Below are 115343 nucleotides of genomic sequence, written 5' to 3'. Positions count from 1 at the left end.
CGCCGAGCTGGGCGAGCTGCCCGCCGACATCGCGAACTACATCGCTCAGGCCGGCGACGAGGTCATCTCCGGCAAGCTTGACGACAACTTCCCGCTGGTCGTCTTCCAGACCGGTTCGGGCACGCAGTCGAACATGAACGCCAACGAGGTCATCTCCAACCGCGCCATCGAGATCGCGGGCGGCACCATGGGCACCAAGTCCCCCGTCCACCCCAACGATCACGTGAACCGTGGCCAGTCCTCGAACGACACGTTCCCCACCGCCATGCACATCGCGGTCGTCTCCGAGCTGCACGACATGTACCCGCGCGTGCGCCAGCTGCGTGACACCCTGGACAAGAAGGCCAAGGAGTTCGAGGACGTCATCATGGTGGGCCGCACCCACCTGCAGGACGCCACCCCGATCCGCCTGGGCCAGGTCATCTCCGGCTGGGTTGCTCAGATCGACTTCGCCCTCGATGGCATCGAGTACGCCGACACCCGTGCGCGCGAGCTCGCCATCGGCGGTACCGCCGTGGGCACCGGCCTGAACGCTCACCCGAAGTTCGGCGAGCTCACCGCCAAGAAGATCTCCGAGGAGACCGGCATCGAGTTCACGCAGGCCGACAACCTGTTCGCCGCCCTCGGTGCGCACGACGCGCTGGTGCTGGTCTCGGGCGCGCTGCGCGTCCTGGCCGACGCCCTCATGAAGATCGCGAACGACGTGCGCTGGTACGCCTCCGGCCCGCGTAACGGCATCGGCGAGCTGATCATCCCCGAGAACGAGCCGGGCTCGTCCATCATGCCGGGCAAGGTCAACCCGACCCAGTGCGAGGCCATGACCATGGTCGCCACCCAGGTGTTCGGCAACGACGCGACGGTCGGCTTCGCCGGCTCGCAGGGCAACTTCCAGCTCAACGTCTTCAAGCCCGTCATGGCGTGGAACGTCCTGGAGTCCATCCGCCTGCTGGGCGACGCCTGCGTGTCCTTCGATACGAACTGCGCGTACGGCATCGAGCCCAACTACGAGAAGATCCAGCACAACCTGGACATCAACCTCATGCAGGTGACGGCCCTGAACCGCCACATCGGCTACGACAAGGCCTCGAAGATCGCGAAGAACGCGCATCACAAGGGCCTGTCGCTGCGCGAGTCCGCCCTCGAGCTGGGCTTCCTGACGGCCGAGGAGTTCGACGCGTGGGTCGTTCCCGCCGACATGACGCACCCCAGCGCCGCCGACGAGTGATCCGCTTCAGGCGCGCTAGCGCGGCTTAGCGTTTGGCCCCGGTCTCGTTTCCACGAGGCCGGGGCCCTTTGCGCATGCAGGTATCCGTGCGGCGGGTGGGGGTGCGCTTCATGCACGGGGTCAGCATGTCCCGGCATGACGCCAGGCTTCCTGACGATATTTTCCGCCCTCTCACCAATTTCGCATGCAATTCCCTCTCAACTGTTTTGACTTTTGAAATCAGATCGTTGGAATCATGCGGTTTTCTCGTGGCACCCACGAAGCAGTGGTCGGGAATTGCATGCGAAATTTCTAGGCGACCGCAGTCGCGGCTGGCGTAGAAGATGCCTCCCTGATCAAACGGGAAACTCGCAGGCAAAGCCGCTATTCCGTACGGAATCGTTTAGCCCTGGGCGTGCGCCTTCTTACGCATCTTCAGGATCGTCGAGGCAATGATGGACAGCAGGAAGATGTTGAAGAGGATCGCGCCCACGCTCGGGGATACCCACGTGGCCACGAGGCGCCCGACGGGGGTCGTGGCCGCTGCGGATACGCCGACGATGAGGCCGACGCGTAGGTCGACCATGCGGTGGCGCAGATTGGTGACAGTGCCGGCAATGCCGGTGGGGATCATGACGAGGAGAGACGTGCCGCGCGCGATGAGGTCTCCCGCGCCGACGGCGAGCTCCATGCCGGGCACGATGACGGATCCGCCGCCCACGCCGACCAGGCCGGAGAGGATGCCGGCGCACAGGCCAACCAGGATCATAAGGGCGCACGAGGCCGGTGTCAGCGAGACGGCTCCCTCGCGCGTGGGGACGTGCAGGTATTGGGAGACGATAACGAAGACGGTGAAGCCGATGAGGATCCAGGGCAAGGCGGGCGCGGGGAGGCGGCGCAGGAGCCACACACCGATCTGAGAGCCCGCGAGCGCGCCAAGCACGAGGAGGGCGGCTCCGGCCCAGGAGACCTCGCCGTGCAGGGCGTAGTTTCCCGAGCCGACGGCGGCGGTGACGATGATGGCGGCGAGGGACGTGGCCGAGGCTCGGCGCTGATCCATGCCCAGGACGGCCATCAGGGCGGGCACGATGACGAGGCCGCCTCCCACTCCAAAGAGTCCGGAGAGGAATCCAGCGCCTACGCCTGTCGCGATGACGAGGAGGATGCGGTTCATGGTGAGGGGCTGGGAGTCGGTGTTGGCCATGCTTCTACTGTAGTACTGCGCGGTTTTCTCTTCGGGGACGGGCTTCACCCCGCGCGAAATGGAAGTCCAGGCCCTGTTCACGGGCCCACGGGCGGGCGTAGACTCCTCGCATCAACGAAAGGAAATGCGATGTCCAACGTGTTGATTGTGTCGGGGCACCCGCGCACCGGCGATGATTCGGTTGCGAATAAGACGATCCTGGAGGAGCTTGCGATCCTGCTTCCTGGCGCCGAGATTGATCATCTCGATGACCTCTATCCGGAGTACACGTTCGACGTTGAGGCGGAGCAGGAAAAGCTTCGCGCCGCGGACGTCATCGTGTTGCAGTATCCGCTGTGGTGGTACGGCTGGCCTGCGTTGCTGCAGAAGTGGATGGAGGACGTGTTTGTGCGCGGTTTCAGCCACGGGTCTTCGGGTACGGCTCTGCGCGGTAAGAAGCTGGTCGTGTCGGTAACGACGGGGGCTTCTCAGGCTTACTACGCGCTAGATTCCGTCGATTTCAACGACTTGCTGACGCCCGCGAAGGCGACGTGTGCGCTGACGGGCATGGAGTTTGCGGGGACCCTTCCCCTGTACGGGGTGTCGTACGCGAATCGCACGGATGAGGCGGCGCGCGCCGACATGGTGGAGCGTTCGCGCGAGCACGCGAAGCGCCTCGCGGAGTTCGTCTCTTCACTCTGAGCTTCTGCTCCCCTGCCATCAGGCGGAACATGCAGCCCGGCCCTGGTCTCGTCCAATACGAGGCCGGGGCCGGGAGCATGATGGATCTGGAGGAGGGAGGATTGCTCGGGCGGTGTAACCATGCAACAGCGGTACTCTGATGCACTTACCTGCACACTTCAGGGCCCCGTTAGGATGGGGGCATGACAGATACGCGTGACCCGCGAGGGATTGGTAGCTTCTTTATCCGGTACCTGGTGCTCCACGCGGTCTTCCTACTCGGGTTCACGCTCTCCTATGTCGTGGAGATCGCCCTGATTTACTTCTTCGGTTTCATAGGCTTCTTCACCTTCCTCCAGGTATTGATAGCCATCCCCCAAAAGTTCCTCGACAAGGCCGGGTCGTGGAAGCCTGTCGCGATCGCGGGCGCCCTCCTCTCCGACGTGGCGGTCCTGTGGTGGCTGGGAGGAATAGTCTCGGGGTTTTTCGTGGACTCCAACTGGGAGCTCGTGGCCATATGGTTGCCTTTCCACTTCGTCGCTGCCTTCTTCGCGTGGGGGCTCCGCGAGATCTTCCACTCGCCGGATCCTCAGCGAACTGCCACACCCAGCGCCCCTGACAGCACCGTTGAGCCTGACGACAGTGAGAACAGCAATTCCGAAGACACAGAGGCAGACACCCCGACGACCACCACCGGGGTTACCGAAGCCGACACCGACACCGACACCGACACCGACACCGACAAGCAGTAGTCCGTTTTTGGGAGCGGCTCAACCGCTCCCCCACCCTCAGGCAGAGCACACACCCCGGCCCCGGCCTCGTCGATGAATGAACGAGGCCGGGGCCAGACGCCTACTTCTTGTTCCTCTTCTTCGGTGCAGGTAGCTCCTCCCACATCGCGTCGACGACGTCGCGCAGTACGTCGCGATCCTCCACCTCGACGAGGAGCATCTCCTTCGCTCCCTCGTAGGGGATGGCGCGCGGGGCCTCGGGCAGAAGCCGTTCGGAGGCGGGCGTGACCTTGAGCAGGAAGCGGTCGCCGCGGTAGATGCCGCCGATGACCTTGCCCCGGTAGTAGAGGACGTATCCGCCCATCATCTTGCGGTGCGCCACGTCGTCCAGCTCGCCCAGCAGGTCGAGCACGAAATCCAGGTATTGCTCGGTGGACGACATCGTTCTTCCTCACTTTCCCGCTCAACAACACACTCATCTGAGCCTGCGCTGCATTGAGCGGCCGTCCTCTTTTGTGGCGTGTGAAAAACAGTGTAGGAGCCTTAGATCGAGCCCGCTGACCATGTTCGTTCATTGATAAACGAGGCCGGGGGAGGAAGCAGAGCGGGCTAGTATCGCCGTGACCAAGGGTCATGAGGGGCTGGACCTCGCGCCTGAGGGCCCCGTTAGGATGGGGGCATGATTGATATGCGGGACCCTCGAGGGATTATTACATTCATCGTCCGGTATCTGATGCTCCAAGTGGGCCTCCTGGTCTTACTCGTACTCTCCTTGTCATCCAGCCTCGTTCTGTTGGCTTTTTTCTGTCTCATGGGCTTCTTCACCTTCTTCCAGGTGTTGGCGTCCATCTCCCGGGATTTTCTCGACCACGCCGGGTTGTGGAAGGCTATCGTGATCGCTGTTACTGTCCTCGCCGACGTACCCATCCTGTGGTGGTTCGGACGTCTGGCGGCGGGCATTGCCGGCAGCGGGTCCGACTGGTGGCTCGTGACTTCATGGATGCCCTTCCACTTCTTCGCTGCCTTCTTCGCGTGGGGGCTCCGCGAGATCTTCCACTCGCCGGATCCTCAGCGAACTGCCACGCCCAGCGCCCCTGACAGCACCATTGAGCCTGACGACAGTGCGAACAGCGATTCCGAAGACACAGAGGCAGACACCCCTACGACCACCACCGCGGTCACTGAAGCCGACACCGACACCGACGAGCAGTAGTCCGTTTCCCCAGGAGCGGTTTCGGCTACTCCCCTGCCGCTAGACAAAAGGCGCAAACTGGCCCCGACCTCGCTTTCACGAGGCCGGGGCCGGTTCGTCAGAGTCCTCCGAGTCCGGAGAATCGTTCGACCCAGGTCCGCAGGGCGTCGAGGACGCGCGAGCGGATGGCTTCGCGGCTGCCACCGCCACCGAAGCGGCGGGCCGGCGGGAGGATCGAGGACAGGCCTGTCCCTTCGTCGGGGACGTAGCCCTCGCGCAGGGAGTCGTACGCGAAGTCCCGCGCGCCCTCTCCGAGGCGTTCGGCCTCGATGATTGCGTCGAGTTCGCTGTCGCGCTTGGCGGCGATGAAGGACTCGAACTCTGTGGGGACGTCCCCGTTGAGGGACACTCGGCGGTAGAACTCTTCGATAAGGTCGCGTTTGCCGCGCAGGGCGGGTGACGCAGCGAGGGCGCGCGTGATTTCAACGGGGATTTCGCGGTCGTCGCCGTCGCCGCGCTCGCCGCGATGGTGTTCGACGAGCATGAGGATGTAGTCGACGTTGATGTCGACCTGCTTGACGAGCTCCATTTCGAAGACGAGCTCATCCGCGATCGGTTCCTTCTCCACCTTTGAGCGCTCGCGCGCCTCGTGATAGAGGTCCAGGTAGACGCTCCTGTAGTCTTCGAGCTCGCGCGGGGCGATCGTGTCATCACCCTCGAAGTCATCGAAGGACGTGAGGATATTGCGCAGGCGCAGGACCTGCCCCATGAGGTCGATGAAGCGCTTCTGTTCCTTTTCGGATGCGATCGATCCGATGAGCAGGGGGAAGTCGATGCGAAGCTGCTCGATGGTCTCGAGGTAGGTGGACAGGTACTCGCCGTATGGGCGCAGGAGTACCTGACCGCGCGCTTCTTTGTTGCCGAAGAGGGCGATCGCGTCGTTCGTGGCCTCTTCGAGGTTGCGGAAGCAGACGATGTTTCCGAATGTCTTGACGGAGTTGAGGATTCGGTTTGTGCGCGAGAAGGCCTGGATGAGGCCGTGGGCGCGCAGGTTCTTGTCGACCCACAGGGTGTTGAGGGACTTGGAGTCGAAGCCGGTGAGGAACATGTCGACGACGATCACCAGGTCGATGCGTCTTTCGGCAAGAGCCGTTGACAGGCTCGTGTAGTATCCCTCGAATCCCGAGGCATCGGTGCCGAAGCTGGCACCGAACTGCTGGTTGTAGTCGGCGATCGCCTCGTCGAGGAAGGCACGGTCGTCCTGGGAGAGGGCCGAGGGATCCATGGATTCTTCGGAGAGCAGGCCTGTACCCGGCGCCTCGGCGTTGGGCGCGTATGAGTAGATAATTCCGACGCTGAGCCTGCGCGCCTCCGGCAGGTCGGCCTGCTGGCGCTTGAACTCCTGGTAGTAGGCGCGAGCAGCTTTGATGGAGGAGGTGGCGAACAGGGAGTTGAAGCCGTTGACGCGCCGTTCCTTGTACTGGAAGGAGGCATGCCGCTTCGTCTTTTGGTTGAAGTGTTCGAGGATGTAGGAGACCACGGCCGAGATGCGCTGCGGGTTCATGTAGGCGCTGTCAGTATCGATGCCTTCGACGTCGTGGTTGTCGATGCCGTCTCGCACGCGGAACGAGTTGAGGTAGTCGACGCGGAACGGCAGGACGGTCTTGTCCCGGATGGCGTCGACGATTGTGTAGGAGTGCAGCTGGTCCCCGAAGGCCTGCTCGGTCGTCCGTAGGTTTGCTTTGCCGGAGCTGGAGGCGTTTTCCGCGAAGATGGGTGTTCCGGTGAAGCCGAAGAGGTGGTAGTTGCGGAAGGCTCGCGTGATGTCGGTGTGCATGTCGCCGAACTGGCTGCGGTGACATTCGTCGAAGACGAGGACGACGTGCCCGGAGTAGATGGCGTGCCCGCGGTGGCTCTTGACGAAGGTCGCGAGCTTTTGGATGGTGGTGACGATGATCGGCGTGGACGGATCGTTGATTTGCTGGGCGAGCTGGCGTGTGGATTGGTTGGCGGAGACGGTCCCCTCGGCGAAGGCGTTATATTCGCGGATGGTCTGATGGTCGAGGTCCTTGCGGTCAACGACGAAGAGAACCTTGTCGACCCCCTCCATGCCTGCAGCGAGCTTTGCACTCTTGAAGGACGTGAGGGTCTTTCCGGAGCCGGTGGTGTGCCAGATGTATCCGCCGGCGGCGACGGTGCCCGTCTGGTTGTTCATGCTGGAGGTCTTGATGCGCTGGAGGATCGCTTCGGTCGCGGCGATCTGGTAGGGGCGCATCACGAGGAGTTCATCGCGGGTGTTGAGCACGCAGTAGCGCGTAAGGATGGCGAGGATCGTGCGCTTGGCCAAAAATGTGGCGGCGAAGTCGGTGAGGTCCGAAATCTGATTGTTCGCGGCGTCGGTCCACCACATGGTGAATTCGTAAGATCGCGCGTTCGCGGCGGCCACCTGTCGGCGCGTGCCCTGGTTTTCGGTGATGTGCTGGAGGCGCACGGTGTTGGAGTAGTACTTGGTGTGTGCGCCGTTGGAGATGACGAAGATCTGCACGTAGCCAAAGAGTCCGTCTCCGGCGCTGGCGTGGAAGGAGTCGCGCTGGTAGCGGTCGATCTGGTTGAAAGCTTCGCGCAGTTCTTTGCCGCGCCGCTTCAGTTCGATATGAACGAGGGGCAGGCCGTTGACGAGAATGGTGACGTCGTATCGATTGGAGCGCGCGCCCGTGTCGATGGCGTACTGGCGGATCACCTGCACCTTGTTGCGGTGAATGTTGGTCTTGTCGATGAGGCTGATGTTCTTGGTGGTGCCGTCGTCGCGGGTGAGGACCTGCACGTGGTCCTCCTGGATGCGGCGGGCTTTGGCGACGACGGGGTTCCCGTCGGAGGAGCGGACGTCAACGATCGAATGACGGTAGAAGTCCTTCCATTCCCGGTCGCTGAAACGGTAGTTATTGAGGGCCTCGAGCTGGACGCGCAGGTTCGCTTCCAGGCCGTCGCGGTCGTGGATGTCCACATATTCGTAGGCTTGGGCGCACAGCTGTTTGATGAGGTCGTCCTCGAGGGCGGCTTCGCTCTGGTAGTCCTGCTCCTGGTCGCGAGTCGGGTGGTAGAGCCCAACGACCGTGAATTCGTCGGAGACGACGACGGGTTCGATGCGGGGGCGAGGTGCGTCGGTGGACACTCGCGTTCCTTTCTCTACGGGTCTCTTTCACGAGGCCGGGGCTGGCACGCAGGAGGCTTCCCTCCCGTCTGGTGGCGTTGATCCGATGCTAACGTCACCCACCGTCATCTGCGTCCAGGCTCTCCCGGCGGCGTCAGCTGAAAGACAAACCCGAAACCTGTTCAACCCGACTGATATAGCCCTGAACGCCGAGTATAATCGTGTGGCAACTACGCAGAGGAGGAGACCAACACGGCACAGTCAATCGTTGATGTCGCGACCTACATCCTGGAGCGCACCGGTACGGTAACGACAATGAAGCTCCAGAAGCTTGCCTTCTATTCCCAGGCTCAACACCTCGCTCAGTACGGGTCCTCCCTCTTCCCTGAGGACTTTGAGGCGTGGCGCGGTGGCCCCGTTGCCCCCGAGCTCTATGCACTGCATCGCGGAATGTTCCTGATTCGTCCGGGCGAACTGGTGTCCGGTGACTCATCTGCTCTCACTGATGCTGAACGCGGTCTCATCGATCGCGTGTGTTCGGCACTGGGAGGCATGACAGGCGCTGAGTTGAGTGAGCGAACGCACCTGGAATCCCCCTGGCTGCACGCACGCGAGGGCCTGGCATCATCCGCTCCCTCGGATGCAGTTATCACCCAGGAAGCAATGCGCAGCTACTACCAGGGGCATCCCGTCCTCGATTGATTGCCTAATGACGCCCCTTTGCTCTGGCGCTGCTATGGACCCTAGAATAATTGCAGGGCGAGGGCTGAAACGGGTACGAAGCAGTTCACCTGCAGACGACGACCGCGAAACCCGACGAACCAGAGCCTCGTAATAGCCACTCGTGGACGGCAGACTGACGTCACGCCCTCGTGTTCCCCTCGCGCACGCGCGAGGGGAACACGTCTCTAAGACGCGTTGCTTCTGGAGGCAGCTTTCTCGGGGAAGGACAGCAGACGATCCCTGTAGTGCTCGTACTGGGCACGGCGGGCGGCAATCTCGGCGGGGAGGCCCGACGTAATGTCGTTGACGAGAACATCGAAGCGATCCAGCAAATCGGCGATATGCTGTTGCTCGTCGAGCGCAGACACAGGAATTTCAAAGTCCATCAACCGCGGAACGACAAGCGAGTTAACCGAGCCGCCTTGCTTCGATGTCTGCCTCAGAATCTCCTGTCCATTTGCTAATAATGCATAGTAAATATACCGACGCTCGAAACGATCGGAATCTACGACAAGAGTTTTCATGTCCTGGTTAAATGTCGCATCAACATCAATCTGCGCAACAGGAAACGTGTGCTGCAAAATACTAGAACGCACAACAAGAGCGATTGAGGGAGCCTCAATCAGTTTAACGTTAGACTCGCGCACAGCTCTGTCGGTAATATTCATCATCGAATTCTGAATCTTCGATGATCGCATATCTTTCGGCGTGATCCATGGGATGTTACCCTCATCCCAATAGTCAGCTCGACTCTTTGAAGGAGTCCCGCCCCCACTCCAAACGCCGAACTCCCGAAGGGGAATCCAACTGACCGGGCCGCGGGCAGCCAGGGATTCATACGAGAGCAGTTGGTTACGGTAGTGCTCATACTGGGTCCGCCTGGCTTCCAGCTCCGCTTCCAGCTCCGCTTCCAGCTCCGCTTCCAGCGTCGTGAATTGATCCAATATTCTCACGATCTCTCGCTGCACTTCCAGCGGGGGACAGCAAACAGGCATCTTTGAATAGACAGCAATCCAATGCCGCGCATGCGAGCCGACTTGGTATTTGATCGTCTGCATTAAAAAATACAAAAATCGTATATCAGCAACACTCGGATCTGCGGCAGTAAGGATTTTTGCTGCCGAAGACTTCAATTTGAAGGGAAAATCTACCCACTTTGATGCTGTAGTGAAGTCATCGAAAATGATGACGGGATCATCTGTCGAAGCAGCATATACACCATGGGTTTCACTCGAATAGCCCAGCAAAAAGGTCGCACCCGCAGTGAGAACTGGTGTTGGATAAGAGGGATCATAGTCTTTCGAACTCACCAAGAACGGCGTTGGCTGCTGGTATACCAGCAACTCACCCAACGGCCTGTATTCCACCCCGTCCGGGCACAGCTCCTCGATCAGCTCGGCGAGGCGGCTCATCGGTCGGCCTCCAGTTCTGCGACGATCGCATCGATGGAGGCACGCAGCTCACGCTGACGCTCCACGATGCCCGCGATGCGAGTGTTCAGCTCGACGATGTCGACCTGCTCGCGCGTGTCCTCGGGCTCGACGTAGGAGGACACCGACAGGTTCCAGTCGTTGTCCTTAATGTCGTCGATCGACACCAGCGCCGCCACATGGTCGACGGCCTGACGCTCGGACACGAGGGAGAGGATCCGCTGCTGGTTCTCCGCCGTCAGGCGGTTCTTGTTCCCCTCACGCACGCACTCGGCGGAGGCATCCACGAAGAGAACACTGTGGTCGGCGCGCGCCTTCTTGAGCACGATGATGCAGGTCGCGATCGTCGTCCCAAAGAACAGGTCCGGGGGCAGCTGGATGACCGCGTGCACGAAGTTGTTTTCGACCAGGTATTTGCGGATCTTCCCCTCGGCGCCGCCGCGGTACAGGACGCCCGGGAACTCGACGATCGCGGCCGTTCCATCCTCGGCCAGCCAGTGCAGCATGTGCATGGTGAAGGCCAGGTCCGCCTTGGACTTGGGGGCCAGCACGCCCGCCGGCGCGAAGCGCGGGTCGTTGATGAGACCGATGTCGTCCTTGCCAACCCACTTCGTCGAATAGGGAGGGTTCGAGACGATCGCGTCGAAAGGCTGATCGTCCCAGTGGGCGGGTTCCGTCAGGGTATCCCCCAGCGCGATGTCGAAGTTCGAGAAGTTGACGTCGTGCAGGAACATGTTGATGCGGCACAGGTTGTACGTCGTCAGGTTGATCTCCTGGCCGAAATACTGGCGACTGCTCGACGGCCCGAGAAGCTTCGCGAACTTCAGGAGCAGGGACCCCGAGCCCGCGCACGGGTCGTACACGCGAGCTACATCGGAGCGCCCGTCCAGCGCGAGGGTTGCGAGAACCTCCGCAACTTCCTGGGGCGTGTAGAACTCGCCACCCGACTTACCCGCGCTTGAGGCGTACATGGTCATCAGGTACTCGTATGCGTCGCCGAAGGCGTCGATCTTCGCAGCACCGTGTTCCAGAGGTAGATCGCCGACAGCGTCCATGATCTTCACGAGCTTCGCGTTGCGCTGGGCGACCGTGTTCCCGAGCTTCGTGGAGTTCACGTCCACGTCGTCGAAGAGGCCACGCAGATCCGACTCGGACCCGCTGCCCCGCGCCGAGTTTTCAATGAAGCGGAAGGCGTAGGAGAGGGTCTCGTTCAGGTTCTCGTCGCCGGCAGCCTGAGCGCGCACGTTTCCAAACAGGTCAGAGGGACGAATAAAGAAGCCCTTTTCCTTGACGATGCCTTCACGCGCCGCTTCCGCGTCCTCGTTGCTGAGGGTCGCGTAATCGAAGGCCGCGGCCTCTTCAGGGGTTCCGCCTTCAGCGAGGATCGCCGCGCGCTCGGAGGTGTTCACGTAGTCCGTCAGGTTCTCCGAGATGAAGCGGTAGAACAGGAATCCGAGGACGTAGCTCTTGAAGTCCCACCCGTCCACGCTGCCGCGCAGGTCGTTGGCGATACGCCAGATCGTCTTATGCAGCTCGGCTCGTTCGCTCACTGCCGCCACGGTGTCCTCATTTCCGGCTCGACGCAGATGCACTGCGTCCCGACTAGGTCTTCGTCATCTCCATTGGCCCACCCTCAGCAGTTGCGCGGACCGCACGAAACAGCTTACGGCACGCCCCCACATCTGTGGGCCATCGCACCCCAAGACGAGGCCATATCCACATTCCCAGCCCCGGCCTCGTCGATGAACGTCAACCGAGCGAAACGGGCCCACAAAACCCAACTTTTCAGGATACTCCCCCACCGCAACTCTGTTAGACACTTTCAGAAAGCAACAACAGACCCCCTCCTCACATAACAGCCATTACACCAGCTCACAGGCATACAACACCTGGCAAATACTCAGAAATTCAACAATCCCACGATTTTACTTGTCCGCACTGCGGGACATTTTCGCCCAGCATGACCATATTGTCGGTTAATTTACTGAAAAATCGCTTTACCGTTGAATGGGCGCATTTTCACGCGCATGACTCCCCCACCGGGCAGTCCCGTCAACGATTTCGAGGACACACACGTCATGGAGACACGACATCCCCTGACCATCCCCGCCGCCATCGTGCTGGGCACCGCGGTCGTCGCCACCGCTCTGCCCCTGCCGAGCAGCACACCGGCCACCGCCACGGGCACGGCGCACGTCACCCGCGCCTACACGGACAAGTCCACACACGAACCGGGTAAGCAGGCGACGATCACGGCCGAGGCCTCGACCGAGGGAACCGTCCACTTCTCCGTCAGCCACCTCGGCGTCGAAATCGACTCGGGCGACGCCACCGTGACGAACGGCAAGGCCACCTGGACCTACACGACGCCGAGCGAGAACAACCAGGGCTACCTCGTCACCGCGACCGGCGGGGACGGCACGCACGCGGAGACCGCCATCGACGCCTCCACCAGCTGGACGCGCTTCCCACGCATGGGCTACCTCTCCCACTTCAAGCCCGCTGCCCCCGATGGCTTGGCGGACAACGCCACCTACGAGCCCTACCTCTTCCACGCCCCGTCCGACTACGTCACGAAGCTCAGCCAGGACTACCACCTCAACGCCTTCCAGTACTACGACTGGCAGTACCGCCACGAGCAGCCCGTCGCCAAAGGCGACCTCAAAAACGAGTGGCCGCTGTGGTACCGAGACACCTACGCCTCCGCTGCGACCATCAACACCTACGTGACCACCGCGGACAACGTCGGCGCCGCCTCGCTGGCCTACTCCATGGCGTACGCAGCCAACGACGGCTACGACACGAACGCCATCAAAGAAGACTGGATCCTGCGCGAGAACAACGGCTCCTACTGGCAACGCGACTTTGGCAGCCAGTGGTGGGTCCAGGTGCCCCCCAACACGCCCAAGCCCCAGAACCACATGACGATGATGAACGTCAACAACAAGGGCTGGCGCGACTACATCACCGGCCAATACGTGGACCAGAAGAAGACGTTCAACTTCACCGGCACGCACATTGACACGCTCGGTCAGACCCACAAGAAGGATGCTTCCGGCAACAAGATCGACCTGACCGAAGGCCTGTCATCGCTCGTTAACGAGACGGCCGAGAAGACGAAGGGCGCGGTGGGCATCAACCTGCCCGATGGCGCTGGCAACGACAAGCTCATTAACGGTTCGTCCACGTACCTGTACACCGAGCTGTGGGACAACAACGAGACGAACGCACAGGTCGCCAGCTATCTGCAGGGTGTGCGTGGCTCGGGCGCGAAACAGCCGCTGATCGTGGCCGCCTACGCGAACGACTACGATCCGACCACCCGCTACTGGGACGCGGCAGCCAACAAGTACAAGCATCCCGAAATCGCTGCCGACAACGGCGTGCGTATCGAGGCCGAGTCCGACCAGGCGCGCGTGAGCGGCGACGTCACCATCGTGTCGGGCGACGCTTCCGCATCTGGCGGCTCCTACGCGTCGGGTATTGCCAAGGACGGCGACGCCGTCACCTTCACCGTTGACGCAGGACAGGGAGGCACCTTCACCTTCTCGCCGCGTTACTCGAGCCCGCAGGCAGATGGCGCCAGCCACCAGGTGATGATCGACATGGGCAAGAAGGGGCAGCAGAAGCTCCTGAAGTACGTCACCTTCAGCAAGACGCAGAGCGACTCTGACTGGCGCGAGGACATCAGCATCAACGTGGAGCTCACCCCGGGCACCCACACGATTTCCTTCCCGATCGACAAGTACGAGAAGTACGCGCCCGTCAACATAGACTGCATTACATTCCGGGAGTTCAACGCAGATTCCGTTAAGCTCGCCGACGCGATGTTCGCGGCGAACGGCGCGCACCACCTGGAGCTCGGCGACTATGGGCGCATGCTGGACGATCAGTTCTTCGCTGAATCCGGCCGAGGACTGTCCCCAGACCTCCAGGCGTGGATGAAGAACTACTACAACATCTCCACCGCCTACGAGAACCTACTCTTCGGCGACAACCTGACGCGCAAGGAACGCCAGGTCGAGGTTTCGACGAACGGCGTGGGCCTGCCGACTTCGACGGACGGGGCCGCGAACACGATCTGGGCGAACACGATGACGTCCAACGCGGGCACGGCCCTGCACCTGATCAACCTGCGCACCAACGACAACGAAGGCAACGACGAATACTGGCGTAATGCCGCCAAGCAGATCCTCGCCTTCGACAACACGTCCGTCACCTACCACCTGGAGGACGGCGAGGCGATCCCCGGTTCGATCTTCGCCGTCAGCCCGGACGTTGACGGTGGCCGCGCGACGCCCCTCGACTTCACGACGGGCACGGATGAGCAGGGCCGCACGACGATCACGTTCAACGTGGGCCGCCTGGCCTCGTGGGACATGGTCGTCTTCTCCCCCGCCACCTACGCGGACCGCGCAGCTGCTGCACCTCAGGCAGTGGACACATCCGACAACGCCGCTACAACCGACGCGGACGACACGGGCCTCGTGCCCGCGACGATCGTCGGCCAGCTGCGCAACGGCCTCGGCCAGTGCCTGACCTCCCAGGATCCGAAGGGATCCAACGGCACCCCCGTGGCGAACAGCAAGTGCGCCGGGAACAGCGCCGCGCAGACGGTCATCTACGAGGGCGACGGGCACCTCCGCATCGGCGACCGCTGCGTCGATGTCCTGGGCGGCTACACCGAGGAGGGCACGGTCGCGCACATGTGGACCTGCTACCCGGCTCTGGAATCCCAGAAGTGGGATCTCAACGAGTCCGGACAGCTCGTCAACCGCGCATCCGGCCTGTGCCTGACGATCCCGGGGGACACAACGCAGCAGAGCACGCAGGCGGTCATTTCACAGTGCTCTGACTCCTCCAAGTCGCAGCGCTGGACGCTCACGGACCTCTCCGGACAGTAACGTCCGCCTCCCCGGCACGGGCACAGCCGGGGAGGATGCAGGGCCTCTCGGACTCCATAAGACTCGGCCCCGGCCTCGTACATTTCACGAGGCCGGGGCCGAGTCAGGCGTCTGCGTGTCGTCAGGAACGGGCGACCTCGACGGCGGGAGACTGCACCAGGTTCGACAGGGCAGCGATGTAGGCACCGATCTGCTTACGGTTGAGGCTGTCCTGCATGAGGTTCGGCATGCCCTTCGTCGTGCAGGTGATCTCGGCGACGACACCTTCCTCGTTGGGGATAAAACCAACGATGATGTTCTCACCCCAGGACATCATGCCCATCGGGGTGTCGAAGGTGATCACGCGCCCGTTCGGGTCGGAGCGCGTCAGCGTCGCCTTCTTGACAGCCTGCACGGCCTGGGTTGCGGCCGGGAAAAGCTGATCGAACGGCACGTTGAACTGGAACGACTGCGTCGTGGAACGCATACCCATGAGAGTGTCTCCTTACAGATCTCAGTGTGCGCAGTCGGCGCGCACAGGTCACGCGTCGACCGGTGAAGAAGGGGTCACGCGCACCGACGCGATCGCCTCGGCGTGACGCTGCGGATGCGCGACTTCTTCCAGCTGGTTCAGCCTATCAGCACACGCCCAAATCTCATATTCGCTTCCATCGGCGCTCGTACACAAGACTGCCGGGCACCCTCACGGGCACCCGGCAGCGTCGCGTCTACGGAATCATCAACGCGGCTCGAAGGGGCTCACCGACACCGAGGGCATCTCCTGGCACACGCGCAGGGTCAGCTGCAGGCTCGTTGCGCCGGTGCCGGCCTCTGGCATGATGTCGACCAGCTCCGAATCGGCGGGGTTGCAGCCTTCGACGCCGTCCGTCGACTCTGCCGTTAGGGTCACGCCCAGGCGGCCTCCCTGAGCGATCGTGTAGACGTTTCCGGGGTCCTCACCGTCGCGCACGGCGGTGGAGATGACGGAGCCACCGCCGGAGAAGATGATCTGCGGGAAGCCGTCAATCCAACACGAGGGGCCCTCGTTCGTGAAGCCGATGTCCACGTAGGTGGTGCCGCCCGCCTCCTGCTGGGAGTCGATGGAGGGCTGCAGGTTCGTCAGGTCGCAGCGCTGATCATTGTCGGCGACGTTCACCTCGGGGGCCTGGTTCCCCTCATCGGGCACGCCGCTCTGGGGGCCAGCGCCGCTCTGGGCGGGCATGCCGCTCTGTGAAGAGGCGCTCGACGAATTGGACGAGGCCGCGGACCCCGCCTCGGGCTGGTTGCCCTTCGGGGAGCAGGCGGCAATGCCCAGGACGAGGGCCGACAGGGAGGTCACGGCAAGAATGCGTCGCGTGTTGATCATGGCCCCATCCTATGAAGTGCCACGCCGCTCACGTACCGCCACGCCGGGCGAGACCCAGGGGTGACAAGCGGCGCACCCGGGCGTGCCCGCCCACTGCGCCCCGACCTCGTCGATGTCAGTGCGTGACAGGTTCGATCTCGACGGGCGCCACGTCCATCTCTTCGAGGGATACCGTGCGGTCCTTACGCACCACGTGGTAGCCCCACCACACGACGCCGAAGAGCGGCAGGCCGATGTAGGAGGACGCAACCTCCCAGACCTGGCCATGCAGCACGGCTTCGTAGTTCTGTCCGGCCATGACGACCAAGCACATGACGAAAGCGATGATCGGCCCTGCGGGGAAGAACGGCGAGCGATACGGCAGATCCTCCAGGCGGTAGCCCTGCAGCAGGTAGGCGCGGCGGAAACGAATGTGACTCACCGCGATGCCCAGCCACATGATGATGCCGGAAATACCGACGATGTTGACCAGCCAGATGTAGGCATCGTTGAAGACCAGCTGCGTGAGGAAGCCACACGCCGCCGTCACCGTCGTCACGGCCATCGCGTAGGCGGGCACGCCGCCCTTGGTGACGCGGGCGAAGATCGCGGGCGCCTGACGCTTGAGGGCCATCGAGTGCAGCATACGCGAGGCCGCGTACAGGCCCGAGTTACCCGCGGACAGGATCGAGGTCAGGATGACCGCGTTCATGACGGCGGCCGCCGCGCCGATGCCCATGCGCGCAAACACGAGGGTGAAGGGCGACTGGGCGATGTTGTTCGCCGAGTCGTCGGCCGCGCTCAGCAGGCTCGGGTCCGTGTAGGGCAGCAGCGTGCCGATGACAGCGATCGCGCCGATGTAGAAGAACATGATGCGCCAGAACACCGTGCGGATCGAGCGTGGCACGTCCCTGCGCGGGTTCTCAGATTCGCCCGCGGCCACGCCCACCAGTTCGGTGCCCTGGAAAGAGAAGCCCGCGATCATGAAGACTGCGATGACGCCCACGAAGCCGTTGTGGAAAGGCGCGTCCCCAATCGTCCAATTCGACAGGCCCGGAGAGTTTTCACCCATGACCCCGGCGATCATGAAGACGCCCGACAGGACGAAGACGATGACGATGACGACCTTGATAGCCGCCAACCAGAATTCGGCCTCGCCGTAGACTCTCGCCGAGAGCGCGTTGAGCCCGACGACGATGACGAGGAAGCCCACCGCCCAAATCCACGAGGGAACGGACGGAAACCAATACGCCATGACGAGTCCCGATGCCACGAGGTCCGCGGCCACCGTCACCGCCCAGTTGAACCAATAGTTCCACCCCATGGCAAAACCGAAGGACGGGGAGATGAACTTGGTGGCGAAAGTCTGGAAGGAGCCAGCGACCGGCTGGTGCGCGCTCATCTCACCCAGCGACTGCATGAGGAGCAGCACCATCAGGCCGATCGCTGCGTAAGCGACGAGGGCTCCGCCCGGACCGGCGTTTGCGACCGTCGCACCGGAGGCCAAGAACAGGCCCGTTCCGATCGCGCCGCCGATGGCGATCATCTGCATATGACGGGACGCCAGACCGCGCCTGAGCGCGGTGTTGGAGCGCTCCTGCACATCGTTGGCGATGTCGTCGGGAGTGGGGGTAGCCATGAGTCGGTTCCTCATCTGTCGATCGTCGAGTCCCATCTTAGTCCCACAAACGCTTGTGTCGACGTTGGTAGATTCTTTTCTCATTCTTTAACGAGGCCGGAGCTGTCCCTCCGCTCTTGACACCCCACGCCCTGCCACGGCCTCGCCCGACCAAATGAGCCGCACACCCGCCGGGCGGTTACACTAAACCCACCCACGCCACGCAGGAGGTTCCTATGACGCAATCCCTCATGAGCATCGGTTGGATGCTCCTTGCCCTCGTCCTCTCTGCGTCCATCGGTCTCGAACGCCAGATCCGAGGCAAAAGCGCGGGCATCCGCACCCAGGCCATCGTCGGCCTCACCGCCTGCTTGATGATGCTCATCTCCAAGTACGGCTTCTCTGACATCCTCGTCGACGGCATCACCCGCTACGACCCATCGCGCGTCGCCTCGCAGATCGTGTCGGGCATTGGCTTCCTGGGTGCGGGCATCATCCTCACCCGGCACGGCGCGATCCGAGGCCTGACGACTGCGGCCACAATCTGGGAGACCGCCGCAATTGGCATGGCATGCGGCGCAGGCCTGTGGTGGCTCGCCGTGGCCGGCACCGTTTTGCATTTCATCGTCATCGCCCTGCTGACCCCGCTCGTCCAGTTCATTTTGATGCGCGCGCACGGACACAAGGTCACGTTGACGGTCCACTACTCCCCCGGACACGGGGTACTGTCCTCACTACTCAGCCAGGTGTCTGCCCTCGGCTGGACGGTCTCCGCTGTATCAACCCACACGGAGGCCAACGGCCGTGCGACAACGGCACGTTTCACCGCAGCCACGCGCCAGGATCTCTCGCGTTCCCTGCTCGTGACGACCCTCGCGGACCTCGACGGCGTCGCAGGCGTGGACATCAACGAAGACGACGACGAGTAAACGATCTCGACATGATGGGAGGGCCCGCGGCGTATGCCGCGGGCCCTCCACTTGTGTCATCTCAACGCGTCACGAACGCGTCCCGAAGGGGTTGTAGGGCTTATCGCCCTGCTGCCCCTGGTTGTAGCCCTGCTGGCCGTACTGCGGCTGACCGTACTGCTGCTGGCCGTACTGCGGCTGACCGTACTGCTGCTGGCCGTACTGCGGCTGGCCGTACTGCTGCTGGCCCTGAGCGGCCTGGGGAGCCTGGAAACCACCCTGCTGGGGCTGAGCGCCCGGGTAGCCGCCCTGCTGGGGCTGAGCGCCGTACTGCGGCTGGCCGTACTGCCCCTGCTGGGACTGGAAGGCGCCCTGCTGCTGGGCAGCCGGATATCCACCCTGCTGTGCCTGAGCACCATACTGCGACTGGCCCTGAGCGGCCTGGGGAGCCTGGAAGGAACCCTGCTGAGGCTGAGCGCCATACTGCGCCTGCTGGCCAGGCTGGTTCATGGGTGCACCAGTGAAAGCACCACCAAGAGCGCTCGGGTTGTCAACCGGCGCAACCTTGCCGTTCTTGAGTTCCAGGAGCAGGACAACACCGGAAGCACCGAGGCCGATCGAGAAGATCAGGAAGAGGATACCGCCGAAACCAAGCGAGGCCCTCGCGAGAACACCGAGCACCTGGAGAACACCAATCAGGGCGGTTAGGATCGCGACGATACCGGAGGACAGGAAGGCCCACTTTTGGTTCGTGAACCAGTAGGCAGCTCCCAGGCCAACCGCAATCAGCATGAGGAAGATGTGGAAGAAGGCGTAGCCGCCCGCCGAGAACATCGTGAAGGAATCGCCGTAGAGCGACCCGAAGGGCAGGACCATCGAGACGATCGACAGGACGAACGAAGCGGCCATGCCAATGAGCGCGTAGGTGGCGCGCACGGAGCGGCCCTTCACCTTGCCGGTCTCGGTAACGACGGCGCTCTGGAACTGGTTGAACGCCGTGTTAGCGGCTGCGCCGAACTGCTGGGCGGCAGCCTCAAACTGCTGGCCCGTCGAGGCGCCCTGCTGGCCGCTCTGAGCGGCGTACGAGGGCTGCTGACCCGCCGGCGCATATCCCTGAGCGCCGCCCGGGGCGGCGTACTGGGACTGCTGGCTCGGCTGCGCGCCATACTGCGCCTGGCCGTAGCCCTGCTGCTGGCCCGCCGCCTGGGCGGGGTTCTGCCCGTAGGCAGCGGCCTGCGCCGCAGCGTTCTCTTCCGCGACAATCTCGGCCATGGAACGCTCGCGCGTCCCATCAATGATCGTACGCTCAAGTTCCTCGTCCGAAATCGAGGGGGCCGAGGCCACGGGCGTTTCCGTCAGGGGCGTCACCTGAGGCTCTCCAACGAAGGGCTGGACCTCTTCAACGCTCTGCTGGGGTTCGTCCGCAACAGGCTCGGGCTCAACGACAGGCTCGGGCTCAACGACAGGCTCGGGCTCAACGACGGGAGCAACAGCCTCGACCTGGGGAGCACCCCACGCGTCGGACTGCACGGGCTCAGCTTCCACAGCGGGCTCAACGACGGGAGCTACGGCCTCGACCTGGGGAGCACCCCACGCATCAGACTGCACAGGCTCGGTCTGCGGAGCACCCCACGCATCGGACTGCACGGGCTCAGCTTCCACAGCGGGCTCAACAACAGCAGCAGGCTCTTCAACAACCGGCTGAGCCTCCTCCACCACGGGAGCAACGGCCTCCACCTGGGGAGCGCCCCACGCATCAGACTGCACAGGCTCGGTCTGCGGAGCACCCCACGCATCAGACTGCACCGGCTCAGCTTCCACAGCGGGCTCAACAACAGCAGCAGGCTCTTCAACAACCGGCTGAGCCTCCTCCACCACGGGAGCAACGGCCTCCACCTGGGGAGCACCCCACGCATCAGACTGAACAGGCTCGGTCTGCGGAGCACCCCACGCATCAGACTGCACCGGCTCAGCTTCCACAGCAGGCTCAACAGCAGCAGGCTCTTCAACAACCGGCTGAGCCTCCTCCACCACGGGAGCTACGGCCTCGACCTGGGGAGCACCCCACGCATCAGACTGCACGGGCTCGGTCTGCGGAGCACCCCACGCGTCGGACTGCACGGGCGACGGGTCAACAACGGGAGCATCCTCAACGACAGGCGAGGGCTCAACGGCAGGAGCTTCCTGCGCGACGGGCGCCGCCTGGACAGCGGGCTGTTCCACGGGCGCGGCAGCCTGACTGTAGGGATCGACCGGTTGCGCCGGGGCAGCGACGGGAGCAGGCTGCGCAACGGGAGGATGAGCGGGAACAACACCCCGGTTTGCTAGCCACTGGGCAAGCGCAGGATACAGCGACGGGTGCGTCGCCACGTAGGGGTGTAGATCCGCGCGAGCGGCGGTGATGTCGGCGAGGTCCTGCGCTGTCAGCGCCGGATTGCCCATGTCAGCAGCGGTGAGCTGCGACAGATCAAGAGTGCTCATCTCTATTCCTCTCGCGCCCGAAGGCGCAGTTCATGATGGCGAACATGCAATACTATCGCGTCGAGACGCGTATTAGTCAAGGTGTTTGCCCTCTGAAATACAAGTGACAAACAAAAGACCCGGCCCCTCACGGGACCGGGTCTGTGGTGGTAGCGGGGACAGGATTTGAACCTGCGACCTCCGGGTTATGAGCCCGGCGAGCTACCGAACTGCTCCACCCCGCGTCGGCTCTAAATAGTCTAGAGCATCATCCGGGTGGACACAAACCGAACGCGGTGATGTACGTCCTAGCGACGGAGCGCTGTCAGGACGCGCAGAATCAACGCCCTACTCGGAATCCTACGCGGGATCCGCCGGTGTTCCGGGCACGAGCGGGGCACCACTCGGAGGCGCAAGCACAGGGCCCGAGGCCTGAACCTGCACGGGAGCACCCTGGGGCGGCGCGGGCTGAGTCGTCGGCATCTGCACGGGAGCACCCTGGGGCGCAGCGGGCTGGGCCGGTGCCGCCGCATGCGGGTAGTAGCCGACCGGGGCAGCGCCAGGAGCGGGCACAGCCCCCTGCTGCGACACCGTGGGAACCTTGCGGTCCGGGATCACCAGGACGAAGGAAGATGCGACGCACAGCCACTTGAGGACCCACATGAAGAGTGATCGCAGGGAGGCCACCACTTCGCCGACCTCCCACTCTGGCGGAGTAAAGGCGATCAGCCAGTCTCCGCCCAGGAAGTGGATCCACACGGGCAGGATGATGAAGTAATCGACGAGCACGATAGCGGCGGCGACGTATCGCAGAGGCTTGATTCCCAGACGCACGTACAGGAACAGGAACACCACGATCACAAGATCGAGCAGCAGCCACGTCCAGAACATGACATCCGTGAACCTATCAAAGTAGTACTCAAGGCGCTCACTGCTGTAGGGAATGAAACGGTTGACGATGAAAATGAGCTTGACGGCAAGGACCAACCACGCGGCAATCCGCCCGTGGGTGGACAGCACGGGGCGCTTCGGGTTCGGCGCAGCCGCGTAGGCAGGAGACGGCGCGAATACGCCGGAGGTCGGAGCGGGCATCGTCGGAGCGGCCGAGGCCGGCACCTCGAACGGCTGGGGCACACCCGTGGGGGCAGGCAGAGAGCTGCGGGGGTCAGTCATGGGGTTCCTTCCACATCGTTGACGAGTCCGCGCTGCGGACGCTTTGCACCATAGTAGTGACACTGAACGACGCACACAGGGCAGTCTTGCCGCGAGCGCCGCTCCCCCATAGAGAGAAAACACCCGGCCCCGCGTCACAGGTCGTGACAGCGGGGCCGAGTGCAACAGTGCGCGACTGCGATTATGAGCCGCTTTGCGTTCCCGATTGGGCCGACGTGGTCGGGCTCGGGCTGGGTGTCGGCGAGCTCGAGGCCGCCGACGAGGAGGTGCCGAGGGCCGTCTGGGCGGCCTCCGCGCGGGCCAGGGCATCGCGCAGACGCGTCTGTGCCTCGCCGTAGGCGGTCCAGTCAGACTTGCTCATCGCCGCATCCGCGTCGCGCAGCGCCTGCGCGGCGTCGCTGACGGCCTGCGCCAGCTGGGCGTTCGCGTCACTGGAGGTCGCGCCCGACTGCGAGGTATCCCCCGTTGAGGGGTTTGTCGTGCCAGAAGATACGGACGAGTTTCCATCGTCGGAGACGAGCTGGCGCAGCGATTCCTCAAGGGTGGGCGCGAAGCCGACCTTGTCACCGAAGGCGGTCAGAACCGAGCGGAGCACGGGGTAGGACGCGGAGCCGGTGCCCTGCACGTAGACGGGCTGGACGTAGAGGAGGCCGCCGCCGACCGGCAGTGTCAGGAGGTTACCTCGGATCACTGTCGAGTCGGCCTGGTTCAGCAGGTTGAGCTGGGTAGCGATCTTCTCGTCGGAGTCGTACTTGTTCTGTACCTGGCCGGGGCCGGGCACGGTCGTCGATGAAGGCAGGGCGAGCAGGCGGAGCTTGCCGTATCCCTCGCGCACCTGGCCGGGGGTGTTACCGGTCTCGGAGTCGACCGCGAGGAAGCCGGCCATGGCCTCGCGACGCCCCTCGCCGCCGCCACCGGGCACGAAGACCGAGGTCAGCGAGAACTCAGCGCTCTCCTGGCCGGGCATCTGCATGGTCAGGTAGTACGGGGGCTGCAGGGCCGTCGGCGCGGGCAGAGGATTACCCATCGCGTCGACGCGCGGGCTCGCGGCGGCCGAGGAGGCAGCACCGTAGGTCGAGGTCTCCTCGGCCAGGCGCCAACGGTCACCGCCGGAGTAGAAGCCGGCGGCGTCGGTCACGTGGTACGTGGCGAGCAGGTTGCGCTGCACCTTAAACATGTCCTCCGGGTAGCGCAGGTGACTCATCAGGTCGCCAGAGATCGCCGAGACGGGCTCGACGCTGCCGGGGTAGATCTTTTCCCAGGTGCGCAGGATCGGGTCCTGATCGTCCCAGCGGAACAGGCGCACCGAGCCGTCGTAGGCGTCGACGATGGCCTTGACGGAGTTACGCATGTAGTTGATCTTGTTTGCCTGGACGTACTGGCCAACCTCGGTGGAGCGAGAGTCCACGGTGGCGTTCGAGAGTGTCTCGTGCTGAGCGTAGGGATAGTTGTTCGTGGTCGTGTACGCGTCGACGACCCACACGAGGCGCTTGGGGGTCGAGGCATCCCCGTCCATGTCGACAACCGCCGGGTAGGCGGACTGCTCGAGTGTCAGGTAGGGGGCGACCTTCGCGACGCGCTGGAGAGGATCACGGTCGTAGAGGATCTGCGAGGCCTCGTTCGTCTGAGAGGAGAAGAACAGGTCCGTGGAGCCGAACTTGATCGCGTACAGGAGTTTGTTCCACACGTTGCCCACGGAGGGGCCGCCGTTGCCGACGAAAGTCGTGGAGACCTGGCCGCCCACCGCGGTGTCGTCCGGGTAGTCGAGTTCCTGCGGCTCAGCGCCTTCGGGGGCTCCGACAATCGAGTAGTCGGGCGAGCCGGGGCTGAAGTAGACGCGCTCCTCGTAGTCGCCCATCTCGCCGACCGAGGGCACGGACTGCTCCCAGTAGGACGGCAGGCCGTCGCTGGTCAGCTGGTTACCGTAGGCGGCGACCGCACCGTAGCCGTGCGTGTAGACGGTGTGCTGGTTGACCCAGGTCTGCTGCTCGGCGGACAGGCCCGAGAGGTTGAGTTCGCGCACCGAGATGACGGTGTCGCGGCGCTCGCCACCGACGTTGTAGCGGTCGACCTTCATCCCGGAGTTGAAGCCGTAGTACAGGCGCGACTGCTGGAGCTGCTGGACGGTCTTCGTAATGACCTGCGGGTCGAGCAGACGCACCTGGGAGGTCAGCGATTCGTTGTCGAACTGTCCCGCCGAGGCCGTGGTGGCCGCGTCGTAGTTCGTCTGATAGTCGACGTCCTGCAGGCCGTAGGCGGCCAGCGTGGCGTCGATGTTGCGCTGAATGTAGGGAGATTCAAGGCTGCGCTGGTTGGGGCGCACGCGGAACTGCTCGACGAGGGCGGGGTACGCGCCAGCGAGGACGAGCGCGGCAACGACCGTCACGGCGACACCGGCGACGGGCAGGCGCCACGTGCCCTTAAAGGCAGCGACCACGAAGAGGAGTGCAACGAGGCCGGAGATGACGGCCAGAATCGAGTGAGCGGGCAGGGTTGCGTTGATGTCGGAGTACATGGCGCCGTGGATGGAACCCGAGTCCGAGGTGAGTAGTTCGTAGCGGCCCAGCCAGTAGTTCACGCCGATGAACAGGGACAGGCAGGCAGCCATCATGCCGGTCTGCAGGCGCGCTTGCTTGGAGGCGTGAGGGCGCGGAGTCAGGCGGATCGTGCCGTACAGGTAGGACACGATGATCGCCGCGACCAGGCCGATGCCGGTGACCGTCATGAGGAAGGAGACGAGCACCTTAACGGCGGGCAGCACGAACACGAAGAAGGAGATGTCGAGCCCGAACTGGGGGTCAACCTGCCCGAAGGAGGATCGGTTGAGGAATTGCAAGAGCGTCTGCCATTCGGTGGCCAGACGGGCACCGTTCGTGAAGCCAAAGAAGAGCGCGACGCCCCAGAAGGCGAGGCGACGCATGGGTTCGAGGGCCTCCTGGTACCCGCGCAGGGCGGCCGAGGCCTCGCCCCTCGACGAGGAGGTGCGGTGACGGTACGCGAAGGCCATCGAGAAGTAGACAAGAGCGGTCGCCACAATGAAGCCGACGACGAAGAGGCCGATGTGTGCGCCCCACTGGGTGAGAATGACGCGGGTGGCGCTCATCTGGCGGAACCACAGGATCTCGGTCCACACGATGGAAGCCGCATAGATGACGGCTCCGATGATCAGCAGCGCTGCGATCGTGATGCCGGCGGGGCCAGGCTTACGCACCTTGAGTTGCGCGCGCGCACGATCGGGGTCTCGCGGAGCACGCGCTCCACCCGGGGGAAAGACTGAAAAATCGAAGCTCACGGCATTCCTCTCTGTCAAACCGATAGCTCCCAACCAGTGTAGCCGGGCACAGGTGTAACTTCGCCTCGGTCTTATTCGCTCTCCGTGAGATTATGGGAGGCATGACTGTTGAGATGATGCCGAGCGCGCGCGAGATCGCGCTGGCCAATGTGGTTGTCGATATCGAGAAGGGCGCTGCCCGTGTGGGGTGGGATCACGCGCCCTCGATCTACGCGCTGGTGCCGACGGCGATGCTTCTGGCTGACCCGAATCTGCCGGCTGACATCGCCGAGCAGCTGCGTTCGGGGTGGGATGGCAGCGATGAGCACCTGAGCGCGATCATCCAGGAGGACCTGGCCGACGACGATATTGAGCAGGTCCTGGCTCACCTGGCGTGGCCGGAGACGGTGCCGGGTGCCGCAATCACGGTTGAGCGCATCGTCGTTCCTCCGGAGGTCGAGGACGAGGCCCCCGAGGATCCCGAGGAGGCCCTCGCGTTCGTCGCCAACCACCCGCTGCGCACTGATGTGCGTCTCGCGGTGGGAGTCATGCGCACGGGCGAGTCCTGGTGCGCGCTGCGTACCCGCGCCTTCGACTCCGACGACAAGGTCGGGCAGGGCTCGGCGCTCGTCCCCGCGCTGGTCGACGCCCTGCGCGCATCCCTCGAGCCCGTGACGGACGAGGAAGCCTGAGAGCATAGAGGAGGCCCCGGCCTCGTCCGGACCAGAAGGACGAGGCCGGGGGCCCTTTGTCGCCCCTCCTGCCCGCGGGCGGTGGGCGAGCGTGAGAGCACTACTGGCAGGTCGGCAGGGTGTCTCCCGTACCGTCGGCGATGGAGCGAACCGCGAAGACAGCCTCATCGAGGGTGGATACCGAGACGACGCGCAGGCCGTCGGGAACGTGTCCGACGACCTCGGAACAGTTGGTGCTGGGGGCGAGGAACCACTGGGCCCCATCGCGATGGGCGCCCCACAGCTTCTGCTGGATGCCGCCGATGGCCCCGACCTGACCGTCGTAGGACATGGTGCCGGTCCCGGCGATTGCGTTGTTACCCGTCATGTCGCCCGGCGTCATGCGGTCGATGATGGCCAGGGAGAACATCATGCCTGCGCTGGGTCCTCCGATGCCGTCGAGGTTGAAGGAAATCGTGACGGGCAGGGTGGGCTGCACGGAGAGATAGATGCCCAGCTTGGATCCGCTTTCCGTGGCCGAGGCCGCGACAGAGTCGAAGGAGAGCTCGCGGGTCTCACCGTTTCTCTCGACCGTCAGCGTCATCTGCGATCCCGCGGGGACCGTGCGCATGAGCGAGAAGGGCGTACTGGCATCCGTCACGTCGTGGCGCGTTCCATCCGGGGTGGTGATAGCGCGCAGGATGTCTCCCTTCTCGACGATCCCGTCAGCGTTGGATCCCTCGACCGCGCCCTCGATCGTGACGGTGGCAGGGACATCCCATCCAAGGTATTCGAGCGCGGCAACCTGGGAGGTCGTCTGCGAATTACGCATCATCGCCAGCTGAGCCTCGTTGTTCTGCTCGCGGGTGGTTCCCTGGGGATACTTCGACTCATAGTCGGTGATCGTGCTGTGCGGGTCCAAGTACGCGGCAATGAGCTGAGCAAAGTTCAGGCGGGCGTCGGGAGCCCCCGATTCGGAGACCGTCACCATGCGCAGCTGGCCCTGCCCCGGCTTCGCAGGTGCCTCGTACGGGCTGGATTGAGGCTCGTCCTGTTGCGCGGATTCCCCCGTCTCAGGATTAGTTCCTTCGACAGTGAAGACGGGCACACCTTGTTCGTTGGACGCCAACACATTGATGGTCGGTCCGGGGCTGGAGACCACAAAGGGGACGGGGATCACGAAGAGAATGATGACCATCGCGAGGACGGCCAGGACTGCCGTGAGGATGCGCCAGCTGACGATCGGCGCACGTTTCGTCGGGGCTTGCTCGAAGGCTAGTAGACGGTCAACTGACGAGGTCATCTCCATGTCACTCACCGTGTCATTGTGTCCCACGCGAGGCCCGACCGCACGCGCGCCCCGCCTGCTGCGTTCAGCTCTCAGCGTTTTCGCAGAGATTTGTCAGCCCGGTCGCACGCGTGCTCGCTAGGCTGAATTCATGAACGAGAACGAGTCCGGCACCCCCTTTGAGGATTTCCTGCGCTCCGTGTTGGGCGACGAGGCCGCGGCGGAGGCCGCTCGCGCTTTGCAGGCCCAGGGTTTTGATCCCGCGAACCTGCCCGCGGAGTTTTCCGATCCTGCGCGCATGCGTGCGGCGATGGGCCAGTTCCAGTTCCTCATGAATACGACGGCGGGTCCTGTCAATTGGCGTTTGGTGGAGGACGGCGCGAAGCAGGCCGCCTACGCCAGCGGCGATCCGGCCCCCACCGCCACCGAGGCCGAGGCGGCTCGCCAGGCGATGACGGTCGCAGACCTGTGGCTCGACGCAGTCACGGATTTCGCCTCGGGTCCCGTGACCCGAGGCGTGTGGAGCAGGGTGTCGTGGGTGGAGAACACGATCCCCACGTGGAAGCGCATCTGCGAGCCGATCGCCCTAAACGTGTCGCGCGCACTCTCAGCGGCTCTGTCGGAGCAGTTTGGAGAGGGCGGCCTCGAGGATTCCCCGTCGCTGCCCGACGGCATGGCTGCAATGCTGGGCAAGACGCAGGAGATGATGCCACGCCTCTCCGCGATGATGTTCTCCGCGCAGATCTCGCGTGTGCTGGCAGCCCTGGCGGGCGAGTCCTTCGGCACCTACGACACAGGCATTCCCCTGTCGGACACCTCGCACGCGGCGCTCCTGCCCCACAACATCGCCCAGTTCTCCGAGGGGCTCGACATTCCCTTCGACGAGGTTCGTCAGTTCCTCGCTGTCCGGGAAGCAGCCCACCGACGTCTCTTCGCGTCCGTGCCGTGGCTGGAGGGTGACCTCGTGCGCGCGGTCGAGCGCTACGCCTCTCAGATCGCGATCGATACGGAGGCAATCACCGAGGCCGCCCGCTCGGTTGACCCCTCTGACCCGTCGTCGGTGGAGTCGGCGCTCAGCGGCGGCGTGTTTGCGCTGTCGACGACGCCGGACCAGCGCCGCGCACTCACCCGTTTGGAGACCATGCTTGCCCTCATCGAGGGCTGGGTCGAGGTCGTCACGGCCCGCGCGACACTGCCCTATCTCCCCCACGCGGATGCGCTGCGCGAGATGATGCGTCGCCGCCGCGCCTCGGGTGGTCCCGCGGAGGAAATTCTCGGGACCCTCATGGGCCTCAAGATGCGCCCGCGCCAGGCCCGGGGAGCTGCCTCCATCTTTACGCTGGTGGAGGCCGACGGTGGTCGCGATGCCCGCGAAGCCCTGTGGTCGCACCCGGATATGGTCCCCTCGGAGACGGAGCTCGCAACGCCCGACACGTTCCTGACGCTGCGGCGAGCGGCGGCTGAGGAGGACGCGGATATCGACGCCGCGCTCAACTCTCTTCTCGATGGAACGCTCGGCTGGGCGGACGGGCTGGAGCCGGGGGACGAGGCCTCGGCGGGCTCGGATGAATCATCCTCGGACTCTGGAGAATCGGACGATCCGAACAAGACGAACTGATTCGTTCCAAAAAGATCTGACAAGTTTTCCACAGATTTTTCAAACGCCCCCGCGCGCTCACCACACGGGTTCATGATGGCTCCGTCAGCTACAAACTGAAGGAGATTGACATGAACCTGGCACATAACACGGCGGTTCTCTGGCGGGGCCCGGGCAGCGTACAAGTTGGCGGCGACCGCGCTCGACACGTCTTGCTCGACAATCTGCACGCGAGCGACCAGCTCTGGCTGAGCCATCAGGCACACCCAGCCCGCGAGCGCGACGATGTTCAGGCCTCGCCCGAGCTTCTCGCGGCTCTGGCTGAGGCACGCCTCACCGACGGAAGCGAGGCACTCCCCCACCTTGCACTCGGCATTGTCGGAGCTGTTCCGGCGACGCTCCTCGCGCTCCACAGTCTCGTCGACACGCTGTCACTGTCGCTGTCGATCGAGACTCACTCCCTGGTTGACGAGGATTGGGATCGCGTATTCGGCGGGCACTACACGGGCACCCCTCGCCACCGCGCGGTGCGCCGCACGCTTCGCGATCTCATCCCGCTGCCCCGTCTGTACGCCCAGTGTCCGCCCGAGCTTTCGATTGTGTCAGCGGATCGAGTCGTCGATCCGGGGATACCGTTCGAGCTCACCGCTCACGACACCCCTCATCTGATCGTGACGCGTGGCGAGCACTCCTACGAGGTGGGTCCGTTCGTCATCCCGGGGGTGACCCCCTGTTACCAGTGCTCGCAGCTTGCTCGCGCAGCGCAGGACCCGTTCCATCTGACGCACCTGCGTGAGCTGGAAGCGTGGCCGCTCGCGCCGCTGGCTCTGCTGGCTCACTTCGCGGCGGCCCAACGCGTGGGTCAGCTGGTGATGGACTTCGTCTCGGGGGCGCTCACCGAGTCGCAGTGCGCACAGGTAGCGACCATTTGCGATGACGGGTCGGTACGCGTCGAAGACGTGGAACCCGCCAGCCGCTGCGTGTGTGGCATCAACGGGCTCGATTCCTAGCTCAGGCGCCTTCGTCGACGACGACCTCTTCGCCGCGCACGAGCGCAAGAACCGGGGCGGCGAAGCGCTGCACTTTCACGTCGCCGATGCCGCGGATGACACGCAGCTGCGTCGTGTTCTTTGGCATGGCCTGGGCAATGTCGCGCAGGGTCTGATCGGTGAACACGGCGAACGGCGGCACGCCCGCCTGGCGTGAGACCTCGAGGCGCCACGCCTTGAGGCGCCCAAAGAGCTCGATGGCCTGGGGCGATGCCTCCTCCTCGAAGGCCTGGTTGAGGGCGCGGGCGGAGGCACGCGCCCTCTTCTTCGGCGCGCCCACTCGTATGTCTTCGGGCCAGATGCCGTCGAGGAGGCGACTGCGCTTGCGCTTCCCTCGCCCATCGGCGCCGCGCGAGCGCGCCCACGACAGGGTCAGCAGGTCACGGGCACGGGTAACGGCCACATACAGCAGGCGACGCTCCTCCTCGCGCGCAGCCGCGGTCTTTGCATACGAGATCGGCAGGAGTCCTTCGGCGACGCCGACGAGGAAGACGGCGTCCCATTCGAGGCCCTTGGCGGCGTGAATGGTGGCCAGCTCAACGCCGGCCTTGTCCGGTTCGACCTGATAGGCGACTCGTTCGTCGAGCTCCGCAACGAACGCGGCGAGCGTCTCCGCCTTGCTGTCATCCGCCCAGCCGACGATCGCGTTCATGTTCGACCAGCGCTCGGATCCCGCCTGGCCGGAGGGTGCCTCGGGCGCCCAGCCAACGCCCGACAGGACCTCGCGCACAATCTCGCCCACGCTCCCGTCGTCGGTGGCGGCCGCCGCCGCGGCCCGCAGGCGCGAGATGGCGGTACGCACGTCGTCACGAGCGAAGAAGGGCTTGCCCCCGGCGACGGCGACGGGAATACCGCGCGCACCCAGGGCCTCCTCGAAGGCCTGGGACTGGCCGTTCGTCCGCATGAGGACAGCGATCGAATGGGGTGCCATGCCACCCGCGATGAGGTCCGCGATCGAGGCTGCGATGCCCTCGGCCTCGGCGCGATCGTCGTCGTAGGTGCGGTAGGTAACCTGAGCGCCGCCGTCGCGCTGGCTGGACAGGCGCACCGTACCCTCGCGCTGGCTCGAGCGCGCCAGGACGTCGTTCGCCACACTCACGATCTGCGGGGTCGACCGGTAGTCGCGGGTCAGCTCGACGATGCGTGCGCCCGGATGCTTGCGCCCGAAACCTGTCAGGTAGTCCGGGGATGCGCCCGTGAAGGAGTAGATGGTCTGTGCGACGTCGCCGACGACGCACACGTCGTGGCGCCCACCCAGCCACAGGTCGAGCAGACGCGCCTGGAGGAGGTTGACGTCCTGGAACTCATCGACCACGAAGGAGCGGTACTGCTTGCGTACGATCGAGGCGACGTCGGCACGTTCCTGCAGCATGCCGCACAGATAGATGAGGATGTCCTCGAAATCAATGACACCGCGTTCGTTCTTCGCGTCCTCATAGACGTCGAGGAGGCGCGCCATGTCGCCCGCATCCAACCCGGCGGGCACGTCACGGCGCAGGCGAGCCACGCGCGAGGCGTAGTGTGCGGCATCGATCATCGACACCTTGGCCCATTCAACCTCGGCTGCAATGTCGCGCACGTTCGTGCGGTCAATCGTGATCCCCAGGCGCGCTGCGGAGGCCGCAACGAGGGAGGCCTTGTGCGGAATGACGTCGGGCAGCGGACCGCCCACGACGGTGGGCCAAAAATGGCGCAGCTGGCGCAGTGCCGCGGAGTGGAAGGTGCGTGCCTGAGCCTTGGGAACCCCCAGCTGGGCGAGGCGGTGGCGCATCTCGAAAGCCGCACGCTGCGTGAAGGTCACGGCGAGCACGTTGGATGGGTCGAAGGCGCCGACGGCCGCCCCGTACGCGATGCGGTACGTGATCGCACGGGTCTTGCCGGTGCCCGCGCCCGCCAGGACGGCGAGAGGGCCTGCCACCTGCGTGGCGACGGCGCGCTGATCGGGGTCCAGGGCGTCCAGCAGTTCCTCGGGGTTCATGGTCCCCATTGTTCCATCGCCCGCCCTCAGTTGCGTCCCGCGCCGTCCGGGCCGCTCGGCAGTTCGGCGCCGTACCATTCCCGAAGTAGCGCGTAGGCGATCGAGGCGCGTCCGGGGGCGCTGATCTCCCCGGATTCCAGCGCGCGCGTCAGCTCGTCGCGGCTATAGAAGCGCGCCCACTCGATTTCTACGCCGTCCGCCTGCGGGGTCGGGTGCGGCGAGACGGTGCGAGCCCGGTAGCCCATCATCTGCGAACGCCCGAAGGGCCACGGCTGCGTGGCGACGTAGGTGGGCGTCTCGATCTCGACGCCAACCTCCTCGGCGACCTCGCGGGCGACCGTGACGTCCGGGGATTCCCCGGCCTCGACGTAGCCGGCGATAATCGACACGAAGCCGGGCCGCCACAGCGCGTTGTGCGCCAGGAGGACGCACCCATCGTGATCCTGCACGAGGACGATGATGGCCGGGTCCTGGCGCGGATACTCGAGCCGGTCGCACGTCTCGCATCGCGCGGCCCACCCGCCGGACACCAGCTGCACCGGGGCCCCGCAGCACGGGCAGAAGCGGTAGTTGGCGTGCCAGCCCGCGAGCGCGAGCGCGGTCAGCGCCAGGGCCGCATCGTCACCGTCGAGCTGCCACCCGACCGCGCGCAGGTGCTCCCAACGCCCCCACGCCTCGTCCCGGCTCGTCTCGATCGCGACGACGGAGCGGCCACCCGCCACCCCAATAAACGAGGCCGTGGCCCCCTCGAGCGCGCGTGTGGCCTCGTCCCCGACCATCCGTCGCAGGACAGGAGCGTCCGAGGAGGATGCCTCAACCTCGTCGAGAAGAACGAAACCGGACGGGTCGACGACAATGACATCGGCCTCACCGGCACGCACCAGCGCCGCGGGAGCCACGGATTCGCGTAGCGCGACGGCCGGGTCGACGTGACCGCGGACGAGAGGTAGATCAAGACTCATAACTCCACGGTAACGCGGTGGGCTACCCTAGGCAGTATGACAAATACTCCCCTGCGCGCCGATGGGCGCACCCCGTCCCAGCTCCGTCCCGTCTCCATTACCCGCGGTTGGTCGGGCACCGGTGAGGGTTCCGTTCTCATCGAGTTCGGCAACACCCGCGTCCTGTGTGTCGCTTCTTTCACTGAGGGCGTGCCGCGCTGGAAGCGCGACTCCGGCGAGGGCTGGGTGACCGGCGAGTACTCGATGCTCCCGCGCGCAACCGAGCAGCGTTCCTCCCGTGAGTCCATCAAGGGCAAGGTCGGCGGCCGCACCCAAGAAATCTCGCGCCTCATTGGCCGCTCCCTGCGCGGCATCGTCGACGTCTCCGCGCTCGGCGAGAACACCATCGTTCTGGACTGCGACGTTCTGCGCGCCGATGGCGGTACCCGCACCGCAGCGATCACTGGCGCTTACGTGGCCCTCGCCGACGCCGTGAGCTGGGCGAAGGAGCAGGGCATCCTCAAGCCCTCCGCCAAGGTCCTCAACGATTCGATCTCCGCGATCTCCGTGGGCGTCATCGACGGCACCCCCATGCTGGACCTGCCCTACGTTGAGGACGTGCGCGCCGAAACCGACATGAACGTCGTCCAGACGGGTGATGGCCGCTTCATCGAGGTCCAGGGCACCGCCGAGCACGCCCCCTTCAACCGCGATGAGCTGGGCGAGCTGCTGGACCTGGCGACCCTGGGTAACGCCCAGCTCGCTCAGGCGCAGAAGCTCGCACTCGAGGCTCCCCTCATGGAGCGCGTCGAGGTGCGCCCGTGAGCGCGCGCCTGGTCTTCGCGACCTCCAACGCGCACAAGGTCAGCGAGCTTGAGGCCATCCTGGCCCCCGCATGGGAGGGCTTCGAGGCCGGATGCGTGGCTCGCATGAGCGATTTCGACGTGGCTTCCCCGGTCGAGGATGGGGTGACCTTCGAGGAGAACTCCCTCATCAAGGCCCGCGCTCTGGCTCGCGCCACCGGCCTGGCTGCCATTGCCGACGACTCCGGTATCACGGTGGACGTGCTGGGCGGGGCGCCCGGCATCTTCTCCGCGCGTTGGTCTGGCTCCCACGGGGATGACGAGGCGAACCTACGTCTGCTCATCGATCAGCTCTCCGACGTTCCCGACGCCCACCGCGGCGCGGCCTTCGTGTCGGCCGCAGTTCTCGTGACCCCGGACGGTCGCGAGTTCGTCGAGCGCGGCGAGGTGCGCGGCACCCTGACGCGTTCCCCTCGCGGCGACGGCGGATTCGGCTACGACCCGATCTTTGTCCCCGAGGGCTTCGAGGTCACGACCGCTCAGATGAGTGCGGAACAGAAGAACGCGATCAGCCACCGCGGCATCGCCTTCCGCGCCCTCATGCCCCACATCGTGGAGTACCTGCGCGGCTGAGAAGCACCGCAGACACAAATGTGCCGGGCACCCGAGGGTGTCCGGCACTTGTGTGTTGCGCCCGCAGGCGCGCCATCAACGGGCGACGAGGTTGCCGAAGATGGGGCGGTCCATCGAGAACTGCAGGGGGTTGCGCTGTTGGCGCACCCTGCGGTGATGGGTGAGGCGATGAAGGAGTGATGCGACGAAACGAGACATTGTGTGCTCCTCTTTGAGTACCGTGCGATGGATCTGTCACCGCGTCGTACTGACATGATGCGCCTACGTGCCCATTTTTTCCATCGATATTTTCTAATTTTTCTGTGAAGCTTTTCTTACGGACTTTTCCTTGATAATACTTGAAAAAGTCTTGACTGAGGAGATTCGTTTTTCTTAATTGATCGGCCGGTGGATAGAGTGAGGGGGCAGGCCCACGTCCTGCCCCCTCACTTCCCCAATTCAACGAAGAGTCAGCGAGCTCGCGCCAGTCGCATGCGGCGCGGCAGGTAACGGCGCACGTCGAAGAAGCGAACGACCTGCATGACGCGACGCGCGAGGCGGTCGCGCACGCGCCAGATCATGGTGCAGCCGACGCCGATGAAAATGGCGTTGGTCAGGAAGGACGGCCACGCACCGGTGGACGCACAGGCAAGGGCCAGCAGGATGCAGCTGGAGACATTCAGGGAGTGGTAGCGCAGGGAATCAGGAGCAAAGCGCTTGGAAGAAACCAGGTAGTAGGCGGCGATAGAGGCGCCCGCACCCAGCCAACCGAGAACCGGAATTACAAGAGATGAGATCGTCATGACTCATATGATGCACCTTCCGCTAGTCAAGCACAATTGAATGGTTCTATAGTTATCTTACAGTTTTACTTAACCAAGGAGTTCGCGTGGACATCGACCCCCGCCGCTTGCCTTTCCTTCTGTCCGTCGCACGAGAAGGCGGCATCGTTGCCGCCGCGGACATCCTCATGGTCTCGCCCTCCGCAGTGTCCCAGCAGATTCAAAAACTCGAGGAGGAAGTCGGCCTCAAGCTCGTCGAGCGCACCACATCCGGCGCGATTCTCACCCCCGCCGGCACGATCGTCGCCGAGGCCGGCGAACGCATCAACGCCGACATCGAAGAAGCCCTCAAGGCCCTGCGCCCTCTGACGGGACAGGTCACGGGAACGGTCACCATCGGGGCGTTCCTGACGATCTGCAGATCGACCCTCATCCCCGCGCTCCCCGACCTCCTCGACGCACTCCCAGGCGTCGACCTGCGCATCGAGGAAACCGAAGAAACCCCCGGCATGGCGGCACTGCGCACGGGCCAGTACGACATCCTCGTCATTGAACGAGACGAGGACCCGGGTCTGGCCCCTCGCGGATACACGGACGTCCCATTCCTCGACGAACCCTGGATGCTCGTCACCCCGGACTCCGCTCCCCCCATCGGGTCGATCGAAGACCTAGCGGACCTCACCTGGCTGCGCGTCAATCCGGGCACCAGCGGCGACCACGTCATGCGCCGTATCACGAAGGCGTTCCCGGATACGCGATGGGCGCCCCACCTCTACGCGACCTACGAGGCCGCCCGTGCCCTCGTGCGCGCCCGCACGGGATCGACGATCCTTCCGGCCATGGCGCTGGCCGGGGCCCACACGGAGGGCATGCGCATCACGCCTCTTCCCTCACTGGGAACGCGCAAGATTCTGCTGCGTCACAAGAATCACGGATGGTCCGAGGCTTCAGGACCGGCGCGCGTGGCCACATACCTGGCGGAGTGGAAGCGACACAACGCCTCGTACTCGACGTCTAGCGACTGACCAAGGAACCGCCTCGCCTCGCCCATTGGTAGGGCGAGAGACAGCTCAGAGGCTGACCTGCATCCCCGAGGTTGCGAAGTCGAGCGGACCCGACCAGGTCTGTCGGACTTCAGAGGCCACCCGATCACGGGGCGTCCAGGGCTGGATGTGGGTCGCGATCATGCGGCCCACTCCGGCTCGCGTGGCAACCTCGCCCGCGCGCACGCCATCCATGTGCATGTCAGGCTCGGTCTCGTCGCTCGTGAAGCCGACCTCACTGAGGAACACGTCAACCCCGCGGGCGCCTTCGATGATCGTGTCGCACAGGTCGGTGTCGCCCGTGTAGAACAGGGACACGAGGCGCTCGGGATCCTCCTCGGAGGGTCCTTCGATACGCAGGCCGTACGCCTCGACCGGGTGCAGGGCCCGGTAGGGGCGGATCGTCATGGGTCCGACCCGGTAGGCCTCGCCCAGCTGCATGTGGGTGAAGGCGAATTCGACCTCGTATGCCTCATCGTCCGGGGCGTCTTCGATCTGGCGCACGCGGCGCAGCGTCTCGGCGGGACCGTACAGGGGCAGCGCGGATGCGGCCGCTCCCGGGCCCCACTTGCGATAAACCTGGAGGGAGATGATGTCGCCCATGTGGTCGGCGTGGCAGTGCGACAGCGCGAGGGCGTCGAGCTCGCACGGGCACACATGAGCCCACAGCGCGCCGAAAGACCCCGGCCCCATGTCGCACACGAGCGAGAAGGTCCGTTCTTCCCCCGATCGCGGGTCGATGCCGCGAGCCTGAACCAGGTAGGACGATGCCGGCGACTCCGGGCCAGACATCGAACCGGTAGTGCCGATAACAGTCAGCTTCACGCGATACCACCGCCGGTGTTCACGCGGGCAACGGAGCCCACCTCGGGGCCGAGGAAACGGCGAGCCAGGCGCGGGAACGCGTCGGAAGCGCCCGTGGCCAGGAACTGATACTGCGGCCCCTCACCAGCGGGCCACGGATCGTGAAGGAGCCCGCGGTCCACGAGCTCGTTATAGGTGACGTTCGCGGTCGCTTCCGAGGAGGTCACGAGCGTGACTCCCTCGCCCATGACGCGGCCAATGACGCCGGTAAGCAGCGGGTAGTGCGTGCACCCCAGGATCAGCGTGTCCACGCCCGCTTCCTTCAGCGGCGTCAGGTACTCGCGCGCCACAGCCTCGATCTCCTCGCCCGTGGTCACCCCGGCCTCGACGAAGTCGACGAAAGCGGGGCACGCCTGCTGGCTAACCGTCAGCCCGGGGACGGCCGCGAGCGCGCGCAGGTATGCCTCGGACTGGATGGTGGCCTTCGTGCCAATGACACCGACGTGGTGGTTGCGGGTGGCGATGACGCTCTGGCGCGCGGCAGGAGTAATGACCTCGATGACGGGGATGCCGGCATCGATCCAGTAGCGTTCCCGGGCATCCGCAAGCGCCGCCGCCGTGGCGGTATTGCAGGCGATGACGAGCGCCTTAACGCCGCGCGAGGCCAGCTCGTCGAGGGCGGACAGCGTCAGCGAGCGAACCTGCGCGATAGCTCGCGGGCCGTAAGGCGTGTGCTCGGTGTCGCCCAGGTAGATGATCTCTTCGTCGGGCAGCTTGTCGATGACTGCGCGCGCCACCGTCAGCCCACCTAGGCCCGAGTCGAAAATTCCGATCGGGGCGTTGTTCATATGACGACCTTATGCGTTACTCAGAATTATTGACGGCTTCTAGGAGTGAGTCCTGCCACCATGTGATGAGCATATAGATCGCCGCGACAGTCTGAGATCGTTCTCCCGTGGGCTCACGCATCGCTAGTTCTTCGATGCGCTGCGCGTCGCTTTGGTCCGATAGGCCCAGCTCAGCGGCTAAGCCCAGCCTGATGTCATTGAGAGCCCCCAGCCAGGACCACACGGCCTCGGGCTGGATCCTGAGGGTGTCACTCTCGCCGTGGACGATGTGGTCAAGATCGCCGACGATGGCGCGCAAACGGACAGATTTGTCGGTGCGCAGAGAATCCTCGGTCAGGGCGCGCAGGCGGCCAGCGTCTTCGTCATCCTCACTCATCGAGGGCAGCAGCATACGCAGGGTACGTTCGTGGGGTTCGTCTCGTCGCTGTTCGGTCTCGGTGGCGGCGTTCACCATGGACGAGGTCGCGGCGTACTCACCGGGATCATCCAAGACGACGAGAACCTCCGTCGCCAACTGACGCAGGAGGAGCGCCTCGTCGTCGCTCATCGACGAGGCGTAGACACCGTCTCGAAGAGCGAAGCCTTCCATATCTTCAGTCCCGGTCCTCTTCGATGGTGGCGCGTAGACCGTAGGAGTGCATGGCCATGACGTCGGCCTCGATGCGTTCGCGCACTCCCGTGGAGACGGTGGCACGTCCGCGCGTATGAACAGCCATCATGAGTTCCTCCGCTCTAGCCGCGGAATAACCGAAATACTGGCGAAAAACAGCGCTCACGTAGCTCATGAGGTTGACAGGATCGTCCCACACGACGGCACGCCAACGCGGCACCGCGGTGGGTGCCTCGTGCGTGCGGGACGCGGGCTGGAAGATCGTTGTCATATGTCAACACTAAGACGTATTTGTGTATCAGGGAAGGAAATTCGCACCCCGGTGACACGCTTCTCAAGGTAGGCTCACAGTATGCCTGCATCGACATCTACTTCATTGCTGACCGATATGTACGAGCTCACGATGCTCGACGCCGCCCTGAAGGATGGCACCGCGCATCGTCGCTGCACGTTTGAGCTGTTTGGCCGCCGCCTGCCCGCCACGCGTCGCTTCGGCGTCGTGGCCGGAACCGGCCGAATTCTCGAGGCCCTGGAACGCTTCGAGTTCGACGCGGAGCAGATCGATTGGTTGCGAGACCAGGGGATCATCTCCGAGGAGGCCGCCCAGTTCCTCGCCTCGTGGCGTTTCACGGGCGACATCTGGGGCTACGCCGAGGGCGAGTGCTACTTCCCCGGCTCTCCGCTGCTCACCGTTGAGGGCACCTTCGCGGACTGCACGCTCCTGGAGACCCTGCTCCTGTCGATCCTCAACCACGACTGCGCCGTGGCTTCGGCCGCCTCGCGTATGACGATCGCCGCTCATGGCCGTCCCTGCATGGACATGGGCGCGCGCCGCGCCCACGAGCGTGCCGCCGTCTCCGCTGCCCGCGCGGCCATCATCGGTGGCTTCCAGGGCACCTCCGACCTTGAGGCCGCCAAGCGCTACGGCATCCGCTGCATCGGCACGGCCGCCCACGCATTCACGCTCCTGCATGACAGCGAGCGCGACGCCTTCGATTCCCAGGTCGCCAAGCTGGGCGCGGGCACGACCCTGCTCGTGGACACCTACGACATCAGGCAGGGCGTCATCAACGCGGTCGAGGCCGCACGCGCTGCAGGTGGCGAGCTGGGCGCTGTGCGCCTGGACTCCGGCGACCTGGTCGCCGAGGCCTTCAAGGTGCGCGGACAGCTCGACACGATGGGCGCGACCTCAACCAAGATCACGGTGACCTCCGACCTGGACGAGTACGCCATCGCCGCGCTGGGCGCGGCCCCCGTCGACTCCTACGGCGTGGGCACCAAGCTCGTGACGGGCTCGGGTGTGCCGACGGCCGCCCTGGTCTACAAGGTCGTCCAGCGCGAGGACAGTAACGGCCAGATCGTGTCTGTCGCCAAGAAGGCCGAGTCCAAGTCCACGGTCGGCGGGCGCAAGGTTGCCGGCCGCGTCATGGGCGAGGACGGCTACGCGACTGAGGAGCTCCTGCTCGTCGGTACGTCCTTCGAGGAGGGCCAGGCTCTCCTGGCCGAGCGCGGCGCCCGCCCGCTGCAGGTCCAGCTGGTCCGCGGCGGCCAGATCGATGCCGAAGCCTGGGGTCCCGAGGCGCTGTCCCGCGCTCAGGAGCACCACCTGCGCGCCCGCAACGAACTGCCCTACCAGGCATGGCGCCTGTCCGAGGGCGAGGTTGCGATCCCGACGCGCTACGAGCAGGTCGACTGACCCTCAGCTCGCACTCAACGAAGCCCTGGCCTCGTCCTTCACTGAACTGCCTCCCGTTTCTTGGACATCGACAAAAAGTCCGAGGAACGGGAGGCTTTTCATGCCTGTAGCTCCGCGCATGAAGCATGGCCGTATGCTGCGAGTATGAGCTGTCGTCGGCGACTAGTTCCACAACGAAGGTTGTTACCGATGGGGTGTAACACCTGATCGGGAAGATTCAACCCCTTCTGATCGGGTTGAATGCTGCCGATCAGGTTGAATCCTGACGATCGTGTCTTTCGTATTCAGCGTCGGCCCGATGCAGGTCTGGAGGATCAGGCTCACCACGTCACCAATGACGAACTCACACATGTCCCCGCAGTGCGGCTTGTTGCTAAGTGGTGTTACACCACTTAGCAGGGTATTGCACCAGCTCGGAGGTGGTGTAATGCTCCCTAAGTGGTGTAATGCTCCCTAAGCGGCACAGTACTGCCTACCGCAGCTTAGTTGACAGCAATGTAACGACACATTGGGGCTTACCCTGCCGCACGTGAGCTTGTTCTAAGCAGCAGTGCACTACTTGGCGCAGCATTGCACTAGATAGAAGGCAGTGCAATGCCCTCCTAACTAGTGCATTGCTGCTGCATCTAGTGCAGCACTGCCTGGTCTGGCTCGGGTGGAGGCTTGTCGGAGCGTCTCTCGAGCAGGTTTTCCACGACGGGGCTTATTACCGACGGGGCGTGACACCCGATCAGCAAGATTCAACCCCTTCTGATCGGGTTGATTGCTCCTGATCAGGTTGAATCCTGTCAATCGTGCATTCGCTACCTAGTGTCAGATTGACGCGGAGCCGGCGCAGTGGAACCGCGCGTCAGTGGCGGCCGACGAACCACTCGCGCAGCAGGGCGATGCGGGCCTCGATCTGCTCGGTCGTAGCCTGGGCGACCTCGGGGCCGCCGCAGCGCGAGCGCAGGCGCGAGTGAATGGTCGCGTGGGTCTCACCGGAGCGGCGCGACCACGTAGAGACCAGGTGCTGGAGCTCCTTACGCTTGGCGGCACGCAGCTTGTGGGCGGGGATGCCTGCGTTTTCTTCACGCATCTTCTGCGCGGCGCGGGTCTTCTTCTGGGCGGCAACCTGGTCGGCCTGGCGGGCGCGAAGCAGGGTCGTCACCTGGTCGGCGTCCAGCAGGCCGGGAATACCCAGGTATTCCTGCTCTTCCTCGGAGCCGACCTCGGCACCCGCGCCCCACGCGGCACCGTCGAAGAGGACGCCGTCGAACTCGGCGTCCGCACCCAGAACCTCGAACTGTGAGAGCAGGTCGGAGGAGGCTTTCTCCTCGCGGTTCGCGGCCGCGACGAGAGCATCCTCGGGATTCCACATGTCGTCTTCGCTGGCCTCATCGCGCTTGGGGCGATCCAGCGCATGGTCGCGCTCAACCTCCATGCCGCCAGCGAGCGTCAGCAGGGGTACGACGGAGGGAATGAATACGGTGGCCGTCTCGCCGCGGCGACGGGCTCGCACGTAACGGCCGATCGCCTGAGCAAAGAACAGAGGCGTCGAGGCATTCGTCGCGTAGACGCCGACCGCGAGGCGGGGCACGTCGACGCCCTCGGACACCATGCGCACGGCGACCATCCACTTGTCGGTGGAGTCGGCGAACTCGGAGATGCGGTCGGAGGCGTCCGCGTCATCGGACAGGACGATCGTGGGGGCCTTGCCGGTGATCAGGCGCAGGTGGCGGGCGTAGGCGCGCGCATGCTCCTGATTGGAGGCGATGACGAGGCCGCCCGCGTCTGGCACGGCGCGGCGCACCTCTTCGAGGCGCAGGTCGGCGGCGCGCAGGACGGCGGGAATCCACTCGCCCTTCGGGTCCAGGGCGGTGCGCCAGGCCTGCTTCATCATGTCCTTGGTGAGGGGCTCGCCCAGGCGGGCACTGACCTCGTCGCCCGCGCTGGTGCGCCAGGCCATCTGACCCGAGTACGACATGAACAGGACGGGGCGAACGACGCCATCCTTGAGGGCGTCGCCGTAGCCGTAGGTGTAGTCCGCGCGGGAGCGCCGAATGCCTTCCTCGTCCTCCTCGTATGTGACGAAGGGGATGGGAGAGGTGTCCGAGCGGAAGGGCGTGCCCGTTAGCGCCAGGCGGCGCGTCGCGTCCGTGAATGCCTCACGCACGCCATCGCCCCACGACAGGGAGTCGCCGGCGTGGTGGATCTCATCGAGGATGACGAGGGTGCGGTAGGCGCGGGTGCGCGCCGCGTGGACGGCCGGGTTGGAGCCAATCTGCGCGTAGGTGACGGCCACGCCATCGAAGTGGGAGCCGGCAACGCCCTGCGAGTTCGTAAAGTCGGGGTCGATGTGGATGCCGAAGCGCGCAGCGCTCGAGGCCCACTGCCCCTTGAGGTGCTCGGTGGGGCACACGACGGTCAGCTTGTCGACGATGCCGCGGGCGATCAGCTCGGTCGCAAGCGTCAGGGCGAAGGTCGTCTTACCTGCGCCCGGTGTCGCGACCGCCAGGAAGTCACGCGGGGAGGTCGCCATGTAGCGGTCCAAGGCAGCGGCCTGCCAGGCGCGCAGCCTGCCAACGGGTGCGCGCCGGGTCGTCTCGCTCACTTGTCGGAGCCCTTTCCGCCGTCGGAGAAGGGCCAGTTACGCCCGTTCTTTCCCATCGAATCACGCAGTTCCTTGCAGGTGGGGCACACCGGGTACTGCGAGGCGTCGCGGGTGGGGATCCACACCTTGCCGCACAGGGCGACGACGGGCTGGCCCGTGACCATCGACGAGTTCGCTTTGTCCTTGCGCACGAAGTGGGCGAAGCGATCGCCGTCCCCACCGGTGCGCTCCTTGCGGGTCTCGGTACGCTCCAGCAGACCGGTCGAGGACGCGGTGGAGGGACCTGAGGGCGCGGAGGGGCCGGTGGGTTCGTCGAGGGCATTACGCATGGGGACCATTGTACGTGCCTGGGGGTCCTTCCAACGGGTGGCGCGCGTGCGCCGGGAGCGAAGAAAGACGTCACAGTAAAGCCCCGGCCTCGCATTGACGAGGCCGGGGCAACCGGGTAGGGAACCTATCTCACAGGTGTTCCTTCTCCCAGACCTCCTTGTAGAAGTCTGCGAGCTCGAGCTTGGAGGCGGCGGCCTCGTCGAGGAGCACGGTGACGTCGGGGTGGTGCTGGAGGATGGACGCGGGCCAACGCTGGGTGACGCCGCCCTCGATCATGGCCTTGACCGCGTCGGCCTTGCCTTCACCCGTGGCGATGAAGATGTGGGCGCGCGAGTCCATGATCGTGCCCAGGCCCTGGGTCACGCAGTGCGTGGGAACCTGGTCGATGTCGCCATCGAAGAAGCGGGCGTTGTCGCGGCGGGTCTGCTCGGTCAGGACACCCACGTGGGTGCGCGACGCGAGGGTGCCGCCGGGCTCATTGAAGCCGATGTGGCCGTCAGAGCCGATGCCGAGGACCTGGATGTCGATACCGCCGTCGGCCTTGATGGCCTCGTCGTAGGCGGCAGCGCCGGCCTCGAGGTCATCGCACCAGCCGTCGGGGCCGTGTGCCGCACCCTCGGGCATGTCGACGAGGTCGACGAGGTTGCGGTGGATGAAGTTCGCGTAACCCTCGTAGTGGTCGCGGGGCAGGCCCACGTACTCGTCGAGGTTGTAGGAACGAACCTGGGCAAAGGAGATCTGACCGGCCTCGTAGCGGCGCACGAGCTCTGCGTAGAGCTTCAGCGGCGAGGAGCCGGTGGCCAGGCCGAGCACGAAGTTCGGCTTAGCGCGGTACACCTCGAGGATGCGGTCCGCTGCGAGGGATGCGATCTGATCTTCGTCGTTGAAAATTCCAATTCTCATGTGTTTAACCTTACACTGCCGACATCGATTTGTCAGACGAATCAATGAAGATTTTTCGAAAACGTGTGAGCTGGGCTATCCGTGCAGGGCAGCGACGATTCGCTCGACCTCCGCCTGATCGGTTCCCGAGGTTCCGGGGGCGCGCATGTGGACCTCTCGTGCTCCCGAGGCAGCCACGACCTCGGCGACGTTATGAGCGCGCAGGCCACCCGACACCAGGATGATGATGTCGTCTCCCCCGCGCTCAACGAGGCGGGCCAGGGCGTCCGGCTGTGCGACGGCCGGATCCCCACCCGTCGTCAGCACGCGGTCATACCCGAGTTCCATGAGGACGTCGAGGCCGCGATCCTGATCCACGACCTGGTCGAATCCACGGTGGAAGGTCAACGGCGCATCCTCGGCCGTGTCCCGCAGGCGCGCGGCCGCATTCACGTCGATCTGCCCGTCACGGGTAATGACGCCGACGACGAAGCCGAGGCGCACAGGCGCTCCCCGACCGATCGACGAGAGGGTCACGATATCGGAGGCGATACGGTCAACCTCTTCGCGCGAATGGACGAAGTCCCCGGGCCTCGGACGCACGAGCACCTGAACGCCGCCAGCGGGCGCCACCTCGAGGGCGGCGGCCACCTCGTCGAATGCGGGGGTCAGGCCGCCACACGACAGGTCGGTGCAGATCTCAATGCGATCCGCTCCCCCGTCGCGCGCACGGCGCACACCCACGGCATCTTCCACGCAAATCTCAACAACGGTCACGGCTGCCACCTTTCGTAGCACGTCGAGCCACCCACGCGGGCGGCCAGGATCGCGGCACCCCAGCGACCGCCCGCGCCCCCGAGGGAAGCACGGACAATCTCGGGAGCGTCACGGAATGTCAGCATCGAAGCGAATTCCTCGCGCAGCGGCGCCAGCAGGTTCTCCCCCGCATGCGACAGGCCGCCGCCGATGATGATGCGCTCAACGTCGACGGTGAGTGTCATGTGGGTGAGGGAGAGCGCGAGTGCGCGAACCGCGGTGTCCCATACCTCGGTCGCGACCGGATCCGTACCGATGCCGGCTTCGATAGCCTTCGCGCCGATGTCCTCGCCGGTCGCCTGCTCGTAGCGCCTCGCGATGCCCTTCGCCGAAGCGTAGACCTCCAGGCAGCCGCGCGACCCGCAGCGGCATGACTCACCACCGGGGAAGACGGGCGCATGCCCGACTTCGCCGGCGCTAAACGTTGCGCCACTCCACAGGTTGTCCCCGAGCATGAGAGCCACGGAGATGCCGGTGCCGATGGGCATCATGAGGAACGACGAGGCTCCGCGCCCCGCGCCGAGGAGTCCCTCAGCCAGGCCGGCGGCGCGCCCGTCATGCATGAGTGCGGCGGGCACGCCCGTGGCGTCCTCGACCGCGTGGGCCAGCTGGACGCCGCGCAGCTCGAGGTTCGCCGCGTACACGACGGTCCCGCTCTCCTCATCGACGAGGCCGGGGCAGATCAGGCCGAAACCGACCAGTCCCGGATAGTCGCTCGCGAGTCGCGCGCCGATTCGTCCCACCTGCTCGGCCACGGCCTCGCGGTTGGTCGGCTCGTTTCCCTGGGTGAGGATCGCGCCTGCCTCATCGACGATCATCCATTTGATGGATGTGCCGCCGATGTCGATGCCCGCAAATACCGGGCCCTCGGAGTCCTTGACGGCGCTCATGGTACGACGACCTGAGCATGCAGATCGGGATCTGCCATATCCGGATCGAAGGGGAACATCGGGCGCTCAATCTTGTGGTGACCGAGGCGGATGAGGTCCTGATCGACGCCACCGGGGGTCAGCGCCATGAGCCAGCCCTTCTGAGTCTCGTACAGGTCGGGCTCCAGGTAACCGATCTTGACGACGACGACGTCGGCGGTGGTGATATCCACGCCGAGCAGCTCGAACTGGCTGTACATCGTGTACTGGTTGCGGTTCGTCGTGATGATGAAGCGCAGGCCGCCCGTGCGCAGCAGCGCGGTGTGGCCACCCATCGGATCGTCGGCGAGGGCCTCGACCGTGGCGTGGACGTTCAGCGGACCAGGCTCGCGAGTGTCGATGTGCCCACCGACCTCGAGGTCGACCTCGGCGCCGACGCCAGCCTCCCATGCAACGGCTGCTGCGGCGGGATCGATGATCGAGGCGTAGATGACGTCGAGCGTGGCCTCCTGGACGGGCTTCCACGCGAGCAGGGCCGCGAGCGCGACCGTCACGTCGTCGGCACCGCCGGCGCCCGGGTTGTCGCCGGAATCGGAGATGAAGAAGGGCTTGGGGCCCTCCTCGGCGGCTGCCAGGCACTCTTCCATGGAGGCAACAGGGGCCACGAACTCGAAGCGGTCGTGCACGTCCCAGAAGTACTGGCCGATGCGCTCGGCCTGCTCCTTAACGAGCTCCGCGTCGTCACCCGTGACGACGACCGCACCCTTGCAGCGCGGCTGGTCGGCCCACGCAAAACCGATCCAGATCGCGGCGTCCAAGATGCCATCCATCGCTTCGATGGGGTCAATCATCTTGTACAGGGACTTGGCGGGTTCGATGCGGGTCGAGGTCTTCTCGCCCGGGAGCAGGACGGGGACGTGGACGAGGGCCTTGACGGGCTTGGGCTGGCCGTTCAGGAGGCGCATGCCCAGGTTGTAGGCGGCGCGACGACGCGACTCGAGCGCGTCCTCGTGGGGTGCGAGGCGGTAGCAGGTGAGGATGTCGCAGCCGTCGAAGAGGTCCTGGGAGACGTTTCCGTGCAGGTCCATCGAGGCGCTGACCATGGGCTCGGGGCCGATGACGCCGCGGATAGCGTTGATGAGGTCACCCTCGGCATCGTCCATGCCCTGGACGCTCATGGCGCCGTGGATGTCGAAGAAGAGGCCGTCGAGGGGGCCGGCGGCCGCGAGGCCCTCGAGGATCTCAGCCTTCCAGGCGTCGTAGGCGCCGCGCTCGACGACGCCGCCGGGCAGGGCGCGCGCGTGCAGGACGGGAATCCACTCGATCTGGGTGGCCCAGTCCTCGTCGCGCCAGTAGAAGCGGTCCATCAGTTCCTCGCCGCGGGTGACGATGAAGTCGTCGGCGGTCGAGATGTAGGGGGTGAACGTCGAGGATTCGATGTGGATGCCGGCAACCGCGATGCGGGGCTTGGTCATGAGCGATTCTCCTTTGAGATCTTCGAGGGGGTGAGTGTCGAGAGCCCCCAGAGCGCCGCTTCGCGCCCTGATCGAGACGATTCGATCACGAGGTGTTCCATGATCGAGGGGAGGCAGGATTGGTGGAGTGCGGCACGCACTCCGGCGGTGAAGGCATCGACGGCGGAAAGTGCTCCACCGACAATGACTCCCTGGGGAGCTAGGAAGGACACGAGGTGGGCGACACAGTGGCCCAGGAGGGTGCCCGCCTGGCGGATGGCCGTCGCAACTTCGGGGATACCGTCACGCGCGGCGGCCAGAAGCTGTGCGTTGTTCTCATAGACGAGGCCTGCTGCGGCCAAGTCTGCTCGGATCGAGTCTGCGGACGCAATCGTTTCGAGGCATCCGACATTGCCACACTTGCAGGGGCGGCCTGCAGCGGCCTCGACGGGGATGTGCGAGATGTCCCCGGCCAGTCCGCCCTGCCCCACCTGCGGCACGCCATCGACGAGGTAGGCACCGCCGATGGCGGAGCCAGCCTTGACGTAGATCAGCGTGTCGATGGGAGTCACACCCTGGAGACGACGCCGGTAGACGGATTCGCCGATGGCTCCCGCGCGCGCGTCGTTTTCGATGAGGGCGGGCAGGCCGCACTGCTCGGTGATGGCCTCGGCGACGTTGACGCCGTCCCACCCGGGCATGCGGGCGGGGCGGATCACGCGAGAGCGCTCCGCGTCCACGGGACCAGGGACCGCCAGGGCAATGCCACCGACCCGCACGCCGGCAGCTTCTTCCTGGCGGGACACCTCGTCCATGACAGCGTCGAGCACCACCTGCGGACCTTCCGCAATGTCGATAAGGAGGCTCGATGCCTGCCCGACTCCGCGGGTGGGGTCCGTCAGTGCGACGAGGCCGTGGTGGGCTCCCAGCTCGACGAGGGCGAGTGCTCCGGCGCCGTCGGAGGTGACGAGGCGGCGCGCGCGCCGCCCGCCCGTGGAAACAGAGTGTTCCGCTTCCGCGATGACCCCGGCTTCGACGAGGCGAGACACAGCGGCCGACACCGTTGATGGTGCGAGGCCCGTTTGCTTGACAATTGCGGGCCTGGTGTCTGCTTGACCGGACCCAATCAGCGTCAGGACGGTCTCGTCGACATCATGCGTGGCCATGACACCTCCTCTAAGTACGTATGCAGTAACTACAACGTTACACTGCGCTCATCGTTGAGAACATGATTCATTATGCCCCACCGAAGAAAGTCTGACACTTCTTTCGTCGAAATATCTTGTTATTTTTTCGTAACATTCCACATTTTGGCCAAAGTGGCAACATTCGCCGACAATCTGTCATATGATGAACGTCATCTGACAGGGTTGTCATCCGTCAGTGTCCCCGATCAACGTTGATTTGGAGCAGTCATGAACCTTAGAAAGAAGCGGTGGATGGTCACCGGCGCGGCCCTCGCAATGGTCGCCTCCCTGGGCCTGTCCGCCTGTGGTGGCGGCAGCAGCAGTAGCGGCGGCGGCCAGGCAGCCAACTCGGAAACCGGCAAGAACGAGGTCACGATGGCCTCGCGTACCCCCAACTGGATCTTCCCGGTCTCAGCAAAGGGCTACACGCAGGGCGAGAACGGCCAGTTCATCCAGGCGATGTACCGCCCACTGTTCGCCTACAAGTCCACCTCTGATACCCCCTACAAGATCAACCTCCCCAAGTCCCTGGGCACCGTTCCCGAGGTCTCTGAGGACGGCCTGACCTACACCATCAAGCTGCGCGACGACGCCAAGTGGTCCGACGGCACGCCCGTCACCACCCGCGACGTCGAGTTCTGGTGGAACCTCGTCACCAACAACAAGGACGAATGGGCCTCCTACAAGAAGGGCTTCTTCCCCGATGGTGCCGACCTGAAGATCGTCGACGAGCACACCTTCACCATCACCACCGAGACCAAGTTCGCCCCGGCCTGGTTCATTGACAACCAGATCAACAAGGTCGCTCTGCTCCCCCAGCACGCCTGGGACAAGACCAGCGCCGACGAGGCCGTCTCCGACCTCGACCGCACCCCCGAGGGTGCCCAGAAGGTCTTCGCCTACCTGCAGGGCGAGGCCAAAAACCTGTCCTCCTACGCCACCAACCCGCTGTGGCAGACGGTGAACGGCCCCTGGAAGCTCAAGGAATTCACCCCCGACCAGGGCCTGACGCTCGTCCCCAACGAGAACTACTGGGGCGAGGACAAGCCCAAGATCGACGCGCTGATCTACAAGGCATTCACGGGTGACGACGCCGAGTTCAACTCCGTGCGTTCGGGCACCATCGACTTCGGCTACATCCCGGCCGCGCAGTACAACCAGCGCAAGGCTGTGGAGGACAAGGGCTACAACGTCTTCCTGTGGCCCGGCAACTCCATCACCTACCTGGCCCTGAACTTCGCGCCCCAGGCACCCGGCTCGAAGTTCATCAACCAGAAGTACATCCGTCAGGCGATGCAGCAGCTGATCGACCAGCCGACCCTGTCTGAGAAGATCTGGTCCGGCACCGCTTCCCCGACCTGTGGCCCCGTCCCGATGGCCGCCGAGAAGACCGGCACCACCGAAGGCTGCGTCTACAAGTTCGATCCGGATGCCGCCAAGAAGCTCCTCGAGGACCACGGCTGGAAGGTCGTGCCCGACGGCGAAACCACCTGCGAGAACGCCGGCACCGGCGCCAACCAGTGTGGCGAGGGCATCGCGGCTGGCGACAAGCTGAGCTTCAAGCTCGTCTCCCAGTCGGGCTTCGTCTCCACGCACCAGATGTTCGAGGAGATCATCTCCCAGTTCGGCAAGGTCGGCATCAAGATCGACATGAACGAGGTCCCCGACTCGGTCGGCGCCTCGCAGGCATGTGACGACGAGACCCCCTGCACCTGGGACCTGTCCTTCTTCGGATCCCAGACCTCGTGGGGCTTCCCAATCTACGCCTCCGGCGAGCGCCTCTTCGCCTCTGACGCTCCCGTTAATCTCGGCCAGTACAAGAACCCCGAGGCTGACAAGCTCATCGAAGAGTCGACCCGCTCCTCCGAGCCCAACGCTCTCCAGGCATACAACGACTACCTCGCGGAGGACCTCCCCGTTCTGTGGATGCCCAACCCGTACTACCAGATCACCGCGGTGAAGAAGACGCTCGACCTGGGCGAACTCGACGCCACCGGCGACACCTGGCCCGAGGATTGGTCGTGGTCGACCGAAGGTAAGTAATCCTTCGCCTTGACGCCTCACGGGGCAGGCGCCCGCACCCGCACATGCGGGCGCCTGCCCCCTTACTGTGGAGTTCGCAATGATCCAATTCATCCTCAAACGTCTCGGCCAGGCAGTCGTCGTTGTCTTCCTGGTCACCATCATCACCTTCATCCTCCTCCAGTCTCAGCCGGGCGGCGCAGCCCGCGCTGCACTCGGTAAGGATGCGACCCAAGAACAGCTCGCAGCTTTCGACCACGAAAACGGATATGACCGGCCGATCCCCGAGCAGTACGTCAACTACCTGAACAAAATTGCGCACGGCGACTTCGGCTACTCCTACCAGCACAACCAGTCTGTGAACGACCTGCTGGCAGCCCGCCTGCCGCGCACCATCTTCCTGTCTCTCCTGTCCACCATCCTGGCTCTCATTGTTGCGATCCCCCTGGGCGTGTGGCAGGCCGTCAAGAGAAATAAAGCGCCCGATTACATCGTGACGATCGCGTGTCTGCTCGCTTACTCGACGCCGATCTTCTTCGCGGGCCTCCTCCTCATCGTCCTCTTCTCCCAGGTGTGGCCGATCCTGCCCAACGATGCACCGCAGGGCGAGGCCCTGTCGGTCATGTGGGAGCAGTGGGACCACCTCGTCCTGCCCGTGTGTGCCCTGTCGATCGGCACGATCGCCGCCTACGCGCGCTACGTGCGCTCCTCGATGGTGGATAACCTCAACGAGCAGTATGTGCGTACCGCTCGCGCGAAGGGTCTGTCGGAGTTCCGCGTCGTCTTCGTTCACACGCTGCGCAACGCCATGTTCCCCGTCATCACGATGATCGGCCTGTACATCCCCGCGATGTTCAGCGGCGCCCTCGTCATCGAGACCCTCTTCAACTTCAACGGCATGGGCTACCTGTACTACCAGGCGACCGGCAGGCGCGACTACCCGATTCTCCTCGGCGTCGCCCTGATCATCTCCTTTGCGACCGTCATCGGCGCGCTCCTGGCAGACTTCCTCTACGCCGTCGCTGATCCCCGTATCCGACTGGCAGGACGTGCCAAATGACCACTGCAACAGCACCCATCGCTGCGCCGGCCAAGGCGCGCACCGCCCGCAAATCGACGAAGCTGCAGGGCCTGCAGGTCTTCATGGAAAACAAGCTCGCCGTCTTCGGCGTGTGCCTGATCCTCATCCTGATGGCCTTCTCCTTCATCGGTCCCCTGTTCTACGTGACCGACCAGATCCACACGGACCTGTCGAACTCGGCGCTGCCTCCCTCCGCCGAGCATCCACTCGGCACCGACATGGTTGGATACGACCAGCTCGGACGCCTCATGAAGGGCGGCCAGACCTCGATCATCGTCGGTCTGTTCGCCGGCATCTTCGCCACCACGATCGGCACGCTCTACGGCGCGATCGCCGGCTTCGTGGGCGGCTGGATCGACGCAATCATGATGCGCATCGTTGACGCGCTCATGTCCGTGCCCGTCCTGTTCCTCTTCATGCTGATCGCCACGATGATCCCGCCGACCGTCCCGGTCCTCATCATCATCATGTCAGCCCTGTCCTGGCTGGGTACGTCCCGATTGATTCGAGGCGAGGCCCTGTCCCTGCGCACGCGCGAGTACGTCGTCGCGATGCGCGGCATGGGCGGCTCGATGCCCCGAGCGATCCGGACGCACATCGTCCGAAACACGATCGGCACCGTCATCGTCAACGCGACCTTCCAGGTCGCAGACGCCGTCCTCTACGTCGCCTACCTGTCGTTCCTCGGCCTGGGCGCGCAGCCTCCCGCCACTGACTGGGGCGCCATGCTCTCCAACAGCCAGTCGCACGTCTACTCGGGCAACTGGTGGCTGCTCTACCCTCCGGGCGTCCTCATCATCCTCCTGGTCCTGTCGTTCAACTTCATTGGCGACGGCCTGCGTGACGCCTTCGAAGTTCGACTGCGCAAGAGGTGAGCACTGAACTATGAATACTCCACTCCTTCAGATCAAAGATCTGCACACCGATATTGAGATCCGCAACGGCGTGGTTCGCGCCCTCTCGGGTGTCGACCTGCACGTGAACCCGGGCGAGACCCTGGGCATCGTGGGCGAGTCCGGCTCCGGCAAGACCATGACGGCGCTGTCCCTCATGGGCCTCCTGCCCCAGGGCGGCAAGGTCTCCTCCGGCTCGATCATCCTCGACGGCCAGGACCTGACGAAGATGCCGCTGCACCTGAAGCGCAAGATGCGCGGCACCAAGGTCGGCATGATCTTCCAGGATCCTCTCACCTCCCTGAACCCGACCATGAAGATCGGCCTTCAGGTGTGCGAGCCGCTGCGCGTGCACGAGAAACTCTCGAAGAGGGAAGCCCTCGCGCGCGCCGTCGAGATCCTCAAGCGCGTCGGCATGCCTCGCCCCGAGGTTGTCATCAACAACTACCCGCACCAGCTCTCGGGCGGCATGCGCCAGCGCGTCATGATCGCCATGGCCCTCGTGTGCAAGCCGCGCATCCTCATCGCGGACGAGCCGACGACGGCCCTGGATGTCACGACACAGATGCAGATCCTCGACCTCATCGATGAGCTGCGCGACGAGTACAAGATGGGCGTCATTCTGATCACCCACGACCTGGGTGTTGTGGCCGGTCACACCGACCGTGTCGCCGTCATGTACGCCGGCCGTATCGTCGAAACCGCGCCGACGAAGACGCTGTTCACCGAGCCGAAGCACCGCTACACGAGCTCGCTGATGGCGGCTCTGCCCGAGCGCGCCCTCGCAGCAGGCACCAAGCTCTTTTCGATTCCGGGCGCTCCCCCGTCGCTGACCAACCTGCCGAAGGGATGCCGCTTCGCGGCCCGCTGCCTGTGGGCCACCGACGAGTGCCGCGCCGGCTACCCGGATCTGAGCGGGGACGACAACCACACCTTCTCCTGCTTCCACCCGGTGCAGGAGGGCGACGAGTCCCCCGCGGTCCTCCAGGCCATGATGGATTCCGGCAAGGCCGAGGACGCGGTCGACGCCACCGGGCAGATCTCCCACGAGATACTCCTCGACGTCAAGGAGGCCTCGCGTGAGTACGAGTCGGCGGGATCCGGCTTCTTCAAGCGTGACAAGGGCGTTGTGTCCGCCGTCGACCGCGTCTCCATCACGGTCAACAAGGGCGAGACCTACGGCCTCGTCGGCGAGTCCGGCTGCGGTAAGTCCACCGTGGGTCGCCTTATCGCCGGCCTCGAGCCCCCGTCGGGCGGCGCCATCGAACTCGATGGACGCGACCTGGCCACGCTCAAGGGACGCGACGCTGTGCGCATCCACCGCGACGTGCAGATGATGTTCCAGGACTCCTACGCGGCAATGGACCCGCGCATGCGCATCGACCAGATCCTGGCCGAGCCCATGAGCATCCAGAAGACCGGCAACGCTCGCCAGATCGCCGAGCGCATCATGGAGATCCTCGAGCAGGTCGGCCTGACCGAAGAGGTCCTGGACCGCTACCCGCACGAGTTCTCGGGCGGTCAGCTCCAACGCCTCGGCTTCGCCCGTTCGCTGACCCTGGCTCCCGACCTGATCGTGGCCGACGAGCCCGTCTCGGCGCTTGACGTCTCCGTCCAGGCGCAGGTCCTCAACCTCATGAAGGACCTGCAGCAGGAGCTGGGCCTGTCCTACCTGTTCATCAGCCACGACCTGGCGGTCGTTCAGTACATGGCAGACCGCATCGGCGTCATGTACCTGGGCCGCATCGTCGAGGAGGGCCCCGCCCACGAGGTCGTCAAGAACCCGAAGCACCCCTACACGAAGGCGCTCATCGACTCGATCCCCGTGCCGGACCCCGAGTTCAAGCACGACGAGAGCGCCATCAAGCTCACCGGCGAGCCGCCGAGCGCCGTCAACCCGCCCGAGGGTTGCCGCTTCCGCCCGCGCTGCCCGTTCGCTGGCGAGGAGTGCAAGGTCCAGCCGATGCTCACGGATGAGACGCACCGCGTGGCGTGCCACCACCCGCTCCTGACGCTGAGCGTCAAGGAAGAGGTGAACGCCTAACACACACGTTCATGCGAACTCCATGCGTTGCCCCCGGCCCGCTGATGCGAGCCGGGGGCAACGTTATGCACGACAGCCACGCCTTTGGGCCGCTATGCGCGTCTGAAGGGCGCAGGGCAGCGTCGCCCTCCTGGTGCCCGCCGCTGCCTCATCACGGCGCGTTGGGGTTATAGGACAAAACGTGCTGGTCGAGGTTCGGCCCCAGGCATCATCGAGGGCGGTGTCGTTGGGCTTGCGCGCTCGCGCCGCTGCGCCTCAGACAGGATGCGCCCCAGCGGGAACATTCCACCTGATCGGGAGCATTCAACCCGTTAGGGAAGATTCCACCCGATCAGAAGGGGTTGAACCTTCCCGATCGGGTGTAGCACCTCTTCGGCCACAAGCGTCGTCGCGGAGCTGGCCGCTCGTGACCTCCGCCGTCATTGCTGGCGACACCCTACCGGCGTTTATCGGCACCCTGCCGGGCAGTCATGCACTAGTGAGGGAATATGACACCAGGGGTCATGGCGGGGGTTTGGCAGCATTAGGAGCCTCCCTTCGGCGTGTCGCCGGCGTGTCGCGCCCCTAATGATGCAAATCCCCCGTTTGGTGGCGGTGATGTCACGGTTCGGGGCGGTAAGGCGCCCAAATCGCAGACCACCTCGGTGAAAAACATTGAAAATGGGGTATTGCGGCTGAGGTGGTCTGCGTTTTGGGCACAACGGTGCCTGGCCTGGTGTGTTGGTCGCACGCAAACCGCTGAATATGCACGTCACCCCCTTGATACGCACGTAAACCCGCAAATTGGCGCGTTAAACCTCTCATGTGAGCGTGGGCGGGGCTGCCCAGGCCAGCAGATACGCGTGCGGGGCACGACCACTCGGTCGTGCCCCACAGGCTATTCGCTAGTGTCAGCGCGTCACTTGGAGACGGCCTTCTTCAGGGTGGAGCCAGCGGAGAGCTTCACGCCGTAGCCAGCGGGGATCTTGATCTCTTCGCCGGTGCGGGGGTTACGGCCGGTGCGGGCGGCGCGCTCAACACGCTCGACGGAGAGCAGACCGGTCACCTTGACGGCCTCGCCCTTAGCCAGGGACTCAACGAGGACGGCCTGGAAGGCGGCCAGGGCCTCGTCGGCCTTCGCCTTGGTCAGGTCGGCACGTTCGGCAATCTGAGCGACAAGCTCGGTACGGTTCACGGACATTGAGAAACCTCATTCCTGTTCGTTCTTGGTTACCACTGTCGTGGCCACGAATGACACACTACGAAATCTTTGGCGATTTTGCCGACTTTAGGGCCAGATTTCGCGGATTTCACGAAAATATCTCGTTTTTTTGCTCAAAAACCGTCAATTCTGTGCGACAGGTCACTCAAACTTGCCGAGTGGTTGCAATTCTGCGGAACTCAAATGCGCCGCCACCGGCACGTTTTTCGGTAACAGGAACTTTGCCCCACGCCAAGTGGGCACCCCTCTCATTAGACCTGACAAACATAGACGACCGACATACAAAAGGGCGGGGAGCGACCGCATGGCCACTCCCCGCCCTGATAAGAAGCTTCGCGACACCTCAGGCCGAGGCGCGCTGCTTGTTCCACACATCGAAGGCAACCGCCAGGAGCAGGACTGCGCCCTTGACGATCTGCTGGGTGGAGGTGGAGGCACCCATGAGCTGCATGCCGTTAGACATGACGGCCATGATGAGGCCACCGATGAGGGCGCCGGAGAGGCGTCCAATACCACCGGTCGTCGATGCACCACCGATGAAGCAGGCGGCGATGGCGTCGAGCTCGAACATGTTACCCGCCGAGGGCTGCGCGCCGTTCATACGAGCCGAGTAGACGACGCCCGCAACGCCCGCAAGGAAGCCCATGTTGACGTAGCACCAGAAGGTGACCTTCTTGACGTTGATGCCGGACAGGGCGGCGGCAGACTTGTTGCCACCGATCGCGTACACGTCGCGGCCAAACATCGTCGAAGATGCGAGGGTTCCGAAGACGAGAACGAGAATCGCCAGGAGGATCAGAACGATGGGCAGGCCACGCTCGGTGGAGAGCTTGTACGCGAACCACATGACAACAACGGCGGTGACGACGATCTTCGCGACGAACAGCCACATCGCCTCAACCGCCTGGTTGTAGGAGATGCGTGCACGGCGGGTGCGCACCTGCTGGTAGGCGAATCCTGCCACACCGATGCCGAAGACCACCAGGGTGAAGACGTCGAAGCCATTACCGCCCAGGAGACCGTTGAGGAAGCCGTTGGCGATGTTGTAGTAGCCCTTGGGGAAAGGCGAGAGCGAGACGTTGTCGAGAACCTGGTAGGTCAGGCCACGGAACAGGAGCATGCCGGCCAGCGTGACGATGAAGCCGGGGATGCCCACGTAGGCGACCCAGAAACCCTGGAATGCGCCGATCAGGATACCCATGACGAGGGCGGCGACGACGCCAACCCACCAGGGGTAGCCCTGCTTGATGACGAGAACGCCACTGAGCGCGCCGGTCACTGCCACGACCGAGCCGACGGAGAGGTCGATCTGGGCCAGGACGATGACGAAGAGCATGCCGATCGCGAGGATCAGGATGTAGGAGTACTGCAGGACGATATTCGTCAGGTTGCCCGACGAGAGGAAGGTGTCGGGGTTGAACGCCCAGAAGAGGACGACGATGGCGATGAACGCGATGAAGATGCCGCCCTGACGCAGGTTGGCCTTCAGCGTGTCAACCAGGCTGATTTCGGCGGTCATTTCTGGTCCTCCCTTGCGGGTTCGATAGTCATGAGTTCCATGAGGTTTTCCTGGGTGGCGTCTTCGGCCTTGACCTCGCCGGTGATGCGGCCGTACGCCAGGGTGTAGATGCGGTCCGAGACGCCGAGGACTTCCTCGAGCTCGGAGGAGATGACGATGACGGCCTTGCCTTCTTCGACCATCTTGTTGATGAGCGTGTAGATCTCGAACTTCGCGCCGACGTCGATGCCGCGCGTGGGTTCATCGAGGATGAGGACGTCTGCGTCCGTGTAGAGCCACTTGGACAGAACGACCTTCTGCTGGTTGCCGCCCGACAGGGAGCCGGTGTTTTGGAGGACCGAGTTGGAGCGAATGTTCATCCGTTCCTTGTAGTCGGCGGCGACCGCCAGTTCCTTGTGCCCGTCGACGAGGCCTCGGCGCGAGAGCTTGAACAGGCCTGCGGTGGCCACGTTATGCCGGATGTCGTCAATCAGGTTGAGACCGTACTGCTTGCGGTCCTCGGTCGCGTAGGCGATGCCGTGCTTGATCGCGTCCGAGACGGTCTTGATCTTAATCTCTTTACCATCCTTGAAGAGCTTGCCCGAGATACGCGTACCGAAGGAGCGGCCGAAGATACTCATCGCAAGCTCGGTACGTCCGGCACCCATGAGGCCGGCAATGCCGACGACCTCGCCATGACGCACATTGAAGGAAGCCCCGGAGATCACGACACGCCCAGCCTGGGACGGGTGATAGACGGTCCAGTCCTCCACGCGGAAGACCTCCTCACCGATCTCCACGTTGCGCTCGGGGTAGCGCTGAGTGAGGTCGCGGCCCACCATGAGCGAGATGATCTTGCCCTGCGTAGAGGCGGGGTCCTTCATGTCGATCGTCTCGATGGTCTGGCCATCGCGCAGGATCGTCGTGCGGTCGGCGATCTCGGCGATCTCCCCAAGCTTGTGGGAGATGATGACGATGGCCACGCCCTGGTCACGCAGGCTGCGCACGAGGTCGAGGAGCTGGGCCGAATCGTTGTCGTTGAGGGCGGCGGTGGGCTCGTCCAGAATGAGCAGGCGCACGTCCTTGGACAGGGCCTTGCCGATCTCGATGAGCTGCTGCTTGCCCACGCCGAGCGTGCCGACCTGGGTCGTCACGTTTTCCTTCAGGCCGACCTTTTCCAAGACCTTTTCGGCGCGGTGGTTGACCTCATGCCAGTCGATGAGGCCGAGCTTGCGAGGCTTCTCAGCACCCAGGAAGATGTTTTCCGCGATCGACAGGTAGGGAACGAGGGCCAGCTCCTGGTGAATGATGCCAATGCCGAGCGCCTCGGAGTCCTTGATGGAGCGGAATTGGACTTCCTTGCCATCGAAGATGATGGTGCCGTCGTACTGCCCGTGGGGGTAGACGCCGGAGAGAACCTTCATAAGGGTGGACTTGCCGGCGCCGTTTTCGCCGCACAGGGCGTGAACTTCACCGGGGCGGACATCAAGGTTGACGTGCTTGAGGACGGGCACGCCACTGAAGCCCTTGTCGATGTCACGCATTTCCAAAATGTTCTGCGTCATGTTTGCATTCCTCGAATCGGAAGGGGTGGGGTGCGGGGCGAGTGCCCCGCACCCCGTCGTCGCTTACTTCTTCACGACGCCCGCATCAACGTCGGCCTGGGTGAAGTAACCGGAGTCGATGAGCTTTTCCTTGAGGTTGTCGGCGTAGATGGTCTCGACCTCGAGCAGGTAGGAGGGCACGACCTTCACACCGTTGTTGTAGGTGGTGGTGTCGTTGGCCTCGGGCTCCTTGCCCTCAGCCATCGCCTTGATGACCGTCACGGCCTGGGCGGCCAGGGTACGGGTGTCCTTGAAGATCGTGGACTGCTGGATGCCATCCGCAATCATCTTGGTGGACGCAATCTCGGCGTCCTGGCCGGTCACGATGGGCAGGCCGTCCTTGATGGCGGGGCCGTAGCCGGCGCCCTGGAGGGCGGTGATAATGCCGCGGGAGATGCCATCGAAGGGCGAGAGCACGCCGGCGAGGGGCTCAGAGCCGCCGCCGTAGGTCGAGGTCAGCAGGTCCTCCATGCGCTTCTGGGCGACTTCCTGCTGCCAGCGCAGGATGGCGACCTGGTCGAAGCTGGTCTGGCCGGACTTCACGACGAGGGTGCCGTCGTCGAGGTAGGGCTTGAGAACGCTCATGGCGCCATCGAAGAAGAACTTGGCGTTGTTGTCGTCGGGCGAACCGGCGAAGAGCTCAATGTTGAGCGGGCCCTTGGGAGCGTTATCGAGCTTCTTGCCATCCTTGTCGGTCAGGCCCAGGCCGTACAGCAGGGCGTTGCCCTGTGCGACGCCGACCTTGAAGTTGTCGAAGGAGACGTAGAAGTCAACGTTCTCGTTGTCGCGGATGAGGCGGTCGTAGGCGATGACCGGGATGTTCTTCGAGCCGGCGGTGTCCAGCTGGCTGGAGAGGGCCGTGCCGTCAATGGAGGCGATGACCAGGATGGTGGCACCGTTGGTGATCATCTGGTCGATCTGCTGGGTCTGGGTGGGGATGTCGTCGTTGGCGAACTGGAGGTCAACCTCGTATCCGGCTGCCTCGAGGCCTTCCTTCACCGCGTTGCCGTCGGCGATCCAGCGCTCCGAGGTCTGGGTCGGCATCGCGACGCCGACCTTGACCTTGCCGCCGTTTGAGGCCGCAGCGCCGCTATCAGAGCTGGAAGCACCGCCACCGGCGCCGCCGCCCGCACATCCGCTCAGCGCGAGGGCGCCGGCTGCGAAAGTGGCAGCAACCGTTGCCATCTTTCCAAAGAAACCACGTGTCTTCATGGAATATCTCCTGTTTATTGCCTCGACATCACTGTCGATGGGCGTCACGTCTCCACACGTCCGTCGTGTGGTCTGACAACTTGTACCATATGAGAGAGGGGTCACCCTCGCATTGCCCAATTGATAACGTTCCGATAACAATTGTTAACGTTCACAGTTTTAAGAACGGACATATACACAAAAGAAAACCTCGGGAGTGTGAGGCACGAACGCTTCACACTCCCGAGGTCACTGAGTTTTACAGCCCCTCGGCGAGGCGGTGGTACGCCTGGTTCCAGCGCACACCCGAGGCGAAGTCGCGTCGCGTCGTCGACTCGTCGATGACGACGAGCTCCATGCGCGCCAGCGCCGCGAAGTCTTCCCACACCTCGGGCTCAATCTGCGTCGACATGCACGTGTGGTGCGCGCCGCCAGCCGTCAGCCACGCCTCGACGGAGGTGTAGAAGTCAGGCTCGGGGATCCACATCGCGCGAGCGACGGGGAGCTTGGGCATCGGCTGGGGAGGCTCGATGACATTGACAATGTTCGCGGTGAGGCGGAAGCGGTCGCGCATGTCGGACATCGCGACGACGACGCCGCGTCCCGGAGCCGCGTCGAAGACCATGCGCACGGGATCCTCGCGGTCCCCGATGCCCAGGGGATGGATCTCGATGCGCGGGCGGGCATTCGTCAGCGAGGGGCACACCTCGAGCATGTGAGCGCCCAGGATCATCTCCTGGCCCTCAACGAGGTTGTAGGTGTAGTCCTCCATGAGCGAAGCACCGCCGGGCAGCCCCTCCCCCATGACCTTCGCGGCGCGCACAAGGACCGCGGTCTTCCAGTCCCCCTCGGCACTGAAGCCGTAGCCGGCCTCGGTCAGGCGCTGCACGGCCAGGCCGGGGAGCTGACGAAGCCCGCCGAGGTCTTCGAAGTTGGTCGTGAAGGCCATCGCCCCGCGCTCCTCAAGGAAGGCGCGCAGCGCGATCTCCTCACGGGCGGCGTAGCGCAGCGATTCCGCGCGATCCCCACCCGGGGTCAGCTCGGGGGCCACCTCGTAGCGCTCGCAGTATTCGGCCACGAGGGCATCGATGGCTTCCTCATCCACGGCATCAACGACGGCGACAAGGTCGTTGACCGACCATGTGTTCACCGAGACGCCGAGGCGACGCTCGGCCTCGGTCTTGTCTCCCTCCGTGACGGCCACGTTGCGCATGTTGTCACCGAAGCGCACGACGCGCAGCTCGTTGGTCGCCGCGAAGCCGCCGGCCGCGCGCACCCAGTTGGCGACGCGGCGACGGGTGTTCTCCTGCGAGGCATGACCGACGACCGTAGCGCGAGCCAGGCCCAGGCGCGTGAGGATGTAGGCGTATTCACGGTCACCGTGCGCCGCCTGGTTCAGGTTCATGAAGTCCATGTCGATGCTGTCCCAGGGGATCTCGACATTGGCCTGGGTCGCCAGGTGCAGCAGGGGCTTGCGCAGGACCTCGAGGCCTCGGATCCACATCTTCGCGGGGCTGAACGTGTGCATCCAGGAGATGACGCCAAGGACGCGGTCGTCCGCGCTGGCCTCGAGCATCGCACGCTTGATAGCGTCGGAGTCCTTCAGGACGGGCTTCCACACGATCGGCGCGGGAAGCAGGTTAGATTCGTTGAGCAGGCGCACAACCTCGCGGGACTGCTCGGCGACCTGCGCCAGCGTTTCCTCGCCGTACAGGTCCTGGCTGCCGGTGACGAACCAGACCTCGCGGCCCTCGTAGAAACTGGTCACGGTGAAATCTCCTTTGATGTCAGTGCTGTCCGTAGACGTTTTGGTAGCGATCGTAGAGGGAGTCGATGTGATGCTGTTCGATGGAAACAAGAGGCCCGCCCGCCCGCGCAACGTGCACGGTCTTGGCGACCTCCTCGACCATGACGGCGGCCTTGACGGCAGCACGTGCGTCGCGCCCGATCGTGAAGGGGCCGTGGTTGCGCATGAGGACAGCCGGCGAGCGCGATTCGCGCAGGGTATCGACGATGCCGCGCCCGATCGAGTCGTCGCCGATGAGAGCGAAGGGACCAACGGGGACGGGACCGCCAAACTCGTCGCCCATCATGGTCAGGACGCAGGGAATCTCCTCTCCGCGCGCGGCCCAGGCGGTGGCGTAGGTTGAGTGCGTGTGCACGACGCCGCCCACCTCGCTCATGTGGCGATAGACGTAGGCATGTGCGGCGGTGTCCGAGGAGGGAGATCCCTCCCCCAGCACGAGGTTTCCGTCGAGGTCGCACACGACCATCGCCTCGGGGCTCAGGTCATCGTAGGACACGCCCGAGGGCTTGATGACGAGGAGGTCCTGGCTGCCATCCTCGGCCTCGCCGCGCACGCGCTGGGAGACGTTTCCTGCCGTCCAGACGACGAGGCCCCAGCGTGGCAGGTCGGCATGCAGGGTGGCGACGTATTCACGAACGCGCTCGATCTCGCGCGCGAACTCGGGGGTCCATGTGTCGGGGTTTCGGTGATCCATTCGTACTCCTCACTGAGCACCGATGAGCGGTTGGGTTAACGTTAACATTCACCCGCGCACAAGGCAAGCACGACTACGAAAAGATCCTCTAACGAGTACTTACTCCCGTCGAACCGCGCACGACGAGGCGTGTTGGACGCACGAACGTATCCACCGCTTCACCGTCGAGCGCGCGGCTGACCGCCTCAAGCGCGCAGCGCCCAAGGTCCGCAAAATCCTGGCGCACCGTCGTCAGCCCCGGCCCCGCGTAGGCTGCCATTGGCACGTCGTCGAAACCCGCCACCGACACGTCACCCGGAACGCTCACCCCGGCCTCGGTGAACGCACGAAGAAGGCCGACAGCGACCTCATCGTTCGCGCACATGACGGCGTCAGGCAGGCCATCCTCGACAAGGGCCTGTCCGGCGACATACCCCCAGCGCGCCTCCCACGAGCCAACGAGCGGCGCACGCTTCGACAGGCCTGCCTCATCCATTGCCTCGCGCCACCCGGCCACGCGCTCGCGCGCCTCGAACCACTCCTGAGGACCCGCCACACACGCAATGTCTTGATGCCCCAGCGACATGAGGTGCTCCGCGAGCGCACGCGCACCTCCACGCTGATCCGCGTGAACGACCGACACTCCGCGACCGAACGTGCGCCCACCGGAGACCGCGACCACCGGCACGGACGCACCCTGGGAAGCCACGGCCTCGGCGAGGGAGTCCACCGGCGCGATGACAACGATCGCCTCGGCGGCCAGGGAGGAGAAGTGATCGAAGGCGCTGGCCACATCGTCAGCACCAAAACGATCGAGGGCCACGACCGACGTGAAGAGCCCGGACTCGCGGGCGGCGACCTCCAGGGCGACAAGCATCGAGGAGGGACCGAAGTGAGCCGAGGTCGTGGTCACGAGGCCGATAATGCCCGAGCGGGCGGTCACCAGTGCACGGGCCACGGAGTTCGGGCGGTAACCCAGCTGCTCGATCGCTGCCTGCACGCGCTCGCGCGTCCGAGGCGATACGCGCCCCTTGCCGTTCACAACGCGAGACACCGTCTGATGCGAGACTCCGACCAATTCGGCCACGTCCGCCATCGACGGAGGACGACCATTGCGCGTCATACCGGCCTCCCTCCCGCATGCGTCACGCTGTGCTCACATCGTAAACGACAAGAGCCCACGACATAGAACTCGCCACACTTTTTAAATAACTCGTAAAACAATCATGCTGATCACAGAGAATAGAGGCGTCCCTAACACAACTTGGATAAAGGTCCAGGAGACACAGATGGCATCAAGCCCCTCGTCCGCTCCCCACCCCGTCGATCAAGTCCCTCCCTTTGGGAAACTCACCATTCTGGGCATTCAGCACGTCCTCGCGTTTTACGCGGGCGCCGTGGTCGTCCCGCTCGTCATCGTCAAACAGCTTGGACTCGACGATGAAACTCTCATTCACCTCATCAACGCAGACCTGCTCACCTGCGGCATCGCCACCATCATCCAGTCGGCCGGCATCGGCCGCTTCATCGGCGTGAAGCTCCCCCTCATCCAGGGCGTCACCTTCACCGCAGTCTCCCCCCTCATTGCGATCGGTGCGGCGGCTACGCCACCCGGTGCCGACCCGAAGACCGGCCTAGCCACCATGTACGGCTCCATCATCGCCGTCGGCCTCCTCGTCTTCCTAGTCGCGCCCGTCTTCGCGAAGTTCCTTCGCTTTTTCCCACCGGTCGTCACGGGCACGCTCCTGACGGTCATGGGCACGACCCTGCTGTCCGTCTCTGCCGACGACATTTTGAGGTGGACTGACAATGCACCGGCAGACACGAAGGCCGCGCTCACGTTCGAATCACTCGGCTACGCCATCGGCACCATCATCGTCATCGTCCTCATTCAACGCCTCTTCAAGGGCTTCATGGGAACGCTCTCAGTCCTCCTCGGCCTCGTCATTATGACGGGCGTCGCCTTCGCGATGGGCAAGACCAATTTCACAGGCGTCGGAAAGGCCAGTTGGGTGGCCGTCACCCACCCCTTCTTCTTCGGGCTCCCCCAGTTCTCCATCACCGCCATCATCGCCATGATCATCGTCATGGCCGTGACCGCAGTGGAGACCACGGGCGACGTCTTCGCCACCGGCGAGGTCGTGGGCAAGCGCATCGCCCCGCGCGACATCGCCAACGCCCTGCGCGCCGACGGCCTGTCCACCCTGCTGGGCGGCGTCCTTAACTCCTTCCCCTACACCTGCTTCGCGCAGAACGTCGGCCTTGTGCGCCTCACCCGCGTGAAGTCCCGCTGGGTCGTCACCGCGGCGGGCGTCTTCATGATCATCCTGGGCCTGCTGCCCAAGGCTGCGGCCATCGTCGCAGCCATCCCCTCCCCCGTCATCGGCGGCGCTTCCCTGGCGATGTTCGCCAACGTCGCCGTCGTCGGCATCCAGACCCTGGCGAAGGTCGATCTGCGCGACAACCGCAACGCCGTCATCGTCTCCACGTCGATCGGCCTGGCACTCCTCGTCACCTTCAGAAGAGCGGACATCCTCTCGGCTATGCCCTCCTGGCTGCAGATCATCTTCGGCTCCGGCGTGACCATCGGCTCGCTGACGGCGATCATCCTCAACATCCTGTTCTTCCACATCGGACGCCAGGCCTCGCCGGACGTGGCCGTGGTCGACGGAAAGAAGATCAACCTGGACGACGTCAACGCGATGGATCGCGACCAGTTCGTCGCGACCTTCTCCTCGATGTTCTCCTCGCACACGTGGCCGGTCGAGCGCGCCTGGGAGTCTCGCCCCTTCGCCTCCGTCTCCGAGCTGCGTTCCTCCTTCGAGGACGCAGTCCTGGCGGCCAGCCCCGAGGAGGCCGAGGAGCTCATCGCGTCCTACACGGACGTCGTCTCCCTGATCCTCGACGGCGCGGGCGACGAGCAGGCCAGCTCGGATACCTCGTCCCTGTCGGTGGGCGACGTGACCCCCGAGGAGGCCGAAGAGCTGCGCGCCCTGGCTGCCGCCTACCATGAGAAGTTTGGTCGCCCGCTGGTCATCTGCGTGGACAACGTGGTGGATCGCAAGCACCTGCTGTCCTCGGGCTGGCGCCGCGTCGAGCACTCCCCCGCTCGCGAGGCACGCTTCGCGCTCGGCGAGGTCATCGACATCGCCGACCTGCGTTTCGATCAGCTGGTCGCCGACGCCAACCCCATGCGCGCCGCGTGGGACGCTGGCTTTGAGCGCCTCTGAGTAGCGCTCAGCGTCTCGTAACAACGAGGCCGGGGCGCGTCGGGCGATATGCCTGACGCGCCCCGGCTTTTTCATGCCTCAGCCGTGACGGTTCCCTCACGAGTCACTCCGGGTGCAGATACGCCGAGGGGCCGACCTGGCGGTCGGCCCCTCGGCGTATCCCATCAACACAGTGCAAGTTGTCCCAGAAGGCTCCTCGATGATGTCTCGTCGGCGTTGCTCGGGCCCGTATGGCCCGTGCCGTATTCCCTTGTGATGACACCTACTGTAGGAGCCCAACCTTGCGACAACGACAAGGTGCGCTGAGAAAATCCTGGGATTTTAACCCCGCAGATAATTGACTGATCATAAGACGAGTGTGCGCCCCCGGTTCCCCGGGGGCGCACACCCCATCACGCACGTTCAGCGTGTCGCGTTAGGCCTCAGCCGTTCCACTGGCCGTTCTCGGCGAAGTAGTACCACTTCCAGCCGATCCAGTGACCTCCCGTGTACATGGCACCCGAGTCGGTACTCAGGTAGTACCAGAAGCCGCCATCCTTCAGCCAGCCGGTCGTCAACGCGCCGCTGGAGTGCATGAAGTACCAGGACGAGCCGTCCTTGACCCAACCGGTCGCCATCGCGCCACTACCGGGCGTCAGGTAGTACCAGGTCGGACCATCAAGCAGCCAACCGGTGACCATTCGCCCCGTCGCCAGATCCAGGTAGTACCAGGAAGAGCCATCCTTCACCCAGCCACTCGCCTGGGCACCCGAAGCGTCATGATAGAACCACGAACCAGCCTCACTCACCCAACCGGTACGCATGTACCCATCCACACCGAACCGGTAGATCGAGTTACCGATCTGCACCGTCTGGCCAGCCGGATAGGTGCCATCCGCGTAGCGGTACCACCAGCCGACCGAATCGCTGATCCACTGGCCACCCTGCGGGGCGGGCGCCGGGGTCGGCTCGGGAGCCGGGGTCGGATCCACGCTCGGAGCCGGAGTCGGCTCAGGTGCCGGGGTCGGAGCGGGCGCCGGATCGCCCTGGAGGCGCACCTCCTGCTTGGCGGGGTTCACGCCCCAGTCCCAGGCGAAGAGGTACGGGGTCACCGGGGCCTCGTCTGTGCGTCCCTGCTGCGCCCAGGCGGCCTTCAGCTCCGAGACGGGCACGTCGAAGTGGTAGCGGTGCGTGCCGTCGGCCAGGACCTCACCGTCGTCCTCGACGAGCTTGCGGTAGTACCACGTGCCGTCGGCGTCCTCGTGGAAGTCGATGCCGGCCACGGGGGAAGCGTCGGTGACGTCGAAAGACACCGTGCGGGCGTCGCCCTCGCCGCTCACCGTCAGGTTGGAGATGACCGGGGCCTGCGTGTCCAGCGTGAACTCGTAGCTCATCTGGTGCTTCTGCGAGGACGGACCGTCCGTCGCAGCCTCGATCGTCAGCGTGTAGGCGCCGTCGGGCAGCTCATTGCCGGACTGGTCGTAGCCGTCGAAGAAGGGTTCCTCACCGGCGAACTCGCCCGGCTTCGTCCAGCCGGTCTCGAGGTCGTAGAGGGACTTGCGCACGCGGTTGATCGTGTAGGAACGCACGGACTCCCCCGCGGAGTTCCGGTAGGTGAGAGTCATCGACGGGACGGAGCGCAGCATGCCGGTCAACGGTGCGATCTTGTCGGGGGCTCCCGCCCACTTGGCGCGCGAGGTGATGAGGCGCTGCGTGTTGATCGCGGTGACCAGGTTCGAGTCCTGCTTGTCCGACAGCGGGTTCAGCGCTCCCAGCGGGATGGAGGAGTGGGCGTTGACCAGAGCCGAGCGGTAGACGTGCACGGGCGTCGTCTCGTTATCCGACCACTTGCCATCGAAGACGTTCGGGGCTCCCCACAAGCCGTAGAAGCCCAGGTAGGGCACGGTCAGGCTCGGGGTCCCGTCCTCGCTTGTGAAGGTCACGGCGCCGTCGATAAAGGTTCCCTTGGGGGCGTTCTCCGAGGCAAAGGCCGCGAACTCGGACTCGGGGGTCACGGTGACGGTCACGGTGGCGTTCGACTTAGCGGGGACCGTGATCTGCTGGGCGTCCCCGGCCTCGGCCACGCCGTCACCGGAGAAGGTCAGCGAGATACCCGCGCCCGCCCAGTTCTGCGAGTGCTCGAGGAAGAGGCCCTCCTCGACCATCTCGGAGAGCGCCTGACCGCCGAGGGTGTAGGTGTGGGCAGCGTCGGAGAGGTTGGTCAGCTGCACCTGGAAGGTCCACCCCTTCGTCCCGTCGCCGAGGTCAGCTTTGGGTCGGGAGGGATCGGCGGCGCCGACGACGGTCGGGTAGACGGTCGCGGTGGTCGCTGCGAGCGCGTCGACAGCGCCCGCGCCGACCCTGCGCGGCGAGTAGTAGGTGCCGTCGCCCAGCTCAACGTCGATGAGCGGGTGCGCGGTGCCCATGAGGAGGTTGGTGACGACCGCGTTCTTCTGCTCGGCACTCATTCCGGAGAAGGCGGGATCGCTCGCGAGGCGCTCGCGCACGAGGGCACTAATACCCGCGACCTGCGGGGATGCCATCGAGGTGCCCGACAAGCGCTGATACTCGTTGCCGAGGTAGGCCGACATGATGTCGCCGCCGGGGGCAGCGATCTCAGGCTTGAGGGTCAGGTCGGGAGCCACGCCCCACGCCGAAAACTCCGAGGCCGTCGGGTTGTTCGAGGCCAGCACGATGCCGGAGTGCGTGACGGTCACGGTGACGTCGGTTCCGTTGGCGCTAGCCAGGGCCTCGCGGATCGCCTCGCCGTCACGCTTGGTGATGGTCACCGTCGGCATCGACGTGGTCGAGCCGAGGATCGCCTGATAGGGCGTGCCGGCCTCGTCCGTGTCGGCGACCATGAGGGCCGCGGGTGCAGGCGAGAGAGCCGTCAGGTTGCGCGCCTTGAGCTCCTCGGTCATGGCCGAGCCGTCGCGGGAGTCCGTACCACCCTTGTCCTCAAGGACGATCACGCCTGAGAGGTCGGCGCCCGCGTACTGCTCGAGCCGGTCGGTGCCGCCAGCGCCGGCGTCGACGATGCGGTAAGTCTTCTCAGCGATGTCGCGCAGACCGCCCACGGCCTCGCCCTGGCCGTTGAGGGCGGTACGGTAGGCAATCTTACGATCGCCCAGGCTCACGTATGACAGGGCCTCCTGGTTGTCGACGGAGGCAACAGCCAGGGTGGACTTGTAGGAGGCGGGTTCGCCGAGCGTACCCGTGTCGGGGTCGGTCGCGAACGGCTTATTCTGGCCGGAGTTGTTGCCGTAGGCGTTGGAGAAGGCGTTGCCACCCGCCGCGTTGACGGTAATGCCAGCGGCGGCGAGCTTCTCGTACACACCAGCGAAGACGCTGCCCGCGTCACTGCTCATGCCGGAGTCATCGCCCAGGGACAGGTTGATGACGTCGGGCTTGATGATGAGCGCGTCATCGAGGGCTGCGAGCAGCGCACTGTCGGGCATCGAGCCGTCCTCGTCCGAGGCGACCTTGGCGACGACGATCTGCGCGTGAGGCGCAGTGCCCTGCAGGACGTCCGCGTTGGCGGCCGCGATCGCGGTGACGTGCGTGCCGTGGGACAGGTCCTTTTCGGAATGGGGGACGACGTCGGCATCGTTGTCCGCGTAGTCGTAGGCGAAGGGGATCTTGCTGTTGACGTACGTGCCGGCTCCGCCGTGGGGGAGCTTGCCCGCGAAGGCCTGCACGTCGGCCTGGCTCATGCGCACGTTGACGCCGTCCATCGAGCCGGCGAAGGCGTCGTGGTCGGTCTGCAGGCCGGAGTCAATGACTTCGATGACCTGACGATCGCCCTTGAGGGCGACCTCGTTCGCACGCGTCATCGCCAGGGACGAGGCGTTCTTGAGGACGGGTGCACCGCTCCCCTGCTCCTCAGTCTCCATCGGCTTGTGGACGCCCTCGATGAAGGCGGTCTTGACGCCCTCGACCTTCTGAATCGCGGAGAGAGCGGAGCCGGGCGCCTCGACGGCGAAGCCGACGAAAGCGTTGGTGTACTCGCGCACGGTCGTGACCTGTGCGCCGGGAACGACTCCCGCGACAGCGGAGGCGATGCCGGCTTTCACATCGTCGCGCCTGACCTGCGTGGAGCCACCGGCTGTTCCACCCTCCAGCTGGACGATGATCGTCGTCGGGGTGTCGTCGGCCGCCTCCTGCGCGGACGAGGCGTCGGGCAGGGTCACTCCCCCGGCCTCGGCCTGGCGGATGGACAGCAGTGCGTCCTCGACTCGCGTCCCCGACTGCGCGTCCTTCGACGAGGCGTGGGTGGGGTTGGCGGGGAGGACACCGCCCGGCTGGGGGCTCGCTGCGAGCGCCGGGACGCTCACGCCGGTCAGGGCTAGGGCTGCGGCGAGCGCGAGTGCCGGGGTGGAGTGATGGGACATCAATGGCTCACTTACGTATCGACGAGTGACGATCAAAAGCGCGTCCGTCTGACGCGCCGTCCCATTATGCGTAAGTTCTTCCAGTTGTGCAGTATGCATGTCCGATAGATGGCTCAGTGTCCACGCACTGACATTTTGTGCATGCCTGAATATAAGCCGAGGGGCCGACCTTGCGGTCGGCCCCTCGGCTTATCCCATCAACACAGTGCAAGTTTTCCCAGAAGGCTCCTCGAAAAAGTCTCGTCGGCATGTCCCGGACCCTCATGGTCCGTGCCGTATTCCCTTGTGATGACATTCAGTGTAAACAGCGAACCTTGCGACAACGACAAGACAACCTGAAAAAACCCTGGGAATTTTGGCGCCTGCCTCCTTTGACAGACGTCAGGCCCGCACATCCCACATGTAGCAGGGTGTGCGGGCCTGGACGGTCAGCCTCAGGGGCAAGCTAGCTGATCAGCTGTCCCGTCTCGGAGAAGGTGTACCACGTCCAGAAGATGCGCAGACGGCCCGTGGCCATCGCGCCGCTTCCGGTCTTCAGGTAGTACCAGGCACCACCGTCCTTGAGCCACCCCGTCACCATCTTGCCGGTGCTGGGGTTCAGGTAGTACCAGGTGTCGCCATCCTTCACCCAGCCGGTCGCCATGACGCCCGTCACCGGATCCAGGTAGTACCAGGAGATGCCGTCGAGGACCCAGCCGCTCGCCTGGGCGCCCAATGCCCCGTGGTAGTACCAGTTGCCCTGGTCAAAGACCCAGCCGGTGCGCATGTAGCCGCGCGCGTCGAAGCGGTACGTCGCCCCGTCGATCGCCAGCGTCGCATCGGCGGGGTAGGTGCCGTCCTCGTAGCGGTACCACCAGCCGCGGCCATCCCGCTTCCAGGTACCGGCCTTGGGGGTGGGCGTGGGGGCACTGACGTGGACGGTGGCGCTGGCGGACACGCTCGGCTGCGTCGGGTCAGCAACGGTAATCGTCGCATCGCCCGCGCCGACCGCCCTGACCTCGCCGGTCGCGCTCACGGTGGCCACTGCCTCGTCCGAGGAGGACCAGACGACGCCGGTCACGTTCGCGTCCGTGGGCTCGTGGGTGGCGCTCAGCGTGAGGGTATCCCCCACGCCGAGCGTGGCGGACTCGCGCGACAACGCGAGCGACATCATGGGGATCGGCTTGAGGGCGACCGGCGCCGTTGCCCCGTTGACCGGCCAGTCCCACACGTGCAGGTAGATCGTCGACGGGTCACCGCCGATGCTCGCCAGCGCGTCCTTCAGAGGCACGTCGAAGTGGATATGGACCAGACCGTCCTCGCTGCGCCCAGTCGGGTAGACCTCGGCGCCACGCTCGACGACCTTGCCGTCCTCGGTGGCCGAGAAGCCGACGCCGGCGATGGCCGAGGAGTCGGTGACGTCGAAGGACAGGACGCGATCCTTGCCCTCACCCGACACCGTCACGTTGGAGATAACGGGAGCCTTCGTGTCCAGGATGACGCTGTAGCTGATGGTCTGGGTCGCGGGTGACGGACCGTAGGTCGAGGCCTCGATTGTCAGCGTGTAGCGCCCATCCGGCAGCTCACTGCCGTCGGGAGCGTAGCCATCAAACCACGGGTCACAGCCCGGAACAGAGTCCTCGACGGTGCGCGGCGAGCGCGTGTGCACGTCGTAGATGGACCGATCCGCGCGCCCGCAGGTGAAAGAACGGATCGTCTCCCCGGCCTCGTTGGTGAAGGTGTAGGTCAGCGAGGGGACGGAGCGCAGCAGCACCGTGCCCGGGGTGACGGCAGTGCGGGCATCCTCGTCCGTGGAGCGCGAGATGACGAGGAGGTCGGGGTTGACCCCGTTGATCATCCTCTCGTCCTCGACGTCGAAGGGGCTCTGCTGGCCAAAGGGCAGCCGCCCACTCATGAACGTCGACCCGTAGCCGCTGATGTGGTTGTCGGGGGTGACCAGATCGAAGATCGCGGGCGCACCCCAGGAGCCGTAGAAGCCCACGTAGGGAACGGTGAGGTTCGGAGCCCCATCGGTACTCGTGAAGGTGACGGCGCCGTCGATGAACGTGCCCTTGGGCGCGTTCTCCGCTGCGTACGAGGCGAAGGCGGAGCGCGGGGTCACGGTGACGGTCACAGTCGCGGTGCCCTTGGCAGGCACGGTCACCAAGTCCGACGAGAAGGTCAGGTCGATGCCCTGCCCCGCCCAGTTCGTCGAGTGGCGCGCAAACAGCATGTTCTCGACCTTTTCGGACAGCGCCTGCCCGCCCAGCGTGTAGGTGCGTGCGGTGTCGGAGACATTCGTCAGGGTCACCTGGAAGGTCCACCCGGAGGTTCCGTCACCCAGGTCGGCCTTAGGGCGCGACGGGTTATCGACACCCACGACGCTCGGGAACACGGACGAGGTCGTGGCCCCCAGCGCGTCGATGAGGCCCGCTCCCACTCGGCGCGGCGAATAGTAGGTGCCATTGTTCTGTTCCGCATCCACGATCGGGCGGGCGGTGCCCATCAGGAGGTTCGTCACGACCGCGTTCTTCTCGGCTGCGGACATGCCCGCGAAGTCCGGGTCGGAGGCGACGCGCTGACGCACGAGGGTAGCGACCGCGCTGGCCTGCCCCGAGGCCTCGGCAGTGCCGGACAGCCGATCGTAGTAGTTTCCGGGGGTCGCGGACATGACCGCGCCGCCGGGGGCGGCGACCTCGGGCTTGAGCTTCAGGTCGGGGGTCACGCCCGTGGAGGAGAAATCGGAGGCGTGGATGCCCTCGGGCACGGTCAGGATCGTGGAGGCGGAAACCCCGACCTCGATCGATCCGCTCTCCGAGGCCTTGATCGCGTCGTAGAGGCGGTTGCGGTCCGAGGTCGTGATAGTCGCCATCGGTAGGTTGAACCAACGATCGACCGACCACTTGACGGGGGTCTCAGTGTCGTACCAGTGCCCGAGCAGAACGCCGGCGGGCTTGCTGGTGAGGGACTTGAGGGCCTTGATCTTGTGCTTGACCTCCACCGAGTTACCCCGTGAGTCGTAGCCTCCCAGCTCCTCGAGGAGGATCGTGCGCGACAGGTCCCCGTAGTCCGATCCGAGGTGCTTGGTCAGGTCCTCGCTCGAGCCGTTTCCAGCGTAGACAACGCGGTACGTGCCCTCGGCGAGAGTGCCGAACCCGGGGCCATCTCCCTTGTTCATGCGACCCAGGGGCCGGTACCCGATCAGGCGATCACCGAAGGTGAGAGCACCCATGATCTCCTGCTCGTTGACCGAGGCCACGGCGAGGGTCGAGGAGAAGGCGGCGGGGAAGCCGAGCGCGCCGTTGTCGGGGTCGTCGGCCCGCCCGTAGCGCTCAATGTCTCCGGCTAGCGCGTAGACGGTGGCGCCCTGCGCACCGAGAGCCTCGTAGACGTGGGAGTAGAGGGCCTCGGCGTCGTTCGTCATTCCTTCGGTCTTGGAGAAGGAGACCGAGACGACGTCGGGCTTGAGAACCATAGCGTCGTCGAGGGCGGCCAGGAGGTTGACGTCGCTCGTGCTGTTGCCCGGATCCTTCGTCACCTTCGCGACGATGAGCTGAGCCTGAGGCGCTGCCCCCGAGAAGTGTCCGCCGTTGGCGGCCGCGAGCGCTGCGACGTGCGTGCCCTGGTAATTCGCTCTGCGTGCTTCATCGCCGCCAGATTCCGTGGCCAGCACATCCGTGTCCCCGTCACCGTAGTCGTAGGCGAAGGGGATCTTGGGGCTCACCCAGACGCCACCCTTGCCGGCGCCCAGCTGCGAGGCAACAGAGGCCGCCGAGTCCTGCGTGTAGCGCAGGGACGCGGCGTCCATGTCGCCGGCGAAGGCCTGGTGCGAGGTGTCGATGCCGCTGTCGATGAGCTCGATGACCTGGCCCTGACCCTTCTGGGCGAGAGCGTTGGCCCGCATCATCTGGGCAGCGGCACCGGTGGCTGCATCCGACTCGTCGCCCCCGGCGACGGCGCGGTAGCCTCCGGAGATCTCGTCATCCGTGGCAAACGTGTGGCTGCCGTCGAGGAAGGCGCCCCTGACGCCGGCCGTCGCCTTGATGGCACCAAGCGTCGAGGCGGGCGCCTGGATCGCAAAGCCCTCGAAGGCGTGGTGGTAGTCGCGCACGTCGGAGATGGTCGCGCCAGGGCTGGCCGCTGCTACGGCCTCGCCGATGCGCTTCTTCATCTGCGCGTAGTACGCGGTATGGTCGGCCCCGGCGTCGCCCGCCTCGAGCTGGACGATGATCGTCGCCGGGGAGTCGTTCGTGCCCTGCTGGGGCGACGAGGCCTGGCTGGCGTCGGCGTCTTCCGCAAAGGCTGCGGGCACGCCGATCGTGGTGAGCGCGAGGGCGCCGGCCGCTATGAGCGTCAGCGCTGCGCGTCGGTAGTGAAACATTGTCTGCTCGCTTTCTTCACACATAAAGTGTTGAGCTGCATGAGGGTGAGTGATCGCGCGCCACATCCCTGTGGCGTGCGATAGGGCGGGCGCAGCGTGTGGCCGCGCCTCGCGTCGCCTTGCGAGCGCGCCCGCTCCCCCGGGATGTCCGGGTGGGGCGGGCGCGACGCATGGGTAGTCCTTCGATTCGGTGGATCAGCGGATCAACGTGCCGTTGTCGGCGAAGCGGTAGTACTTCCAGACGATCCACAGGCGGCCGGTCGCCATCTGACCGCTACCGGGCTTGAGGTAGTACCAGGCGCCGTCCTCGTAGTGCCATCCGGTCTTCATCTTTCCGTTGGCGGGGTTCAGGTAGTACCAGTGCGAACCGTCCTTGACCCATCCCGTCGCCATCTGGCCGGTGCCGGGGGTCAGGTAGTACCAGGAGACGCCGTCGAGGATCCAGCCGGTGGCCTGCGCGCCGGAGCTGGAGTGGTAGTACCAGTTGCCTTGGTCGAAGACCCAGCCGGTGCGCATGTAGCCGCGAGCGTCGAAGCGGTAGACCTGGCCGTCGATGGTCGTGGCCGTATTCGAGGGGTAGGTGCCATCCGCGTAGCGGTAGGACCATCCGCGAGCGCTCCACGTCCACGTGCCCCGAGCGGGAGCGGAGTCGGAAGCGGCCTTGACGGTCACGGCCACCGAGGTGACGACGTGGGGATCCTGACGCACGTCGACGCGCAGGGAGACGTCAGCGCTGGCCGGGGTCCAGGTGTAGGAGGAGGTGGACGCGCTCTCATCCGAGCTGCCCTCCATCGAATCCCAGTCCTGGAGAACCGTCTCCGTGCCGTCGCTGCCGATCTGCACCACGCGCACCTGACGTCCACCCAGGGTGCCGCCCTGCGCGGAGACCTTCACGGTCGTCGGTGTGCCCACGGAGGTGGTGAGCGTGTACCCGGGTCCGGCCTCGGCGATTCCGTTGCCCGACACCGCGACCTGCGGGCGGGTGTACTCGAAGAGGTTGGCGGTGTTGTAGCCGGCTTCCTTCATGGCGGCCTCGGTGAGCGTCCACGCCTTCGAGCCCTTGGGGGCGGCGACGTAGATTTCGGTGCCAGCCTTGAGGTCCGAGGCCATGTCGGCGGCGAGCTTGATGTCCTTCACGGTCGAGGGCAGGACCAGGACGCGGGGCGTGTCGAACCAGAAGGTGAAGCTGGTCATCCCCTCGCCGAAGTACGCGCTGTCGGGGCGGCCGTTGGCGGCCTTGCCTTCGTAGTAGAACTCGCCGTCGTTTCCGCCGCGCACGATGATGTGGCGCGGGGCGGGGGTGTCTCGCGGCGTCATCCACAGTTCCGTGACCTTCGAGCCCAGCTCGATCGTGTCCAGGCCGTTGTTGACCAGGCCTCGAGCGACCGTCACCGAGTCGGGGATGACAATGTCGGTGAGGTTCGCGTCGCCATCGAAGGCCCCGTATCCGATGGTCGTCAGGCCCTCGGGCAGGACGACGCGGCGCAGGGACGTGTTGCTTGCGAAGGCGTAGTCAGCGAGTGCGACCGTGCCGTCGGGAACCGTCACGTCAGTGTCCGTCTTCGTGGGAAGGTACAGGACCAGGGTGCGGCCCGCGTCGCCCTTGCTGTACAGGATGCCGTCTTCGACGGTGTACATCGAGTTGGCGGGCACGACGCTCAGCGAGGCCAGGGAGCTCGCCCCGAGGAAAGCCCCCTCCCCGATGGAGGTCAGGCTCGAGCCCAGGTGAACCCGGGTCAGGGAGCTGTTGCCGGAAAAGGCGAACTTCCCGATGCTCGTCACCGAGTCGGGCACCGTGACCGCGGTGATCGGCGCATCCTCGAACGCGTAGTCTCCCACCGTGACGAGGCGCCCCAGGTCCGGGCGGAAGTTCACCTCGGCGAGTGCCTTGTCGTAGCGGAAGGCGCTGTCCGACACGGCCGTCGTGCCGCCCAGGTCCACGCGCTCCAGCTTGGGCATGTACCAGAACGCCATGTCGCCCATGGATTCGAAGCCATCGGGCAGGGCCAGAGAGGTGACCTGAGAGCTCACGAATGCCGCCTTTTCCACGCGGTGCAGGCTCGCAGGCAGAGTCACGGAGGTGATCCGAGCAGACGTGAAGGCTCCCTCGTCGATGGTATTCGTCCCCTCGGCGACCGAGTAGTGACCGCCAGCGTTCTTCGCCTCCGGGTAGGTCGCCAGGTGCGTCAAGCCCTTCGTGTACAGGACACCGTCGAGGCTCTGGTAGTTCTGGTTCGCCGCGTCAACCTCAACGCTTTCCAGGAGCGGGGTGCGCGCGAATGCCGCGAACAGGCCCTGGGCCACCACGTTCGGGCCGACGTGGACGGAGCGCAGCTTCGCCATGTCGCTGAAGGTCTCCAGACCTGCCATCGTGAGAGATCGTGGCAGAGTGATGTGCTCGATCGCTGTGTTCGCGAAGGCGCGGTCCCCGATCGTCTCCAACTGCGAGGGATGGGCGCCGTCGTCCTGGAAGGTGACCTGGGTGAGCGGCTGGCCTGAAAAGACATAGTCGTCGATTGTGCGCACGCTCGCGGGGATCCACACACTCGTCAGACTCGCGTCATTAAAGGCGTTTGTAGCGATCTCGGTGACACCGTCAGGGATGCGGACATCCGTTGCAGTGCCCGTGTACGACACGAGCACGCCGTCGGCGTCGATGGTGAACCCATCGGCATTGGCGTGCAACGGGGTGGCCGCGTTGACCCGACCGGCAACGCCTGCGTCTGCCGCGAAGGCGGCGGGCACACTGACCACGGTCAGGGACAGGGCGCCGGCAAGCGCGAACGCCAGCACCGTTAACTTTCGATGGGACATCTGTGACCCCTTCTATTGACAGTTGGTAAGGGAAGGCTCCGTGTCGCAACCACGACCCCTTGTGTCAAACATATCTCTCAACAGGGTTTTCGGATACCCCCTGAGACACTCCTTCTCAACATGCGTCGGTTGATGAAGTGACATCTTTGCGCGTAGTACCATGCATCAACCCGGACCGACAGATAATGCGCAGAGGCGACGATGCAGGCGTTTTCCGCCCGTATTTTCTAGGGTTGCATAACATCTTTCCACCGAATCTGACAAATCAACCGACAGCCAAGATTTGCGCCATATATGCCCCTACAAGCAAGCGCGTGGGAAGCCATAGCACGACGGTCCCGACCTAGTGGTCGAACAAAGGCCCGCGCCCCCGGGGATTCCCCCGGGGGCGCGGGCGCAGGGAGCGTCGCTCTCAGGTCAGCCGACGAGCTGTCCCGATTCGTTGAAGTAGTACCACTTCCAGCCGATCCAGTGACCTCCCGTGTACATCGCACCGGAGTCGGTGCTCAGGTAGTACCAGAAGCCACCATCCTTCAGCCAGCCGGTCGTCAACGCGCCGCTGGAGTGCATGTAATACCAGGAGGAACCATCCTTGACCCAACCGGTCGCCATCGCGCCACTGCCGGGCGTCAGGTAGTACCAGGTCGGCCCATCGAGGAGCCATCCCGTCACCATCTGTCCGGTCGCCGGATCCAGGTAATACCAGGACGCACCATCCTTCACCCAGCCACTCGCCTGAGCACCAGACGGATTATGGAAGTACCACGCACCGTCCTCGTTGACCCAGCCAGTACGCATGTACCCATCCACACCGAACCGGTAGATCGAGTTACCGATCTGCACCGTCTGGCCAGCCGGATAGGTGCCATCCGCATAGCGGTACCACCAGCCGATAGAGTCGCTGACCCACTGGCCGTCCTGCGGGGCGGGAGCCGGATCGGGCTCAGGTGCCGGAGTGGGGTCCGGAGAAGGCTCCGGCGCGGGCGTCGGGTCCGGAGAAGGCTCGGGCGCAGGCGTCGGATCCGGGGTGGGCTCGGGCGCAGGCGTCGGGTCCGGAGCCGGAGTCGGATCCGGGGTACCCGGGAGCTTGATCATGAGGGTGCTCGTCAGGTACGAGGCGTCACGCACCTGGACGCGCAGGCTCACGTCCGCGGAGGACGGGGTCCACGGGAAAGTCACGGAGGAGGCCGCAGCACGGTCCCCACCATCCGTCACCGTCGTCCAGTCACGCACGAGCGTCTCGGTGCCATCCGCTCCGATCTGCACGGCACGCACCTGCTGCGTCCCAGCGATGCCACCGGCGACCGTTGCGGTCATGTCGACCGATGCGCCGACCTCGCCCGTGTACGTGTACGCTCCCCCAGCCTCGGCAATGCCAGCCCCCGACAGGGTCATCGACGCAGCCGTGAACGTGTGCAGGTGTGAGGCGTCGATGCCGGCCGCCTCGAGGGCGTCCTTGGCGACGTTCCACGCCGACTCGCCTTCGGCCGCGGCAACGTACACGTGGGTGTCTTCCTTCTTCTCGTCGCTCAGCTCCGGCTCGAGGTCAAGGCGGGTGAGCGTGGAGGGCAGGACGAGGACGCGCGGGACGTCCACGCCGAAGGACACGCGGGTCATGCCCTCGCCAAAGTAGGCGCTCTGGCGGCGTCCGTTCGTCGGGCGACCGTCATACACGAAGGAGCCGTCCACACCACCGCGCACGACGATGCGACGAGGCATGGGAACCCAGCTGCCTTCCATGCGGATCGAGGTCACCTTGGAGCCGTACTCGACGAGCTCCAGGGAGTTACCGGTGACGCCGCTCGAGCGCTCGACCGACTCGGGGATCACCAGCTCGGTGAGGGCCGTAGTGCCCGCGAAGGCGTCGTCACCGATGACCTTCAGACCCTCGGGCAGGACGACGCGGGTGAGCGTCTTGTTGTTGGCGAATGCCGTCGCGCCGATCTCAACCGTGCCCGCGCGCACCGTGTAGTCGGTGAGCGTGTTGGCGGCCGGGGACAGCATCAGGTGCAGGCCGTCATCCGCCTTGCGGTACAGGACGTTGCGCTCGGCCGAGTACACCGGGTTGCCATCCGCAACGGTCAGCGTCGCGATCTTGCGGTCGTTGTACAGGGCGGTCTCGGCGAAGGAGGTGACACCCGCTCCGATGTGGAACGAGGTCAGGGCAGTGCTCTCCGAGAAGGCCTGCTCGCCGACCGTGGTCACCGAGTCCGGCAGGGTCACCGAGGACTGCGCCGTCCGACTGAACGCGAAGTCGCCGATCGTGGTCAGGCGGCCGAGCTCGGGACGGAAGTTGACCCCTTCCTTGGCGCTCGTCGACTCGAAGGCACTGCCGCCCAGGGAGATCGTGCCGCCCAGGTCGATGCGCGCGAGCTTGTCGGCGGAGCAGAAGGCACAGGTGCCGACCGTTTCGAACTTCTCGGGCAGGGTCACGGCGGTGAGCGCGGAGAGGCGGAAGGCCTCGTCCTTGATCTCACGCAGGCTGTCGGGCAGTGTCACGGAGGTGATGCCCGCCTTCTGGAATGCCTTGGGCGCAATCGTCGTGACACCATCCAGGACCGTGTATGCGCCGCCGGGGTTCTTGGCGGCCGGGTACAGGATGAGGCGCGAGTGGTCCTTGGAGTACAGGACTCCGTCCACGCTCTCGTAGTTCGGGTTCGCGGGATCGACCTCGACGCTGGTCAGCGCGGCGGTCTCGGCGTAGCCCGAGGTCACCGAGTCGGCGGCGACGTTGGGTCCCAGCTTGATCGTGGTGAGCGCCGAGTTGTAGTCGAAGACCTCCGCACCGATCGTCACCACGGAACGCGGCAGTTCGATGGCCTCCAGGCTCGTGTTCGTGAACGCGCGGTCGGCGATCTTGGTCAGCTGGGCCGGGTGGGCCTCGTCATCGACGAAGGTGATCTTCTTCAGCGAGCTGTAGATGAAGGCCTCCACGCCGATCGAACGCACCGAAGCAGGGATCGTCATGTGTTCCACGGTGGAGCTCGCGAAGGCACGCTCGCCGATGGAGGTCACGGTGTCGGGCAGGGTGACCTCGGTGGCCGACCCCTTGTACTTCACAAGGACGCCGTCCTCGTTGATCTCGAAGTCGTCGGCATCGGCGGCGCGCACCGTCAGCGGGATGGACGCGGTCTTGACCGCGCCGGCCTCGGTGGTGACGGTGGCGGTCAGCGTGCCCGAACCCGCGTGATCGCCTGCGGTCAGCGTCGCCTTGCGCGTGTCCGTGTCGGCGGCGACCGTGGCCAGGTCGGCCGGCTCCACGCTCCACGTCACCGCGCGATCCTTCAGCGAGGGCGCCAGGTATGCCTTCACGGGGGCAGTCTCGCCCACCTTGACGTTCACCCGCGCGTCGGCGAGCTCGATGCCCGCATCCTCTGAGATCGTGCGCACGCGGATCTGAGCACTGGCCGACAGGGTCGGCTGGGACGCGTCAGCCGCGGTGATGGTCGCCTCGCCGGCGGCCAGGGCGCGGACCTCGCCGTTTTCGTTCACGGTGGCCACGGCCTCGTTCGAGGATGTCCACACGAGGTCGGTAACGTTCGCGTTCGCCGGCTCGTACGAGGGGCTCAGCGTGACCGTCTCGCCCGCGACGACCTCGGAGGTCTGCGGGGTGAGGGCCAGGGAGGTTAGCGGGATCGTGCGGAAGCGGATCACCTGGCGGGCCTGGTTCTTCCCCCAGTCCCACGCGAACAGGTAGGCGGTCGCCGGGTCGGAGGAGTCCGCACGGTCGATGAGGTCGGCCCACTTGATCTCGTAGTGCTTGGCGTAAGTGCCGTCGGCCTGGCGGTTCGCGCCCACGGCCTCCTTCTCGTCGTAGTAGCGACGAGACGTCGGGGACTCGGAGAAGGCGATGCCGGCCAGCGGCGAGTTGTCGGTGACGTCGAAGGACACGACACGCTCGTCACCCTCGCCGGTCACCGTCAGGTTGGAGATGACGGGCGCCTGGGTGTCCAGGGTGAAGTCCCAGGTCAGCTGCGAGGCAACGCTCGAGGGCGCGACCGAGGCCGCGTCGATCGTCAGCTTGTAGCGGCCTGCGGGCAGCTCCTTGCCGTCCTTGTCGAAGCCGTCAAAGACCGGGTTGTTACCCTCCTGGCTTTCGATGGGCTCGACCTTGCTGGCGTGGTAGTTGAACAGGGACTTGCGGGCGCGCTCGAAGGTGTATTCGCGCACGACCTCGCCGGCCTCGTTCGTGTAGGTGTAGGTCACCTTCGGGGAGTTACGCAGCAGGCAGGTGCGCGGCAGGATGCGCGAGGGGGCCTCGGGCAGCGCGGAGCGCGACATGATGAAGTACGCGGGATCGACCGCGCGCACGTCGTCGATTTCCTGTCCGGCGAGCGGGTTCAGGGCTCCCAGGGGAACCTCGGTCGCGGGGTTGATGAGGGTCGAGGAGCAGGCGTGCGCAGTGCTCGTCGTGCCGTCGTACCACTTGCCGTCGAAGACGGCCGGGGCACCCCAGGAGCCGTAGAAGCCCATGTAGGGGACGGTCAGGTCGGGCTGACCGTCAGCGCTGGTGAAGGTCACGGCGCCGTCGATGAACGTGCCCTTGGGAGCGTTCTCATTCGCGTACGAGGCGAAGGCGCCCTGCGGGGTCACGGTGACGGTCACGGTCGCGGTGCCCTTGGCGGGCACGGTCACCGAGTCAGCGGAGTAGGTCAGGTCGATGCCCTGCCCCGCCCAGTTCTTGGAGTGCTCGGTGAAGAGGCCACCCTCGACGATCTCGGACAGCGCCTGGCCGCCCAGGGTGTAGGTGTGGACGGTATCGGAGATGTTCGTCAGGGTCACCTGGAAGGTCCAGCCGGTCGTTCCCTCACCCAGGTCGGCCTTGGGACGCCACGGGTTTTCCGCGCCCGCGACGCTCGGGTAGACGGTCGTGGTCGTGGCCGCAAGCGCATCCACCTGGCCGGCGCCCACGCGGCGGGGCGAGTAGTAGGTGCCGTCGTTCTGGTCGATGTCGAGCAGCGGGTGGGCGGTGCCCATCATGAGGGTGGTGACAATCGCGGCCTTGTCCGCCTCCGACAGGCCAGCAAATGCCGGGTCGTCGTTCACGCGCTGGCGCACGAGGGTCGCGATGCCCGCAACCTGCGGGGTCGCCATGGACGTGCCCGACATGGAGCGGTAGGTGTTGCCCAGGACAGCCGCGACAATGTTGCCACCGGGGGCCGCGATCTCAGGCTTGAGCTTGAGGTCGGGGGTGACACCCCACGAGGTGAAGTCGGAGACCGACGGGTTGGTCGAGGCGAGCTTGAGGCCCGCGTGCGGGTTGGAGATGGTGATGGAGCCGGACTCACTGGCCTTGATGGCCTCGATGAGCGCGTCCTTCTCCTTCTTCGTGATGGTCACGGTCGGCATCGTGTGGGTGGATTCGATGGTCGCCACGTAGGGGGTTTCGACCGTCTCGGAGTCGCCGATGATGAGGGCGGCGGGCTTGGAGGTCAGCTGGGTGAGTCCCTTGACCTTGGCCTCGTGGGTCATGTCCGCGCCCGTCGCGCTGTCGGATCCGCCGCGATCTTCGAGGATGATGACCTGAGAGAGGTCTCCAGGGTGCTCGGCGACGAGCTTCTCGAGTGCGGCCGCATCACCAATGCCCGCGTAAACGAGGGTGTAGGTACCCTCGGGGATGTCGAGGAGGCTCGGCACAACGGCATCCTTGAGGCCGCGCGACTTGCGGTAGACGACCTGGCGGTCCCCCACCATCAGGTAGGGCAGGGCATCCTGGTTGTTGACCGAAGCGACGGCCAGTGTCGAGCTGTAGGACCCGGGCTCGGAAACCGTGCCGGCGTCGGGGTCGGTCGCGAACGGCTTGTTCTTGCCGCTGTAGTTGGAGTACGCGCTCGAGTAGGAGTTACCCGCAGCAGCGTTGACGGTCACGCCCGCGTTCGCGAGGTTCTTGTAGACCTCCGCGTACATGGTTCCGGCCTCTGTGCCCATACCCGCGTCCTCGCCGAGGGAGAGGTTGATCGAGTCGGGCTTGATGACGACCGCGTCGTCGAGGGCCGCCAGGACAGTACTGTCGGGGATCGATCCATCCTTGTCGGAGGCGACCTTGGCGACAATGATCTGCGCGTGGGGCGCGGTGCCCTGCAGGTCGGCCGCGTTGGCTGCGGCAATGGCGGCGACATGGGTGCCGTGCGAGAGGTCCTTGCTGGACTTGGGCAGCACGTCAGCATCGTTATCCGCGTAGTCGAAGACGAAGGGGATCTTGCTGTTGAGGTAGGCGCCGGTCTTTCCGTGCGGCAACTTGCCGACGAGGGCCTCGACGTCCGCCTGGCTCAGGCGCACATCGACGCCGTCCATGGAGCCGGAGAACGCCTGGTGGGTAGCCTCGATGCCCGTGTCAATGACCTCGATGACCTGACGGTCGCCCTTCTGGGTGGTCTGGTTCGCGCGCGTCATCTCCAGGGAGGAGGCGTTTTGCAGGGCGGGATCCACGGCCTCGACGCCCAGCGCGCCCGCGTCGCCCTCGACGACCATCGGCTTGTGGTGGCGCTCGATAAAGGCGGCCTTGACGCCCTCGGTCGCCTTGATGGCATCCAGGGACGAGGCCGGGGCCTGGATCGCGAAACCGTCGAGCGCGTGCGTGTAGTCGCGTACGTCGGTGATGTCCGCACCGGGAACCACTGTCTCGACCGCGGTTTCGATGCGGTCCTTGACCGTCTCGTGCTTGGTCGAGGAGGACAGGCCGAAGATGCGCTGGTACCACGGGATGCCGACAGAGCCGTCCTCGAGCTGGACGATGATCGTCGTCGGGGTATCGTCGGTGGGGACGGTCTCGGGGGTGGTGGTCGGGTTCTCGGCCCCGGCCTCGTCGTCTGTCCCCGACTGCGGGGTACCGGACTGGGCGTCGATCGACGAGGCGGGGGCGGGGGTGCCCGACTGGCTTTCCTCATGCGGGTTAGCTGCGAAAGCCGCCGGGGCGGTCACGGTGGTCATGGCGAGGGCGCCCGCTGTTAGCAGCACCAGCGCCGGGGTTGTGCGATGGGACATCTATGGCTCACTTGGTTGACAACTGGGTCAGGGCATGGCCGCGGATACGGCATAACCCAGCATCTAGGGTAGGGTTACCTACCCTTACTGCAAAGCGCCATCTCACTCTCTTCTCGCTATGCGTCAAGGGCTTTACCCGATCACTCTTTCGGCGTAAACTTGCTTCTCTTAGCGTAGCCTTAGTAACAATAGCTACACTTTATTTTCTTCGGAGGGTACCGGCAACGACAAACCCGCCAGTGAGGCCTCGAACGTGCCTCTCCTGGCGGGTTGTTCTGTGCGTGCCGAGCGGCGCGCGGGCGACTGTCAGAGGATGACAGCTGTGCCCGTCGCGATGGCGGCAAGCATGCCACTGTCGCTGCCGGCGGTGAAGTAGTCGACCTTCACGCCGACCACCGCGTTCGCACCCATGGCCTGCGCGCGTGCGCACATTTCGTTGACGGCGGTCGCAGAGGCGTTGCCAATCTCTTCCTCGTACTGGGAAGCGCGGCCACCGAACATGTTGGACAGGCTGGCACCGAAGTCCTTGAACAAGTTCACGCCGGCGAAGGTCTCGCCCGACACCATGCCGATGTACTGCTTGATCGGTGCACCTTCAACGGTCGGGGTCGTCACAACAAGCATCATTCACTCCTTCATACGGGGTTAACAGGTCAACACTACCCGCGTTCCCGCACGGAGGCTAGTAGGATTCACCTGCGCGCAACACAGGCCGCCTGTCACCTCACGCCCGGCATGCGGCTGATGGCATGACCTTACCGCGCACGGCAACGTATGTAATGGGCGGAACCTCGATGATGCCGGGGCCTTTCTTGGGGGCGTAGAGCTCCTTATATTCCTTCTTGAAGTCATAGGCCATGTCAAACTCCTCTGCTTGCCCAGTGACAACACGATCAGTTGTATCGTCTGCTCCCATACAGCCAGAAAACAGCTTGCGTAACTGTCAGTGAAGCTGCTATGCTCTCTGGCATAGCTCCCCGTCATCCCCAGGGATTGGCGGGGTTTACTCTATCCGGAGGCCTCACAATGACTGTGCGTATGGCCGTTGTAATCGACTATCAGAACGTTCACCTTACCGCTGCCCAGCTCTTTCTCCCTGGTCGCCCCATCGAAGAGAGCCTCATCGAGCCATTCCGTTTCGCAAAACAACTCGCGAAGGCGCGCAACAGCGACGGCCTGCACGAGGTCGAAGTCGCTCGCATTGAAGTTTTCCGTGGAATCCCAATCCCAGATGACGACCCCGAGGGCTACCGTCGCAACCTTGAACAAAAGTCACAGTGGGAGTACGGACATCAGGGTATGGTTTCAGTAACCCTGCGTCCTCTGAAATACAACTGGGAGTGGCACGACGGCCAGAAAACTCCGATTCGCTCAACTCGCAGAGAAAAAGGCGTCGATGTCATGTGTGCCCTCGCACTTGTTTGACTCGCACGATCAGGAAACTACGATGTGGTTACCCTTGCATCACGAGATACAGACCTTGCCCCAGCCCTTGACGAGGCACACAAACTCCAGACTGCAAAGATCGAAGCCGCAAAGTGGTATGACCCTTCCGACAGACGAACATTCGGCAACATCAAAACCGATGCACGAATCTGGACGACTTCCATGAAGCGTGACCACTTTACAGCTTCACTCGACCCCCGCGAATACCTGTAACCTCAACGACCAACTCGCTGCTCTCAATCTTCGAGCGACGCCATGAAGATGCACGTCTACGGACCTGGCGGGCAGGACTGCCCCACCGTCCTCATCATTCACCCGATGCTGTCCTCGGCCTCGAGCATGAAGGCTACGCTCTGCGACCACATGGGTCCCGGCCTGCGTGTTCTCGTGCCGGACCTGTCCGCCCACGGGGACGAGGCCTCGGCCCCCTATGTGTCAGCGGCTGACGAGGCGGCGGCGATCCACGACTGGTTGGCCTCCCACGGTATACGTCGCCTGTCTCTTGGATTTGGCGCGTCGCTCGGCGGTGTCATCCTGTTCGAGCTGCTGCGATTCCCGGACCTTGCGTTCGATCAGCTCTTTATTGAGGGGGTGAGCTTCTACTCCGGCGGGCCCGTAGCCCGAGTCGGCGGAGCGATTCTCAGCCGGGTGATGGTCGCGAAGCACCGGAAGGACGCGCGAGATCCCGAGGCGGGGGCACTCAAGCTCGCGCGCCTCTACGGCGAGGAGGCCGCGCGCTCGATGGCCGCTAGTTTTGCCGCGATGAGCGAGGACAGCATCCGCGCGATCGTGCGCGACTGCTCACACGTCAGCTTGCCGCCCCTCTCCCCCGCCATTCAGCGACGCTGCACGTTCGCGTACGGACAGAAAGACTCGGACCTGCGGCTCGCGCGGCGCGTGATCCCACGCCTCTATCCCGAGGCGGAGCTACGCGTCTGGCCAGGCTGGGGGCACTGTGAGCGCATGAGCCGCGATTCGGTCACCTACGGGGCGATGCTGCGGAACGTCGCCCTGGGCTCGGCTTCTACTGATCGTTCGTGAAGGAGGCGATCACGCAGGGAATTCGCCCTCGCACGACGCGGTAGGTGACGCCCGTGCAGCCCATACGCTCAAAGAACGCCCGGTAGGACACCGGGTCGAAGTGTTCCTGGAAGTGCACGCCGAATCGGGAGATCACACTCAGGAACATGGTGTGCGCCCGCTTCTTGGGAATCACGTAGGTGGGCACGATGATCGTGCCACCCGGGCGCACGACCCGCTTGAGCTCCTTGAGCGCGTCGCCCGGTTCAGGCAGCAAGTGGATGATGTTGCCCGCCACGACGGCGTCGAACGAGTCGTCCGCGTAGCGCAAGTCGGTGATATCCGCCTGCTCGACGGTGACGTTCGAGTGTTTCGCGAGCTTCTTGCGTGCCTGCTTGAGCATCCCCTCGGAATAGTCGGTCGCAACCACACGCGCGCATGCGGGGGCTATGGCGGCGCTAATCGCGCCCGTTCCGCACGCACATTCGAGCACGGTGTCACCGGGGCGAATCAACCGGGCAACGGCACCGCCCGTCCCGTCGTACACCCTCCTGTTGAGCGCGTTGACGGCGAGGTCGTAGAGCGGGGCAACTCGATCCCAGAACAATGCTGAACACCTCCGTATTCCCATGCATCGCACGAGGCCGACGCTGCTTCGCGCTGCTGGACATGATACGCCTGCGTGGGAGATGCCGGGGCGGAAAGGGGTGCTGTGCACAGGAACAGAACCACGAAAGCGCACGCGGACAGGTTATGCGGATACGGATAGGTTATTCACTTGCGGATAGGTTAATAAGCTATCCGCATCGTCATAACCTATCCGCATGTTCGTAACCTATCCGCGTAGGCGATTACGGTGCCCCGATCCCAGATGAGATTATTCTTCCACCGTCGAACAAAGTGACAGGGCAACAAAAACCTATTAATACCCGAGTTCCAGAAACGCTTGAGGAGATTGCAAGGCATCTGTCAGAATCCCCGCCCGGGCAAGACCCACCACTTTAGCCACAGTCCTTGCCTGGCAGTTGATCGCCCGCTCCGGATTGTGCTCAATATCGGTGAATGCATCGAACGTCATAACCTGCTCAACGATCTTTTCATCGCGACAGAGCGCAGACGCATACAACCAGTCGTAAAAGTACGTCTTCGGCTCTAACGGGAATTCATCTTCAAAATACTTAAATCCAATAAGCTCTCCACTATTCCTCAATCGCCGATCCGTTTTTGCTGCACGACTCGAGGCGTTAAGAAGATCAACAAACGGTCCCCCATACCGGAAGACTTTTGAAGCCTGAAAAGCACATTCAACACTGTAACTTCCACGCTCCGGACTCTCAATCATCAAATTAAACGCGCTTAACTGAACTCCAATGTCCCTTTTACTCCTGGACGACACCTCCAGAACGCGCGACGAAGGAAACCTATCCACATACGCTGCATGCAAACTTGCAACCGAACGCTGCTTCTGCTGAACAGAAGATCCGGGAAAATACTCAAAATCCAGAGATAGTTCCGAAACGTACGGTTTGTCAGACTCAGGTACAAAGACAGGCCTACGAGCCATAACGAGACCCTTTCTCGCTCAACAAAGTATCCCAACGATCAAGGAAAGCAAAAACATTCAAACGCGTTAGAATTTTCACTTCCATTGACCACAAATACTTTCACACTTATTCAGACTGCGCAACCTTGTACATTCATGTTCCGAATGTAGCCCTCACAAACAAGTCGCTTCATTCCTCTGCGAAGCCATCCTGCTATCAGACTCTCATTATTGTATTCTCGCGCGTTCGCGATAGGTCGGCGCCCCGAGTCCGCGGCGCGCGCAGACCGGAGCAATGGCGGCGCTCATCGCGCCGGTGACGCACGCACATACGAAGACGCGGTCGCCAGGGCGGATCATGCGCCCAACCGCCTCACCCACACCGTCGTTGGGGGGCTCGGTTGAACGTGTTGTCGAACAAGTCGTATAGCGGTGCGCCCCGATCCCAGAACATGTCAGCACCTCCGCGTGTCTGTGCGTTACGCGAGCCTTGAGCCGCCACGAGACCGGGAATGCTGCGCCCGAGAAGGCGGCACCGGGGTGACACGGGGTTCTGCGCACGGAGACAGATCCGCGCGGGCACATGCGGATAGGTTATGCGGATACGGATAGGTTATTCGCTTGCGGATAGGTTAATAAGCTATCCACATCGTCATAACCTATCCGCATGTTCATAACCTATCCGCATAGTCGCATCCAACACACGAATCGGCCTGTTGCGCACCTACATCCGCCGCGAGGAACGCGCATGGATGAAGGCACCGACGCAATGGGCCCCGAATCCAAGGATGCTGTAGCCCACCCCGTAGATGAGCGCGCTGTCGTTGAGAAACAGGTACATCGGCGCCAGGAAACACACGAAAGGCGCGAGCAACCACAGGAGGCTGAAGCCTTCCTTCACGCCGTCCCAGGCACCGAAAGCCATCGCGAGGATCGGCAGGATCGCGAGCAGGATCAGGAACACAAGGCTCTTCACGATCTCCATCGACTCCGAAACGCTCGAGACACGAAACCACACCGCCGGCACCAGCAGGTAGATGCCGAACAGCACGGCGATACGAATCCACGTTGATTTTGTCGCCCACCTCATGGCTCGATGATACCCGCGTCGCATGAAGAAAAAAGCTCTTTGATACGTCAGCTGTGCAGGCTTTGACATGGGCGCGAATGACCCAGCGTCGCGGTGTTCGCGATGCTGGCAGTGGGGCGCAGGCTAGCTGCAGAAGCTACCGAAGAAGCCGCTCTTCTTCTCAGCGTTGGCGTACTCCTCGTCGGTATGGTCCTTATCGCACCACTGCTCCGCGGGCACCTTCTCCTTCACCGAGTCGATGTGCTTGCCGCAGCCCTTCCAGGTGGTCTTTCCGCATACCTCGCAGGTGGTGGGTCGACACATGATTGCCTCCTTTGTTGTTGCGCCGCGAATCCGTCATTGGATCCGCGTCATGGTGTTGCGAGCTTTCGCCATCCTGAGGCTGGTTGCGCCGTCGCATGAGGCCAGTCAGAGGACAGAACGCTCGGATTTGTTGATCGTTATTCTCTCGGTTTTGACAAGGAATTCTACTGCTTCGAACTGTGCCACGGGGTCGTTTTCGAGGCCGAAATCATCAGGCTTATCCCTCCCCCGTGACCAGCACAGCCTCGGCCCTCTCGCCGAGCCACGCGCGCAGCGTCTGGATGCCGCCCGACAGCATGGTGACGTTGAAGCCCGCGTGGCGCACGATGCGGTAGCCGATCCAGGAGCGCACGCCTGCGGCGCACATGACGACGAAGGGCTGGTGGCCGACGCTCTCGTCGACCCAAGCCTGAACCTCATCGAGGCGGTCGCGCAGCTGGGTGTGGGGGATGTTGAGGGAGTTCGGCATATGCCCGGCCGCATACTCCCCCGCGGTGCGCACATCCAGGACGGGCATGTCCTCGGTGAGGGCGTCCGGGCCGGTGAGGACAAGCCCGCCGGTCAACACGTTGTGGGCGACCATGCCGGTCTGGTTGACGGGGTCCTTGGCCTGACCGTAGGGCGGCGCGTAGGCGAGGTCCAGGTCGATGAGATCCGTCGCCTTCAGGCCCGCTCGCATGGCGGTGGCAATGACGTCGATGCGGCGGTCCACGCCGTCGGCGCCCACGGATTGTGCGCCCAGAATCTGCCCGCCGGTACCCACGTGCATGAGGATGTGCACGGGCTGGGCGCCGGGGAAATAGCCCGCATGCTGGTTGGCGTGCGTGTGCACCGTGAAGTACTCCGTGCCCGCCGCGTCCAGGGTCGCGCGGTTGGCCCCAGTCATGGCGGCAGTGAGGCTCCCAATTCGGACAATCGCGGTGCCCTGGGGGCTCGGGATGGGACGCGCAGTGGCCTCGCCGTGTTCCGCGTCGGTGATCGCGTCGGCGACGAGGCGTCCCCCGCGGTTCGCGGGTCCGGCCAGGGCGACGGGACGGTCGTGGTCGCGGCCGACCGTGCCGTCTCCGACCGCGTAGATGTCGTCGGCGCTGGTGCGCCCATGCTCATCAACGAGGATGTAGCCGCGGCTGGTCTCGATACCCGCGGCCTCGGCGAAGGCGGTGTCGGGGCGAACTCCGGTCGACAGGACGATGATGTCGGCAGCCAGCACGGCGCCATCGGAGAGTGTCACCGAGTCGTGGTCGTCCCCGTGTGTGATGGTCTGGGCGGCGACGCCAGCGTGGACGTGAACGCCGAGGGCGCGCAGCTCCTGCGTGACCAGCGTGGCCATCTCGACTTCGAGGGGCGGCAGGACGTGCTCGGCGTACTCGACGATGTGGGTCTCGAAGCCTCGCTGTGCGAGCGCTTCGGTGGCCTCGACGCCGATGAACCCGGCTCCGAGGACGACGGCTCGCGTGCCCGAGGCCTCGCGCAGGGCGAGGGCATCGTCGACCGTGCGCAGGGTGTGTACGCGCGGGGAGTCGAGGCCGTCAATCGGGGGTCGGCTCGCGAGGGCTCCCGGGGAGAGGATCAGGTGGTCGTAGGTGAGCGCGTAGGCCTCGCCGGTCTCCGTGTTGGTAACCTGGACGCTGTGCGCGCCGGGGTCGATCGCCGTGACCTCGGAGTTGATGCGCACGTCGAGGTTGAGGGCAACCTTGAGCGATTGCGGGGTGTGGAGGAGGAGTTTAGCGGGGTCCTCGATCTCGCCGCCGACGTAGTACGGGAGCCCACAGTTCGCGAAGGACACGTATTTGCTGCGCTCCAGCACGATGATTTCGGCGCCCTCGTCGCGCCTGCGCAGGCGCGCCGCCGCGCTCATGCCACCGGCGACTCCTCCGACGACTACAACTCGCATGTGCGGCTCACTTTCTGATTGAAGGGGCTGTCTTCGTCGACGGTTTTGAGGATACCTCTGCGAGTATGGATCAGTAAGGACTTCCCAAACGCCACAGCGTACCTTTCAAACCAAATGAGCTATGAGGACATAGCCTAGGCGGGAAACAAAGATGTTTCGTCAATACATACGCCCCAGACTCTAACGAGTCCGGGGCGTATGTATCAGGCCCAGCGTCGCGCAGCCTCGCGGATTTGATCCACGTACTGATAGATATCTTCAACCGAATTGATGTTGTAGCGTTCCTCAGTCTTATCCTCGTTCACGAAGGCGATCACCTTTCGACGACCGAAGTAGCACCGAAGAATCGGACGACGATTATTGTCGTCAGCTAGAACCGAGAAGTACGAACGCACATCACGGTATGTAATGCGATCAAACGGCAGTTCAGCACATGCAATGGCCTTCACGATACGGTAGGCAGCAAGCTCCTCATCGGTCGTTTCAATGCCATCGGACACTTCCTCGACCTGTGCTTCTTCACCGGCTTCTTCTTCCACATCATCGGGTACCGGCATTACCGTGTTCACATCCGCACCCAACGCACTCTTCAAACGGTCATTGATTCGCTCGTTGAGGAACTGCCGAAGTGCCTTATCAGTGAGAACAGTGAACTTCTCAAGAATCTGCTGCGTCACGCGCCCTTCGTAGACACGCGAGGCAAAAAGCCGCACAAAGTCGGCAGAGGGCTCCTTAAACTCCGATGCTACTTCACGCTTGATCGCTCCGAGATACTTAAGCTCCTCCGCAGCACTCACGATCGACGTCAGGTCGAAGCGCTCCTTTGTCAGTTTCCTCAGCTCCGGCAGGAACGTCTCGTCAATATCAGCGAGATCGAGAACCAAGAAGGGCCGGGAATCCATGACATTGGGCGCGTCAAGATCCGTGTAGAAGTTATAGACACGTCCATTGGTGAGCACAGCGATTCGAGCCTTCGTCACCGAGAAGTAACGGTAGAGCTGAGCGGCGTGCTCGAGGGTCAGGTCACCAGCTACCTTCTTACACTCGATGAGAATTCGTACTTCCCCACCATCCATGATGGCGTAGTCGACCTTTTCGCCACGCTTGACCCCGACATCCGCGGTGTACTCGGGGACAACCTCCTGAGGATCGAAGATGTCATAGCCGAGGACCGTTGAGATAAAGGGCAGGATGAAAGCGGTTTTCGTTGCTTCCTCAGTCTCGATACTCTCCCACTGGTCAGCAACTTTGCCAGCCAGGAGAGTGAGAGCGTCTTCAAAGGCCACCATTGACTCCTTGCATGATTGTGTGAGCCACCTCTATAACTCTAACCACACTTTACTCATGTTTGCCAGGTAAGCCAACAGAACCCACCGCAGTTCGATTGAGCGGCAGCTATCGAGGAATCACGGCACCCTCACAGCACTCCAGCAGTCACAACATCAGGAAGACCTTCCACACTGAAACAAAAGAAGGGGCATGCCTCGGTGTGTGTCACGCACGTGTGTCACGCACCGAGGCATGCCCCGATTTACCGCAGAATCATGCGGTTTTTGTTGTGGAGATGGGGGGAATCGAACCCCCGTCCAATGGCCGGCCCCGAATTCTTCTCCGAGCGCAGTCTACGGTTTTATTTCTCAGCCCCCAGCATTGCGCAGACTCACCGCTGGATAGGCTCAGTTGATTAAGTGTCGGAGGCGCCCCACCAACATGGGCGACTCCCAGTGGCTCCCTAGACGACGCCAGACACCGGGCCGGAAGCAACTCCCGGGCTGACGGACTAAAGGTTCAGGCTGCGATATCAGGCAGCGAGAACGTAGTCGGTGCGATTCTGTTCGGCACCTATTGGTTTGCACGCATCGTTAACGAGTTGAGCGTACATTCTCGGCTCGCTTCACTTCGATCGACGACCACTGTCGAAACCGATCATCCCCTCTTGAGTTTTCAACTCCCCGACACCCAGCGTTACTGCAGACCGTCGGACACATCAGTTTACGCCGCCACACACAACCCGTCAAGGGAAAAACCGACGCCTCAGAGCAGATTCGTGGACTCCAGCTTCTCCACCATGCGCCGGTTCTTGCGCACCAGGAGCGGGCGCAGCACCAGCCCCAGGAACGCGGTAAACAGGATGAAGGAAGCCAGGAACAACATGGCGTCCGCGTACTCGTGCCCCGCATACCCGGCGATCGACGCGCGCAGCGCCGTGATCGCGTGTGTGGCCGGCAGGAAGGGTGAAATCGACGAGAAGAAGGACGGCAGGATAGCCAGCGGGAAGGCTCCCCCGGCGCCCGAAATCTGCAGGACCAGGAGCAGCACGCCCAGGGCCTTACCCGCGTTCCCGAACGTCGCAATAAGCGTGTAGAGCAGGAAAGAGAACACGACGGCCGTCAGCCACAGGGTGCTCATGAACTGCAGCGGGTGAGCGTGCTGGACCTTCAGGAAGTACAGGTCACCCAGCCCCACCAGGGTTGCCTGGGCGAGAGCGATCGTCCCGAAGATCAGGTAGCGCCCCAGGTATCCGGCGGCCAGGCCGACGGGCTTCGCGGTGAGGGTCGCGCGCAGCGGGTCGCCTTCCGGCAGACCGTCGGCGACGGTGGCGTCCGTGACGTCCGAGCGCAGCGACACGACCATCAGGATGGAACCCACCCACAGCGCCAGGATCGTGTACAAGGGCGCCATCTGGGAGCCGAAGTTCGCAACCGGGTAGACGGGAGTCTTCTCCACGCCGACGGGGGCGGCGATGGCCGCCGCCAGGGCCTCGGGATTATTCCCGATGATGGTCCCGAGCGTCGTCAGGTCGCCACTGGCAAGCGCCTCGCTGATCGAAGCGTGCAGGGAGTCGAGCTTTCCGGCCGCCTCGCGCAGGCTCGTGGCCGCGCCACTCAGGTTGTCGCGCAGCTGGGTCAGCCCCTCGCGCGCGCTCCCGCTGCCGTTCGAGGCCGTGGAGGTCGCGCCCTCCAGGGACATGCGCGCGGCGCTCAGGGACAACTGGGCCGAGGCCAGGGTGGCGGCCAGCGATTCGAGCTGGGGCCGCAAGTTGGTCTCGTAGTCGGAGGACAGGCCGTTGACCGCGGAGCGCGCCTGGGCGATCAGGCCATTCACCGTCACGTGCCCAGCTTCGGCATTTGCGACCTTGGAGTCCAGCTCGGAGGCGGAGGAACGCAGCCCGTTCGCAACCGCGGTCAGACGGTCAGAGGCGGCCTGCAGGCGGTCCAGCGAGGACTGGGAGACGGGCGAGCCCGGCAGCGCCTCCAGCGTCGACTTGATCGACGCGAAGCTGGCGGCCTGCGTGTCCAGCACGGATGCCTGCGAGCGCAGCGTCGAGGCCGCGTCCGATGCGCTCGTCGAACCATTCGCATACACGTTCTCGACGGCGTTCGACAGGGATGACAGCGAGGACTGCGAGGAGGAGATCGCGTCGGATACCGAGGAGACCGCCGCCGACGCAGCGGATCCGAGTCCGCGCGCTCCGGCCTGAGCGCTCGAGACCGCGGACTGCGCGGAGCCCTTCGCGCTGCCCAGCCCGTCCACGAGCGTAGTCGTCGAGTCGATGAGCGTCACCGAGGAGCCCACGAGAGACGCGTAGGCATCCGCACTATCGGCCGCGGTACGCAGCCGCGAGGCGACGCTCTGCACGCGGTTATCGAGCGCCGTCACCGTATTGATGGCTGTGGGCGACGACAGCGCACCCCCGACCGACGTCGCCGTATCGAGGGCGACCTCGGAGAGTGTCTGCACGAAGATCTGGTTCACCTGGGCACTCACGGCCTCGGCGCCCTGCCCGGCGATCTTCGGCGAAATACCGTTCTTCTTCTCGTTGACGTAGTACGTCATCAGCGCAGAGGACGCTCTCCCGTCAAAGAAGGTGAGCATCTCGCGCGAAAAGTCCGACGGGATGACGATGGCCGCGTAGTACTCGCCCGAGCGGGTCCCCTCAACCGCCTCATCCTCGGAGGCAATGACCCAGTCGAAGTTGTCGTTCTTGCGCAGCGCGGACACTACGGAATCGCCGATGTTGATGCGCAGCGGCACCAGGTCCGACTTGTAGCCCGCGTCCGTGTTAGCAATCGCGATGCGCAGGCTCTTCGTGTTCCCGAACGGGTCCCACGACGCCGCCACGTTGAACCACGTGAACAGCGACGGGATGACGACGAGTCCGAAGACGACGACGCTCGCGATCAGGGAGCGATGCGCGCGGCGCAGGTCGGCGCGGTAGATAGCCCAGATGGTCCTCACTGCTGCTCTCCCTTCGCCGCCTCCGACGCTTCGCCCGCGCCGTCCTCCTCGACGAGGCCGGGGTCGGTCTCGTCCGTGTCCTCTCCCCCGCGCTCACCCAGGGTTGAGGCGAGCGCCGACGAGATCGACGCGCCCACGGCGGCCGCGCCAAGTGCGAGACGCGATCGCGCGCCCTGCACGCGGCGGGTGAGCAGGGAACGCACGTCCTGCTCGTCCATGGCACCGAGGAGCTGCTGACGCGCCAAAGCCTCGCGCAGGTACTCCAGTCCAATCAGGAAAGTGATGACGAGGAGGACCCAGACGATCCAGGCCCCCAGAATGATCGGCACTTCCGCCACATTCGCGACGGACAGCACCGCCAGAGCCACCGGCACGATAACCCCGAGAATGATCGCGGCGCGGCGGATCGTCGGGTAACGACGCTCGAAGCGCGCGGCACGGCCGCTCACCGAGCGCTGGAAGCCGTCGTGATCGGCCAGGGCCGCCACGATCTGCGTCAGGCGATAGCGGTTCGAAGGCACGCGCGTGGCCTCGGCCAGGAAGAGCCCGGAGGACGCCAGGTCGCGCGTGATCATCGCGTTCAGGTTCACCAAGAACGGACGCAGCGCGAGGCCGATCGCGAAGGCAACCAGCGCCTCGGCACCGAGAACCGCCAGGCACGACAGGTAGGTGTGCCCATAGAACCCAGCCACGATCTCACGCAGCGCATTGACACCGTAGGTGAAGGGGAACAACGGGTGCAGGAAGCGGAAGAAGGACGGCAGCATCTCGATCGGATACAGGCCGGCGGAACCGGGAATCTGCATGACCAAGATGATGACGCACAGGCCCTTGCCGATGTGCTGGAAGCACGTCGAGAGCATGTAGACGATCGACACAAACACCAGCGAGATGATCATCGCCGTCCCCACGAACGCGGGACGCGACACCGTCTGCACGCCGATAATCAGGTCGCCGATCGAAACGACGAGCGCCTGAATGACCCCGAAGAACGCGAGAAGCATCCACCGGCCCATGTACTTGGCGGCAGAGGACGTGGGGCCGATGCCCTCCTCATCCACATCGAGCTTCAGGAGGAGGACGAGCGAGAACGCGCCGATCCACAGAGCCAGGTTCGTGAACAGCGGGGCCATCGCCGAACCGTAGGCGGCCACGGGGTACACGGCCTTCGTCTCGATCTGCGTCGGCGAGGCCATGAAGGAGGCGATCGATTCGGCGTTGACCCCGAGGGAGTCCGCGAGGTCGCGCAGCGTGTTCGAGGAGGATAGCGACGAAATGTCCGTCGCCACCGAGTCAAGGTCAGTCTTGATCGCGGCGACGTTCGTAGCGCTCGTCTGGGTCGCCGTCTTCGCCCCGTCCAGGAGGGAATCGAGCTGGTCGAGCAGGCCTGACACCTGCTCGCGCTGACTGCGGAGGGCGTCCAGCGAACCACGCATCGACGAGGACGCGCTCGAGAAATCGTCGAGCGCCGAGGAGATCGCGGGCAGCTGGGCGGACACTCCGCTGCGCGCGTTCGTCACCGAGGCCGACACGGCCGCGGACGCATCGGAGGCTGACGTCAGCGCGTTCGAAATCGACGAGGACGTGGCCGACAGGTCCGAGTTGAGGGTCGTCAGGCTGCCCAGGGCCGTCGACAGTGCAGTGTTCTGGTTCGTCAGGTCGGTCAGTGCCGTGCCCGCGGCGGGCAGGTTCCCGATGCCCAGTGCGTTCAGCTCCGCGAGCACCTCACCCACCGAGTCGTTGATCGACGTTCCCTCGGTGAGCAGGCCACCCACACGCCCGGAGGCGCCCTGCACAGCACCGTCGAGGGTGCCCGCGTTCGCGGACACTCCCGCCAGGGCGCTCGCCGCGTTCGCGGACAGGCCGTCGAGGGCCCCGCCCATCTGGCTCGAGAAGGACGCCAGCGACGTGCGCGAGTCGCTCACCAGCTGGTCCGCCTGGTCCAGGGAGGTCGACAGCTCCGAGGCCGCAGAGTCCAGCTCGCTCAGAGTCGTGCGCGCCGAGGCCACAGAGGCCTTCGCCGCGTCGATCTTCTCCCCCATACCGTCCAGGGTCTGGGAGGCACTACCCAGCTTGGCCGAGGCCTCGGACACCGACGCGGACACATCCGAACGCTTCTGGTCAGCGTCGTTCGCGATACTGACCCCGGCCTCGGATGCCTTTTCCGACAGCACCTTGGCCACCGTCGAGACGAAGGCGGAGTTGATCTGGCGGTCCAGCGCCGTCGCGCCCGCCCCCGTGATCTTGGGGGCCACCGCGTTGTTCTTCTCGTTGACGTAATACTGGATGTTCGGCTTGACGTAGGTACCGTCAACGATGCCCGTCAGGTCGCGTGAAAACGATGCCGGGATGACGAAGGCCGCGTAGGAGTCGCCGCGTTCCACCTCGGCGCGCGCCTCGTCGGCGCTCACGAAGTGCCAGCCCAGCTGATCGTTCTGCTTCAGCTGTGTCTCGAGCATCGCACCGACGTTCACAGTGCCGATCTGGTCCTTGGTCGCGCCCTCGTCCTCGTTCGCGACGGCGACACGAATGTGGGAGGTCTGCGAGTACGGATCCCAGAAGCCTACGATGTTGAACCACGCGTAGAGCGCGGGCACGAACGCCATACCGATGATGACAATCCACGCGGCCGGAACACGCACCAGCCTCAGTAGATCACGACGAAAAATCCTGACGGAACCTCGCACAGGGTCGCCTTCTTTCCCCTATCGGCGGACCTGCTTCACGTAGCGGCGCATCGCGCGCTCGGCCTCGCGCTGGTCCTGCTTCTCGCGCAGGGCCTGACGCTTATCCCATTCCTGCTTGCCCTTGGCCAGGGCGATTTCGACCTTGACGCGGCCCCCGATGAAGTACAGCTCCAGGGGCACGATCGTGTAGCCCTTCGCGGCGACGCGATCCTGCATGCGGTCGATCTCCGCACGGTGCAGCAGCAGCTTGCGCTTGCGCGTGGGCGCGTGGTTCGTCCACGAGCCCTGCGAGTACAGGGGAATGTTGGCGCCGTAGAGCCAGGCCTCTCCCCCGTTGATCTCGACCCAGGCATCGACGAGGGACGCGCGGCCCATGCGCAGCGCCTTCACCTCGGTACCCATGAGGGCCAGGCCGGCCTCCCAGGTGTCCTCGATCGTGTAGTCGTGGCGCGCCTTCTTGTTCCGGGCGATCGTCTTCTTCGCGTCGGAGGCAGCCTTGGCGCGCTGCCCCTCCGTGGGCTTGGGCTTCTTCCATTCCTTGGGCATGCTGCCTCCTTTCAGACTCGTTTTCCGCGGCTCATGCGGAAAGACCCCCGCAGCGAAATCGCTATGAGGGTCCATCCTAACGCGGATTACAAATAATCCATCGGTTCAACATAACTTCCGTTCTGAAGAACACCAAAATGCAGGTGGCAGCCGGTCGCGTAGCCGGTCGAGCCGACCTCGCCCAGCGCGTCGCCCGCGTTCACGTACTGGCCCGGGGACACGTACTGCGCCTGCATGTGCAGGTATTCGGTGATGACGGAGTTACCGCCGACGAGGCCGTGGTTGATATCCACGTAGTTACCGGCCGACACATCAGAGGACACGGCGTTCACGTAGCCCGAGGCCACGGCGCGGATGATCGTGCCGCAGTCGGCGGCCATGTCGGTGCCCGAGTGACCCTTCATCACGCCCAAGACCGGGTGGTAGCGCATGCCGAAGGGGGAGGTCACGACGATCGGGATGTCGAGGGGGTTACGGAAGCCCGAGGCCGACACGTAGGAGGCACCCGACGCGCGGTTGGCCGCGTCGATGGCCTCCAGTTCCGCGCTGCGCGCCTGGTAGTCGGCTTCGGCCTGGCTGAGGGAGGCCTCGACCTGGCCCTTCTGGGCGTCCCACTCAGCCTGCTTGGCCTGTGCCTGCTCCTTGAGGCTGTTGAGCTCCGTGAGCTTGGCGTCGGCCTCGTTCTTCGCGACCTTCGCCTCGGCCTCGGCCTGCGCGGCCTTCACCTCGAGGTCGGCGATGCGGTCGGTGATCGCATTCTGGCGCGTGGCCTGCGTGCGCTGGGACGAGGACACGTCCAGCGCCGCCGTCATCGTCTGGCTCTCCGTGCGCAGCGCCATGTCGGCGGCCGCCGCACGGTCGGTGATCGACTCCGTGCCGCCCGCCGTCAGGGCCACGGCCACCGGGTCGACGTTGCCTTCGCGGTACTTGCGACGCACGAGGTCGGCGATCGCGCGCTGCGCGTCGTCGGCCTGCGTGGTCGCCTGGGTGAGCGACTGATCGATACGGTTCTGCTCGCCCTGTGCGGCGCTCAGCTGACCGAGGATCGTCGCGTGCTCGCGCGACTTCGCGTCGTAGGTCGCGGTCGCACTCTCGTAGGCGGCCTGAGCCACCGGGATCTGCCCGTTGAGTGCCTGCAGGTCGATGAAGACCTGAGCCAGCGACGCGTCGATGCCCTCGAGCTGAGACTGCAGAGCATTGACCGTCGCCTCGGCTTCGGCGGCGGCATTCGCAGCCGCGTCGCGCTCCTCGTCCGCACGCGCGGGCAGGGCCTGGCTCATCGCCGCAAACGAGGCGATTGTGAGGGCCAGCGCACCGGCGCGCAGCGCGCGACGACCGGGACGATGCAAGGAGAGGGACATGAGACTCACGCCTTCGTGTACTTCGCGAGCGAGAACGCCGACGCGATAACAGCCAGCGCGACCGCCGCAAGGACGAGGATCGGAGTCATGATCGCCACCTCACCCATGCCGATAAAGTTCGTCCAGCGGAAGGACGGCGCCATCCAGCCCTGAACGACGAAGTGAACGCCCGCGAACAGCGAAGCGATCGCGAAGCCGGCACCCACCAGCGCGGCCAGCGCGCCCTCAATCATGAAGGGAGCCTGGATAAACAGGTTCGAAGCACCCACGTAACGCATGATCTGCGTTTCCTGCTCACGACTCATCGCGCTCAGGCGGATCGTCGTCGAAATCAGCAGGATCGCCGCGACGACCATGATCGCGCCGAGGCCCAGGGCAGCCGTGCGGGCGGCACCCAGCACGCGGAACAGGGGTTCGACGACCTCACGCTGATCGCGCACCTCGGACACGCCCGCGGTCCCGGAGAACTCCTCCTTGACCACCGAATACTGCTCGGGGTTAACCAGCTTGATGCGGAACGCGAACTGCAGCATGTCCGGCGTGGTCCACTGCGTCAGCGCATCGTTGCCGTTGAGACGCTTGAAGTTCTCGTAGGCTTCTTCCTTCGTCTCCTCGTACACGTTGGCCACGTACGGGGTCATCTCGGCGGACGCCAGCTTCTGGCGCACCGCGTCGATCTGCGCGTCGCTCGCCTCGGTCGCGTTGCAGTTCGCGGCCGCGTCGTTGATCGCACACATGTAGATGGTGACCTCGATCTTGTCGTACCACTCCGACTTCATCTTGGACACCTGCATCTGGGTCAGGCCCGCGATGCCCACGAAGAGGAGGGACACGAAGGTCACGAGGATAACGGCGACGCTCATCGCGCGGTTACGCGACAGGCCCTTGCCGACCTCGGACAGAATAAAACGAAGCTTCACTGGTCTTACCTCCCGGCCCCGTAGACGCCGCGGTTCTGGTCGCGGATGACGTCGCCGGCCTCAAGCTCGATGACTCGCTTACGCATCTGGTTGACGATGTCCGCGTCGTGGGTAGCCATGACGACGGTCGTGCCCGTGCGGTTGATTCGGTCCAGGAGGCGCATGATGCCCAGCGACGTCTCCGGATCCAGGTTGCCGGTGGGCTCGTCGGCGAGCAGCAGCTCGGGACGGTTCACCATGGCGCGCGCGATCGCGACGCGCTGTTCCTCACCACCGGACAGCTCGTGCGGCAGGCGCGATTCCTTGCCGGACAGGCCCACCAGCTCAAGGGCGTCCGGAACGGACGTCTCGATCGCGTGGCGAGGCTTGCCGATGACCTGCATGGCCAGCGCGACGTTCTCGTACACGGTCTTGGAGGGCAGCAGTCGGAAGTCCTGGAAGACCGTGCCGATCTGGCGGCGCAGCTTCGGAACCGCCCACGTGGACAGCTTGGACACGTCCTTGCCGAGCACCCACACCTTGCCGCTGGTCGCCTTCATCTCGCGCATGACGAGCTGCAGGAACGTGGACTTGCCGGAACCCGACTTGCCGACGAGGAACACGAATTCTTCGCGTTCCACCTCCAGCGAGACGTGGTCCAGCGCGGGCTGGGCACCTGGCGTGTACACCATGGTGACATCATCAAAACGAATCATGGGACCGTCCGATCGGGGTCAATAGTCCCTGTCAGATTAGGTAACGAACAGGTCACAACCCGGCTGCGACACGCGGAAAACAGGCGGTGTGGCACTCAGCCCTCCACCCGGGGGCGCTTGGACACACGCGCGGCCCCGGCCTCGTTCAGCAATCGACGAGGCCGGGGCCGGGTTGCGCGTACGGGCGTCGCTCAGTCCTGAGCGGCCTTCTGCTCGTTCTTGCGCCAGCGAATACCGGCGTTGATGAAGCCGTCGATGTCGCCATCGAAGACGGACTGGGGGTTGCCGGACTCGAACTCAGTGCGCAGGTCCTTGACCATCTGATACGGCTGCAGCACGTAGGAACGCATCTGATCGCCCCACGACGCCTTGACGTCGCCGGCGAGTTCCTTCTTCTTCGCCTGCTCTTCCTCGTGACGCAGCACGAGGAGGCGGGACTGCAGGACTCGCAGGGCGGCCGCACGGTTCTGGATCTGGGACTTCTCATCCTGCATGGACACGACGATGCCCGTGGGGATGTGAGTCATGCGCACGGCCGAGTCGGTCGTGTTCACCGACTGACCACCGGGGCCCGAGGAACGGAAGACGTCCACCTTCAGCTCGGACTCGGGGATCTCGATGTGGTCCGTGGTCTCGATCAGGGGGATGACCTCGACGGCAGCGAAGGACGTCTGGCGGCGGCCCTGGTTATCGAAGGGGCTGATACGCACGAGGCGATGGGTGCCGGCCTCGACGCTCAGCGTGCCGTAGGCGTAGGGCGCCTGAACCTCGAAGGTCGCCGACTTCAGGCCGGCCTCTTCCGCGTAGGAGGTGTCCATGACCTTCGTCGGGTAGCCATGACGCTCCGCCCAGCGCAGGTACATGCGCAGGAGGATCTCGGCGAAGTCGGCGGCGTCCACGCCGCCAGCGCCGCTTCGGATCGTGATAACGGCGTTGCGCTCGTCGTACTCGCCGTCCAGCAGCGTGCGGATCTCCAGGTCACCCAGGTCCTTGCGGAGCTTCTCCAGGTCAGCTTCGGCCTCGGCGAGGATGTCAGCACTCTCGTCGGGGTCCTCGGCGGCCATGTCCACCATGGCCTCCAGGTCGTCGATGCGCTCGCTCATCTGCGTGATGCGATCCAGCTCGCTCTGGCGATGGCTCAGCGCGCTCGTGACAGCCTGGGCGGCGCTCGGGTCGTCCCACAGGTCGGGCGCGGCCGCCTTCTCATTCAGCTCGGCGATCTGCTCGCGCAGCTTGTCCGGCTGCACGACCGCGATGATGTTCTCCATCGTGGTGCGCAGGGACGGGATCTCTTCAGAAAATTCAATGGCCACCCATCCAGGGTAGCGGATTGGAAGCCCAACGAGGAACGCTAAGGGGCGACGGTGGCGGGGGTTACTCCCCTCTGCGCCCCACGGACGACGGTGCCCCGACGCCACACAGGACGCCGGGGCACCGAAAGAGAGAGGATCAGATGAGACCCATCGCGATCATCGCGTCAGCCACCTTGCGGAAGCCAGCCAGGTTCGCGCCGGCCACGTAGTCGCCCGCCACGCCGTATTCCTCGGCGGTGGCAACGGTGGTCGCGTGGATGTCGACCATGATCTGGTGAAGCTTCGCGTCGGTCTCCTCGAAAGGCCACTGGGTGCGACCGGAGTTCTGCTGCATCTCCAGGCCGGAGGTGGCCACGCCACCCGCGTTCGAGGCCTTGCCGGGGGCGTAGGCAACGCCCGCGGCCTGCAGAGCCTCGATCGCCTCGGGGGTCGTGGGCATGTTCGCACCCTCGGCGACCAGCTGGACGCCGTTCTTGATGAGGGTCTCGACACCGGACAGGGGAAGCTCGTTCTGGGTCGCACAGGGCAGGGCGACGTCACAGGGAACGTCCCAGATGGAGCCGTCGGCCACGAAGACGGCACCGGGGCGCTCGGCCGCGTAGTCAGAGACGCGTCCACGACGCACCTCCTTGATGTCCTTGAGCAGCGCGACGTCGATGCCGGCCTCGTCCACGACGTAGCCGGAGGAGTCGGACACGGCCACGACGGTCGCGCCCAGCTGCTGAGCCTTCTCGGTCGCATAGATCGCGACGTTACCCGAGCCGGAGACCACGACGCGCTTGCCGTCGAAGCTGGTGCCCTTCGCGGCGAGCATTTCAGCCGCGAAGTAGACGAGGCCGTAACCGGTGGCCTCGGTGCGCACGTAGGAGCCGCCCCACGACAGGCCCTTGCCGGTCAGGACGCCCGCGTCGAAGCGGTTCTTGAGGCGCTTGTACTGGCCGAACATGTAGCCGATCTCGCGGCCGCCCACGCCGATGTCGCCGGCGGGCACGTCGGTGTCGGGGCCGATGTGGCGGGAGAGCTCAGTCATGAAGGACTGGCAGAAACGCATGACCTCGGCGTCGGACTTGCCCTTGGGGTCGAAGTCCGCGCCGCCCTTGCCGCCGCCCATGGGCAGGCCGGTGAGGGCGTTCTTGAAGATCTGCTCGAAGCCGAGGAACTTGATGATCGACAGGTTCACGGAGGGGTGGAAGCGCAGGCCACCCTTGTAGGGGCCGAGGGCGGAGTTGTACTCGACGCGGAAGCCGCGGTTCACGTGGATATTGCCCTTGTCGTCGGCCCACGGGACGCGGAACTGGATCTGACGCTCGGGCTCGACGATGCGGTCGATGATGGCCAGGTCGGCGTATTCGGGGTGACGCTCGGCGAGGGGGGCGATCGTTAGGAGGACCTCGTAAACGGCCTGGTGGAACTCGGCCTGGGCGGGGTCACGGCGCTGGACGGATTCAAAAACGGAGGCCAGCGCGGGGGAAAGACGAGATGTATCAAAGCTGCTCATGGCCTAAAGTTTACGTTTCGTTTACTCACCCTTCCGTGACCATCCCACAATGTGACCGTCGCGCACACCACCTTTAGCCCGGCGGCTGGGCATCGCGCAGGCGCGCACTCGACGTCCTTTCGAGCTCAGGGACTGCGCTTGCACGTAAGAATGACGGCAGGAGCGAGATGGTTGGACGAGCACGTACCGCAACCTCTACCTCGGCACCGCGCACGCTCACCGCGGTCAGGGCCACGCCCTCCCCCACCTTGCACGTGGATTCCGACAACGAGGCCAACGCGTCCTCGGCTCGAGAGCCAGCCGAGGCCTCGTCCACCCCCATCGGATTCCCCGTATCGAAGAAGTCATCAGACGAGGAGGAGCCAACAGCAACACTGGACAGGGCATCGGCACAGGACACGAGCCTACGGTCCTGCATCGCGACCTCGGTGAGCGCGATGGACACGAAGAGAAACACGCACACGAACGCGCACCCGGCGCACATGAGAATACCGACGCGCCCTTCCTCATCCATCGGCCACCACCTCCCGCACAGGGACACGCGCACTCGACGAGACGCCAATACCGGCACTCCCCAGCCAAGCAGGCAGGAAAGGAAAGGGCACACGCACCCCGACCTGCACCTCGACGACCCCTCCACCCGCCTCGCAGCCCTCGCACCTGGCGGTCACGTCCGCCTGGGCATCGATCCCAAAGTCCTCGACGATCAGGGCCACGGCGTGGGACGCGTCGGACTCGCGCGCGGGATCTTCTGCGAGGATACGCGCGGCTTCACGAGCACCCGCATCCACCGCCATCGCACCGGCGCTCACCTGGCCAACCGCGAGCACGATGTACAGGACCGGGATGACGAGGACGACCAGGATGCCCAAGAATTCGACGCTGGCGTCCCCGCGCTCACTCACGGCCCCTCCACAAGAGCTCGACCGTGCACGGTGAGCCAGCGCGGCCCAAAGCCACCCACGAGGGGCAGACGAGTACGCACCGTGACGACGAGGATGTCAACGCCCACGTCGCTCTCCCGATCCACGGCGATCTCGCGGTCCTTGGCGGCACCCACGAGGGAGTCAAGAAGTTCGCCCGTGCGCGCGGCGGCCTCCTCCTCGTCGCCACCCAGCAGACCGCCACGACGCGCCCCCTCGGACGCGGCGCTCACGCTCATCGTGCGCACGTGCGAGGCAAAGGCTATCTGCGCGAGCAGGAGGATCACGAGGACGACAAGTCCTTGAACGAGGACCGTCGAGACAACCTCGGAGCCGCTTTCTGGGTGCCCCTCAGATGCCCGCAATCGAGTCCATCGCACGGTTAAAGATCTCCACAAGCCGTTCGGAGGCAACGCCCCAGATAAGGACGACGAGCGCTGCCGTCATCAGCGTGATGAGCACCCATCCGGGCACATCACCGCGCTCCCCAAGGGGATCTTTCCTCAGGAACAGTTTCTTCATGACAGGTTCCTTTCTATGTCACGGGGTGAAGTCCAGGGCAATGAGCCCCGGGTAGAGGGCGAACATGACGGTGACGGGAAGGATCAGGAAAACGACGGGCACAAGCATGGCGATCTCACGTCTCCCGCCCTCTTCCATGAGGGCCGCCAGGGAGCGCTCACGCTGATCGCGGGCCTGATCATGCAGGACCGAGGCCAGGGGCGAGCCTCGCTCAATCGCAGTCGTGAGCGTGCGACTCAGGCGCGTCAAAGCTGGCGATTCGGTGCGCTCAACGAGGTCGGAGAGCGCTCGCACGGAGGGCGTGCCGTTGCGGATATGACCGGCAGTCAGCGACAGTTCCACCCCGAGGGGACCTCCCGCACAGCAGGCGACTCGCTCGATAGCAGCTGGAATGGACTCCCCCGCCGCGACCGCGAGCGCCAGCAACTCCGCACAGTCGGGAACGGCGACATCGATGGCGCGCTGCCTGGCGTGGGCCCGGAAGGTGAGGAAACGGTCCATGCCAGCCACCCCCAGCAGTGAGCCGATGAGCGCGCAGGCGCACAGGGGAAGGATCGAAGCCCGCAGAGAGGAAGCCGGACGCGCAGTCAGGACGAGGCACGCCAGGACGAAGCCGGCGATTCCAGCGAGCGCCTGGCGCAGACGAAAGACGGAGACCTCCGGTGCCATGCCCGCCAGTGCGAGGCGTCGCGCGACGGATTCTGTCGTGGACCCCAGGGATTCGAGGGCAGCCGCGCTCATGCGGCGAGCCCAGGTGGTCAGGGGTGAGGGTGCTTCCTCGCTGACGCGCCCCTGTGCGACGCGCGCCGCGAAGGAGGGTCGGCACGCGAACCACGCCGCAAGCACGCATGCGAGCCCTCCCGCGGCGAGGATTCCCACCGCCACGTCGAGGGCACGGACAATCCAGGGGCTCACGATGCGCCTCCCAGGTTGCGCGGATCGGTGCTGAGTCGGCTCAACACTCTCATTGCCAGGTAGGCGATCACGCAGATACCGGCGCCCGCGCACAGGACGGCGATGCCTCCCGGGGAGTTCCACACGCTGGCACTCGCGCCCCCACCCGAGAGCAGAAGGAGTACGACCCAGGGCGCCGCGATTCCTAGTCGCGCGGCTCCCACGGTCCAGGATTGGCGGGCCTCGAGCTCGCCGCGCACTCGCGCGTCCTCGCGCAGGAGCGTGGCGAGATCCTGGAGAAGGCGCGTGAGGTCGGCGCCGCCCACGGAACGTGCGATGCGTAGCGCCTCGATGATGCGGTCTGCGACGGGATCCCCAACCTCTTCCTTCATGCGATCCAGTGCGGGAGCGAAACGCCCGTTGGCGCTGTAGTCGCGGGAGAAGGCCTCGAAGGCGAAGCGCACGGGGACGGGCCCTTCGTCGGCGAGATCGCACAGGACCTGGGGTAGTGAGGTGCCCGCACGCACGCCGGAAACCATCGCATCGATGACTTCGGGCCAGGCGGAACGCACGGTCTTGGCGTGCGCGCGCACCCGAGAAACCACCCAGGCGTAGGGCAGACAGGCCGCTCCGGCCGACACGATGAGGGCGACCGGCCAGGCACCGGTCACGGCGAGAATCACCGCCGCCACGACCGCCCCGATAGCGAGGCTCAGCGTCACGAGGCGCGCCGCCGTCAACCCCGGCACGCGAGCTCGCGCAACGTCCTCGCGTACGCGCTTCCATGGCCCCCACGGCTTCCACGACGGCGCGGGTGTGAACCACGGGGATAGAGCGAGGACGAGCCCTATCCCGAACACGAGACCACAGACGACGGCAATCACGGCATCCCCCACTCCAGGAGGGAGGCCAGGTCGAAGCCAGCAGCCGCGAATCGATCATGCAGGTCAAGACCTCCGCTCCCGCGCTCGCAGCGGGTGCCGTCGTACGTGAAGAGCGTCGCCGTCTCAATCCGATGCCCCTCGACGCGCCCGGGCACCGCGAGAATCTCGGCAACATAGCGACGCCCATCCACCCCTCGTTCGACATGACACACGAGGTCGATAGACGAGGCCAGGGTGGGTATGACGAATGCGGTCGTCACGTTTTCACCGGCGAGCAGCGGCAGGATCGAGAGCTTGTCGAGGGCTTCCCGCGCCGAGTTGGCGTGCACTGTTGCCATACCCGGCACGCCCGCATTGAGGGCGACGAGGAGGTCGAGGGCTTCGGGGCCGCGAACCTCGCCGACGATCAGGTATTCGGGACGCATGCGCAGCGATTCACGCACGAGGTCACGCAGGGTAATCTCTCCCGTTCCCTCCGCACCTGCCGGGCGAGTCTGCATCGCAACGTGATCCCAATTCGCCAAGCCCAGCTCGAAGACCTCCTCGCAGGAGATGACCCGGCGCGAGCGCGGCAACTCCCCTGCGAGGGCACGCAGCAACGTCGTCTTACCCGCCTGGGTACCGCCCGACACGAGCACGGAGAGACCGCAGCTGACGGAAGCCGCCAGAAAGTCACGCATCGGCGGGGCGATCATCTCCACCGCGACCAGGTCCTCCAGGGTGCGCGCCCGCTGGATGTGCTTACGAATGTTGACGCTCCACGACGAGCCCGTCACCGGCGGGATGACGACGTGGAGGCGCTCTCCGCCGGCGAGCATCGCATCCACGAAGGGACTCGACAGGTCGAGTCGGCGGCCCGAATGGTGCAGCATTCTCTCCACGAGAGCCCGCACGTCCTCGTCAGTGAGGATGAGGCTGGTCAGCTCAGCCACGCCCGATCGCGCCACGAACACTCGCGAGGCGGCGTTGATCCAGATTTCCTCGACCGACGGATCGTCCATAAGTGCTTGAAGCGGGCCGAGACCGCAGATGTCATCCATGAGGTCTGCTTCGACCTGCTCGCGGGCAGACGGCAGCAGGTCGGGCGCATAGCGATCGATGGCGCGCTCAATGAGGGCGCGCACCGCCCGAGGATCCCGAGCCGCGTCGATGCCGCTCGCAGCCAAACCCTCGCGAACGTGCGACGCGAGGGAACGCGTCATGGCTTCCATCGCTGTGCCTCCTCGCTACAGACCGAGCCAATGTGTCGAAAGTAACAGAGTTTTTCGGCAAGGAGCAAACCCACACCCGCCCAATCTCACCCGCCTCCGCGCGGGGAGGCGCTCCTGGGCCCAGGCCGCGATACGTTAAGGCAATGACCTCCGCGAAGAGCCCCCTCGAACTGGCAGCCCTGGCCACCGCCGCCGTCCCCGGCATGCGCGTCACCGCCCTGCGCCCGCCCACCTACAGCGACGAGCTCTCCACCGTGACCGGCATCGAAGACGCCGCCGGCAACCGCTGGATCGTCACCTGCCCCCACGAGGAGGTCTCCGGCCCCGCCCTCGAGGCGACCTCGGGCATCCTCGACCGCCTCGGGCAGGCCCACGACCACGACTACATCCCCTTTGACGTGCCGCGCCTGGCCGGACAGACCAAACTCCAGCGCGGCGGGAGCGTCTACGTTCACCGCGATCCGGGAGGCTCCGCCCCCACTGATGAGGACCTCGACACCGATCCTCTGCTGCCCGCGTCCCTCGGACGCGCACTCGCGGCCCTGCACAACCTCCCGGAGACCGTCTTCTCCGCAATCGGCCTGCCCACCTACACGGCCATCGAATGCCGCGACCGCAACCTCGCCCTCCTCGACGAGGCCGCCCGCGAGGTCGCCATCCCCGCCGCCCTGTGGAGCCGCTGGGAGGCTGCCCTCGAAGACGTTTCACTGTGGCGATTCCCCTCCGCACCCATCCACGGAGATATCCAGGAGCGTTGCCTGTCGGTCAAGCGCGGCTCGCTCCTTGCCATCGGAGGATGGACGAGCGCGCACGTGGGCGACCCCGCCCTCGACATCGCCTGGATCCAGGCCAGCGCCTCCGACGCGTTCCTCGAACGATTCCGCGAGACCTACGGCCATGAGCGCCGCGCCACCGACCTGCACGTCTTCACGCGCGCCCAGCTCATGAGCGAAATCGCCCTGGTCCGTTGGCTCGTCCACGGCCTCCATGCCGAAGACTCCTCCATCATCGACGAGGCCCGCACAATGCTCGACGACCTCGCCAAGGACCTGGACGGCGAGCCGTTGCTGCCCGCGCACGCCTCCGCGATGGGGGCTCGCATCTCCCTGACCCCCGTCGAATCCCCCTCCGCCTCGCCGATCAACGCCACAGCCCCGACGCCGAGCGCCGCGAACGAGAGCGACGAGGAGACCACCGGCGAAGACACCGTCCCCGTGCCGCGCCCCGCCTCCGCCCTCAAGCGCAAGCTCGCCGAGGGCGAGGTCGACCCGGCCGCCCCCACCGAGCGCCTCAGCCTCGGCCCCGACGGCACACTGCTGCGCTAACCGCGCCGCGCCGCACGCGGAACGACCACCCAGGGGCGCTCCCATGCAACGAACCGGGGTCCCTCAGGTGTGCACCTGACGGACCCCGGCCTCGTTCAATCGACTGCGAGCACTGAGTGAGCGCATCAGCGGGACTGACCATCCCCCTGGCGCGACGCCTCAAGAGCGTCAACGCGACTCTGCAGGTCCTCCATCTGGAGGCGCAGAATCGCGGCTTCCTCAGTCAGGCGACGGCGATCCTCATCCGAGCGCGACAGGTCCACCGAGAAACGCAGCGACAGGAGCAGCAGCACCACACCCGCCAGGAAGAACCCGAGGTTCAGCGGAACGACGACGCCCAGCTGGATCGCACTCCACTTCAGGATCGGCGGGAAGATGGACAGCAGCGCCGTAAAGAAGGCGATGCAGTACCACCACAGGCCGTAGCGTTCCTTCAGGCCCGAGTTACGCATCTTGACGAACACCATCACCAGGATGATGATCGCGAACACCAGTCCAAGCACGTACGTGGGGCTCATGCATTCTCCTCCGGCGCCTGGGTGACCTTCTCTCCGGGGCGCGACAGCGAAACCGCGAGGGCCATCGTCGCGCGCACCAGGAAGAGCGCCGATTTGATCGGATTGTGGGAGGGCTCGCCGCCCGCACGCGGGTGCATCTGCACGCCGACCTCGCGCACGACCAGGTGCGAGCGCGCCGCAATGACGAGCGCACCGATCGTGTCACCCAGGTACTCGGCCGGGTAGTTGTGCGCGAAGAGCGAGAGCGCACGGGGACCGTAGAGCTTGAAACCGCTGGTCGTATCGCTCAAGTGAGTCTCACACACGCGCGAGAGGATGTACGAGAAGAGGTTCATCGCCCACTTGCGCGGGCCCCGCGCGTGGTAGTTGCCCTTACCCGCGAAACGCGAGCCGATGACGACGTCCGCGTGCTCGCTCGAGGCCGTCTCGATGAGCGTCTCGATCTCGCGCGGATCGTGCTGACCGTCCGCGTCGAGCTGACACGCATACTCGTAGCCCATGCGCCGCGCGTACTGGAAGCCGGCGCGCATCGCGCCACCGACCCCCAGGTTGAGCGGCAGGTCGAGGACGGCCACGCCCGCGGCGCGCGCGATATCGGCGGTCGCGTCCGTCGACCCGTCGGAGACCACGAGGATGTCCGCGAATGAAGGCTTCTCAACCTTCACCATCTCGAGGACGTCACCGAGCACCTCCTCCTCGTTCCACGCGGGGATAACGATGAGCAGGCGGGACTGAGCACTGGGACGGCTCACTCAGCGACCCTCTCGCTCAAGCAGCTCGAGCAGGTAGGCGCCGTAACCGGACTTGACCAGGGGCTCAGCGCGCTGGCGCAGGCCCTCGTCGTCGATGAAGCCCATGCGCCACGCGACCTCTTCGGGGGCGCCGATCTTCATGCCCTGGCGGGCCTCGACCGTACGCACGAAGGCGGTGGCATCAGCGAGGGAGTCGAACGTTCCGGTGTCGAGCCACGCGGTGCCGCGCGGAAGGACCTCGACCTTGAGCTTGCCGGCCTCGAGGTAGGAGCGGTTCACGTCGGTGATCTCGTACTCGCCGCGCGCGCTCGGCTTGAGGTTGCGGGCGATCTCGACCACGTCGTTATCGTAGAAGTACAGGCCGGGCACCGCGTAGTTCGACTTGGGGTGCTCGGGCTTTTCCTCGATGGACAGCGCGTTGAACTCCTCGTCGAATTCCACGACGCCGTACTCACGCGGGTTGGACACGTGGTAGGCGAAGACGGCACCGCCGTCGGGGTCGACGTGGCGGCGCAGCTGTGCGCCCATGCCGGGGCCGTAGAAGATGTTGTCGCCCAGGACCAGGGCGGCACTGTCGTTGCCCACGTGATCGGCGCCGAGCACGAAGGCCTGCGCGAGGCCGTTGGGCTCGTGCTGGACAGCGTAGGAAATATTGACGCCGAGCTGACTGCCGTCACCGAGCAGGCGGTGGAACGACGGAGCGTCGTGGGGGGTCGTGATGACGAGGACCTCAGAAATGCCCGCCAGCATGAGGGTCGACAGCGGGTAGTAGATCATCGGCTTGTCGTAGACGGGGACGAGCTGCTTCGATGTCCCCAGCGTAATCGGGTTGAGACGGGTGCCCGAGCCGCCCGCCAGGATGATGCCTTTCATGTTGCCTCCGCTTCCCGGCGCGTCCTCGTGTGGGTCGCGCGTCGTTGACAATTATCCCTACACAACAGTATTTTTCCACAACTTTGCCCCCGCGCGCGCCCATGGGGCGGCGCACACCACCGCGAGGGTGCAGATCGGATAGTATTTACATGGAATGTTGCCTCCGCACAAAAACCACGCACGTAAGGAAGAACCATGGCGCCCACCGCTAAGCCCCTGGGGATTACGACCACGCCGATCCCCGGCTTTTTGCGCATTGATCTGACTGTTCACGGCGATAACCGAGGCTGGTTCAAGGAGAATTGGCAGCGCGAGAAGATGGTCGCGCTGGGCCTGCCGGATTTCCAGCCCGTGCAGAACAACATCTCGTTCAACGACGAGGTCGGCGTGACCCGAGGCATCCACGCGGAGCCGTGGGACAAGTTCGTGTCGGTCGCGACCGGCCGCGTGTTTGGCGCGTGGGTGGACCTGCGAGAGGGGCCCTCCTTCGGCACCGTCTACACGACGATCATCGATCCGGGCGTCGCGGTGTTCGTCCCCAAGGGCGTGGGCAACTCCTACCAGACCCTGGAGCCAAACACGGCCTACACGTACCTCGTGAACGACCACTGGTCGCCGGACGCGCGCTACACCTTCCTGAACCTGGCTGACGAGACGGCCGCCGTGGATTGGCCGATCCCGCTCGAGCGCGCCATCCTGTCCGACAAGGACAAGGCACACCCGCGCATGGCGGAGGTGACCCCCTTCCCTGCCCCGGCTCCCGTGGGTCGCCGCGCACTCGTGACGGGCGCGAACGGCCAGCTCGGCCGCGAGCTCATGCGCGCGCTGCCCGAGGCCGGCTTCACGGTGACGGGCGTGGACCTGCCCGAGGTGTCGATTTCCGACGCCGAGCAGGTGGCCGCTCTGCCGTGGGATGACATCGACGTGGTGATCAACGCGGCCGCGTGGACGAACGTCGACGGCGCTGAGACACCCGAGGGTCGCCGCGCGACCTGGCAGGCAAACTCGACCGGCCCGGCGATCCTGGCGCGCGAGGCCACGGCTCACGGCGCGACGATGGTCCACATCTCGACGGAGTACGTCTTCGACGGCACGCAGGACGTACACGTCGAGGACGAGGCCCCCTCTCCCCTGGGCGCGTACGGCCAGTCGAAGGCGGGCGGCGACGCCGCTGTTGCCTCGACGCCGAAGCACTACATCGTGCGCACCTCCTGGGTTGTGGGCGACGGCAAGAACTTCCTGAAGACCATGGCGTCCCTGGCAGATCAGGGCACTTCCCCCTCGGTCGTGTCCGACCAGGTGGGCCGCCTGACCTTCACTTCCGACCTGGCTAAGGGCATCATTCACCTGCTGACCAGCGACGCCCCGTTTGGCACCTACAACCTGTCGGGCGAGGGCCCGGTCATGAGCTGGGCGCAGATCGCCAAGCGCGTGTTCGAGCTGTGCGGCCGTAATCCGGAAGACGTCACCGAGGTGACGACGGAGGAGTACTTCGCGGGCCGCGAGGTGGCTCCGCGTCCGCTGTCCTCCGTCCTGGACCTGACGAAGATCAAGGCCGCGGGCTTCACCCCCGAGGATTCCTCGCAGCGCATCGACTCCTACGTCGCTTCACTGCGCGGCTAATCTCCACACGTACGAGGCCCCGGGCGCTTCTGAAAAGCGCCCGGGTCCCTCGTACGTACCGGTTTGGGCGCGGGCAGCGCACGCGCATGCGAGCCTGAAACGCTGACTCCCAGTCGGACTCACGGATGGGGCTAGGAGTGCGGCCGCAAGCTACCTACGCGGATAGGTTACGAAGATACGGATAGGTTAGAAGCATGCGGATAGGTTAATAACCTATCCGCATCTGAATAACCTATCCGCATGCGCACAACCTATCCGGATGCACACGATCGAGGGTAGCTACGGACGCTCAAGCACCGGAGCGCAGTATCACCGGAGCATGCGCTACGCATCCCTACCAATTCCGCATGCAATTCCCCGGCAGCTCTTTCAACTTTTGAAACCGCAACGTTGATATTCCAACGTTTTCTTGACACTAGAAAACAGACCTCATGGAAATTGCATGCGAGATGAAAGGGTGAGGCAAGCCAGCGATGACCGCACGTTCCCACCCGAGAGGCCCCAGCCTCGTCGAAAGCGATGAAAGCCCCTGAGATACCTGGAGAAGCTAGCCCCCTTGAGAGGCCTACACGAGCTGGCTGAGGATCTCCTGCGAGGTCAAGTCCTGTGGAGTGGTGTAATCGTTTTGTGTCCTTCGGAGTGGGTTATGCGCTGAGTTGGAGTGGGGGTTCCTCCTGTTGGGTGG

The 115343-nt window shown here is 64.7% G+C and carries 87 protein-coding genes, 1 tRNA gene and 1 other RNA gene (1 of these 89 running past the window's edge); 23 read left to right on the top strand and 66 right to left on the bottom strand.

The window, feature by feature from the left end; all coding sequences use genetic code 11:
* On the top strand, positions 1-1225 hold the 3' portion of the coding sequence (gene fumC / locus CYJ22_RS07415) for a class II fumarate hydratase (protein WP_007587478.1). 185 nt of this gene lie to the left of the window's left edge; 1225 of the gene's 1410 nt are visible here — the last part of the coding sequence; its start codon lies off the left edge, out of view; the stop codon is at positions 1223-1225.
* Positions 1226-1607: 382 nt separating this feature from the next.
* Here fumC and CYJ22_RS07410 read toward each other — a convergent pair whose 3' ends face one another.
* A complete protein-coding gene (locus CYJ22_RS07410) occupies positions 1608-2408 on the bottom strand; it encodes a sulfite exporter TauE/SafE family protein (protein WP_101602160.1) in 801 nt (266 codons plus the stop codon).
* A gap of 129 nt (positions 2409-2537) precedes the next feature.
* On the opposite strand from CYJ22_RS07410, the gene CYJ22_RS07405 reads away from it, so the two are divergent.
* Positions 2538-3089: an NAD(P)H-dependent oxidoreductase gene (locus CYJ22_RS07405; RefSeq protein WP_007587472.1), complete on the top strand. Its 552-nt coding sequence runs from the start codon at positions 2538-2540 to the stop codon at positions 3087-3089.
* 182 nt (positions 3090-3271) lie between these two features.
* Entirely contained in the window at positions 3272-3820 is a 549-nt protein-coding gene (locus CYJ22_RS07400; protein WP_101602159.1) for a protein CrcB-like protein, read from the top strand.
* Positions 3821-3920: 100 nt separating this feature from the next.
* Here the strand turns inward: CYJ22_RS07400 and CYJ22_RS07395 are convergent, their stop codons facing one another.
* Positions 3921-4241, bottom strand: coding sequence for a TfoX/Sxy family protein (locus CYJ22_RS07395; RefSeq protein WP_101602158.1), 321 nt, complete (start codon positions 4239-4241; stop codon positions 3921-3923).
* Between the two features lie 237 nt (positions 4242-4478).
* Between CYJ22_RS07395 and CYJ22_RS07390 the strand changes: the two genes are divergently transcribed.
* Positions 4479-5012: a protein CrcB-like protein gene (locus CYJ22_RS07390; RefSeq protein WP_101602157.1), complete on the top strand. Its 534-nt coding sequence runs from the start codon at positions 4479-4481 to the stop codon at positions 5010-5012.
* A gap of 97 nt (positions 5013-5109) precedes the next feature.
* Here CYJ22_RS07390 and CYJ22_RS07385 read toward each other — a convergent pair whose 3' ends face one another.
* The gene (locus CYJ22_RS07385; protein WP_101602156.1) at positions 5110-8163 is read right to left on the bottom strand and encodes a type I restriction endonuclease subunit R; all 3054 of its coding nucleotides are present in this window, start codon (positions 8161-8163) and stop codon (positions 5110-5112) included.
* A gap of 294 nt (positions 8164-8457) precedes the next feature.
* Between CYJ22_RS07385 and CYJ22_RS07380 the strand changes: the two genes are divergently transcribed.
* The gene (locus CYJ22_RS07380; protein WP_101602155.1) at positions 8458-8844 is read left to right on the top strand and encodes a Panacea domain-containing protein; all 387 of its coding nucleotides are present in this window, start codon (positions 8458-8460) and stop codon (positions 8842-8844) included.
* A 206-nt stretch (positions 8845-9050) separates the two neighbouring features.
* Here CYJ22_RS07380 and CYJ22_RS07375 read toward each other — a convergent pair whose 3' ends face one another.
* Together CYJ22_RS07375 and CYJ22_RS07370 are read right to left on the bottom strand one after the other, a co-directional pair.
* A complete protein-coding gene (locus CYJ22_RS07375; protein WP_101602154.1) occupies positions 9051-10277 on the bottom strand; it encodes a restriction endonuclease subunit S in 1227 nt (408 codons plus the stop codon).
* Complete coding sequence (locus CYJ22_RS07370) at positions 10274-11854, bottom strand: type I restriction-modification system subunit M (RefSeq protein WP_101602153.1); 1581 nt, start codon at positions 11852-11854, stop codon at positions 10274-10276. The genes CYJ22_RS07375 and CYJ22_RS07370 overlap by 4 nt, the downstream gene beginning before the upstream one ends.
* A gap of 519 nt (positions 11855-12373) precedes the next feature.
* Here CYJ22_RS07370 and CYJ22_RS07365 point away from each other — a divergent pair.
* On the top strand, positions 12374-15199 hold the full coding sequence (locus CYJ22_RS07365) for a glycoside hydrolase family 66 protein (RefSeq protein WP_165782135.1): 2826 nt from the start codon (positions 12374-12376) through the stop codon (positions 15197-15199).
* Between the two features lie 121 nt (positions 15200-15320).
* Here the strand turns inward: CYJ22_RS07365 and CYJ22_RS07360 are convergent, their stop codons facing one another.
* The 3 genes from CYJ22_RS07360 to CYJ22_RS07350 form a co-directional block, all read right to left on the bottom strand.
* Positions 15321-15671: a hypothetical protein gene (locus CYJ22_RS07360; protein ID WP_007587465.1), complete on the bottom strand. Its 351-nt coding sequence runs from the start codon at positions 15669-15671 to the stop codon at positions 15321-15323.
* A gap of 246 nt (positions 15672-15917) precedes the next feature.
* Positions 15918-16544: a DUF4232 domain-containing protein gene (locus CYJ22_RS07355; protein WP_101602151.1), complete on the bottom strand. Its 627-nt coding sequence runs from the start codon at positions 16542-16544 to the stop codon at positions 15918-15920.
* A gap of 115 nt (positions 16545-16659) precedes the next feature.
* Positions 16660-18162, bottom strand: a complete 1503-nt coding sequence (locus tag CYJ22_RS07350) for an amino acid permease (protein ID WP_207760523.1) — start codon at positions 18160-18162, stop codon at positions 16660-16662.
* A 215-nt stretch (positions 18163-18377) separates the two neighbouring features.
* On the opposite strand from CYJ22_RS07350, the gene CYJ22_RS07345 reads away from it, so the two are divergent.
* Complete coding sequence (locus CYJ22_RS07345; RefSeq protein WP_101602149.1) at positions 18378-19070, top strand: MgtC/SapB family protein; 693 nt, start codon at positions 18378-18380, stop codon at positions 19068-19070.
* Between the two features lie 69 nt (positions 19071-19139).
* Here the strand turns inward: CYJ22_RS07345 and CYJ22_RS07340 are convergent, their stop codons facing one another.
* The 4 genes from CYJ22_RS07340 to CYJ22_RS07325 form a co-directional block, all read right to left on the bottom strand.
* Positions 19140-21530 carry a hypothetical protein gene (locus CYJ22_RS07340; RefSeq protein WP_101602148.1) on the bottom strand — a complete coding sequence of 797 codons (2391 nt, stop codon included), beginning with the start codon at positions 21528-21530 and terminating at the stop codon, positions 19140-19142.
* A 147-nt stretch (positions 21531-21677) separates the two neighbouring features.
* A tRNA-Met gene (locus CYJ22_RS07335) sits at positions 21678-21754 on the bottom strand.
* A 115-nt stretch (positions 21755-21869) separates the two neighbouring features.
* Entirely contained in the window at positions 21870-22682 is an 813-nt protein-coding gene (locus CYJ22_RS07330) for a hypothetical protein (protein ID WP_101602147.1), read from the bottom strand.
* Between the two features lie 181 nt (positions 22683-22863).
* Positions 22864-25893: a UPF0182 family membrane protein gene (locus CYJ22_RS07325; RefSeq protein ID WP_101602171.1), complete on the bottom strand. Its 3030-nt coding sequence runs from the start codon at positions 25891-25893 to the stop codon at positions 22864-22866.
* A 182-nt stretch (positions 25894-26075) separates the two neighbouring features.
* On the opposite strand from CYJ22_RS07325, the gene CYJ22_RS07320 reads away from it, so the two are divergent.
* The gene (locus tag CYJ22_RS07320; RefSeq protein ID WP_101602172.1) at positions 26076-26645 is read left to right on the top strand and encodes a PPA1309 family protein; all 570 of its coding nucleotides are present in this window, start codon (positions 26076-26078) and stop codon (positions 26643-26645) included.
* Between the two features lie 100 nt (positions 26646-26745).
* On the opposite strand, the gene CYJ22_RS07315 is transcribed toward CYJ22_RS07320, so the two are convergent.
* The gene (locus tag CYJ22_RS07315) at positions 26746-27933 is read right to left on the bottom strand and encodes a YlbL family protein (protein ID WP_431768516.1); all 1188 of its coding nucleotides are present in this window, start codon (positions 27931-27933) and stop codon (positions 26746-26748) included.
* Between the two features lie 130 nt (positions 27934-28063).
* Between CYJ22_RS07315 and CYJ22_RS07310 the strand changes: the two genes are divergently transcribed.
* Together CYJ22_RS07310 and CYJ22_RS07305 are read left to right on the top strand one after the other, a co-directional pair.
* A complete protein-coding gene (locus CYJ22_RS07310) occupies positions 28064-29530 on the top strand; it encodes a zinc-dependent metalloprotease (protein WP_101602146.1) in 1467 nt (488 codons plus the stop codon).
* 110 nt (positions 29531-29640) lie between these two features.
* Complete coding sequence (locus CYJ22_RS07305; RefSeq protein ID WP_101602145.1) at positions 29641-30519, top strand: hypothetical protein; 879 nt, start codon at positions 29641-29643, stop codon at positions 30517-30519.
* A 1-nt stretch (position 30520) separates the two neighbouring features.
* Here CYJ22_RS07305 and CYJ22_RS07300 read toward each other — a convergent pair whose 3' ends face one another.
* Positions 30521-32536: an ATP-dependent DNA helicase UvrD2 gene (locus CYJ22_RS07300; RefSeq protein ID WP_101602144.1), complete on the bottom strand. Its 2016-nt coding sequence runs from the start codon at positions 32534-32536 to the stop codon at positions 30521-30523.
* A gap of 26 nt (positions 32537-32562) precedes the next feature.
* The gene (gene nudC / locus CYJ22_RS07295; RefSeq protein WP_101602143.1) at positions 32563-33498 is read right to left on the bottom strand and encodes an NAD(+) diphosphatase; all 936 of its coding nucleotides are present in this window, start codon (positions 33496-33498) and stop codon (positions 32563-32565) included.
* Positions 33499-33534: 36 nt separating this feature from the next.
* Between nudC and rph the strand changes: the two genes are divergently transcribed.
* Positions 33535-34302: a ribonuclease PH gene (gene rph / locus CYJ22_RS07290; RefSeq protein WP_101602142.1), complete on the top strand. Its 768-nt coding sequence runs from the start codon at positions 33535-33537 to the stop codon at positions 34300-34302.
* The gene (gene rdgB / locus CYJ22_RS07285) at positions 34299-34913 is read left to right on the top strand and encodes an RdgB/HAM1 family non-canonical purine NTP pyrophosphatase (protein ID WP_007590240.1); all 615 of its coding nucleotides are present in this window, start codon (positions 34299-34301) and stop codon (positions 34911-34913) included. Before rph ends, rdgB begins: the two co-directional genes overlap by 4 nt.
* Positions 34914-34988: 75 nt before the next feature.
* On the opposite strand, the gene CYJ22_RS10390 is transcribed toward rdgB, so the two are convergent.
* Both CYJ22_RS10390 and CYJ22_RS07280 read right to left on the bottom strand, forming a co-directional pair.
* Complete coding sequence (locus CYJ22_RS10390) at positions 34989-35111, bottom strand: hypothetical protein (RefSeq protein WP_007590243.1); 123 nt, start codon at positions 35109-35111, stop codon at positions 34989-34991.
* Positions 35112-35362: 251 nt separating this feature from the next.
* A complete protein-coding gene (locus tag CYJ22_RS07280) occupies positions 35363-35695 on the bottom strand; it encodes a CBU_0592 family membrane protein (protein WP_007590199.1) in 333 nt (110 codons plus the stop codon).
* 86 nt (positions 35696-35781) lie between these two features.
* Between CYJ22_RS07280 and CYJ22_RS07275 the strand changes: the two genes are divergently transcribed.
* Positions 35782-36699, top strand: coding sequence for a LysR family transcriptional regulator (locus tag CYJ22_RS07275; RefSeq protein ID WP_101602141.1), 918 nt, complete (start codon positions 35782-35784; stop codon positions 36697-36699).
* A gap of 45 nt (positions 36700-36744) precedes the next feature.
* Here CYJ22_RS07275 and CYJ22_RS07270 read toward each other — a convergent pair whose 3' ends face one another.
* The 4 genes from CYJ22_RS07270 to clpS are packed head-to-tail and all read right to left on the bottom strand — an operon-like array spanning position 36745 to position 39250.
* Positions 36745-37542, bottom strand: a complete 798-nt coding sequence (locus tag CYJ22_RS07270) for an MBL fold metallo-hydrolase (RefSeq protein ID WP_101602140.1) — start codon at positions 37540-37542, stop codon at positions 36745-36747.
* Positions 37539-38369, bottom strand: coding sequence for a glutamate racemase (gene murI, locus CYJ22_RS07265; RefSeq protein WP_101602139.1), 831 nt, complete (start codon positions 38367-38369; stop codon positions 37539-37541). Before murI ends, CYJ22_RS07270 begins: the two co-directional genes overlap by 4 nt.
* Before the next feature lie 16 nt (positions 38370-38385).
* Positions 38386-38958, bottom strand: coding sequence for a DUF2017 family protein (locus CYJ22_RS07260; RefSeq protein ID WP_101602138.1), 573 nt, complete (start codon positions 38956-38958; stop codon positions 38386-38388).
* 4 nt (positions 38959-38962) lie between these two features.
* The gene (gene clpS, locus CYJ22_RS07255; protein ID WP_007590216.1) at positions 38963-39250 is read right to left on the bottom strand and encodes an ATP-dependent Clp protease adapter ClpS; all 288 of its coding nucleotides are present in this window, start codon (positions 39248-39250) and stop codon (positions 38963-38965) included.
* Between the two features lie 81 nt (positions 39251-39331).
* Between clpS and CYJ22_RS07250 the strand changes: the two genes are divergently transcribed.
* Entirely contained in the window at positions 39332-40675 is a 1344-nt protein-coding gene (locus tag CYJ22_RS07250) for a nicotinate phosphoribosyltransferase (protein WP_101602137.1), read from the top strand.
* Between the two features lie 850 nt (positions 40676-41525).
* Here the strand turns inward: CYJ22_RS07250 and CYJ22_RS07245 are convergent.
* The 7 genes from CYJ22_RS07245 to CYJ22_RS07215 form a co-directional block, all read right to left on the bottom strand.
* Positions 41526-43268 (bottom strand): DEAD/DEAH box helicase, encoded by a 1743-nt coding sequence (locus CYJ22_RS07245; RefSeq protein ID WP_034497187.1) that lies wholly within the window; start codon positions 43266-43268, stop codon positions 41526-41528.
* Positions 43265-43597, bottom strand: a complete 333-nt coding sequence (locus CYJ22_RS07240; RefSeq protein WP_034464295.1) for a DUF3039 domain-containing protein — start codon at positions 43595-43597, stop codon at positions 43265-43267. The genes CYJ22_RS07245 and CYJ22_RS07240 overlap by 4 nt, the downstream gene beginning before the upstream one ends.
* Positions 43598-43727: 130 nt before the next feature.
* Positions 43728-44501, bottom strand: coding sequence for a glucosamine-6-phosphate deaminase (nagB, locus tag CYJ22_RS07235; RefSeq protein ID WP_007590223.1), 774 nt, complete (start codon positions 44499-44501; stop codon positions 43728-43730).
* A gap of 75 nt (positions 44502-44576) precedes the next feature.
* Positions 44577-45257, bottom strand: coding sequence for a copper homeostasis protein CutC (locus tag CYJ22_RS07230; protein WP_207760522.1), 681 nt, complete (start codon positions 45255-45257; stop codon positions 44577-44579).
* Positions 45254-46186 (bottom strand): ROK family protein, encoded by a 933-nt coding sequence (locus tag CYJ22_RS07225; RefSeq protein ID WP_007590241.1) that lies wholly within the window; start codon positions 46184-46186, stop codon positions 45254-45256. The genes CYJ22_RS07230 and CYJ22_RS07225 overlap by 4 nt, the downstream gene beginning before the upstream one ends.
* Positions 46183-47640, bottom strand: a complete 1458-nt coding sequence (locus CYJ22_RS07220) for a M81 family metallopeptidase (protein WP_101602135.1) — start codon at positions 47638-47640, stop codon at positions 46183-46185. Before CYJ22_RS07220 ends, CYJ22_RS07225 begins: the two co-directional genes overlap by 4 nt.
* Complete coding sequence (locus CYJ22_RS07215; RefSeq protein WP_101602134.1) at positions 47637-48785, bottom strand: ROK family transcriptional regulator; 1149 nt, start codon at positions 48783-48785, stop codon at positions 47637-47639. The genes CYJ22_RS07220 and CYJ22_RS07215 overlap by 4 nt, the downstream gene beginning before the upstream one ends.
* A gap of 249 nt (positions 48786-49034) precedes the next feature.
* Here CYJ22_RS07215 and CYJ22_RS07210 point away from each other — a divergent pair, with 249 nt between their 5' ends.
* The 4 genes from CYJ22_RS07210 (at position 49035) to CYJ22_RS07195 (ending at position 54846) form a co-directional block, all read left to right on the top strand.
* Positions 49035-50849: a peptide ABC transporter substrate-binding protein gene (locus CYJ22_RS07210; protein WP_101602133.1), complete on the top strand. Its 1815-nt coding sequence runs from the start codon at positions 49035-49037 to the stop codon at positions 50847-50849.
* Positions 50850-50928: 79 nt separating this feature from the next.
* Positions 50929-51888, top strand: a complete 960-nt coding sequence (locus CYJ22_RS07205; protein ID WP_101602132.1) for an ABC transporter permease — start codon at positions 50929-50931, stop codon at positions 51886-51888.
* Complete coding sequence (locus CYJ22_RS07200) at positions 51885-52784, top strand: ABC transporter permease (protein WP_101602131.1); 900 nt, start codon at positions 51885-51887, stop codon at positions 52782-52784. The genes CYJ22_RS07205 and CYJ22_RS07200 overlap by 4 nt, the downstream gene beginning before the upstream one ends.
* A 10-nt stretch (positions 52785-52794) precedes the next feature.
* A complete protein-coding gene (locus tag CYJ22_RS07195) occupies positions 52795-54846 on the top strand; it encodes an ABC transporter ATP-binding protein (RefSeq protein WP_007590249.1) in 2052 nt (683 codons plus the stop codon).
* 898 nt (positions 54847-55744) lie between these two features.
* On the opposite strand, the gene CYJ22_RS07190 is transcribed toward CYJ22_RS07195, so the two are convergent.
* From CYJ22_RS07190 to CYJ22_RS07160, 7 genes are all read right to left on the bottom strand, one after another.
* On the bottom strand, positions 55745-56026 hold the full coding sequence (locus CYJ22_RS07190; protein WP_003790058.1) for an HU family DNA-binding protein: 282 nt from the start codon (positions 56024-56026) through the stop codon (positions 55745-55747).
* Between the two features lie 364 nt (positions 56027-56390).
* Entirely contained in the window at positions 56391-57566 is a 1176-nt protein-coding gene (mmsB, locus tag CYJ22_RS07185; RefSeq protein WP_007590236.1) for a multiple monosaccharide ABC transporter permease, read from the bottom strand.
* Positions 57563-59110, bottom strand: a complete 1548-nt coding sequence (gene mmsA, locus CYJ22_RS07180) for a multiple monosaccharide ABC transporter ATP-binding protein (RefSeq protein WP_007590244.1) — start codon at positions 59108-59110, stop codon at positions 57563-57565. Before mmsA ends, mmsB begins: the two co-directional genes overlap by 4 nt.
* 63 nt (positions 59111-59173) lie before the next feature.
* Complete coding sequence (gene chvE / locus CYJ22_RS07175; protein WP_007590229.1) at positions 59174-60361, bottom strand: multiple monosaccharide ABC transporter substrate-binding protein; 1188 nt, start codon at positions 60359-60361, stop codon at positions 59174-59176.
* A 238-nt stretch (positions 60362-60599) separates the two neighbouring features.
* Entirely contained in the window at positions 60600-62108 is a 1509-nt protein-coding gene (gene araA / locus CYJ22_RS07170; protein WP_101602130.1) for an L-arabinose isomerase, read from the bottom strand.
* A gap of 19 nt (positions 62109-62127) precedes the next feature.
* Positions 62128-62841 carry an L-ribulose-5-phosphate 4-epimerase gene (locus CYJ22_RS07165; protein ID WP_101602129.1) on the bottom strand — a complete coding sequence of 238 codons (714 nt, stop codon included), beginning with the start codon at positions 62839-62841 and terminating at the stop codon, positions 62128-62130.
* A gap of 88 nt (positions 62842-62929) precedes the next feature.
* Positions 62930-63943 carry a LacI family DNA-binding transcriptional regulator gene (locus tag CYJ22_RS07160; protein WP_007590251.1) on the bottom strand — a complete coding sequence of 338 codons (1014 nt, stop codon included), beginning with the start codon at positions 63941-63943 and terminating at the stop codon, positions 62930-62932.
* 166 nt (positions 63944-64109) lie between these two features.
* On the opposite strand from CYJ22_RS07160, the gene CYJ22_RS07155 reads away from it, so the two are divergent.
* Complete coding sequence (locus CYJ22_RS07155) at positions 64110-66050, top strand: solute carrier family 23 protein (RefSeq protein ID WP_101602128.1); 1941 nt, start codon at positions 64110-64112, stop codon at positions 66048-66050.
* A gap of 422 nt (positions 66051-66472) precedes the next feature.
* On the opposite strand, the gene CYJ22_RS07150 is transcribed toward CYJ22_RS07155, so the two are convergent.
* From CYJ22_RS07150 to CYJ22_RS10385, 6 genes are all read right to left on the bottom strand, one after another.
* Positions 66473-70420 carry a S8 family serine peptidase gene (locus CYJ22_RS07150; protein ID WP_101602127.1) on the bottom strand — a complete coding sequence of 1316 codons (3948 nt, stop codon included), beginning with the start codon at positions 70418-70420 and terminating at the stop codon, positions 66473-66475.
* A 445-nt stretch (positions 70421-70865) separates the two neighbouring features.
* Positions 70866-74780, bottom strand: a complete 3915-nt coding sequence (locus CYJ22_RS07145; RefSeq protein ID WP_101602126.1) for a S8 family serine peptidase — start codon at positions 74778-74780, stop codon at positions 70866-70868.
* A 195-nt stretch (positions 74781-74975) separates the two neighbouring features.
* Positions 74976-77594, bottom strand: coding sequence for a leucine-rich repeat protein (locus CYJ22_RS07140; protein ID WP_101602125.1), 2619 nt, complete (start codon positions 77592-77594; stop codon positions 74976-74978).
* A gap of 417 nt (positions 77595-78011) precedes the next feature.
* The gene (locus tag CYJ22_RS07135) at positions 78012-84578 is read right to left on the bottom strand and encodes a leucine-rich repeat protein (protein ID WP_101602124.1); all 6567 of its coding nucleotides are present in this window, start codon (positions 84576-84578) and stop codon (positions 78012-78014) included.
* A 306-nt stretch (positions 84579-84884) separates the two neighbouring features.
* Entirely contained in the window at positions 84885-85202 is a 318-nt protein-coding gene (locus CYJ22_RS07130) for a YbjQ family protein (protein WP_101602123.1), read from the bottom strand.
* Positions 85203-85302: 100 nt separating this feature from the next.
* Positions 85303-85437 carry a hypothetical protein gene (locus tag CYJ22_RS10385; protein ID WP_279354652.1) on the bottom strand — a complete coding sequence of 45 codons (135 nt, stop codon included), beginning with the start codon at positions 85435-85437 and terminating at the stop codon, positions 85303-85305.
* A gap of 179 nt (positions 85438-85616) precedes the next feature.
* Here CYJ22_RS10385 and CYJ22_RS10300 point away from each other — a divergent pair, with 179 nt between their 5' ends.
* Positions 85617-86003, top strand: coding sequence for a hypothetical protein (locus tag CYJ22_RS10300; RefSeq protein WP_243390475.1), 387 nt, complete (start codon positions 85617-85619; stop codon positions 86001-86003).
* A 276-nt stretch (positions 86004-86279) separates the two neighbouring features.
* A complete protein-coding gene (locus CYJ22_RS07115; protein WP_101602122.1) occupies positions 86280-87065 on the top strand; it encodes an alpha/beta fold hydrolase in 786 nt (261 codons plus the stop codon).
* Here CYJ22_RS07115 and CYJ22_RS07110 read toward each other — a convergent pair.
* The 22 genes from CYJ22_RS07110 to CYJ22_RS07005 form a co-directional block, all read right to left on the bottom strand.
* On the bottom strand, positions 87049-87651 hold the full coding sequence (locus CYJ22_RS07110) for a class I SAM-dependent methyltransferase (protein ID WP_101602121.1): 603 nt from the start codon (positions 87649-87651) through the stop codon (positions 87049-87051). The genes CYJ22_RS07115 and CYJ22_RS07110 overlap by 17 nt on opposite strands.
* Before the next feature lie 315 nt (positions 87652-87966).
* Positions 87967-88608 carry a DarT1-associated NADAR antitoxin family protein gene (locus tag CYJ22_RS07105; protein WP_101602120.1) on the bottom strand — a complete coding sequence of 214 codons (642 nt, stop codon included), beginning with the start codon at positions 88606-88608 and terminating at the stop codon, positions 87967-87969.
* Between the two features lie 703 nt (positions 88609-89311).
* On the bottom strand, positions 89312-89677 hold the full coding sequence (locus CYJ22_RS07095) for an iron ABC transporter (RefSeq protein WP_101602119.1): 366 nt from the start codon (positions 89675-89677) through the stop codon (positions 89312-89314).
* 123 nt (positions 89678-89800) lie between these two features.
* The gene (locus CYJ22_RS07090; RefSeq protein WP_101602118.1) at positions 89801-89980 is read right to left on the bottom strand and encodes a hypothetical protein; all 180 of its coding nucleotides are present in this window, start codon (positions 89978-89980) and stop codon (positions 89801-89803) included.
* Positions 89981-90197: 217 nt separating this feature from the next.
* Positions 90198-91874 (bottom strand): FAD-dependent oxidoreductase, encoded by a 1677-nt coding sequence (locus tag CYJ22_RS07085; RefSeq protein WP_101602117.1) that lies wholly within the window; start codon positions 91872-91874, stop codon positions 90198-90200.
* A gap of 203 nt (positions 91875-92077) precedes the next feature.
* Entirely contained in the window at positions 92078-93163 is a 1086-nt protein-coding gene (locus tag CYJ22_RS07080) for a type I restriction enzyme HsdR N-terminal domain-containing protein (protein WP_243390474.1), read from the bottom strand.
* 267 nt (positions 93164-93430) lie between these two features.
* Positions 93431-93808, bottom strand: a transfer-messenger RNA (tmRNA) gene (gene ssrA, locus CYJ22_RS07075).
* A gap of 100 nt (positions 93809-93908) precedes the next feature.
* Positions 93909-96113: a YhgE/Pip domain-containing protein gene (locus CYJ22_RS07070; protein ID WP_101602116.1), complete on the bottom strand. Its 2205-nt coding sequence runs from the start codon at positions 96111-96113 to the stop codon at positions 93909-93911.
* Positions 96110-98800: a YhgE/Pip domain-containing protein gene (locus CYJ22_RS07065; RefSeq protein ID WP_101602115.1), complete on the bottom strand. Its 2691-nt coding sequence runs from the start codon at positions 98798-98800 to the stop codon at positions 96110-96112. The genes CYJ22_RS07070 and CYJ22_RS07065 overlap by 4 nt, the downstream gene beginning before the upstream one ends.
* 18 nt (positions 98801-98818) lie before the next feature.
* Entirely contained in the window at positions 98819-99346 is a 528-nt protein-coding gene (gene smpB / locus CYJ22_RS07060) for an SsrA-binding protein SmpB (protein WP_101602114.1), read from the bottom strand.
* Between the two features lie 86 nt (positions 99347-99432).
* Positions 99433-100707, bottom strand: coding sequence for a M23 family metallopeptidase (locus tag CYJ22_RS07055; RefSeq protein ID WP_101602113.1), 1275 nt, complete (start codon positions 100705-100707; stop codon positions 99433-99435).
* A 5-nt stretch (positions 100708-100712) separates the two neighbouring features.
* Positions 100713-101627, bottom strand: coding sequence for a permease-like cell division protein FtsX (ftsX, locus tag CYJ22_RS07050; RefSeq protein WP_007588502.1), 915 nt, complete (start codon positions 101625-101627; stop codon positions 100713-100715).
* Between the two features lie 5 nt (positions 101628-101632).
* Positions 101633-102322, bottom strand: coding sequence for a cell division ATP-binding protein FtsE (gene ftsE / locus CYJ22_RS07045; RefSeq protein ID WP_007588428.1), 690 nt, complete (start codon positions 102320-102322; stop codon positions 101633-101635).
* 191 nt (positions 102323-102513) lie between these two features.
* Positions 102514-103635 carry a peptide chain release factor 2 gene (gene prfB, locus CYJ22_RS07040; RefSeq protein WP_101602112.1) on the bottom strand — a complete coding sequence of 374 codons (1122 nt, stop codon included), beginning with the start codon at positions 103633-103635 and terminating at the stop codon, positions 102514-102516.
* A gap of 136 nt (positions 103636-103771) precedes the next feature.
* Positions 103772-105133: an NADP-specific glutamate dehydrogenase gene (gene gdhA / locus CYJ22_RS07035; protein ID WP_003790117.1), complete on the bottom strand. Its 1362-nt coding sequence runs from the start codon at positions 105131-105133 to the stop codon at positions 103772-103774.
* A 73-nt stretch (positions 105134-105206) separates the two neighbouring features.
* Positions 105207-105647 carry a hypothetical protein gene (locus tag CYJ22_RS07030; protein WP_101602111.1) on the bottom strand — a complete coding sequence of 147 codons (441 nt, stop codon included), beginning with the start codon at positions 105645-105647 and terminating at the stop codon, positions 105207-105209.
* Positions 105640-106038, bottom strand: coding sequence for a 1-hydroxy-2-methyl-2-(E)-butenyl 4-diphosphate synthase (locus CYJ22_RS07025; RefSeq protein WP_101602110.1), 399 nt, complete (start codon positions 106036-106038; stop codon positions 105640-105642). Before CYJ22_RS07025 ends, CYJ22_RS07030 begins: the two co-directional genes overlap by 8 nt.
* Entirely contained in the window at positions 106035-106421 is a 387-nt protein-coding gene (locus CYJ22_RS07020) for an ABC transporter (protein ID WP_101602109.1), read from the bottom strand. Before CYJ22_RS07020 ends, CYJ22_RS07025 begins: the two co-directional genes overlap by 4 nt.
* Positions 106408-106578 (bottom strand): hypothetical protein, encoded by a 171-nt coding sequence (locus tag CYJ22_RS10185; protein ID WP_165782134.1) that lies wholly within the window; start codon positions 106576-106578, stop codon positions 106408-106410. The genes CYJ22_RS07020 and CYJ22_RS10185 overlap by 14 nt, the downstream gene beginning before the upstream one ends.
* An 18-nt stretch (positions 106579-106596) precedes the next feature.
* Entirely contained in the window at positions 106597-107493 is an 897-nt protein-coding gene (locus tag CYJ22_RS07015; protein WP_101602108.1) for a type II secretion system F family protein, read from the bottom strand.
* A complete protein-coding gene (locus CYJ22_RS07010) occupies positions 107490-108356 on the bottom strand; it encodes a type II secretion system F family protein (protein ID WP_101602107.1) in 867 nt (288 codons plus the stop codon). The genes CYJ22_RS07015 and CYJ22_RS07010 overlap by 4 nt, the downstream gene beginning before the upstream one ends.
* On the bottom strand, positions 108353-109567 hold the full coding sequence (locus CYJ22_RS07005) for a CpaF family protein (protein ID WP_101602106.1): 1215 nt from the start codon (positions 109565-109567) through the stop codon (positions 108353-108355). The genes CYJ22_RS07010 and CYJ22_RS07005 overlap by 4 nt, the downstream gene beginning before the upstream one ends.
* A 143-nt stretch (positions 109568-109710) precedes the next feature.
* Here CYJ22_RS07005 and CYJ22_RS07000 point away from each other — a divergent pair, with 143 nt between their 5' ends.
* Positions 109711-110892, top strand: a complete 1182-nt coding sequence (locus tag CYJ22_RS07000) for a phosphotransferase (RefSeq protein WP_101602105.1) — start codon at positions 109711-109713, stop codon at positions 110890-110892.
* A 125-nt stretch (positions 110893-111017) separates the two neighbouring features.
* On the opposite strand, the gene CYJ22_RS06995 is transcribed toward CYJ22_RS07000, so the two are convergent.
* The 3 genes from CYJ22_RS06995 to rfbA are packed head-to-tail and all read right to left on the bottom strand — an operon-like array spanning position 111018 to position 113035.
* Entirely contained in the window at positions 111018-111410 is a 393-nt protein-coding gene (locus CYJ22_RS06995; protein WP_101602104.1) for a DUF2304 domain-containing protein, read from the bottom strand.
* Positions 111407-112162, bottom strand: a complete 756-nt coding sequence (locus tag CYJ22_RS06990; protein ID WP_101602103.1) for a glycosyltransferase family 2 protein — start codon at positions 112160-112162, stop codon at positions 111407-111409. Before CYJ22_RS06990 ends, CYJ22_RS06995 begins: the two co-directional genes overlap by 4 nt.
* Complete coding sequence (gene rfbA / locus CYJ22_RS06985) at positions 112163-113035, bottom strand: glucose-1-phosphate thymidylyltransferase RfbA (RefSeq protein ID WP_003790141.1); 873 nt, start codon at positions 113033-113035, stop codon at positions 112163-112165.
* 195 nt (positions 113036-113230) lie between these two features.
* On the opposite strand from rfbA, the gene CYJ22_RS06980 reads away from it, so the two are divergent.
* Positions 113231-114658 (top strand): sugar nucleotide-binding protein, encoded by a 1428-nt coding sequence (locus tag CYJ22_RS06980; RefSeq protein WP_101602102.1) that lies wholly within the window; start codon positions 113231-113233, stop codon positions 114656-114658.
* Positions 114659-115343: the final 685 nt, after the last annotated feature.

Origin of the sequence: Schaalia odontolytica, assembly GCF_002847525.1 — a bacterium.
Classification (GTDB): Bacteria; Actinomycetota; Actinomycetes; order Actinomycetales; family Actinomycetaceae; genus Pauljensenia; species Pauljensenia odontolytica_B.
Note: the sequence above shows the minus strand (reverse complement) of the source record. Positions and strands in the feature narration are given on the sequence as shown.

What these genes read in the sequence shown, in the direction of transcription:
- CYJ22_RS07410 (WP_101602160.1), bottom strand. Translation starts at nt 2,408, where the DNA reads ATGGCCAACACCGACTCCCAGCCCCTCACCATGAACCGCATCCTCCTC.
- CYJ22_RS07405 (WP_007587472.1), top strand. Translation starts at nt 2,538, where the DNA reads ATGTCCAACGTGTTGATTGTGTCGGGGCACCCGCGCACCGGCGATGAT.
- CYJ22_RS07400 (WP_101602159.1), top strand. Translation starts at nt 3,272, where the DNA reads ATGACAGATACGCGTGACCCGCGAGGGATTGGTAGCTTCTTTATCCGG.
- CYJ22_RS07395 (WP_101602158.1), bottom strand. Translation starts at nt 4,241, where the DNA reads ATGTCGTCCACCGAGCAATACCTGGATTTCGTGCTCGACCTGCTGGGC.
- CYJ22_RS07390 (WP_101602157.1), top strand. Translation starts at nt 4,479, where the DNA reads ATGATTGATATGCGGGACCCTCGAGGGATTATTACATTCATCGTCCGG.
- CYJ22_RS07380 (WP_101602155.1), top strand. Translation starts at nt 8,458, where the DNA reads ATGAAGCTCCAGAAGCTTGCCTTCTATTCCCAGGCTCAACACCTCGCT.
- CYJ22_RS07375 (WP_101602154.1), bottom strand. Translation starts at nt 10,277, where the DNA reads ATGAGCCGCCTCGCCGAGCTGATCGAGGAGCTGTGCCCGGACGGGGTG.
- CYJ22_RS07365 (WP_165782135.1), top strand. Translation starts at nt 12,374, where the DNA reads ATGGAGACACGACATCCCCTGACCATCCCCGCCGCCATCGTGCTGGGC.
- CYJ22_RS07360 (WP_007587465.1), bottom strand. Translation starts at nt 15,671, where the DNA reads ATGGGTATGCGTTCCACGACGCAGTCGTTCCAGTTCAACGTGCCGTTC.
- CYJ22_RS07355 (WP_101602151.1), bottom strand. Translation starts at nt 16,544, where the DNA reads ATGATCAACACGCGACGCATTCTTGCCGTGACCTCCCTGTCGGCCCTC.
- CYJ22_RS07350 (WP_207760523.1), bottom strand. Translation starts at nt 18,162, where the DNA reads ATGGCTACCCCCACTCCCGACGACATCGCCAACGATGTGCAGGAGCGC.
- CYJ22_RS07345 (WP_101602149.1), top strand. Translation starts at nt 18,378, where the DNA reads ATGACGCAATCCCTCATGAGCATCGGTTGGATGCTCCTTGCCCTCGTC.
- CYJ22_RS07340 (WP_101602148.1), bottom strand. Translation starts at nt 21,530, where the DNA reads ATGAGCACTCTTGATCTGTCGCAGCTCACCGCTGCTGACATGGGCAAT.
- CYJ22_RS07330 (WP_101602147.1), bottom strand. Translation starts at nt 22,682, where the DNA reads ATGACTGACCCCCGCAGCTCTCTGCCTGCCCCCACGGGTGTGCCCCAG.
- CYJ22_RS07320 (WP_101602172.1), top strand. Translation starts at nt 26,076, where the DNA reads ATGACTGTTGAGATGATGCCGAGCGCGCGCGAGATCGCGCTGGCCAAT.
- CYJ22_RS07315 (WP_431768516.1), bottom strand. Translation starts at nt 27,933, where the DNA reads ATGGAGATGACCTCGTCAGTTGACCGTCTACTAGCCTTCGAGCAAGCC.
- CYJ22_RS07310 (WP_101602146.1), top strand. Translation starts at nt 28,064, where the DNA reads ATGAACGAGAACGAGTCCGGCACCCCCTTTGAGGATTTCCTGCGCTCC.
- CYJ22_RS07305 (WP_101602145.1), top strand. Translation starts at nt 29,641, where the DNA reads ATGAACCTGGCACATAACACGGCGGTTCTCTGGCGGGGCCCGGGCAGC.
- CYJ22_RS07300 (WP_101602144.1), bottom strand. Translation starts at nt 32,536, where the DNA reads ATGAACCCCGAGGAACTGCTGGACGCCCTGGACCCCGATCAGCGCGCC.
- nudC (WP_101602143.1), bottom strand. Translation starts at nt 33,498, where the DNA reads ATGAGTCTTGATCTACCTCTCGTCCGCGGTCACGTCGACCCGGCCGTC.
- rph (WP_101602142.1), top strand. Translation starts at nt 33,535, where the DNA reads ATGACAAATACTCCCCTGCGCGCCGATGGGCGCACCCCGTCCCAGCTC.
- CYJ22_RS10390 (WP_007590243.1), bottom strand. Translation starts at nt 35,111, where the DNA reads ATGTCTCGTTTCGTCGCATCACTCCTTCATCGCCTCACCCATCACCGC.
- CYJ22_RS07280 (WP_007590199.1), bottom strand. Translation starts at nt 35,695, where the DNA reads ATGACGATCTCATCTCTTGTAATTCCGGTTCTCGGTTGGCTGGGTGCG.
- murI (WP_101602139.1), bottom strand. Translation starts at nt 38,369, where the DNA reads ATGAACAACGCCCCGATCGGAATTTTCGACTCGGGCCTAGGTGGGCTG.
- CYJ22_RS07260 (WP_101602138.1), bottom strand. Translation starts at nt 38,958, where the DNA reads ATGGAAGGCTTCGCTCTTCGAGACGGTGTCTACGCCTCGTCGATGAGC.
- clpS (WP_007590216.1), bottom strand. Translation starts at nt 39,250, where the DNA reads ATGACAACGATCTTCCAGCCCGCGTCCCGCACGCACGAGGCACCCACC.
- CYJ22_RS07250 (WP_101602137.1), top strand. Translation starts at nt 39,332, where the DNA reads ATGCCTGCATCGACATCTACTTCATTGCTGACCGATATGTACGAGCTC.
- CYJ22_RS07240 (WP_034464295.1), bottom strand. Translation starts at nt 43,597, where the DNA reads ATGCGTAATGCCCTCGACGAACCCACCGGCCCCTCCGCGCCCTCAGGT.
- nagB (WP_007590223.1), bottom strand. Translation starts at nt 44,501, where the DNA reads ATGAGAATTGGAATTTTCAACGACGAAGATCAGATCGCATCCCTCGCA.
- CYJ22_RS07225 (WP_007590241.1), bottom strand. Translation starts at nt 46,186, where the DNA reads ATGAGCGCCGTCAAGGACTCCGAGGGCCCGGTATTTGCGGGCATCGAC.
- CYJ22_RS07220 (WP_101602135.1), bottom strand. Translation starts at nt 47,640, where the DNA reads ATGACCAAGCCCCGCATCGCGGTTGCCGGCATCCACATCGAATCCTCG.
- CYJ22_RS07215 (WP_101602134.1), bottom strand. Translation starts at nt 48,785, where the DNA reads ATGGCCACGCATGATGTCGACGAGACCGTCCTGACGCTGATTGGGTCC.
- CYJ22_RS07210 (WP_101602133.1), top strand. Translation starts at nt 49,035, where the DNA reads ATGAACCTTAGAAAGAAGCGGTGGATGGTCACCGGCGCGGCCCTCGCA.
- CYJ22_RS07205 (WP_101602132.1), top strand. Translation starts at nt 50,929, where the DNA reads ATGATCCAATTCATCCTCAAACGTCTCGGCCAGGCAGTCGTCGTTGTC.
- CYJ22_RS07200 (WP_101602131.1), top strand. Translation starts at nt 51,885, where the DNA reads ATGACCACTGCAACAGCACCCATCGCTGCGCCGGCCAAGGCGCGCACC.
- CYJ22_RS07195 (WP_007590249.1), top strand. Translation starts at nt 52,795, where the DNA reads ATGAATACTCCACTCCTTCAGATCAAAGATCTGCACACCGATATTGAG.
- CYJ22_RS07190 (WP_003790058.1), bottom strand. Translation starts at nt 56,026, where the DNA reads ATGTCCGTGAACCGTACCGAGCTTGTCGCTCAGATTGCCGAACGTGCC.
- mmsB (WP_007590236.1), bottom strand. Translation starts at nt 57,566, where the DNA reads ATGACCGCCGAAATCAGCCTGGTTGACACGCTGAAGGCCAACCTGCGT.
- mmsA (WP_007590244.1), bottom strand. Translation starts at nt 59,110, where the DNA reads ATGACGCAGAACATTTTGGAAATGCGTGACATCGACAAGGGCTTCAGT.
- chvE (WP_007590229.1), bottom strand. Translation starts at nt 60,361, where the DNA reads ATGAAGACACGTGGTTTCTTTGGAAAGATGGCAACGGTTGCTGCCACT.
- CYJ22_RS07165 (WP_101602129.1), bottom strand. Translation starts at nt 62,841, where the DNA reads ATGGATCACCGAAACCCCGACACATGGACCCCCGAGTTCGCGCGCGAG.
- CYJ22_RS07160 (WP_007590251.1), bottom strand. Translation starts at nt 63,943, where the DNA reads ATGACGCGCAATGGTCGTCCTCCGTCGATGGCGGACGTGGCCGAATTG.
- CYJ22_RS07155 (WP_101602128.1), top strand. Translation starts at nt 64,110, where the DNA reads ATGGCATCAAGCCCCTCGTCCGCTCCCCACCCCGTCGATCAAGTCCCT.
- CYJ22_RS07150 (WP_101602127.1), bottom strand. Translation starts at nt 70,420, where the DNA reads ATGTCCCATCACTCCACCCCGGCACTCGCGCTCGCCGCAGCCCTAGCC.
- CYJ22_RS07145 (WP_101602126.1), bottom strand. Translation starts at nt 74,780, where the DNA reads ATGTTTCACTACCGACGCGCAGCGCTGACGCTCATAGCGGCCGGCGCC.
- CYJ22_RS07140 (WP_101602125.1), bottom strand. Translation starts at nt 77,594, where the DNA reads ATGTCCCATCGAAAGTTAACGGTGCTGGCGTTCGCGCTTGCCGGCGCC.
- CYJ22_RS07135 (WP_101602124.1), bottom strand. Translation starts at nt 84,578, where the DNA reads ATGTCCCATCGCACAACCCCGGCGCTGGTGCTGCTAACAGCGGGCGCC.
- CYJ22_RS07130 (WP_101602123.1), bottom strand. Translation starts at nt 85,202, where the DNA reads ATGCTTGTTGTGACGACCCCGACCGTTGAAGGTGCACCGATCAAGCAG.
- CYJ22_RS10385 (WP_279354652.1), bottom strand. Translation starts at nt 85,437, where the DNA reads ATGGCCTATGACTTCAAGAAGGAATATAAGGAGCTCTACGCCCCCAAG.
- CYJ22_RS10300 (WP_243390475.1), top strand. Translation starts at nt 85,617, where the DNA reads ATGGCCGTTGTAATCGACTATCAGAACGTTCACCTTACCGCTGCCCAG.
- CYJ22_RS07115 (WP_101602122.1), top strand. Translation starts at nt 86,280, where the DNA reads ATGAAGATGCACGTCTACGGACCTGGCGGGCAGGACTGCCCCACCGTC.
- CYJ22_RS07105 (WP_101602120.1), bottom strand. Translation starts at nt 88,608, where the DNA reads ATGGCTCGTAGGCCTGTCTTTGTACCTGAGTCTGACAAACCGTACGTT.
- CYJ22_RS07095 (WP_101602119.1), bottom strand. Translation starts at nt 89,677, where the DNA reads ATGAGGTGGGCGACAAAATCAACGTGGATTCGTATCGCCGTGCTGTTC.
- CYJ22_RS07090 (WP_101602118.1), bottom strand. Translation starts at nt 89,980, where the DNA reads ATGTGTCGACCCACCACCTGCGAGGTATGCGGAAAGACCACCTGGAAG.
- CYJ22_RS07085 (WP_101602117.1), bottom strand. Translation starts at nt 91,874, where the DNA reads ATGCGAGTTGTAGTCGTCGGAGGAGTCGCCGGTGGCATGAGCGCGGCG.
- CYJ22_RS07080 (WP_243390474.1), bottom strand. Translation starts at nt 93,163, where the DNA reads ATGGTGGCCTTTGAAGACGCTCTCACTCTCCTGGCTGGCAAAGTTGCT.
- smpB (WP_101602114.1), bottom strand. Translation starts at nt 99,346, where the DNA reads ATGCCCAAGGAATGGAAGAAGCCCAAGCCCACGGAGGGGCAGCGCGCC.
- CYJ22_RS07055 (WP_101602113.1), bottom strand. Translation starts at nt 100,707, where the DNA reads ATGTCCCTCTCCTTGCATCGTCCCGGTCGTCGCGCGCTGCGCGCCGGT.
- ftsE (WP_007588428.1), bottom strand. Translation starts at nt 102,322, where the DNA reads ATGATTCGTTTTGATGATGTCACCATGGTGTACACGCCAGGTGCCCAG.
- gdhA (WP_003790117.1), bottom strand. Translation starts at nt 105,133, where the DNA reads ATGAGCAGCTTTGATACATCTCGTCTTTCCCCCGCGCTGGCCTCCGTT.
- CYJ22_RS07030 (WP_101602111.1), bottom strand. Translation starts at nt 105,647, where the DNA reads ATGGATGAGGAAGGGCGCGTCGGTATTCTCATGTGCGCCGGGTGCGCG.
- CYJ22_RS10185 (WP_165782134.1), bottom strand. Translation starts at nt 106,578, where the DNA reads ATGAAGAAACTGTTCCTGAGGAAAGATCCCCTTGGGGAGCGCGGTGAT.
- CYJ22_RS07005 (WP_101602106.1), bottom strand. Translation starts at nt 109,567, where the DNA reads ATGGAAGCCATGACGCGTTCCCTCGCGTCGCACGTTCGCGAGGGTTTG.
- CYJ22_RS07000 (WP_101602105.1), top strand. Translation starts at nt 109,711, where the DNA reads ATGACCTCCGCGAAGAGCCCCCTCGAACTGGCAGCCCTGGCCACCGCC.
- CYJ22_RS06995 (WP_101602104.1), bottom strand. Translation starts at nt 111,410, where the DNA reads ATGAGCCCCACGTACGTGCTTGGACTGGTGTTCGCGATCATCATCCTG.
- rfbA (WP_003790141.1), bottom strand. Translation starts at nt 113,035, where the DNA reads ATGAAAGGCATCATCCTGGCGGGCGGCTCGGGCACCCGTCTCAACCCG.
- CYJ22_RS06980 (WP_101602102.1), top strand. Translation starts at nt 113,231, where the DNA reads ATGGCGCCCACCGCTAAGCCCCTGGGGATTACGACCACGCCGATCCCC.